The sequence below is a fragment of the Alteromonas lipotrueae genome, from assembly GCF_019249255.1.
In the GTDB taxonomy this organism is placed as follows: domain Bacteria; phylum Pseudomonadota; class Gammaproteobacteria; order Enterobacterales; family Alteromonadaceae; genus Alteromonas; species Alteromonas lipotrueae.
On the sequence record NZ_JAESDJ010000001.1, the window covers coordinates 576,716 to 692,058 of the forward strand.

Below are 115,343 nucleotides of genomic sequence, written 5' to 3' on the forward strand. Positions count from 1 at the left end.
CTTAGTAACGCTATTGAAATAAATGGTGTAAAAGTACTTATTGCTAAGTTGGAAGGTGTTGAAGCAAAATCACTGCGTTCAATGATGGATGATATTAAAAACCGAATTGGCGAAGGCATCGTAGTATTAGGTGTGGCAAGTGAAGATAAGGTCAATCTTATCACTGGGGTGACGAAAAACCTTACCGGTAAAGTGAAAGCAGGCGAGCTGGTTAACTTTATTGCCGCACAGGTTGGCGGAAAAGGGGGAGGTCGCCCTGATATGGCTCAAGCGGGTGGCGATAAGCCAGAGCATCTAAGCACTGCGTTAGAATCAGTTAACGCTTGGTTAGAAGATAAGCTATAATCAAATCTGAAACTTGCAGTGAGTTTTTGAAGTGACACAGAAACATGGAATCACTGTTGCTACCGTCGGGTCGTGCCGATGAGTGGCGGAGTAATTAAGGATATGTTCAGTATTAAGGAACAGGAGCAAGCGAATGCTTATTTTGACTCGTCGAGTTGGTGAAACACTTATGGTTGGTGATGATGTAACTGTCACTGTACTAGGTGTTAAAGGGAATCAGGTCCGAATTGGTGTGAATGCACCAAAAGAAGTTTCTGTGCACCGTGAAGAGATTTACATGAGAATTCAAGCTGAGAAGGGTGGACAACCTGGAACGGCTGAGTAATCAATCTCTGCACAAAAATCGGTCAGCTTATGCTGGCCTTTTTTGTTTCTGGGCCTTTTTTAAAATTAATTTCAATAAAAGTAGTTTTTTTTCGAAATTTACTAAAAAGGTTCATTTCGCATTAGTGCGTGCAATCTAAAATTAACCCGCTAGAATTTGATTATAACCTAACCAAAACACAGGTTTTTTGTACGAATCGTACAAAATGACAGCGAGTAAACATTTTTATCTAAAAAAGGTTTGACTCCGGCCAGTGAATCCGTAAAATGCGGCACCACTTAAGGAGAGGTGGGTGAGTGGCTGAAACCAGTTCCCTGCTAAGGAACCATACCTAATACTGGTATCGAGGGTTCGAATCCCTCCCTCTCCGCCATTGTTCGTTGATGGTGTGACGGTCAACAAAAGTTTTATTGCGCGTGTGTAGCTCAGCTGGATAGAGTACCTGGCTACGAACCAGGCGGTCGGAGGTTCGAATCCTTCCACACGCGCCATATAAGAAAACCCACCATCTGGTGGGTTTTTTTATTTCTGCTGATTAACTTTCTATTCTTTTACAAATCTGCACAATTCGCTTCAACCTAACTATACACTTTAGTCTCCTATCGCTGCCTTGCACTAACTCCTGTTCGAATTATGAACTAACATTTGAAAACAGCAGTTTCTCTATGAAGGTGTAGTACTAATGTCACTTGCAACAATAACATTTCAATTTTTAGCGGAACCTACCGACGTGAACTTTGGTGGTAATGTTCATGGTGGTGTGGTGATGAAGTGGATAGATCAGGCGGCCTATGCCTGTGCGGCGCAGTGGTCGAAGGAATATTGCGTTACTGTATCAGCCAACGGTATTCGTTTTATTAAACCAATTAAAGTGGGGCAACTGGTAAAGTTAACCGCCTCTATTGTGCACACAGGTACCTCTAGTATGCATATCTATGTTTCTGTTAGTTCTGGTGAAGCAACAGAAAGTAAGATGACAGTCGCCAATCGCTGCTTCATCTCCTTCATGGCGATTGATAAGGAAGGTCGTCCGGTTCATGTACCTTCTTATACTCCTCAAGATGAGAACGACTTCCAATTAGAGCTCGTTGCCATGCATGCTAAAAATTTCGCTAAACAACTTGATATGGATTTCACGGAAACCACAGGAGTTCATTAGGTATGTTTTGTGAAAATATATCCATTGGCGTAGCATAAATAGTTAGTTTATTGGTATTTAATAGCATAAAGTGTGATTTTATATGCATTTCACTTGCTTTTGGGTTGTGTTTTACAACTTCACATGATACTTATTCACAACGAAATTTTTGAAGAGTTCACCATGGAAACAGAATCAGTTACCAGTTTGCTGTTTGAAGCCGGCTCACTGATGCTTATAGGAATGGTATTTGTTTTTTCATTCTTAGCATTGCTAATCGTCGGAATTCACCTAATTGCAAAGTTTTGTGAAGCATTCCCTGGCGAAGCTGCACCGCAGTATGCTGCACCTCGAAGAAAAGCGGTTCAAGCTGGTATCGATGGTAAGGTTGTTGCTGCTATTACCGCTGCTGTTCATACTCATCGTCAAGCCAATAAAAATTAATTAAACAAATCATTCAGGAGTTACCATGTCTAAGCCACTGGCCTTAACCGAGCTAGTCTTGCGTGATGCCCATCAATCGCTACTTGCTACGCGTATGCGTATAGAAGATATGCTGCCTATTGCCGAAAAACTGGATAAAGCCGGTTTTTGGTCTGTTGAATCTTGGGGCGGGGCGACATTTGATTCCTGTATTCGCTATTTAGGGGAAGATCCTTGGGATCGCATTCGCAAGCTTAAAGCGGCAATGCCAAACACGAAGCAACAAATGTTGTTGCGTGGTCAAAACTTATTAGGCTATCGCCATTATGCTGATGATGTAGTGATGCGCTTTGTCGAGCGAGCACATGAAAATGGCGTTGATGTATTTCGTATCTTCGACGCTATGAACGACATGCGTAATCTGAAAACTGCGATTAAAGCCACCGTCGACAGCGGTGCTCATGCGCAAGGCACAATCTCCTACACCGTGAGCCCAGTGCACAACCTTCAGCTTTGGCTAGATATGGCTAAGCAACTTGAAGATATGGGTGTTCATTCTATTTGCGTAAAAGATATGGCGGGGCTGTTAAAGCCTTACGATTGTGAAGTCTTAATTACAGGGTTGAAAGAAACCGTCAGTGTGCCTATTGCTATGCAGTGCCATGCCACCACAGGGTTGAGCACGGCCACTTACCAAAAAGCCATTGATGCTGGCATCGACATGCTCGACACGGCCATTTCTTCAATGAGTATGACTTACGGTCATACCGCGACTGAAACTATGGTGTCTATTGTAGAGGGCACAGAACGAGATACGGGCATGTCATTACCCGATCTTGAAGAAATCGCCAGCTACTTCCGTGGCGTGCGCAAAAAATACAGTAAATTTGAAGGTAGCTTGAAAGGGGTTGATGCCCGTATCTTGCTAGCTCAAGTACCTGGCGGCATGTTAACCAACATGGAAAGCCAATTAAAAGAGCAAGGCGCTGAAGATAAGTTTGAAGAAGTGCTAAAAGAAATTCCTCGCGTACGCGAAGATTTAGGTTTTATTCCGTTGGTCACCCCAACGTCGCAAATTGTAGGTACGCAGTCTGTATTGAACGTACTTACCGGTGAACGTTATAAGAGCATCACCAAAGAAACGGCTGGTGTCCTTAAGGGCGAATATGGCGCTACGGCTGCGCCAGTGAACAAAGAGTTACAAGAGCGTGTGTTAGATGGTGGTCAGCCCATTACCTGTCGCCCGGCAGATAATATTGCGCCTGAACTAGAGAGCCTTGAAACCGAGCTTACTAAGTTAGCATCTGAGAAAAGCATTACGCTGTCAGATGCTAAGATTGACGATGTGCTTACCTATGCCTTGTTCCCACAAATAGGGCTGAAGTTCTTAGAGAATCGTGGCAATCCTGACGCATTTGAACCTGCACCTGGCTCAGAGGCCGATGTAGCAACAAGTGCGCCAGCGGCGGCGCCTGCTTCAGCGACGGGGGCACCGGCGGCTTACGATGTAAAAGTTGAAGGTAAGGTATACCATGTTGAAGTAGCTGCATCGGGGGAATTATCTAGCATAACGCCAAGTCAGCCATCTACAGCAGCACCTCAGCCGGCATCTGCTGGTAGTAGTGAAAGTGCCCAAAGCATTAACGCGCCGTTGGCTGGCAATGTGTTTAAAATACTTGTGCGAGCTGGCGATGTAGTGAACGAAGGTGATGTGGTTATTATTTTGGAAGCCATGAAAATGGAAACTGAAATTCGCTCTGCGGTTTCCGGTACCGTTAGTGAAGTACTTGTAGGTGAAGGCGATGCCGTAGCCAGTGCCCAACCACTTATTGCGCTGGGGTAATTCATGGATAAGTTGATGGTGCTGTGGGACAGCACTGCACTGGCGCATTTTGAGTCAGGCCAGTTGATAATGATGGCAGTAGGTTTTCTATTGCTGTTCTTAGCTATTGTGAAAAAGTTTGAACCGCTGTTGTTAATCCCTATTGGGTTTGGTGCCTTGTTAACCAATATCCCATTGGCAGGATTTTCAGAGGCGGGAGGACTGCTTCATTACATTTATGCTATCGGTATAGATACTGGGGTTTTCCCGCTGCTTATCTTTATGGGCGTGGGCGCGATGACGGACTTTAGTGCGTTAATTGCAAACCCTAGAATGTTGCTGTTAGGGGCTGCTGCGCAATTTGGTATCTTTGCAACCTTGTTCGGTGCTATTGCACTCAACATGATCCCTGGCTTTGAGTTTACCCTCAAAGATGCCAGTGCGATTGCTATCATTGGCGGTGCCGATGGTCCAACGGCTATCTTTTTGGCCTCTCGATTAGCGCCCGATTTATTAGGGGCTATTGCGGTCGCAGCTTATTCATATATGGCGCTGGTACCTATTATTCAGCCACCGATTATGAAAGCCTTAACCAGCAAGGAAGAACGCACCATAGAAATGGCGCAATTACGCCCTGTATCGCAACGTGAGAAGATTATCTTCCCACTGGCTACACTGTTCCTCACAATTTTGTTTTTGCCTTCAGCAACGCCTCTAGTGGGTATGTTTTGCTTTGGTAATTTACTGAAAGAGTGTGGTGTAGTAGATAGGCTAAGCAAAACAGCGCAAAATGAGCTAATTAATATTGTCACTATCTTCTTAGGGTTAGCGGTAGGTTCAAAGCTTTCTGCAGAGAAATTTTTAACCGTTGAAACCTTGGGTATTCTTGGTTTAGGTGCTGTAGCGTTTGCTATTGGTACGGCAACAGGCGTGTTAATGGCTAAGCTTATGAGCCGAATGAGTGGCGGTAAAATTAATCCACTCATTGGTGCCGCTGGCGTATCGGCGGTACCGATGGCAGCTAGGGTTGTGAATAAAGTTGGACTTGAAGCAAACCCTCATAATTTCTTATTGATGCATGCCATGGGGCCCAATGTGGCCGGGGTACTTGGTTCAGCTGTTGCTGCGGGTATCTTGCTGGCGCTAGTAGGTTAATGGGAAAGCCTTCTTACTATAATTGGCAACAGGGTGAGGTTAAATAAACTCGCTCTTATGGATAGCAAAATGCGGCCTAGGCCGCATTTTTTATTTAAAGCGCAATGTAAGGGGCGTTATAGAAATAATTCAAGCACCTTCAAAGCAACCTCATCTAACGCTAACTAATGGTATTGTTCGTAATTAACGACTGATAAGCCACAATGAGTTTTTTAGTAATGGCATGTTGGGGCCAACGAAAAATCGTTTCTGTTTTCCCTTCTTCTACAATATTGCCATTTTCCATCACAATGACCCGATCGGCGATATGTCGAACTATTCCCAAATTATGGCTAATAAAAATAAATGCCAACCCCATTTCTTGTTGTAGCTTCAAAATAAGGTTTACCGTTTGCGAGCGTATAGACGGATCTAGGGCCGCAAACGGTTCGTCGGCTATAAGGACTTTCGGCTTTAATATAATGGCGCGCGCGAGGGATACACGCTGTTGTTGGCCGTCAGACAGCATATGACGATAAAAATAATAATGTTCTCGTAGCAAGCCCACTTTTGTCAGCATTTCTTCAATAAGGGATTTACGTTCCACTTCCGTTAACTCTGTGTTTAAACGAAGAGGTTCGTCGAGCACTTTCCCCACGGGCACAGAAGGATTCATCGACTCACTACTGTGCTGCAATATCATACGAATGTCGTGGGTGCGTTTTTGTTGATTGTTGTGTTGGTTGTATTTCGCCAAATATTTGTGACTATTAAGTTCAATAACCCCTTCATCAGCAGGGATAGCCCCTACCAGTAATTTGGCTAACAGTGACTTACCTGCGCGGTTTTCACCAATAATCGCGATAGTTTCGCCACGCTGTACAGTCAGATCGATAGGCCCTAATTCAAATATCTCAGGCTTTTTTAGCCAACGTTTCTTATCGTTATGCCTAAACGTTAATCCATCTACCTGCATAATATCTGTCATAACTTCTCCATATGCAGCGGAAAGTGGCAGTTATAGGTATGGTCGTGAATATATCTTACTGCAGGTCTAGAAACACAAGCACGCTGTGCTCGGGGGCAGCGTGGGCCTAACCGGCACCCAATAGGTAAATGCTGCAATGTAGGAATAGACCCGCCCAGCGTAGGAAGTTGTGACTTAGGGGGTAAATCTTTCCTGAAGCTCGGCGCACTGTCTAACAACGCCTTGGTGTAAGGGTGAAGCGGGCGTTTCTTTATATGCTTCATTTTACCCGACTCTACCGTTTGCCCAGCGTAAAGCACCGTCATCGAATGTGACATACTGGCAATAGCCAGCAAATCATGACTCACAAACAAAATACTTAATGAACGGGTTTGGTTTAAACGAGTAAATAACTTAAGAATTTGCGTTTTAGTGGTTGGCTCCATCCCACGGGTGGGATCATCAGCAATTAACAGTTTCGGCTGAGATACCAAGGCCATGGCGATCATAAATTTTTGCCCAATATCACTGGGAATTTGGTGTGGATAGGCATTTAAATAATGCTTGTGCTGCTTTATGCCCACCTTGTGTACTGTGCTTATGGCTATGCGTTTTCTATGTTGCGCACGTTGCCAAAACCAGTAGCCTTCCACAAATTCATCGGGAATACTTTCTTCAAGCTGTTCACCTAAAGTGGCAGAGGGGTCTAAACTAGTTTGAGGATTTTGAAATACAACAGCAATATCTCGGCGCATCACTTCTCTGCGCTGATATTTAGACATACTTAATAGGTTTTCACCGTTCCAGCTCATGCGATCTGCGGTCATTCTCCACTGCGAGGGCAGGGCACCACAAATGGCAGACACTATTAAGCTTTTCCCCGAGCCAGACTCACCCACCAGAGCTCTAATTTCACCAGTATTAACGGTTAAATTTACCTTGTCGAGAGCCTTAATGGTGGTGTCACCATCCACCATTTCTAAGGTTAAATTTTTAATATCTAGCATGGGCATATTAGTGGCTCACTCTTTTTCTGAGTGCAGAACGTAGTCCGTCCCCCACAATATTTATCGATAACACCAATAAGAAAATCGCAATCCCAGGCAATGCTACATTCCAAGGCGCTAAGTAGGCCACATCAAGTCCATCACCCAAAATAGCGCCAAGCTCGGCCAAAGGTGATTGTGCTCCCAAATTTAAAAAGCCGAGTGCAGATACATCGATAACCGCAATCGATAGTGCCACAGTGCCTTGCACCACAAGCATTTCTGTCATGTTAGGAAGAATAGAATGCACAAACAATTGCCATTTATTCGCCCCATCTAATTTCGAGGCCATAATGTATTCTTTCTTCATTTCAGCGCGCACAAATGTGCGCGTACGATGAACAAATTGTGGAATGAGCGCAAGGGTAATAGCCCACATGCTATTGACTAACCCTGTGCCAAGAATTGCCACGATAATAATAGCAATTAGCAAAGTTGGAATGGCCATTAAGGCATCTAGCAAGTGGTTCACAATACTTGAACGCACTCCCCGTAACATACCTGCAAATGTTCCAATACTCACGCCAATAAGCATGGCAAGCACTACCATAAGAAACCCCGACCCTAATGTAGTGCGGCAGCCATAAATAATACGAGAGAAAACATCGCGGCCAAGGGGATCGGTGCCGAACAAATGGGTTATTGACCCACTGCTTTCCCAACTTGGGGCAATAAGTAACGCATCTATATTCTGTTCCGCCGGGTTATAGGGTGAAACCACAGGTGCGAACAACGAAAAAATCACAAAGAAACCAAGCAAAATAAGACCAACAATCGCAATGTGGCTGCTACGGAAAGCTGCCCAAGTGCGCTGCCAGGGAGATGGATGAAACTCCTCTTCGTATAAACTAAACTGTGGCACGTTCGTACTTTTCTCGGCTAGGATCGATAATGCGGTTAAACAAGTCGACCATAATTGTTAACGTAATAACGAGGGTTGATACAGCCAACATTCCTACACGAAGCGCAGGGAAGTCTCGTTGATAAATTGCTTGAATTAACCAGCTACCAATACCTGGCCATGAAAATAAAGTTTCTACTATCATGGCATTGGTGATGAGTGTGGTAATTTGAATTGCCATCAAGGGCAATATAGGCAGTAACGCATTGCGTAATACATGCCTAAAGAAAATCTGCCATTCAGACACACCTCTAGAACGAGCGGCTACAATATACGGGCGGTGAATAACATCAATGACCGAACGACGGGTAATACGCACCATTGAAGCGGTTGTTATTGCGCCTATTGCCACTGTAGGCAACGCAAGGTGAGAAATAGCATCCCGGTAGGCAAGCCCATGATCGATACCCTCTGCTAGCATAATATCTATAAGCACAAAGCCAGTTACAGGTTTAATATCGAACAATAAACTAATTCGACCCGACAAAGGGGCAATATCAAGATGTAAACTAAAAAATAGGATTAGAATGAGTGCCAGCCAAAATACAGGGAAAGAATACGTTGTAATGCTCAGTGCATTGATAGTGTGGTCGGTGGTAGAGTAACTTTTAAGCCCTGCGTAATATCCCAAGGGGATGCCAACGAAAAGTGCCATCAACATTGCATAGGCGCTGAGCTCGATAGTAGCGGGCATGGCGATACCAATTTCTTCTCTAAGGGGCAATCCTGATGCTAGGCTGTAACCCCAATCGCCTTGTAACAACGACGATAAATAGTAAAAAAACTGTACTATGTAGGGTTGGTCTAGTCGAAATTGGCGCATAAGCGCCTCACGTTGTATCTCGTTCTGCGGCACAATTCCGGTAAGGTTTTCTAGTACATCACCGGGGAATAGATACACCAGCGAGAATGACATGGCGGTTAACACCAAAAGGGTTAAGATAAACAATACACCGTATCGCGATAATATTTGAATCACAGTGATTTACCTACTCCGCCAAATCTAACACCGCCAAACGGGTTTATGGTCATGCCTTCAAGTTCATTTCTATAGGCTTGATAACGATATGCGTGGGCAATAGGCACTAATGGCAATCGCTCGTAAAGCAGTCTATTCACTTGTTGATAGATTAAACGCCGCGCTTCAAGGTCTTCTGTCTGCAACGCTTTATCTAAAAGTTCATCATAATCGTTATCACACCACATGGCGCGGTTAGTTCCAGAGGGTATGGCGCCACAGCTAAGTAATGGTCGGTAAAAATTATCAGGATCGCCATTATCGGCCGACCAGCCTATTAATACCGAGTCATGTAGCCCTTCTTGCAAGTGGCGTCTAAATGTCGCCCAGTCGTAACTAACAATAGTGGCGATAACGCCCACATCTCGAAGATACCTTTGGATAAGCTCTGCCATTTTCGCTGCATTAGGGTTATAAGCACGCTCAATAGGCATGGCCCATATGGTCATGGTAAACCCAGGTTCCACGCCTGCATTTTCAAGCAGCTTTCTCGCTAGTACAGGGTTGTAAGCCGTATCATCCGCATCGTTTTGAAAGGCCCAGCTGGCGGCGGGTAGCAACGTTTTAGCACGGGTAGCACTGTCGAAATAAACCGCTTCTAACAGCGTGTTTTTATCGATAGCCGCGGCCAACGCGCGCCTAACATCAGGGTTGTCGAAAGGTGGGCGCTGGGTATTAAATGCCCAAAATCCCACGTTCAAACCGGGCTTTTCAGCCAATAGTAAATCGTCGCGAGAGCGGATAACCTCTAATTCAGTTTGTGCTGGAAAAGCCGTCGCGTCACATTCACCGGTCATTAACTTAGCCAAACGCAACGAGCTCTTCGGGGTGATATCATAAATTAAACGTTCCGCATTATCTTGCTCACCCCAATACGTTTGGTGACGTTGGTAGCGAATGTAGTGATCTTTTCGGTAGTTTTCGAATTTGAATGGACCTGTACCAATAGGGTATTGATCGATACGATTAGGCAGACCTTGTTGTAACAATGCCTCACCGTACTCTTGTGACAACATCACCGAAAAGTCCGTAGCCAAATTCGCTAAAAAAGAGCTGTCTCTGCGCTTTAGATTTATTTCTACCCTGTACCCGTTTACCCGTTCAACAGAGGCGATATTCTGTGCAAGCCCCAAACTTTCAAAGTACGGGTAACGGCCGCCAGATACGTAATGGTAAGGGTGTGAAGTAAGTCGCCACCTATCAATACTAAAAATGACATCGTCGGCATTAAAGTTTCTGCTCGGCGTGAAATAGCTAGTAGTATGAAACTCTACGTCTTTTCTGAGTTGAAAAGTATACGTTAAGCCGTCATCAGAGACCAACCAGCTACTCGCAATACTCGGTATGATACGGCCAGAATCAGGGTCGAAATCGAGTAACCTGTCATACAACTGATGCGATGACGCATCGGTTGTGGTGCTAGACGTATCTAACTGAGGATTAAACGTCACTGGATTGCTTTCAGAGCAATAGACTAAACCGCTATTATAAAATGCATGTTCATCTTGTTTTGAACAGGCCGCTACCAGCATTACCATAACAACAGTAAAGGCAGCGTAAAAAAGCGGTTTTACAGGCATTCAGTTAGCACTCCATCGATTCAGGTGAAGAGTCTAACAGGTTGTATTTTTTTAGATAACCTCGAAGTTGATGATAAGTGAGACTAAGCTTCTCGGCAGTCTTTTTCTGATTGAATTGGCTGTCTGATAATGCTTGTTTAATCATATCAATTTCGTATTGCTGAGAGCGGTCTTTTAAATCGATAGGGTATTCTACCGTATCGGGTTGTAACGACGGTAATACAGCAGGCGATGAAGTTGCCGCAGGCTCATTATTGGAGGCTATGTTCTCTATGCTGGCAGGCACTGTTGGTTCTGCTTCAGATGTAGCCGAGGTTCTATCATTGGTTTTAATGCGAGAGGTTGGCCTAAATAAAGATTCAAAAGGGTCGAGAACAATATCGTGTACGGGCAAATGTGGGTTGTTCGTTCTGTACACCGCACGTTCAACCACGTTTTTAAGTTCTCGAATATTCCCGGGCCATTCGTAATCAAGCAAGGTGCGTTTTGCTTTTTCAGTAAAGCCGCTAAAAAGCTCCATTTCCATTTCTCTTGCCATGCTTATGGCAAAGTTCTCAGCAAGCATCATGATATCTTCACGTCGCTCTCTTAATGGAGGGATAGTAATAACATCGAAGGCGAGCCTGTCGAGTAAGTCAGCACGGAACTCACCAGCGTCAGCCAGGGCGGGTAAATCTTCATTTGTAGCAGCAACCAAGCGGACATCGGTTTTAACGGTTTTATTGCCGCCCACACGTTCAAATTCGCCGTATTCCACTACTCGCAATAATTTTTCTTGAATTAAACCAGAGGTGTTCGCCAGCTCGTCAAGAAACAGTGTGCCATTGTGGGCAATTTCGAAACGACCTTCACGGCGCTTTGCTGCGCCAGTAAATGCACCAGCTTCATAGCCGAACAACTCACTTTCTAATAAGCTTTCGTTAAGTGCGGCGCAATTAAGCTTGACGTAATTTTGATCCCAGCGCTTAGACAGAAAGTGTAAACGTGCTGCTATAAGCTCTTTACCGGTTCCGCGCTCACCTATCACCAATACGGGTTTATCCAGTGGTGCTATTTGTGAAATTTGCTCTAGCACCTCTAAAAAACTATTCGCTTGACCTAGCAAATTATCCTGCTGACGATACCTACTCATTAAATCCCTCAAATATTAGTCATTTCGACCAATTAATAGTGTAGAGTAAAAAAACTTGTTGTTCGAGCATTATTTAAACCAAACGAATATCTTTTAAAATTATCAAGTTAGGGTAATTCAAAAAACTGGCAAGCATATTGAATAGTCTTATTACACGTTTATCTTGGTACAACCAGTTTTCGACTATGAGGTAATTATTATGGGTATCTTCTCGCGTTTCACTGACATTGTGAATTCGAATATTAATGCGCTTTTAGATAAAGCGGAAGATCCGGAGAAAATGGTCCGGTTGATTATTCAGGAAATGGAAGACACATTGGTAGAGGTGCGCTCAGCATCGGCTAAAACGTTGGCGAACAAAAAGGAAATTGTAAGCCAAATTAATAAATACGAAGCAGACGCTAACGATTGGCAAATGAAAGCGGAACTTGCGTTAAGCAAAGACCGTGATGATTTAGCCCGCGCAGCACTGCAAGAAAGAAAGAAATCAGCAGAAGCTGCTGAAACGCTAACTAACGAGCTAACGGTTGTTGAACAGCAAATTAGCAAGCTTCAAGATGAGATTGGTCAGCTTCAAGACAAGCTAGCTGATGCGAAGAGTCGTCAAAAAGCGATTATCATGCGTCAGAAAACGGCGAGTTCACGCTTAGAAGTGAAACGCACGCTAGATAGCACAAAAGTAGATTCAGCTATGGGGCGCTTCGAACAATACGAGCGTAAGATTGACGATTTAGAGTCGCAGGTAGATGCTTACGACCTAGGTAAGAAAACCTTAAATGATGAATTTGCAGAATTAGAAACAGGCGATAAGATAGACGAAGAACTAGCTGCGCTTAAAGCAAGAGTGAAAGGTGACACAAGCTCATCTTCAACATCAGAATAATAATTACAGGTAGCCTGCTTAGGTACTAAGTGCATTACGCTATGCGTTTTGCACAATGCATCAGGTATTTGGTGCTAGGGCACTGAGCAGGCTAATCGGGGTTTTTTGGAGGTATTTACAATGGATGAAGGTATCATTGCAATGTTGGTAATGCCCTTGGTCATTTTTATGATTTTTGTGGCACCGATTTGGTTAATTCTGCATTACCGCAGCAAAAAACAAGTCAATCAAGGGTTGAGTGTTGAAGAGCAAGCTTCATTACAATCACTTGCTGAACAAGCTGAAAAAATGAGCGATAGAATTCAAACTCTGGAGGCTATCTTAGACAGTGAAGCCCCAGAATGGAGGAATCGCGCATGAGAAACGGTAAACAGCTATACCGCGATACAGACAACGCAAGAATAGCGGGTGTATGTTCAGGAATAGCGCACTACTTTGGTTTAGAGACATGGTTGGTGCGAATTCTAGCGGTGACAGGCTTTTTCTTATTAGCAGGTCCATTCATGTTTGTTGCGTATATAGCGGGCTGGTTCATCTTAGATAAGAAGCCTTTAGGTGATGCTTCAGAGGAGCAAACCACTGTTCAGCAAAGCCGCGGCAAGGGTTGGAAAAATACAACGGCCACATCAAGTAATAGTCGTCATAAGGTCGAAGTGAAAACAAAAGTTTGGCAGTCTGGTGAGCCACCTAAACAGGCATTTCACGATATTCGTAATCGTTTTCAGAAATCGGAAGTACGATTACGCAAGATGGAAACGTATGTGACCTCAAGGGAATTTGAACTTAACCGAGAAATCAGTAGATTGTAGTCAAGTATCATTGAATCACATTCGCTAGCGACTCCCCGATAAATGCAAAACCGCTCCTCTTTAAGAGCGGTTTTTTGTATGTAAAGCATTATGTTAGGTTTTTTTGTAAATAAGTTGTTACGGCTTGGCGGCACGGCAAGAATGGGTGAACACTTCCCGTAAGCGCGCATTTCATTAGACTGATTGGCAGAAGTCATTTATTGAATATGTCGAAAGTAGTTATGGCAAAATCTAGTGTTTATCAATCAAAATCCTCAGACAATAAAGGCGTTATAAACTGGTCAGAAGAAGAAAATCAAATCTGGGCAGAGTTGTACGCAAGGCAAATTCCGTTGTTGAAAACCCGTGCCTGCGAACAGTATATGGAGGGGTTGTCGTTACTGGCACTGCCTGATGATCGCATTCCTCAGCTACCGGATATCGATAAAGTATTATTGGCAAAAACTGGCTGGAAAACTGCCGAGGTTCCTGCGCTCATCAATTTTGGCGAATTTTTTAGATTATTAGCCAACAAACAGTTTCCTGTTGCAACCTTCATTCGCTCGAAAGACGAATTTGATTACCTACAAGAGCCCGATATTTTTCATGAGGTTTTCGGTCATTGTCCTTTGCTAACGAATCCAGCTTTCGCGCACTTCACCCATACCTATGGGAAGCTCGGCTTAGCGGCTAGCAAAGAGGACCGAATCTATCTAGCACGACTTTATTGGTTCACGGTTGAGTTTGGGTTAGTTCGAAGTAAAGCTAATCCAGAAAAACTGGAGATTTATGGTGGAGGTATTCTGTCTTCACCAGGTGAAACGCTATATGCGCTGGATAGCAGCGACGCTATTAGAAAGCCGCTTACCGCCACCGATGCCCTTCGTACACCCTATAGAATTGATATCATGCAGCCCTTGTATTACGTACTTCCTGACTTTGATTATCTGTTTGAATTGGCCAATATGGACATCATGAGCCTAGTGAATAAAGCGAAGGGGCTTGGGCTATATCCCGCCTTATTTGACGCTAAAAAGCAGGCATAAGTTAACATTTTGTTACGCCGCGGTGTGGGGGGAAACGTTTTCACACCTTCCACTTCGCCGAATCGCTTAGAAACCCAGCCTTCCAAGGAGACAATCTGGCATAATTAACTTGTTATCTTTTTGTAAAAGTGTGATATTGTGTACATATAAGTTTACAAGAGATGTGAAGTCACACCCATGCGATTAGAAATCAGTTGTCAGGACAGACTGGGTATTACTCAAGATGTGTTGGATATCCTCGTTACCCACGAAATCGATCTAAGAGGTATTGAGATTGATGAAACAGGTAAAATTTTTCTTAATTTTCCCAATATTGAATTTGCAGACTTCCAGCATCTGATGCCCAAAATTCGTCGCATCGATGGTATTTCTGACGTTAAAACGACGCATTTTATGCCAAGTGAAAGAGAAAAAACTCAGCTTTCTGCCATATTGCGCACGCTTCCTGATCCGGTGTTTTCTATTGATGCGAGAGGGCATATCTTACTGTGCAATGAAGCAGTAACCTCTGGGTTAGAGCAGAGCGTCCACGATGTTGAAGGCATTGAAATAGGCGAAGTAGTGAAGGGCTTTAACTTCACCCGTTGGATGGATGGAAAGTTGCCTCGCGCTCAGTCCTCCAAGGTAAAGTTTATCCAACAAGACTATGTGGCTGATATGTTGCCTATTACCGTGCCTGACGGTGATAACAACATTATTATGGCCGGTGCGGTGGTTATTCTGAAATCAGAAATGCGGTTAGGCCAACAGTTTAGTGTATTCCATCAATCGCCGACTGACAGTTTTGATAGATTCGTCGTGGAATCTCAGGCGATGAAACGTGTGGTGAGTGAAGCAAAACGTATTGCTGATCTTGATGCACCGGTTCTTATTTTCGGTGAAACAGGCACGGGTAAAGAAATGATTGCCCGCGCTTGTCATCAATCCAGTCGACGCAGTGAGGGCGCGTTTTTAGCGCTAAATTGTGCATCGCTACCTGATAGCGTGGCGGAAACTGAATTATTTGGTTATGCGCAAGGTGCTTTTAATCAACCTAATGCTAAAGAAGGTCTGCTAGAGCAAGCAAGAGGCGGCACACTGCTGCTTGATGAAATTGCTGACATGAGTTCTCAGCTACAAGCCAAACTACTACGGGTGTTAGAAGACGGTGAATTTAGACGAGTAGGCGATGCGGAACCTGTTACTGTAGATGTTCGTTTTATTTGCACTACCTGCCGCGACCTAGGTCAATTGGTAGAAGAAGGGCGTTTTCGCAAAGAATTGTATTATCGCTTAAATGTATTGAGCTTAGTGATGCCATCGTTAAAAGAACGCCGACACGATATTGTTCCACTAGCCGAATCATTTATTGCCCAGCACAGTACAAAGCTGGGTCGTAGGCCGGCTAAATTGAGTAAGTCCTGCGTTGATTTCTTGCAACAATATCCTTGGCCGGGCAATGTCCGTCAGCTTCAAAATGCACTGTTCAGAGCGTTGTCATTGCTAGATGGCAAGGAAATAACCAAAGAAGATATTCAGCTTCCTAGTTGTGCCCCTAGTGTGACCTTTATCGATGAAAACTTTGAAGGCACATTAGACGATGAAGTGAAAAAATTTGAAAAAGACTTACTAAAACGGCTTTATCCTTTCTATCCGAGTACGCGTCAATTGGCGAGGAAGTTGGGGTTAAGTCATACCGCGATTGCGAATAAATTACGTGAGTACGGTATTAATAAAGCATCAATAAAAATGTAGGTTTCACTGTTTCGTTAAATTTACGTTGCCTTGCTTAGCTAATAAGGGCGGTACTTCAGAGGGAAGTGCCGCCTTTTTTTGTACAACCAAGCTTACAGTTAAAATTTTTGTCACGCGCTCATGACTTTTCATCTTGTTACGGGTGATGCATAAAGAATAATAAATGTTACATACGCAAAAGTGCTGATCACAGTAGGGATTTAATTTATGAAACTAGCCACATATAAGAATGATAGCCGAGACGGCTGTTTAATGTTGGTATCTAAAGATTTAACGCGTACTTGTTCAGTAGAAGATATCGCTCACACAATGCAACAAGCACTCGACAGTTGGCAGGTCACTGCTCCGCAGTTACAGATGCGCTACGAACAGCTTAACAATGGGGTAATAGAAAGTATCGAATTTGATGCTACCCGCTGTGAGTCTCCTTTACCGCGCGCTTATCAGTGGGCTGATGGGAGTGCTTATGTGAACCATGTAGAGCTAGTAAGAAAAGCGCGAGGCGCAGAAATTCCTGAAAGCTTTTGGAGCGACCCACTCATGTACCAAGGGGGATCTGACGACTTTATCGGTCCTTGTGACGACATTATTCTGCCCAGCGATGAATGGGGCATTGATTTTGAAGGTGAGGTCGCCGTTGTCACCGACGATGTTCCAATGGCTTGCACAGATGCGCAAGCGGCAGAGCGAATTAGATTGGTAATGCTTGTGAATGATGTATCGCTAAGGGGATTAATTCCAGGTGAGTTGGCGAAAGGATTTGGGTTCTTCCAGTCAAAGCCTGCCTCTAGCTTTTCACCCGTGGCAGTAACACCCGATGAGCTCGGGGATGCGTGGGAACAAGAAAAAGTGCATTTACCGCTTCGTTCTACCTACAACGGTGACTTGTTCGGTAAACCACAAGCAGGTGAAGACATGACATTTAGCTTCGCTAAGCTGGTGTCACATGCAGCTAAGAGTCGAAATTTAGGCGCTGGCACCATTATTGGTTCCGGTACCGTATCGAACAAACAAGGTACTGATCACGGCTCAGCCATTGCTGAAGGTGGCCTTGGCTACTCGTGTATTGCTGAAGTGCGCATGATTGAAACCATCAGGGACGGAAAGCCAGCTACTCCCTTTATGCAATTTGGCGATCGAATTAGGATAGAAATGTTCGATAGTAAAGGACAAAGCATTTTCGGTGCTATCGAGCAACAGGTTAAGCCTTTAAGCTAAATCTAAAAGAGCGAAATTAAGGAGTGGTGGCATGTACTCTCCTCCTTGGAAATTACGCTATGATTATAATGAGTAATACAACACACACGTAAGGCGGCGGGTATTTATGAGTTTAACTTTATACGGTTACTGGCGCTCAACGGCGTCTTACAGAGTAAGAATTGCACTTAATTTAAAAGGTGTAGAGTACCACTACGTGCCTGTGCACTTAGTCAATGAAGGTGGTCAGCAGCACAGCGCGCCCTATAAACAGCTAAACCCCGCTCAGCTAGTGCCTACTTTGGTTGACGATGACGAAGATATCATTCTTAATCAATCTTTAGCCATTATCGAATACTTAGATGAACGCTTTCCCTCGCCGTATCAATTAATACCATCACATAAGACAGAACGAGCAAGGGTAAGGGCGCTGGCTCAGGATATTGCATGTGACACTCAACCTTTAAGTAACCTGCGTGTACTCAATCAGCTTAAGAATGAATATAGTGCCGAACAAGAAAGTGTAAACAAATGGGCGGCGCATTGGATAACGCTGAGTTTCGATGCCATTGAAAAGCGGCTACAAACCCAAGCGGGTAAGTATTGCTTTGACTTTGATGTGACCATGGCTGACTTGTGTTTGGTACCGCAGGTTTATAACGCGCATCGCTTTAATGTGGATATGACACGATATCCGCTTATTCAAAAAATAACAGACAATTGCAATGCATTACCTGCTTTTGAAAAAGCCCTGCCTGAGAACCAAGTTGACAGCGTGCTTTAATAAAGTGAGAAAGTAGGGCAGTCGATAAACAGCAGGGCGTAGGTTTCAATGAAACCTACTGTCGTTTGATGGGTAGCTCAGTGGTGTTCTTCACTTGTTTTAATGCGAAGGTAGAGCTGACATGATCAACCAAAGGAAGATGAGTAAGCTTCGTTTTCAGTAAAAATTCATATTCTTCAATACTTTCCACAATCACTTTAAGCAAATAGTCTTTCTCACCGCTGGTGGTGTGGCACTCAACAATTTCATCAATACTTTGTACTGCATTTTCAAAATCGGTAAGGGAGTCGCCATCATGATTTTTAAGTGTGACATAAATAAAAACAGACACCCCAAGGTTCAATTTTTTACTGTTTAATAGGGTGACTTTGCCGATGATAATACCGTCGGCTTCCATTCGTTTTACCCGTCGCCAACATGGGGTATGGGAAAGCCCAACCTTTTGACTCAACTCAGCCATAGAGACAGTGGCATCTTGTTGAAGTACTCGTAAAATCTCACGATCGAATTTATCTAATTTCATTGAACGCAGCTTCCGTCGTTTTTATGATGTTTATTATATAGAAAAATAAATTCTAGGATAGATATCCTAGAAAAATAGTATTCATACTTTGTGTATTTCACTTTACGAGGGCCGGTCATCAACTTAGCAAGGCGTGTCCTCTGGTTGTTGGGCTACACTTGGGCAAAATCCATCACATTATTAATAGGGAAAGTATGTCGGTTTTCGATCACATAGAGTTTGATAATCACGAGCATGTCGCTTTTTATCACGATAAAGAAGCAGGCTTAAGTGCCATTATTGCCATACACAACACAAACCTAGGCCCAGCATTGGGTGGTTGTAGAATGTGGCCCTATGTAAGTAGTGCAGAAGCACTTACCGATGTACTCCGCCTTTCTAAGGGAATGACTTACAAAGCCGCGATGGCTAATATCGCATTAGGCGGCGGTAAGTCAGTCATAATTGGTGATCCTCGCAAACAAAAAACGCCGGCAATGATGGAAGCCATGGGGAAATTCGTTGATTCATTGGGCGGCAAATATTTTACCGCAGAAGACTCAGGTATTTCAGTTACCGATTTACAAACCATGGCGACTCAGTCTGATTACATTGCTGGGGTAAACGCGCAATATCATTACGCTGACGAGCAACCTGACGGCAACCCTGCACCATCAACCGCTTACGGCGTGTTTGTAGGCTTAAGAGCTAGCGTGGAGCACGGTTTAAATCGCAGCTTAGAAGGCGTAAGCGTGGCCATTCAGGGTATGGGGCACGTTGGTTATCGACTAGCGTCACACCTGCATGCAGCGGGTGCAAAACTCTATGTAGCCGATATTTTCCCTGAAGGTGTTGAAAAGGCCGTAGCAGAACTGGGTGCTACGGCGGTAGCGCCGGAAGAAGTTTTAGGGCTGGACGTTGATGTGCTTGCCCCTTGTGCCTTAGGTGCGGCGATTAACGACCAAACACTACCTATGATTAAGGCAAAAATTATTGCTGGCGCGGCTAACAATCAACTTGCACGTGAAGAGATTGGCGATATGTTAGTCGAACGTGGCATTTTGTATGCGCCTGATTATGTGATTAATGCAGGCGGTGTTATCGATATCTTCCATCAGCGTATGGATAAGAGCTCGAATGCGGCATTGCGTAAGCATATTGAAGACATTGGTACGACTTTGAAAGAAATTTATATCCGTGCTGATGCCCAAAAAGCAGCCACAAATCGAGTGGCAAACATCATTGCAGAAGAGAGATTTTCGTTAAAGGGTTGAAACTTATCGGGCAAGTAGTCATAATGCGCCCCGCGCTTAAGACTGCTGACGCCTGTTAGCATTTTATTCGCTTTCTATGGTGGGCTTTTGGTCCTCCCGCAATGATACTCTGTGAACTCGGTCAGGCCTGGAAGGGAGCAGCCGCAGCAGACGACTCATGTGCCGGGATGTGGCTGGGAGCCCGCCACCCAATTTACTCCCCCGTATTTTTATCTCATACAACTGTGTTTGGCATTACTCTGCTTTCTCGCTTACTGACGTTTTATCTGTGTCGTTTAAATATTTCATCGCATTGTCGATAGCGTATGTAACATTCATCTCCATTTGGTTTCGTTCACTCTGGGGAAGATAAAATGCCATATCGACTTCGTAGCGAATGTAGCGTGGAGGAACTTGGTTAAGTGCCAAGCAGCATAGGTCAGCTAAATAATCAGGACTTTTAGTATTATCCAGCCCAAGTTCTGTTACACGTTGTAATACAAGATGTTCGTAATAATTATGAATGTCATCATCAAGCTTCATATTTTTGCCCTAATTAAAATTTTAACGCGATGTTATTTTTTATGGGTGTGTATATTTTTAATAACGCCCCTAGATAATTTATAGCCTGTATTTTGTCGATGTCGAGTTAGCGATGTTAGAATTTCCTTCTGTCCATAACGACGATAAGAATAATCGGCATGAAAAAAAATATAGAACCCTGCTATTACGGTGATTACCTAGCGTTAGATAAAATACTTGGCGCACAAAAGCTTCAAAGTACCAAGTACGGTGAACCTGCTCATGAGGAAATGCTATTTATAGTAGTGCATCAAGTGTATGAGCTATGGTTTAAGCAACTGTTGCACGAACTCAATGCGGTTATCGACACATTCAATCAAGCAGCAGTAAAAGATCAGCAACTCACTTCAGTAGTACATAGGCTGCACCGTGTTATACAAATTCAAAAGCTGATGAATGACCAAATAGGTATTATGGAAACCATGACGCCTCAACAGTTTCTTTCATTCAGAGATTATTTGGTTCCCGCCTCAGGCTTTCAAAGTATCCAATTTAAACAGCTTGAAATTTCATTAGGCCTTAAAAGGGAATATCGTATCGATTTCGATAAGCAAAGTTTTTATAACCGATTAAGTGATGATGATCGCAGCCTATTGGAAGCGTTAGAAGAAAAACCAAGCTTGTTTGAACTAGTGGATAAGTGGTTGGCACGTATGCCACTACTTAAAACCGAGGATTTCCACTTTTGGGATTACTACCGAAATGCAACAGATGAAATGCTTAACGATGACAAAGAAACCATAGAAAAAAATGCGTTTCTGTCGGAAGTAGAACGTCGACAAGAGCTTAAAGACTGGCAATCGACCAGAGAGAACTTTGACGGGCTATTTAATCATGATACGTATGAAGCCCTTCTTAATCAGGGTAAATTCCGCTTATCACATGAAGCATTATTGTCGGCTTTATTTATAAAGCAGTATTCAGAAGAACCCGTTTTTAATCTGCCTTTCCAACTCATTACCGCACTAACAGAAATTGATGAACAATTAACGTTGTGGCGTTATCGCCATGCCATGATGGTACAACGAATGCTGGGAACAAAAATAGGAACGGGCGGCTCATCCGGCCACCATTATTTGAAGAAAACGACGGAATCTAACAGGGTGTTTCTAGACTTTTTCAACATGGCTACGTTCCTTTTACCAAAAAGTTCACTTCCAGAACTGCCTGAATCGGTGAAACGACGCTTAGGCTTTTATTTACAATAGACGAAAAATGCGACATTTCTGCATTTGCGACGAATGTAATTCGTCGCAAATGGGGAACTTCGTTAATATCCCCCCAAGGCCAAGCCACTCAATAGATTGCGTGGAATTTCCCTACTTCACGCCCATGCCATTCATCGTAAAAATTTCCATTTACGCTTGCTTTACCCCCTTTACATATGTCAATTATACTTTCGGATAATCATAAAAATCCGTATAAAAAACAATCGTTTAGAAGATTTTAATGGTTAGTTTAATAAAATTTAAAAGTCTGCTCTCATCGATAACTTACGGTTAGCGATGAAGGGCGAGTATAAAGCCGGGGAAACACATGATAAATAATAAAACGCTCACAGCATTAGCTGTGGCAGCGTCTTTAGGTGTTGCTGCACCTTCTTTCGCACAAGAATCAAAAGGTACAATTGTAGGTACCTCTGTGTCTGCAAGTACAAATCAGTTACTTGGTGACGTAGAAGTCACAATTGTCAACTTAGAAACGGGCCTAACACGTACTGTCGTAACAGATTCTGATGGTCGTTTCACTTTTCCATTATTGCCACCAGGCCAATATAGTCTTTCAGCTCAAAAAGCTGGTTTTACCGTTGCACAAGAAAAGCAATTCACAGTACGCCCATCAGGTAGAACTAACTTAGATGTGGCTCTCGAATCTGGAGATATTGAGCGAATTTCAGTAAGCGGTACGTCAATCTCAAATATTGATGTTACTTCAAGTGAGTCGCAGCTTTACGTAGACCAAGACTTCATTGCGAAAGTTCCTGTGCCACGTGATATTGCTTCTGTCGCACTTTTAGCGCCGGGCACGGTATCTGGTGATTCAGATTTCGGTAACTATGCCTCGTTTGGTGGATCATCTGTAGGTGAAAACGTTTATTACGTTAACGGTATCAACGTAACTAACTTCAGAAACGGTCTTGGTGGTTCTGAACTTCCATTTGAAATGTATGAATCGTTTGAAGTGAAGACAGGTGGCTATTCTGCTGAATACGGTCGTTCAACGGGCGGTGTTATCAACGCAAGAACTAAAAGTGGTAGCAACGAATTTAAGTGGGGCGCGAGCGCTTACTACGAACCAGCTGCGTTAAGAGCACACAGCCCAGATGTGTTCTATAGAACACAGGCTGATGCTGACGAAGCAGGAACAGCTTATTATGAAGTATTCAAAGAAGATGAGCGCAGTGAAACAAATGTAAACTTGTGGGCTAGCGGTGCACTTGTTGAAGATAAGCTTTTCTTTTTTGGTTTAATAAACCAAAAGCTTCGCCAAAGAGATTATGGCGATACTGCTGTAATCTATGATCGCGAAGGTAATGATACGTTACTAAGTGCAAAGCTTGACTGGTACATTACGCCAGAGCACATCCTAGAAATCACCGCATGGGACAATACTGAAGAGCTCGAATCTGAAAAGTTTTTGTATAGCCCAGATTCAGATGAAGTAGGGAACTCTTTAGGTAATTATACCTTAGAGCGCGGTGGTAAAACGTGGGGTATCCAGTACACAGGTATTATTACCGATGATATTACTATTAGCACCCAATACTCAATTAACGAAACAAGCTACAGTAATTTAAATGATGGAAGCAATCCGCTTGGTGATGCTCCTGTTATTTTCGACCGATTTACAAACGTCGAATATGGCGCTTACGGTTTGGCTACACCTTCTATTCAAGAAGATAAGCGTACGGCTATTCGTTTTGATGTTGAATGGTATGTCAATGCTGATCATGTGTTGAAATTTGGTGTGGATAACGAAGATCTAGAAGCATCTGAAAATACGCAGAGAGCCGGTGGTGTAGCCTATCGCTATGAAAACTGTGGTGCAAATCTTGATGAAGCAGGTAATGAAGATTGCTTAGTTCGTCAAGAGTACTACATAAACCAAGGCGATTTTGAAACGAAAAGCTTCGCGTACTATATCGAAGATACTTGGACGGTAACTGATAATATTACAGCACGTATCGGTTTGCGTAATGAGAGCTTTGAAAACTACAACAAAGCAGGCGATAAGTTTGTTGATGTTACTGACCAGTGGGCACCTCGCTTAGGGCTTAGTTGGGATGTTAAAGGTGATGGCGAAAGCAAAGTTTTTGCTAACTATGGGCGTTATTATCTTCCCGTTGCCACAAATACAAACATCCGTTTAGCAGGTGATGAACTTTATACTCGACAGTACTATGAAGTAGAGTCAATTAATGCTGATTTTACACCAGTACTTGGTGATGAAGTTGGTGGCATGACGGTATACTCTGATGGCACGCTTAAAAGCACGACTGAAACAGTTAATGCCGACCTAGACCCAATGTATCAAGATGAGTTCATACTTGGTTACGAGCAAGTGCTTAATGAATCATGGAGCTTTGGTGTTAAAGCCACTTATCGTGACCTTGGTAGTTCTTTAGAAGATATTGCAATTGATAAAGGCTTTAACGATTTTATTGAGCAAGAATTTGGTTCTTCTTGCACTATGTGCGACTCAGGCTTCCACTACTACGTGCTAACTAATCCTGGTAACGATGTAACTATCACTACCGACCCAGATGGTGACGGTCCAGTTCCGTTTGGCACCTATACTATTCCAGCCGATATGCTAGGTTATCCAGAAGCTGAGCGCCAATACGCTTCAGTTGATTTCACGGTCGACCGCGCATGGGATGATGTTTGGATGATGAGCTTTACCTATACATGGAGCCACAGTTGGGGCAACAATGAAGGTTTCGTTCGTTCTGACAATGATCAAGACGATTCTGGTTTAACAACTAACTTTGACCAACCAGGGTTAACGGACGGAGCTTCTGGTAATCTGCCAAATGACCGTCGTCACTCATTTAAATTGAATGGCGCGTATCAATTAACAGAAAACTTCTCGTTAGGCGCTAACTTCCGTTGGACATCTGGTCGCCCTCTAAGCTCATTTGGTTACCACCCAACTGATGTATTTGCGTCTCTATATGATGCAGAATCATTTGTTTACGAAGGTGAAATTGCTCCTCGTGGCTCTCAAGGTAGAACACCAAATGTTTGGAACCTTGATTTAAGTGCTAAATACTTGATAGAGCTAGAAGAAGCTGATATTGCTCTTCGCGCTGATATCTTCAATGTGTTCAATAATGATGAAGCCACACAATTGAACGAAGTTAACGAAAGACTATCAGGATATGAAGACGGAGAGCAATTTGCACCATTCGGTTATATTGCTCGCGGTGAATCTAACCCTAGCTATGGCCTACCAACTTCTTTCCAAACGCCTCGTTACGTGCGTTTTAGTGTTGAAGTTACATTTTAATAATTGAGTAATGAAATAGCCCAGCTCATGCTGGGCTTTTGTTTAATCTTATGAAACTAGAACTACAAAAATTAGTACATGCAACCAGAGCAATGGACCAAACATTGGTTGTTTCTTTAATTACCGGTTTTTTGAATGCTGGGTTAGAACTTAAAGAGAATTGGTTAGGTGTAGCGCGATTGGCAATGACAGTTGGATGCTATGATTTAGCTGTTCAATGTTTACATATGCTTGATAAATCAAAATGTGAAGAGACGACATTAGCAAAGCAACTTGGCATGCTAGCCGACTGTGGTAAAAATGATGATGCATACCAAAGCGCAAAACAGTGGGTGAACAAGGCTCCAACATCAGTCGCTGCACTTCACATAGCTGGTGTGCTTGCTTATCAAAAAGGCCAACTTGAACAAGCGGAAACATTACTTAAAAAGGTGGTTGAAAAGGCCCCTTTAGCCGGTGAAGCGTGGCACATGCTATCAACTTTGCAAAATGTGGTCGCTCAACCTGATTTTCAAAGCTCTATTAGTGCACAAACAGTAAAATTTAATCAGTTACCCAACAATGTTTCCAAAGCTTGCTTCTTAAATGCAATGGGAAATGTAAATGGGTTAATTGGTAAAGAGGAAAGTGCGTTTGCTTTCTACGAAAAGTCAGCAAATATTATGAGGCAAATCACAAGCTCAAATTTCTCTTCGACCCCTTATAGTATAGATACAAACCACACAAAAATTACCAAAGTATTAACACAAATTGAAAGTGATACTGCACAGAGTGCATTCATAAAGAATGTTGTCACATCGAATACTTTCACACCAGTGTTTATAATGGGGCTACCTCGTACTGGCACCACCTTATTGGACAATATTTTGTGCTCAGATGAAGGTGTAAACTCAATAGGTGAGACGGACGCATTTACTATTGCTTGTGATACTGTGCTTAAAAAGAAAAATTCAGCTTACGATTTAGACACAATACTAAACTGCGAAAATGTTGAGCTAAATGCAATTGCAGAAGAATATGAGCGGATTGCGAGAGAGTTAGGGTGTACAGAAAGCGTATGCGTTAATAAGAGTTTGAATAACAGTCACATTGCATTGATGATTCAGCGCGTTTTTCCTAATGCAAAGTTTATTGCTATTAAACGTGACGAGCTAGAGAACGCATGGTCGATTTACAAAACGTTTTTTAGCAGCAATTTACATTGGTCATTCGACATTCGCTCAGTTAAGAGTGCGATTCAAATGGACAAAAGAACAATCGACCAACTACGAACTGTTATCAAAATAGAGGTAGTTGAACTTGAAACTTTAAAGGTAGAACCAGAATTAGTCCTCCCGAGAATATTTAATTCAATTGGCCTAAATTACGAAAACAATCACGCACATTTTCATAAAACGCCGACAGTAGTGAAAACGGCAAGCATGTCTCAAATCAGACAACCGTTAAATAAATTGAACTCACATATCTCCGGTGTTCCAAAGCCATTTTTGGAACTATACGAAAATCTATAAACATGTGTAAAAAGTCCTTTAACCAAATTTCCGTATCTTATCGTGAAAATAAGACATCTCGTCCGGGGTGGTTGAAAAGTAAACAGTAAAATGTGGTTGACATGTAAATTGTAAGTAAACATTTACAAAAAAAGGAAAAATATCCGAAAAAAATTGAACTTTTAATTATTACACTCCCGATCTCAGTTGACCGTTTACTCATGTTGTGTTTATTATCTTAGTGAGGCTTTGACCTTACTAATAATAATTCGTTATAAACGATTTTAGAAATACACACTAAACGAGCTTTAGTGGTCCAGGGAGACAACACATGTTTACAAATTCTAAGCTGGCTAAGTCAGTTAGGTTGGCCTGCGCGTTCGGCGCGGTGTCGACGATAAGTTTTTCTGGTGCAGTTGCTGCACAAGAAGCCGAAGAAGCAGCCGATTCTGTTGAAAAAATCGAAGTAACTGGTTCTCGTATCCGTCGTACAGACATTGAAGGTGCTAACCCAGTAACGGTTATGACCCGTGTTGATATCGAAAAATTCGGTATCACTTCAATCGGTGATGTACTTCAAGCTATCCCATCTGCTGGTTCAGCAATCAATACCAACAACAACAACGGTGGTAATGGTACAACTACTATTAACATTCGTGGTATCGGTTCAAACCGTACTCTTGTTCTTGTAAACGGTAAACGTTGGGCTCCAGGCCTTACTGGCTCTGTTGACCTTAACAACATTCCTTCGTCTATCATCGAGCGTATTGAAGTACTTAAAGATGGTGCTTCAGCGGTATATGGTTCAGATGCTGTTGCAGGTGTTGTTAACATCATCACTCGTCAAGATTTCGAAGGCGTTCACGCTTCTGGCTACCTTGGTCAATACGATGAAGGCGACGGTAACAAAGAATCTTGGGATATCGGTTTCGGTGTTGCTAACGATAGAGGTAACGTATACTTCAATGTAAGTTACGTAGAAGAAGAGCCAACATTCGCAGGCGATCGTGAGATTTCTGCAGTACCAGTATTTGGCGCTCCTACAGGCTACGGCGGTTCATCAGGTACACCGAATGGTCGTTTTTGGTATTTCGATGATGAAGCAACATCATTCAACGTTCAAAACGATGGTCAAGGTGGATTAATTCCTTGGACTGGTAGCAGTGCATTTAACTTTGCTCCTCTTAACTACCTTTCTACACCTCAAGAACGTATTAACCTTTACTCACAAGGTCGTTACGAACTAACAGACAACGTTTCTGTTAATGTAACTGGTTTCTACGGCAACAGACGTTCTTCACAGCTTCTTGCTCCAACACCGTTATTTATCGGTAACGCTGCAGGTACATCTGGAGTAACAATTGCTGCAAATAACCCATACAACCCAACAGGTCTTGATTTAACAGATGCTGCTGGTTTCGGTGAAGCGAACAGCTTGTTCTTCGCTGGCCGTCGTATGATGGAAGCGGGTTACCGTGAATTTGCTCAAAACGTTGATCAGTTCCAATTCAATGGTGGCTTTGAAGGTGTTATTGAACTAGGCGATCACGAGTACTACTGGGATGCAACCTACACGTATGCAGACATTACTCAGAATACGCTAACTGACGGTCTTCTTAACATGGACCGCGTAGCACTAGCCCTAGGTGACGTTGATACCTGTGCTGCTACTGATGGTTGTGTACCATTAAACTTCTTCGGTGGTGCTACTGCTATCGGTGAAGGTACTATCACGCAAGAAATGCTTGATTACATTCAGTTCACTGCACAAGATGCAGCTAACTCTACGTTAGAAAGCTACTCAGCAAATATCTCTGGTGAAGTTTTTGAATTACCTGCTGGTTATGTTGCATTTGCTGCTGGTTATGAAAAACGCTGGCAGTCAGGTTACGACCAACCTGATGCACTAATTGCAGCTGGTATTACTTCTGGTAACTCTCGTCAACCTACTTCTGGTTCATTCAGTGTTGAAGAAGTTTACTTAGAAGTTGCTATCCCTCTTATCTCAGATGTTGAGTTTGTTGAGCAATTAGATTTAGAACTTGCTACTCGTTACTCTGACTACAGCAACTTCGGCGACACTACAAACTCAAAAGTTGGTTTGAAATGGCGCATCAATGAAGACGTCTTAGTTCGTGGTACTTGGTCTGAAGCATTCCGTGCTCCTTCGCTATCTGAATTGTTCCTAGGTAACAGCGATAGTTTCGCAACGCTAATCGATCCATGTAATGGCGGTGAAGCTGCAAATGCTAACAGCCCAGGCTGTGCCGGTATCCCTGCTGCTTACGAGCAACCTAACCCACAAATCAGAACAACGGTTGGTGGTAATGCAGATTTAGCACCTGAAGAAGCAGAAAGCTTTACATACGGTTTCGTATACTCACCTGCTCAAGTTGAAGGTCTGTCAATCACATTTGACGTATTCGATATTGAAGTGGATAACGCAGTATCAACTGTTGGTGCTCAACGTATCCTAGATGCTTGTGCAACTACTGGAACTACGTTCTGTTCACTAATCGAACGTAACAGCGGCGGTGTAGTGACTGAGTTGTTCAACGGCCTTGTTAACCTTGGTGGTCAAACGACTTCTGGTTTCGATTATAACGTAGCTTATAACTTCGATACTGAATACGGTGATTTCCGAGTAAACTGGGACGGTACTTATGTAGACGACCGTACTAGTATCTTCGTTGACCCTGTAACTGGTGAATCAATTGCAGAAAACGATGCTGGTAAAGCATTTGACCGTGACGTTATTCCTCGTATCCGTACTAACTTGTCTGTTACATGGGCATACGAAGATTGGACTGCTAACTACCTAGTTCGCTTCATTGGCGCAACAACAGAAGAGTGTTCATTCGATGACGATACTGATGATGCAGGTAACTACCTAGAAGATACATTGTGTAGTGATCCAGGCGTAAGCGTGTTTGCTGAAGATGGAAGCCTTGAGTCTAAAGAAAGCTTCAATGAACTTGAAGCGATGGCTTACCATGATGCTTCAGTAGGTTACTCAGTAACAGAGAACCTTCGTTTGACATTTGGTGTTAACAACTTATGGGATGCAGATCCTGAAGTTTCATACACTACATTTGCAAACAGCTTCGATCCTTCAATGTATGAAATTCCTGGACGTTTCTTCTACGGTCGTATCAACGTAGATTTCTAAACACAGGCATTTAAATGCATTTGACAAAGGCCTCTTCTGAGGCCTTTTTTATAAGGGTAAATTGTGAGTTCAGTACAGCAGTTACTTGAGCAGGCTCAGTATCATCAACAGCAAGGCGCCATTGACAAGTCTATGGCATTACTTGGTGAAGCCGGTAAATTAGGTAATATGTATGCAGCTTTGGATTTTGCATATTATAAGGTGAGTAGTGATCCGAAATTAGCACTTCTTTATCTTCAGTCTATACCGGATACTAAACACCCGACAGTTCGTTATCACAAGTCGCTGATTACTAGATTTTATATTGAAGGTAGCTTTAGCCGAAGCATTATAAGTGAACTGATAGCTTTAGCGCAAAATGGCCATGCAGAATCTTTGTTAGTGCTATCATGTTGGTGCTCTGAAGATGAAAAAACCTATCTTCAGGTTGTTAGTGTTATGGCGAAGTTAACGCCGAATATATATCGGCAACTCGTTAACGACGATAAGCTGGTGCTAACTACTTCTCTCCAAACTCTGGATGAAAGTAGTATTGAATTTGCTATTCGAGCTCGAGAAGCAAAGTTGCGCTCACTTGAACTTGAAGTTTTAAATGAAGATATATCATTAGTGCGTGTTAAAAATGCATTATCAGCATTTGAGTGTCGTTATCTAAAGCAACGCTTCATGCCACTTTTAACCCGTTCTATGGTTGCTAGCCCTGCGGATGGAAGCCCTATGGTTGATTCTATTCGTACCAGCGAGGTTGGCGTTATTCTATCTGAAATGGCAGATTGGATTGTTAGAGATATAGATACGAGAATGGCAGATATCTCAGGCACTGACACATCCCATGGGGAGCCTTTAAATTTACTACGCTACAAAGAAGGGCAAGAATACAAAGCCCATTATGATGCATTTTCTCCTAAACAGCGTGAGCAAGCTGAGTTTATCGAGGAAGGTGGGCAGCGGGCAAATACTGTTCTTGCTTATTTAAACTCAATGAGTAGCGATGGTGAAACCCAGTTCCCTAAAATAAACGTTAAAATAAAACCTGAACAGGGAACCGTTGTTTCATTTAAAAATATTGATGATAATAACGAGATATTAAGAGCGAGTTTACACCTTGGCGCGCCAGTGGCTGACGGTGAGAAATGGACGCTTACAAAATGGATAAGAATTAACCAGACGCAGTATGGTATTTTAACTCACGGAACTTTTATCCAATAAACTTCTACCCAATAAACTTTTGACCACGAAACTTTAAATAAGGATTTATAAATGTTTAAAACGATTTTAGTCAGTCTTGCTATTTCTGTCACGTTGGTTGGCTGTGGCTCTACAAGCAATACAACTCAAGAGTTAGCAAGTAATAAAACTGAAGAGATAGCTAGCAATCAAGAACGTGATGATCAAGTTTGTAAAATGGAAAAGCGAATCGGTTCTAATATGATGCGTCGTGTGTGCTATACAGTAGAAGAGAGAGAACGCATGAAAGAGGCAGCTCGCGATGGATGGATACGTATGCAACGTGGTACAGAAACATCGGGTTCGGATAATTAGAAAAAATATAAACGGAGCTGAAATTTAACTCAGCTCCATTTACCTCGGGTTTTCAATGACACCTTTATATATATCGACGCTCAATGACATTGAGAAAATGTTATCGAAAGGAGATTTTGACCAAGCGCTTTCCTTATATGTTACGTTAAATAGTCAAAATTCAGATTATCTTGATTCTAAGTCAGGAGAAATGACAAGGTCACGTTTTTCTCACATAAAGAATGCAGCTAACTTAGCACGTCGGGACGGTTACACACGACTTCAATTCATGGAGTCGGTATCACTAAGGTTAAAGAAGTCGCTTGCGCTTTTTTTTGGTGTCGAATTTCATCCTTTCCAAAATGAACTTCAAAAACCAAGTTTCTTTTACATTCCAGATTTACCAAGCAAGCCCTTTTATAATGCAAATGAAATTGATGGGTTAATTGCTTGGATAGATAATATTCAAAGCCACAAAAATGAGCTTCTGAACGTTGGGAAACGAGCAAACGTTAAATATGTAGGCGAGTTTGATAATGTACCAACGACGGAGACGTGGGATAAGCTACGCGATGAATGGTTATCTACCCATTTACTAAAAGAAGGAAAGAACTGTTCAGCGTTTGAAAGTTTATCTTTAGCGTTACGTAGTGAACTTGAAAATGCACCCTTAGCTTTCTGCCCTCCACATGCCCCAGAGGTTTTTCTCTCGGTACTTAAACCCGACGCCTACATACCCCCGCATTACGGTATTTCAAATTGTAAGCTGACTGTCCATATTCCTTTGCAAGTAACTGAGGATGCGAGCTTAACTGTCGGGGAAGAAACTTTTAATTGGAGTAATGCCAATAAACACCTAGTTTTTGACGATAGCTTTATACATTCGGCATCCAATTTGTCTGACCAAGAGCGTGCAGTATTAATACTTGATGTTTGGAATCCAGCGTTGTCTATGGATGAGAGAGAAGCGATAACCCAGTTTATGTCCATTTTATCAAAATGGAATGAAGGGGCGGGCAAGCTAATGAATTTAGATCGTGGCTTAAGGTAGTTATGGCTATTGATAAAATGGGAGTGTTACGGGAAGTAGTCAATGCTTTTCAACAAGGAAGGTACGACTATGTCATTCAATTTATAGAAGCTAACCTTAGCATTTTAAAACTTGATCCTGTAGCTGTTCAGGTATATTCAAGTGCTCTCAGGAAGGCGCGAGATGGGGCACGAGCGGAATCAGTAATTATAAAAGGGCTAAAAACATTCAAAGGGAGCCCTCAACTTCTTAACAGCTTGGGTACAACACAACTGGAATTAGGTAAGGCAACGCTTGCGGTGCAATCGTTAAAAAAAGCCTTGTCCGCAAATCCTATTGATATTGAAGTTAAATATAACCTTGCCCGAGCATATAAAGAAGTTGGTTTGTTTAATGAGGCTCAAGCCATTTTTGTAGACGTTATTCGCAAAAAACCGACTTATATCCAAGCAAACATTCATCTTGCTGATGTATATGTTAATTTAGGCGCGGTAGAAAAAGCGCAATCGTGCTTAATGTCTGTATTAGAAAAAGACCCCACAAACATCGTTGCATTGAACAACTTGGGTAATGTGTTACGACGTGCCAATGACTTTCAAGCATCAGTACAGTGCTTCGAAACCGCCATAAAGCTACAGCCGACGAACAGCACCTTGCGACGAAATTTAGCCGCAACCTTAGTGTTATTAAATCGCCGAGATGAAGCAAAGCAAGCCTTTATCAAAGCTGTTTCGTTAAACCCACTTGACTGGACCGCACAAGAAGAACTCGCTTCTTTTTTATGGGAAGAAGGTGTCAACTCCCCTTTTGAGTATATCGAGCCCCATATCAATCATGAAGGTACCGCTACGTCATTTGTTCTAGCTTACATAAAGCTTTTAGTTCGCGCTGACCAATTTAAAAAAGCGCTAGATGTACTTAACAGATTAGAACCGTTACTAGGTTCTAATCTTGAATTTTATATATATAAAGCGCGAGTGCATCGAGAGTTAGGTGACTATCACGCATCCCTAAATTATGTTGAAAAAGGCGAAAAGCTAAAAGTCAAAAACAGCATAGGGCTTGAGAGCGAGGCTGGATATACCTTACTAAGTTTAGGGCGGGCAAAAGAGGCCTACACCAAATTTGCTAAATTAGTGAAACAAGAGCCGCTTAATCAGGGGTGGTGGACAATGCTTTCTACGTGCTATTACCTGCAAAACGAAGAAAGTAAGTACCATTGGTTGTGTAATTACCAACAATTACTGGCCGTGGTGCCAGTTCTCCCGAATAAAGAGAGTAGACAGAGCTTAAATAATGCATTGCGTGATGTGCTTGAGGCTTTGCACCAAAATGAACGTCATCCTATTGGTCAATCGTTGAGAAATGGTACCCAGACGTATGAAAATCTCTTTGAAGGTAACAATGAGGTAATAAATACACTTTCAAGACTCATTCTAGAAAGAGCAGGGGAATTCATAGCGTTACAAAGTAATGATAGGAAACATCCTTTTTTATCTCGTTTAAGTAAAGACTTAATATATAAGGGCTCGTGGTCAGTAAAGTTACGTTCCGAGGGTTATCACCGTTCGCACTATCATCCTGAAGGCTGGCTAAGCGGCGTGTATTATGTAGATGTTCCCGATGCTGTAGACAAGCATGGGGAAGGGTGGCTAACTTTCGGTAGAGCTGATATAGCAAACCAAAATTTCGAAGGCGACTTCGCAGTAAAGCCACGGTCGGGTAATCTTATCTTGTTCCCTTCTTACATGTGGCATGGAACCAATGCATTTACGAGCAGTACCGCTAGACTTACGGTCGCATTTGATATCATCCCAAGCCATTAACTTGGGATGTTTAATTAATCAAAGTAATGCCTATACCACTTTTGGTAAGTGCCTTTAACGTTCAGATGCTTATTTTCACAGTGGATGAAGAACAACGATGATTAGCTCGTCAATTCAAGCTTAAACGCTAATGTATATCTAGGAGTATAGCAAATACGGTTAGGCGGCCTGCCTACGTGTTTAATGGCGCCATGGAAAATACTGACTCGACCAGGTTTCGGGGTACAAGCAAATAAGCAATCATCATGTTCGTTGAAAAACATTGTTTCACCGCCCCATTCTATATCCCACGTTGGCGAAATATAGACCAACACAGTTAGTTCGTCGGCACCAGGCATACAATCAGTATGAGTAAAAAGCATATCACCAAACGAGGCGTGATTTACGTAGCCTCTATATGCCTTATAGGTTTTACCAGTAAGCGCTTGAACTGCACTAATTGCCCGATTATAAACAGGTAAGCTTTGTATTTGTTCGCCAGATAGATTCACTGCCCAATGACGAAACTCTTTTGTGTCTGGTCTTGCAATTTCATTGCGTTTAAAAGCACTGACTTCAAGACCGTTAAATATCCCTTGCGCTTCTTGCGAAGAGCATAAGCCGTCGAAAACCCAAAGTGGTTTATTGTCAATTGATACGGAATGTGTAGCTTCATACGTCATGGATTAATCCCGATAATTCATTTTTTTGTTAAGTTTATCCTATAGCGTTTAGCAATTATACCTAACACCTACAAGAGACAAAAATCCAATGAGGAAAATGAATGCCGACATTATAAATGTGGCATAGCGTTAATATTTAGTGAATTGCTGCACCAAAATGGAACCTTTCATTTGACGGGATGCTGCATACGCTTCCGTTTGATGGTATGACCACCAAATCATGGCCATGAGAAGTTAACAAAAAGTGATTACTTTGAATCTAACGTGACGAAGTTGAAGCTTATATTGGACCCTGCATGAAATTGCGGCGTTTTACCCCCAGATTTTGGTATAACGCCAAGTAAAAACACGGTTTATTTTTACACATTAACAAAAAAATAAACTCGAATTTGCCAGTTATTTGTACGTTGGAATGAATTCTGCAGGGGAATTCGAACGTATATTAAACAGATGATGAAAAATCTACTTGGTGTAAACAGGGTGTTACTTGACTCAGTGCTGTAATCCGTGTGAGTATAATACGTTCGTAGTGCTGGAAGCTAAGGTCCGTGCTACATTCCTAAAACATAATTGTGAAAGTTTTATACGCCCCTTGCCCGAACTGTTTTCCTTTATCGGCGAGGATTCAAATAAGAAATTTGGTTGGGAACTATGTCCAAAATGAGCAAGAGAACTCTTATTGCTTCTACTGTTATCGGTGCCTTCGCACTAACAGGTAGCGCAGTCTCTGCAGATACGCTTGAAGACCTTCATAAAGAAGAAGCGAAAATCCACGCGGCTGCAGCGAAATCTCAGGAAAAAATCAACACGTTGTTTGAACAGTCTCAGGAACTACTGGTTGAATACCGTCAAACAGTAGATGAGACAGAAAACCTCAAAATATACAACGACTACATTGCGAGTCTTGTAGCGGATCAGCAACGTGGAATTGACTCTTTGCAACGTCAGATTGACAGCATCGAGCAAACTAAGCAGGGCATCGTTCCTCTTATGTTCCGCATGATCGATAGTCTTGAGAAATTCATCAAACTTGACCGTCCTATTCACTTAGACGAGCGTCTAGAGCGCGTTCAGCGTCTACGTGATGTTATGTCTAACTCTAACGTTACTGTTTCAGAGCAGTTCCGCCAAGTAATCGAAGCTTACCTGGTTGAAGTTGAGTATGGCACTAAGATTAATTCTTACCAAGGTACGATTGATAGCAACGGCACCGAAGTGACTGTTGACTTCTTTAACCTAGGTCGTACTGCACTAGTCGCATTATCACTTGACCAAGAACATGCTTGGGCTTGGAATAATGAGAGCCGCGCATGGGAGCAACTTGGCGACGAGTATCTGTCATCAGTTGTTGACGCAGTTAAAATGGCTAATAACGTCATTCCTGCGGATCTGATCAAACTACCAATTAGTGCAGCGGAGTAATTGTTAATGAAACCAGTATTCAAATCTCTTTTAACCGCTGCCACTCTTGCGGTTGTAGCAACCGGAGCTCAGGCTCAGGAAGCAAAGAGCCTTAAAGAACTTCTAGACCAAGTTCAGGATAACCGTGTTTCTGAAACACGTATCAACAAACAGCGTGAAGCAGAATTCCAATCTGCTCGTGCAGACAAGCAAGCGCTTCTTCGCAAAGCAGAATCTGAATTGAAAGCTGAACAAGGTCGTGGTGACCGTCTTCAACAACAATTCTCTGATAACGAAGTAACGCTTAACGAAAAAGCTGCTGAGCTAGACCAAGCAACTGGTACGCTTGGTGAGATGTTCGGTGTGGTTCGTCAAGCCTCTTCTGAAGCTTACGGCCGTGTTGCTACATCAATCGTAAGTGCTCAGTTCTCAGGCCGTGGTGAATTCCTAGCGCAAATGTCAGAAGACTCTAAAGGTCTTCCAAACATTCAAGAACTAGAAGACCTATGGTTTGCTCTACAAAAAGAAATGACTGAAGGTGGCGAAACAGTTCGTTTCACTACTGAAGTTGTTAACCTTGACGGCGGTTCTTCACAGCAAGAAGTTGTTCGTATCGGTACTTTCAACCTTGTAGGCGAAGATGGCTACCTAACTTATGATGCTGAAAACGAAATCGTTCAGCCTCTAGGTCGTCAACCAGATGGTCGTTTCGTATCTTCAGCTGACGATTTAATCGCTGCTACTTCAGGTATGGTTCCTTTTTATACTGACCCATCTCAAGGTGCAATCCTTGGTCTGTTGAAGCAAAAAGCAACAATGTCTGAGCGTTATCATGCAGGTGGTGTAGTTGGTTACACAATCACCGTAATGCTAGCGATTGGTCTACTTATCGGTCTTTACAAGCTAATTACGCTTACAGTAGTTGCTGGTAAAATGCGTTCACAGCTTAAAAACCCAGGTAACCCTTCAGATGGCAACCCACTAGGTCGCATCTTGAAAGTTTATCAAGAGAACAAAGCTGCTGATGCTGAAAACTTAGAGCTTAAACTTGATGAAGCTATCTTACGTGAACTTCCACGTATCGAAAGCGGCATTAACGTAATCAAGATCTTTGCTGCAATCGCTCCGTTACTAGGTCTACTTGGTACGGTACTAGGTATGATCGCAACGTTCCAAACAATCACATTGTTCGGTACAGGCGACCCTCGTATGATGGCTGGCAGTATCTCTATGGCGCTTGTAACTACGGCTCAAGGTATTATCGCGGCATTGCCACTGATTCTTACTCACAGCATCGTAGCTTCACGTAGCAAATCAATCATCCACATTCTTGATGAGCAAACTGCGGGTATCGTAGCTGCTCACTCAGAGTCGGAGAAAGCGTAATATGAATTACCTGATTGGATTAATAGAATCGGTCAGGGATTTTATCGCTACCGGTGGTGACGTACTTTATTTCGTTGCTGCCGCGCTCTTTCTCATGTGGGTTTTAATGATTGAGCGTTATTGGTATTTAACCTCGGTCTTCCCAACGGTGAAGAAAAACATCATCAAAAATTGGGATGCCCGAGCAGATACCACATCTTGGTATGCGCATAGAATCCGTGACGCGTGGATTTCTCAGGCGTCAGATGATCTGAACGCTAGAATGCTGATTATTCGCACCATTATTGCAATGTGTCCGTTAATCGGGCTACTGGGAACAGTAACCGGTATGATCGGTGTTTTCGAGACGATGGCGACACAAGGCACCAGCAATGCACGTTTAATGGCAGCTGGTATCTCCATGGCAACAGTCCCGACTATGGCGGGAATGGTAGCCGCGCTTTCTGGACTGTTCATCAGTTCTCGTCTTGAAGCGAAAGTGAAGCTGGCACGCGAAGGGTTAGTTGATAGCCTGCCACATCATTAGAGAGAGATATTATGGCTCGAAAAGTCAGAATCGAGGAAGAAGACGCACAGATTGACATGACACCCATGTTGGATATCGTGTTTATCATGCTGATCTTCTTTATCGTTACCACTGTTTTCGTTAAAGAAGCAGGGATTGAAGTTAATAAGCCCGACGCGAGCCAGGCGGTTCTTCACAAGAACGCAAACATTTTCATAGCAGTAACAGAAGATGGAAGCGTTTGGTTAGATAAACGTGAAGTAGCGCCGGACAGCGTTAGAGCGAATATTGAACGACTGCTTACCGAGCAGCCAACTGACTATGTAATCATTCAGGCTGATGTTAAAGCCAAGCATGGTTTGGTAGTAGAAATTATGGACCAGGTTAAAGCTGCAGGCGTTAATCGTGTTTCGGTAGCGGCAAGGGGTTAAGATGTTACGTATAATTGTATCTATATTCTTAGGTGCTGGTGTTGCATTTGCCCTGTTCGTACTTATGGCTAAGTTGATTGAAAACTCAGCCAGACCGGCGGACGAAGTACCTGAAGCACCGGTAATCGATATTGTGATGCAGGAACCAGACGATCAGACGCAAACGCGTCAACGTGTTCCGCCTCCACCTCCACCACCGCCTCAACAGCCTCCTAAAATGGAGCTTGTTGAGCCAGAAGCAGCTGAACCGGATGCAGATGGCTTTAGCCTAGCAATCCCAGCTATTGATACTGGTGGTGTTGGTGTAAACATTGGTGGTGTTGGCGCGATGCAACGTGATGGCGATGCTACTCCAATCGTTCGTATCGATCCGAAATATCCACCTGATGCAGCCCGTGATGGCCGTGAAGGTTGGGTAAGATTGTCTTTCACTATCAATGAAATTGGTGGTGTAGACGACATCGAAGTAATTGAAGCTGAACCTAAGCGTGTATTCGACCGTGAGGCACGACGTGCTTTACGTAAGTGGAAATACAAGCCTAAGATTGTTGATGGCAAAGCTGTTAAGCAGACTGGCATGTTCGTACAGCTAGACTTTAAACTGGAGCAATGATCATGATGAAAAATAAATTCAAAATGTCTGCATTTGCTTTAGTGCTTGGTGCCGGAGCAGTGTTTACTGCACCAGCGGCGCTAGCACAGTCTTCTCCTGTTATGTGTCCTGGTTACGAAAAGCCAAAAACAACTTTAGTAGGCGAGCGTACAGGTAAAAAAGTTCAAAAAGCATTTGAATTTTACAACGAAGATCAAGTTGATGAAGCGTTAAACATTCTATATGAAATTGACCCTTCTGAAGACTTTGATGCGGCGTATGTAAATCGCTTTATTGGTAACTTATTAGCTGCACAAGAAGGTAAAGGCTCTAAAGCACTTGGTTATTTGAACCAGTCTGTAGAACCTAAAGTATTGAATGATCTTGAGCATTCTCAAACACTTAAGTTGTTAGGTGATTTGAATATGCAAGAGAACAAATATACTGATGCGATTAAATGGTATAACGCGTGGATGGACTTTACGTGTAAAGAAGATGCAGACGTTTATACCCGTTTAGCGCAAGCTTATTATGAAGCAGGCCAATTGGATAAGATGATTGAGCCAGCTGACAGAGCAATTGCTTTGTATGATAAGCCAAATAAAAACCCTTATGTGTTAAAGCTAACGTCATATTACGAACGTAAGATGTTTCCTCAAACAGTGGCAGTTGCAGAAGAACTTGTTCGCAACTTCCCTGAGGAGCCGCGTTGGTGGACTCAGCTTGGTTTCTTCTACCTTTCAGTAGAAGACTTCGAGAAAGGTCTATCTACATTCGAAATGGCTTACATTCAAGGTTACCTTAAGAAAGTAAACGAGATTAAAACGTTATCTCAGTTGTTCCAAACCAACGGCATGCCTTTTAAAGCTGCTCAAATTTTGGAAAAGCACGTTAAATCTGGTCTACTTGAAGAAGATGCCGATATGCTAGCGAGTATTGCTAACGCATATCACCAGGCTAAAAACTATGACAAAGCAGCTTCGCTTTACGCTAAGGCTGCCGCGAAAAGTTCAGATCCTGAGCATTACAGAAAGCAAGGTACTTTGTTGTTAGTTGCTGAAGATTACAAAGGCGCGATTAAAGCATTAAACAATGCATTAGAGCGCGGCGTTGAAAATCCTGGCAAAGTTCACTTCACCCTAATGGAAGCGAACTTCTACGCAGGCGACTTCAGAGAAGCTTATAAGCACATTCAAGAAGCGAAAAAAGATCGCTCACTACGTCGTAATGCGGCGGCTTGGGAGCCTTACATTAAAGAGAAGGCTAAGAACCGCGGTATTAACATTTAGTAGTTATATCGATAAATAGAAAGGCCTCCGTTTGGAGGCCTTTTTTTTGCTTAATTTACTTAAACTAATTAATGCTTCACGTTTTTACACACGACAACATATAGCGTACTTTTTTTCTTAGCGACTCGGTTAAAGCCTTGTGACCGCTTACGTTTAACAGCTGAATAAGCTGATTAGTGGGAAGTGGGGATGTGCTAAGTAATGAAAGAAGTTGAGGTGTAACTTCTTCAGTTTCATTCTTAGACTTTTCAACAATGCTAATATATTTAGTAGATAAAGATAGTTCAGCGGCCAGCGCGTTTATCGCTAAACTAACTTGGTTTAATGGCCTTGTAGCATTCGCAAAGTGCTGTAGCTTTTTCATTAGCGTCTTTCTGACGATAGCCGGTAAGTCACTTAAAAGAACATTTTCGTTTTTTTGGCTATGGGTAAACAAACAAGACAGCACTTCTTGTTGCGGCCCATAGCGTTCAGATATGACTTTTACCACCAATGCACTAGTCTCTCCACTTGCTTTGTTGGGTTTTTCACCCATATCCACAAGTTTGAACCCGCATCGCTGCCAAAAGTGATTAAGCTTGTCAGAAGTGCCATAGGAGCTTGTTAGGGCATCGATGTCTCGCGAAAGAGCTTGCGACTCAATAAAGCCTACAAGGCCTGTACCTATACCTTGGCCTTGAAGATGAGGAGTTACTGCTATGCGGTTTATTCGCCAATAGTGATAAGCTGCAGTCTCCGGATTTGCCGTGAGTAGTGTAAGCCTTTGCGCACCTAAATGTCCTTTGGGTCGTCGGGAACCATCTGCAATTCCCTCCTTAACATCAATTAAGTGCTCGCCACCCTCACAATTTATTATTGCAGCTGCTAATAATCTTGTGGCGTCCCAGTGGGTGAACAATATGATATCTGGGCTGTCACAAATCCGCATAAAGTCATCAGGTGTGGTTTGATAGTGTGCAATGGCTAACAGCTGCATAACACTGTGTAATTCCTGTTCCGATAATGCAGACATCACACCTATTCTATAATTTGTACTAAATGTTTCTGACGTAATTTTGAGGGTAGTATCAAATGTTTTAGATCCTTCAAATAAGCAAATGTTATGAATCAGACTCTCTAGTTTATCGTTCTCTGTCCAGCGCAGCGGCGTGCTTAATGAAAGGTGTAAAGCGCCTACAGACGTAAAAGCAGGCATCATACGTTGTATAAAACCTTGTCCACTTCCTTCATATCCCTGTAAGGTTGTACTGATCACCCAGTTATCATGAGCGCCAAGTAGCAACTTAAGAACAGGTAACGGAAAGGATGCAGCCTCATCAATAATAAGTAAGTTACATTCGTTATTGATCAGCACGGGATTATCGGGTGCAAGCCACTGTACGCTTCCGTTCTCCTCAACAACGAATTTATTAGTAACACATGTTTCAGCAGTAATTGTTTGAGCGTCTTGACCATTAGTGCCATCAGCATCGTTGTTGGTAGGTTTCAATACTTCGTCTTCTACTCGTAAGTTTTGGGAAGTAGAACCTTTGCGAATATGTTCAAAAAGGGTGTTCGTGTTTTCACGAATAGCGCTCGTGATGAGCACTTTATCGCCCTTATCCAGCCTTGCTGCAACAAATATCCCTAGAAGCGCCGACTTACCTCTGCCCCTAGGCGCAGTGATGACTGCTTTACGGACCTTTTGCGACCACCTGTTTGTCAAGCTGTTAAATGCAACCTGTTGTTCCAATGAGTTAAACTGTGACCTACGGGGAGTCTCATCGAACTGCAGCGGTGTTGTTTTTAAGTCTTCTTTATCTATCGGATTGATAGAGGTCAATTGGGCTATCGGGTCTAGCGGGTTTAACGAATCAAAGGTATCACTTGCCACCAAATCAGGGATATGGCAGTTGTTACTATCCCATATAGCTACGTCTGCATTGTTTTTTATTATTGCTACAAGCCTATTTATATAAAGGCTTTGGGATGCTTTAAACCCGTGAGATAGATGAGTAAGACTGGCGTGTAAATGCCAAGAGGCTAACGCAGGACAGCACAAAATAAGACAGCCACCCCAACGAATGGTACCTGCAATGGCCATCAGGTTTCCCGGGCTAAACCCTTGATGTGAATGTACTACCCCGATATCACACTCATTACCTAACAAATGCTTACGTAGGGGGGAGTTCTCTGCGCCTATTTCTTTAACGATAAGTGAGGCGGGAATATCGCTTAAAAGAGACGTTAAACGCTGATTAACCCACTCATAATCGCCAGAAAGCAAAAGCAGACGGCGATACACTTTTTGTCGTGATTGCAAATAAATAGGGTTAAACAACCATTGAGTTAATTCCGGTGGCGCCATAGGTGTGTTTTTTCGGTATAATTAAGACTTTCTCTGCTTATAGTAACCACTTATCTAAAGGAATTCGAATGCGCTTTCTTTCTCGGCGTCTAGTGATGCCAAACGATCTAAATTATGCCAACTCTTTATTTGGCGGCCGCGCGCTTGAGTGGATTGATGAAGAGGCTGCCATTTGGGCAATTTGCCAATTAGAAACTAATTGTTTGGTGACCAAACATATTGGAGAAATTAGTTTTGAATCTCCTGCAATGCAAGGTGACATTGTTGAATTTGGTCTTGAGACTAAAGCGGTTGGTAGAACGTCGATTACCGTAAGCTGTTTAGTGCGTAACAAAGCCACCAAGAAAACCATTTGTTTTGCCGATGACATCGTCTTCGTAAAAGTTGACCCAGATTCCCGCCAACCTGCAGCGCATGGTAAAACCCTTGAAGCGTTGGTGTCACAAACTAACGAAGAAGTACGAAAGCTTAATCTAGAATTAAAAGAACAAAAATAAGCCATATAACAAAAATACGATGTTTACTGGTACGCTAAGTTAACCGTTTAATATCTTGACGGTTTTGGCGTAACTGGTAGACTCCTCGCTGTATTCGGTATTCTAACTGAATGCATATACCAAGGGGTGTCTGTACCGCGGACTGAGATTCACATCAACACTGTGAGAACCCTTACACCTGATCCGGATAATGCCGGCGTAGGGATGGTTGACCACATAGTCGTATCACCTGCCGTACACCCGGATCTTTTTTCTTAGAAAAGAATAAGAGATCCCATGCAAAAACCAATATTTTGTCTTTCTTTAATTGCTGCATCGCTTTGTGCTAATGCGCAAACCAATGAACAAGAAACACAACTTGAAGACGTTGAACGTATTGTCGTTAGCGGAGACTTTCGTGAAACCGTATTAGACCAACTAAGTGCCAGTGCGACCATTTTGGGCGTTCAGCGCTTAAGCAGTCGCCAGCCTAGCCATATTGATAGTGTGCTAAACAGTGTGCCGAACGTGAATTTTGCCGCAGGCGCTTCTCGTGGGCGCTTTGTGCAAATACGCGGTATCGGTGAACGTAGTCAATTTGTAGAGCCTATTAACCCTTCTGTTAGTTTCATCGTTGACGAATTTGATTTCTCTGGTCTAGCGGCAGCGGCGCTTATTTTTGATACACAGCAGCTAGAAGTGTACCGAGGCCCTCAGGCCACCTTATTTGGTTCCGGCGCGTTAGCAGGCGCGGTAAAGCTTTCTAGTACGCCTGTAGGTTCAGAAGGCGCTGACTATGTTGAATTAAGAGCTGGTAACAAAGATAGTTATCGGGTGGAAGTGGCTACAGGTGATGACATCAACCAGGACTGGGGATATCGCGTAGCACTAATGCATAACCGTAGTGATGGTTTTGTAGAAAATACCGTGGTTAACAGTAACGGCATTGAGCAAAAGCGTGATGATACCAATAATCTCGATGAAACCGCCGCGCGCATCAGTATTGCTGGAATTATTGACGAAAGAAGTACCTTGGCGCTGACATATCGTTGGTATGACATCGACAATGGGTATGATGCGTTTTCATTAGATAATAATAATCAGACCTTATCTGATGAGCCAGGTTTTGACACCCATCAAACTCATGCGGTAAGTGCGAAATCTACTACCTCGACTAATGGCGGTGATTTCATTCTCATCGCCACTCATGCATCACACAATATTGGTTATGGATATGACGAAGATTGGACTTATGAAGGTTTTCACCCTTTCGGGTATACCTCATTCGACGCTTATTTCCGTGATGTAGACACACAAACTGCAGAAGTACGCTTTGTATCATCAGACAGTGCCGCGTTATTTGATGGCGCGACCGCTTGGACGCTTGGCGCGTTTTACAAAACCAGCGAAGAAGATTTGTTACGTGAGTACACCTATGCATCAGGTGATTTTACCAGTGTGTATGAACCCACTACCAAAGCGGTATATTTTCAGACTGAATCTACGCTCACCACGAGCCTAACGCTAGTGGCAGGGTTACGTGTAGAAAACTATGGTTTTGACTACTCAGATAACAATGGCCTTGAAAGTAGTCATGATACTACGATGACAGGCGGGAAAGTGGCATTGCAGTATACCGCCGAGAACCACTTTTACTATGCCAGTATTTCTCGCGGCTACAAAGGGGCAGGGTACAACCCTGACGAACGCGTATCAGATGAGCAGCGTTTCTTTGATGAAGAATACAACTGGAATTACGAGCTTGGTGTTAAGGGGCCTTTGTTAATGCCTGAACTTACCATGCGAGCCGCCCTTTTCTATATGGATAGGGACGATACGCAAGTGAGTAATTTTGATGTTCAAATTCGAGAAGACGGCACACCTGATTTTATCGACATTATAGATAATGCCGATATAGGCACTAATAAAGGTGCTGAACTAGAGTTAAGTTGGCTGGTAGATGAAAACTGGACCATGAACATGAGTGTAGGCTACCTAGATGCAACCTTTGAAGATTATACGCTGACCGATGGCACTGTGATTGAAAAACAGCGCCAAGCACAAGCGCCGAAATACACAGCTAACTTATTTAGTGAGTTATCCATCACTGATAATGTGCTTTGGCGTATTGATATCGATTTTAAAGATAGCTACCGCTTTTCTGATGGGCATGACGTAGAAGCACCTTCGACAACGTTAGTGAACAGTGAAATTGTATGGTTTTCTAATAATTGGCAAACCAGCGTGTGGGTTAAAAATGCCTTCGACAATGAGTATTACACCAGAGGTTTTGGTGGATTCAGTAACGACCCTCGTGATGAGTATGCGTTTGCAGAACCATACTATCAATTAGGTAATGGCCGACAGTTCGGCGTTACCGTTAAATACGAATTCTAGGAGTACGCTATGCAAGTCATGGTTGAGCTATCGCTATACCCACTAGTGGGGGAATACATAGAACCTATCCAACAATTTATCGATCGCTTGAATAGCTACGGTAATATTGGCGTATTAACGACTTCTACCAGCACGCAGGTATCCGGTGATTACGGACATGTGATGGCTATTCTTGGTAAGGAAATGCAGCGAACTCACGAAGAGGTCGGGCAGGCAATTTTTGTGGCTAAGTTTTTAAACTACGATGCCATGCAGGCCAATAAGCAAGCCAGAAAAGCTGAAGCATGAGTGCATTTTTTACTGAGTTTTTGTCGCAGATAGCAGCTACATCAACACTGGAATGGTTGGCGGTAGTGCTTGCCATTGCCTATGTGCTGCTGGCGGCTAAGCAGAACAGCTGGTGTTGGCTTTGTGCCTTCGCCAGCACGGCTATTTATACTTGGCTGTTTTGGCAGGTGACGTTGCCGTTCCAGTCCATGCTGAATTTTTTCTATATGATAATGGCGGGCTATGGTTATTATCAGTGGTCAAAAGGGGGGGACGAGGGGACAGAGAAGCCGGTACGTTCATGGCCGCTATGGATACATCTTACGATAGTCCCTGTGCTGTTGTGCTGTGCGTGGGGATTATCTCAATTAGTGACTTCCCAATTTAATAGTGATCATTTACTGCTAGATGCGAGTATCCATTTGTTGAGTGTAATTACCACTTTTATGGTGGCACACAAAGTTCTACAAAATTGGATTTACTGGTTTTTTATTAATTTGGCCTCCGCTTTTCTATACTTTCAAGTGGGGATGGCATTATCAGCATGCTTGTTCCTTGGGTACGTAGGATTTTCTATTTTTGGGTATCTACAATGGCTAGCACAGTGGAATAAGCAAGATGAAACCGGAAACTATCATTCCGCTTTTGAAAGAAGCACTTAATTTATCTGATTCAGCCACAGTGGAACGTCACCCCGCAGGCTTGGTAAATCAGGTGTACCATCTCAAAGACCATGATCGTGGGTTTGCCGTTAAATGGGTGGGAGAAGATGCATTTAGTGGCATCGACAGATTCCATCAATTTGTTTTGCAACAGCAACTTGCAGAGCGAGGCATTGCGCCAAAGCCTATTTGGTTAAGCGACGATGAATTAATTTGGGTAGAACAATGGGAAGAGGAAGCCGATCCTCATCCCAGTATTCGTTCTCCCGAAGCGTTAGCATCAGTACTTGCCCGTGTCCACGGGCTGCCAATTACTGCTAGACCACTCAATTTATTTTCTCGTTGGTTACACTATATGCATACCGCAGGGTTAAAAGCGGGAGATGTACTTTTCGAACGCGCTATTCAACTTCGTGCAAGTTTAGTGGAAAGTGAAGGCAATACAGATGACTATGTACTGTGTCACAACGACTTACTTGCTCATCACGTGGTTCGCGATTCCACTCCTTTTATTGTTGATTGGGAATACTCAGCCATGGGTAATCGCTATTTCGATGTAGCAGGATGTGCAAAGATTAACGCAATGAGTGAGGCGGAAATACAGGCATTAGCCATCGCCTATGCAAAAGAAGTTGGTAAAGATGAGGATGAGGTGCTAGCGCAAGTTCATCTTCACAGGGAAATTGTTAACATGACTAACGATTTATGGCTGGCAGCGCTTGAGGGTAATAAGCAAAATGCAGGGTAATACACGCTTTTTGTTTGTTTTCACAGCGCTTTGTTTGTTTAATAAGCGGTAGTGCATAAGGTAGTAGAAAAATGCTTTACCTTTTAAATGTCATCCGTATAATGCACAGCGCGCTAGGGGTGTAGTTCGAATTGGTAGAACAGCGGTCTCCAAAACCGATGGTTGGGGGTTCGAGTCCCTCCACCCCTGCCACTTTCCCTTCTCGTTTTCTAAATTCACTTTTATCATCATTTACTTTTCTTAAGCTAAGTTAAATTCAGTAAGTTAATCATTCTGTATCTGCCATTTTTATTCTCGTTACTATACAATGTTAAGTAATTAAACGAGGTTGGATTTTATGTCGCTTTCTACTTTTCAGCGTGCTGTGCTGCAAGAAATGGGGATCCCTGTATGGGTGAACCAGTCATCGCTGCAAGATGAAAACTCGAGCTCAGTTGCGGCTAATGTTGCTAGTAAGCGCTCTGCCAATGCTTCTTTTGCAACGGCTAATAGCCATTCACCAGCTATGCCTTCTAATGAAGAAAAGCAAAGTCGGTTGGCACAACTTCGTGCGCAGGTATCATCAGACTCGTCCAAAGCCTCTGGCCAAACTAAAGCAGCTGGCCAGAACGCCAGCGGTTCGCGAGCAGAACCGTCAGCGCAATCACTGTCGTCAGCGGCACCGCAATCTGTAACAAACACCGCAAGCAAGAATGTATTAAAATCAGAGTCTATTAATTCATCGAGCCAATCATCCAGCTTTTCATCCAATTCTGCTTCAAGTGGAACAGCTGCTATGGTTGAATTAACCCAAGTACAGCGATTACAGGGTAAACAGTGGCTACAAGACTTAGATGTTGCGCTAGCGTATCTCCAGCTATCATTAACCAGTACTCAGGTAAAGATAGGGCAAGCTGTAGCAGTAACTTACGATGGCATCGTTTTGCCTTCAGCGCCTCACTTGCTAACGGCGGCAATACAAAAGCAGCTGTGGAAAATGCTTTGTGCTTTATCCAACAATGCAAGTTCGCCTGAAGCGCTTTAAATTCCCTAACTCGGTTGTCTATTTTGCATATCCAATTAATTTCAGATACAAGTAGTGCGGGCGCATTAGCGCAAGCCTACGGTATTCACGAAGCGTCCCAATTTAAACCTTGGTCTTTTGAAACATTCGTTGATTGCACCACTACCCCTTATTTTGGTGTCCTTGCCATAAAGGACGACCAAGTAGTAGGCTATGCATTGGTGCTTGAAGTTCTAGATGAAGCAACCTTAATGGATATTGCAGTAAACAAATGTTGTCGCCAAGAAGGGATAGGGCGGGCGTTAGTGGAGTACGTTAAACAGCACGCTCAGCATAACGGAATGACATCAATGTGGTTAGAAGTTCGAGCCAGTAATGTGGGGGCAATTAACCTTTACGAAAATACTGGCTTTGAACATATCGAAGTAAGAAAAGGCTATTACCAAACGGCTACGAGTAAAGAAGACGCCAAAATAATGAAGGCTTCCTTTTAAACAGAACACGCTAAACAGAACACACAATCGCACAAGTTATACCTTCTCGATCTACCTGTACACTTACGTTCCATATCTGTTTTTTGAGACAATACCACCCAATATTTACTTTGTTAAAACTAACTAAAGAGGATAAATGCCAAAGGTTATCAATCGGGAGATTGTGCGATTTAAAAGGTTTGCAATTAATCTGGTGACCTACCCTGAAGGGCACCGAGTAATGAGACACAACGACCCTGTTAGCGAAGGAAAGTACTATAAGTTTAATGTGGTATTGAAGCAGCCAAAAGTAGGTGGGGTGTTTTGTGCCGACAAGGTTATTTTTAACTTATTTAATCGGGTATATTTCTTTAGGCCTGATTTGTATAGCCATAGTGTTACGCCCATTCAACAAGGCCATCGCACACTATTGTCTGTGGCAATATTATTACCTTAACCTAATCTTTAGTTACCTTGGCTCTCATGCGCGACAAGGCCCCTAATTATGTCGTTAAGGTCTATATCCGGTTTTGCGTAATTCACGTATATTGCGCGGCTCAGTGAAATTTCACTTACCGTTTTTATTTTAGTGAAATAGCACACGCTTTTTCATCTTATAGGTATCAAATATGTCTTCTGCGTTGCCTCCTTCGTCAGTTCAAGCAAAAGGCATTAAAATGCTAACTGTTTCGGTGTTGTGTTTAGGCTTAAGTTGGCCTGCAATGAAGCTAGGTTTAGATTCTGTAAGTGCATATTGGATGGTAGCACTTAGGCTATTATTTGCGTTGCCTGTTATTGCTTTGTTCGTGTTTATCACCAAAAAACGATTACCTATTTTTTCACGCCCCGACCGCGCTGTCATCTTTACGGTAGCGATGGTACAGTTTATTGGCTCTATGGGGTTAATTACGGTGTGCTTACAGTATATTCCCGCCGGTACCGCGAGTATTTTGATTTACACCACGCCACTGTGGATGCTGGTGATTGATACGGTGTGGTATCGACAGCGACCAGCAGCAAAACGTTTTGTACTGACGAGTGTCTCTACAATTGGCGTAGGTTTAATTCTGTTCGCGTCGGGCCAGCCTGGAGCTTGGTTACCTTTGTTTGGCATGCTATTGGCTTCAGGCTTGTGGGCAGTGTCTATAAGGCGAGTATCATTTCACAAATGGCATGGCAGTGTTATCGATGCGGTGTTTTGGCAATTCGCGTTGGCCGGTGTGGTAATGCTAGCGATTGCGTGTGCCATTGAGGGTGTCCCCAACTTTGCTGAATACGGCATGCGAGGTTGGTTGGCGCTATCTTATATTGGGCCAATTGCCACCGGTTTAGGTTTTGGTCTTATGGTGTCTGCTGGGCCAAAGCTTCCGCCTGAGCGTATAGTGCTTATCAGCACACTTACGCCTATCATTGGTTACGTAAGCTCGGTGCTTTTACTGGGTGAAATCTTGCTGCCAATGGTGATTGTTGGCGCCACCGTTATGCTTTGTGCGCTGACCCTCAATGCGTTACCAAAGTCGGCATTAAAAAAATTGATATCAAAGGTGCCCGGGCAAACTAAATAAATAGGTAAACAGGGCGAACAAATAAGCTGGTGTTCTGTTATACCTGTACTAAAACGAAGTCGCTATAGCGTGAGGCGTGGTTGTATAAAATCTAAGAAAGCCGAGATGCGTGAAGATACTGCACTGTTTCGGTAGTACACCGCTTGTACAGGTTCTCGGTTGTTTGGTGTAAGTAAGTGCTTGCCTAATACGCTGACAAGTTTTCCGTTTTTTAAATCATTTGCCACCATAAAGTGTGACAGTAGGGCAATACCTTGGCCTGCCAAGCATAGTTGCCTAATGGTTTCCCCACTAGATGCCTTTAAATCGAAGTTAAGTTTAACCTCTTCTGATAAAGGCCATCGGTTCAAGCTTGCGCTACTGGAAAACCCAATGAGTCGATGTTTGCTCAATGAAGACAGTGCAACATCAACGTTCGAGCTAGAGAGGTATTCTGGACTTGCCACTATATGAAGCGCGCTTCGCCCCAAGTTTTTTGCATGTAGGTTAGAATCGCTAAGGTCACCGATTCGAATGGCAATATCGGTTTTGTGTTCAAGTAAATCAATAATATTGTCGTGACTGGTGATATCGAGTTTTATTTGTGGATACGCTTCCCGAAATTCGCCTATCAACGGAGTTATCTGATGCAGCACGAAGGGGCTTGCAGCATCTATTCTTAATAATCCAGAAGGTTTTTGGTTTAGCAAACGTAGCGCTTCTTCGCCTCTTTCTAACAAATTCAAACTATCACGGGCGTACTGTAAATAGACTAACCCTTCTTCGGTTAGCTCTAATCGGCGGGTGGTACGATTGAGTAGGGTGACATTAAGCACACCTTCTAAACGCCCCACAGCGCGAGACACTTTAGCCACTTGCTGGCCGAGCAATTCAGATGCGCGAGAAAAGCTGCCAGTATCTACAACGGCAACAAAGGCTTCGATATCTTCGGTTTTGGCATTAACACTCATTTATTAATTCTAACTTTATCAAAAGTGACAAAAATAATTCTTCATTATTGCTATTTTTCTAGGCGAAAACAATCTGTATCCGGCATATCGCATTTGGCATATGTTCAATATGGAAAATAGCGGCGCAAGTTGTTTGGTACAGGTTGCACCGCCTGATGTTAATATCGCTTACGCCAGTGCGCTTATCCCCGTTTTATCACTGCTTTTAAGAGTAGGCTCATCAGCACATCCATCACCGCTTTCATCACCACTTAAATGCAGAATTTATCCATCTGGCAGTATTTGACTGTGAGTTAGTAGAAAAACGTCCGCAGAGCGTGTTTTTAGCTGCCACAAATGTATAATAAGCGGCATTTTTATACTCCCTCAATGCTTTCCACTTTTTGGGGGCCAATTAAGGCTTCAAAGAGGAAGGCGTGATGCTTGGTGTCCCTTCGTTATCTTGTAGGTAAAAGCAAGTAGCGACAGTAAGACGGTCACTAAGCAAAGCGAGTAAATACTCAAGACTGAAGTACCACTACGGGTACGAAACGGGACCGATTTTTCATGGCAAATGCCGATTTTCTTAACGAAATCAATAAGCGAAGAACATTCGCTATTATCTCGCATCCAGATGCGGGTAAAACCACAATTACTGAAAAAGTACTGTTGTTCGGAAACGCACTGCAAACTGCAGGTACGGTAAAAGGTAAAAAGTCTGGCCAACATGCTAAATCAGATTGGATGGAGATGGAAAAAGAGCGTGGTATATCTGTAACTACCTCTGTAATGCAATTTCCTTACAACGATCATCTGGTTAACTTACTTGATACGCCCGGACACGAAGATTTCTCGGAAGATACCTACCGTACGCTTACCGCAGTAGATTCTTGCTTAATGGTTATCGATGCCGCGAAAGGGGTAGAGGATAGAACCCGTAAGTTGATGGAAGTCACTCGTTTACGTGACACACCTATCCTAACCTTTATGAACAAGCTCGACCGCGATATTCGCGATCCACTAGAAGTGATGGATGAGGTTGAGAGCGAACTCGATATTCTTTGCGCACCTATTACCTGGCCAATCGGTTGCGGTAAAAGCTTTAAAGGGGTTTATCACCTTTATCGTGATGAAACCATTTTGTATCAAAGTGGCCATGGGCACACTATTCAAGACGTTCGTATCTTAAAAGGGCTAGATAACCCTGAACTTGAAGATGCCATTGGCAGCGACCTAGCTGAAACCTTACGTGACGAGCTAGAGCTTGTGCGCGGTGCATCAAATGACTTTGATAAAGAGCTCTTTTTAGACGGCCAGCTTACGCCAGTATTTTTCGGTACCGCATTGGGTAACTTTGGTGTCGATCATATGCTTGATGGCATGGTTGAATGGGCACCTGCGCCCCAAGGCCGTGAGACCGACGAAAGCCCAGTTGAATCGACAGATACCAAGTTCAGTGGTTTTGTATTCAAAATACAGGCGAACATGGATCCTAAGCACCGCGATCGTATCGCGTTTTGCCGTATTGTGTCTGGCAAGTACGAGAAGGGCATGAAAATGCGCCACTCACGACTTGGTAAAGACGTGCGTATTTCTGATGCATTAACCTTTTTAGCCGGCGATAGAGCCTTGCTTGAAGAGGCGTATGCGGGAGATATTATTGGCCTGCATAACCACGGTACCATTCGAATTGGCGATACCTTCACCTCAGGCGATAACTATCGCTTCAGTGGTATTCCTAACTTCGCACCAGAATTATTTAAGCGCATTCGATTGCGAGATCCGCTAAAACAGAAGCAATTGTTAAAAGGCCTTATCCAGCTTTCTGAAGAAGGTGCAGTACAGGTATTTAGGCCACTTGCCAATAATGACCTAATTGTAGGTGCGGTAGGTGTGCTTCAGTTTGATGTGGTCGTCGCCCGCTTGAAGGCAGAATACAATGTTGATGCGTTGTACGAGCACATTAACGTAAATACAGCCCGATGGGTGTACTGTAAAGACGAGAAAAAGCTGGATGAGTTCCGCCGCAAGGGGGAGCAAAACCTTGCACTAGATGGTGGCGATAATCTTACGTATATCGCACCTACTAGAGTGAACTTACAGCTGTCTCAAGAACGTTTTCCAGACATCGAATTTAAAAACACGCGCGAAAATTAAGATAAAGAACAACTATGAATATACATGCATTATTAATTAATCGATTTAGTGAAGCTTTAGAAACAATGGGTGTTGAAAACGCACCTATTCCAGTATCGCGCAGTGCTCGTCCTGAATTTGGGGAATATCAATTCAATGGCGCAATGGCGTTGGCAAAACAGCTTAGACAAAAGCCTCGCGATATTGCAGAAAAGGTTGTTGAGATTGTAAAACTTGACGATGTAGCCAGTAAACTAGAAGTGGCTGGCCCTGGCTTTATCAATGTCCATTTGAACAACGAGTGGCTGGCAAATCAGTGTGAGCTAGCGCTACACGACCCACGCATTGGCGTAGCGAAATCGCCAGAGCAAACCGTAGTGGTAGATTACTCTTCTCCAAACCTAGCTAAAGAAATGCACGTAGGGCACCTACGTACCACCATTATTGGTGATGCTGTGGTGAAGGTATTAGAGTTTTTAGGCCATAAAGTCATTCGCCAAAATCACATGGGTGACTGGGGTACGCAGTTTGGTATGTTGCTGGCGCATTTGTCAGACAAACTGGAACAAGAAGTTGCTGAAACGGCGTTATCCGATTTAGAAGACTTTTACCGTGAAGCCAAAGTGCGTTTTGATGACGAAGAAGGCTTTGCCGATCGTGCCCGTGAATACGTGGTTAAGCTTCAAGGCGGTGATGAAAAATGTCTGAGCTTGTGGGAAAAATTCATTGATGTGTCTATTGCACACTCTGAAGACGTTTATAAGAAATTAAACGTAAGCTTAACCCGTGCTGATATTATGGGTGAGTCTGCCTATAACCACGATTTAGCTAACGTGATAAGCGAGTTAAAAGAAAAAGGTATAGCAGTAGAAGACCAAGGCGCTCAAGTAGTATTTATTCCTGAGTTGGCCGACAAAGAAGGCAATCCTGCGGTTTACATTGTACAAAAATCCGGTGGCGGATATTTATATGCCACCACAGACTTGGCCGCCATGCGCTATCGTAGTGGTACGTTAAACGCCGACAGAACTCTTATTCTTACTGATGCTCGCCAAGCGCTACATTTCAAGCAAACCGAAATAGTAGGTCGTAAAGCCGGCTTTATGGAAACCACCCAAAGCTATGAACACTGCCCATTTGGCATGATGTTAGGCAGTGATGGTAAGCCGTTTAAAACCCGTACCGGCGGTACCGTTAAACTGGTTGAATTATTAGATGAAGCAGTAGAACGTGCAGGTAAATTGATTGCCGAGCGTGACAACGACTTATCAGAAGACGAATTAGCGGAAGTTGCTCGTAAAGTAGGTATCGGCGCAGTAAAATATGCCGATTTAAGTAAAAACCGTACCACTGACTATATGTTTAACTGGGACACCATGTTGAGCTTCGAAGGTAATACTGCCCCGTATTTGCAATACGCTTACACGCGGGTTAAAAGCTTATTCAGAAAAGCAGGTGTTGCTATTGAAACCATGCCAGTAGATATCAATATTGTTGAAAAACAAGAACACGCATTGTCGGTTCTGTTATTGCAGTTTGAAGAGGTGGTAGGCTTGGTATCACGTGATGCCACGCCACATGTGTTGTGTACATACTTGTACGAACTAGCTAGCGCCTTCATGAGCTTCTACGAAGCCTGCCCAATGTTAAAAGACGGCATTGAACTGGAAGTGCGAGATAGCCGTCTGGCCTTATCAGCACTTGTGGCCAACACGTTAAGCCAAGGATTGAACTTACTTGGTATAGAAACATTGGAAAAAATGTAATTCAGATAGCATAAGCGTATCGACTGAATATTTGCGAATGCAAATAATCAGCATGCGATGCCTATGTTGGTACTTAAAAAGGCTGGCACTCGTGTTGGCCTTTTTTATGCCTCGTTATCGAGAAGCTGTGGGGTAGGAGATTTCCACTCGGTTTTAGTGGACCAATGTGCGATCCAGTCAGGCATTTCTGTGGCGGGCATAGGCCTAGCAATCCCGTATCCTTGTGCCAGCTCGCAGCCCAACTCTAACAGTGATGTACCATGAGCAATGGTTTCCACCCCTTCAGCAATAACACTGCGGTTAAACGATTTAGCTAGCGCTATTACCCCCACTACAATGGTTCTATCTTCAGGATCGATTAACATATCACGCACAAAAGTTTGGTCTACCTTGATGACTTTTGCCGGCAATCGCCTTAAATAAGTGAGAGAGGAATAACCTGTTCCAAAGTCATCAATGGCGAAAGTCACACCAAGCTTTACACAATCATCCATAATTTCCGCTACTTTCTTGATATCACCTAGCTTACTGGTTTCCAATACTTCTAACTGAAACGCTTCAGGGGGAACATTGGGTACTTTAGCCAGCAGACGAGATAAGCGAATAGGAAAGTTTCTTTGCTGTATCTGTAACGCAGAAATATTCACACTAATGGGAATATGCACGCCTAATTGCTTCCAGCGACTAAATTGCTGCAATGACTCTTCGATAACCCATTCGCCAATGTCTATACTGAGTTGGTGATTTTCAATAAAAGGTAAAAAAGATGCAGGGGAGAGTATGCCTTTAACGGGATGCTTCCAGCGAATAAGGGCTTCTGCGCCAATAATTTCTCCGGTGCGCATATTTACTTTCGGCTGGTAGTAAAGCACGAACTCTCTGTTGTTTAGGGCTTTCGCTATGCTCTGGAGTATTTCATGGCGGGCTTTTATCGCGTCTTCAGACTCTATATCAAAAAGGTGATAGCAATTTTTGCCTTTCTGTTTTGCCACATACATCGCTTGGTCGGCGTGGCGGATAAGCTGGTCGGCATCGGTATTATCTGCAGGATATACAGTCACTCCGATACTGGCAGATACTTTAAGTTGATGCTCACCAATTTTAACCGGATCAGATGCTACTCTGAGCATATTCTTAACGATAGCGGCAAAATCTTGGGGTTGTTTTAGGTTTGCCAATACCGCAACAAACTCGTCTCCACCAAAGCGTGAAATGGTATCGCTGTTTCGTAGAGTTCCTTTTAAGCGATGGGCCAAAATGACAAGTAGTTCGTCACCTACACTATGACCAAAGTTATCATTTATTTCTTTGAAACCATCTAAATCGAGTAGCGCTACTGCCACAAACCCTCTGTCAGATTTACATTGGGCCAGTGCTTTGTCTAATCTCTCAGCAAGCAACGAGCGGTTAGGCAAATTAGTTAATACGTCATAATGTGCCATATGCTCTAATTTATATTGCTGTTCTTTCGCTTCAGAAATATCGCTAAATATAGCAATATAGTTCTTAACATTGCCTTCATCGTCATTGACTGCGCTCACGGTTAATAGTTGAGCGTAAACTTCATGATTTTTACGTTTGTTCCAAATTTCTCCTGCCCAATAGCCTTTACTGATAATAGATGCCCATAGGTGTCTATAGAACTCGGGAGACTGTTTTCCCGACTTGAACATGCTGGGCTTTTTACCTAACACTTCATTTCGCTTATAGCCTGTTATATCAACGAAGGTTTTGTTCACATCTATAATGTTAGCACTGCTATCTGTGATAAAAATTCCTTCTCTTGCGTGAGAGAAAACACTTGCTGATAGTTTAAGCTTTTCTTCTAAATGCTTATTCTTAGTAATATCTTGAACTAATGAGGTTACGCTTATTACATTGCCAGTCAGATCAAGAATGGGTGTGCTATACCATTCACAGATAATGGTATGGCGTAATTTGGTAACGTTTTTATTTATTTTTCGCTTTGGCGCCTTTTTCTTCAGCAATTGAGCGAATGCGTCGTCTATTTCAGTTCGAAGTTCAGGAGGTATAATGAGATCCGAGGCATGTTTACCAATCGCCTCCTCTTTTTTGTAGCCAAAAATATGTTCTGCTGATTTATTCCAATCGGTACAGATAAGCTGAGTATCCCAGGCAATGCACCCTAAAGGTGTATTTTCGATATGACTTGCTAATATATTTTTACTTTCCAGTAAGGAAGCTTGGCTATCGATAAGCCGTTTTTCTGCCTCTAACCGTGTTTTTGCCATAGAGGTAAAGCGTTGCTGTAATTTAACCAACTCGACACTACCATGTAGAGGTGCGTCGCTTACGTCTTTGCCTTCAGCAAGGGCTTTAGTTGATTGAAGCAAGGTGCGAATTGGTTTTAGTACGTTTCTTCGTACGCCCCATACAGAGACTCCCACAAGTAACATGACTATCGCGGTCAAAATACCGGCCGTTTTAATCAGACGCTCATTAATAATTTCAAGTGCGTGTTTAAGAGGAATGCCCACCGTAATATTTATTTGCTTGCCATCTTCAAATAATGGGCGTTTTACATATACCCGTTCATAAGGGTCATTACTAATAAAAGCGCTATTATCAAATGCAGTATTTGAGTTTTCTATTGCTGTGCTGGAGATATGTAATGGGGTCCCTAAGAGGTTATTGTTGGTCGGATATGCGGCAACAATTTTATTCTCGCTATCGGTAATGTAAGCAACGGTATTATCGGGTAAATGAGACTCTGAGAGTGTTTCACTCCACCATTCCAGTGAGATAACCGCTACTACTAACGCCACCACAGTATCGCTTGTGGCGTTCATTACCGGATAAGCAAAATTCACGCTGGTAAGGTTAGTTGCTCGGTCTATTTGAAACTCACCTATCGAAAATTCTCGTGTAGCTAGCGCCTCTTGAATGTATGGGCGATCGAAGACGTTTACGGGTGTTTTCATGGGGCGGGCGTTACACAGTAGTTCGCCATCTGCCCTTGGTACACCAAGGTTAATATAGTTACTATTTACCTTAAGTACATCGGCAAGAAAAGCACTGCATGTTTGGGAGTTCGGCTTTTTAACCGCGTCGAAACTGGATAGGTTTTGTAGAAAAATACGTGTTTTATCAATTAGCGTAGATTGAAATTTCGAGGTTGCCTTGGCGGTATTAACCGATTGGCTTATTGCCGCTTCTATAGCGCGCTCTCTTTCAACATATGAGTCGTAAAAAACGCCAATCAACCCTGGTAGGGCAACCATAATGATGAGGAGAATTATTCTCGACTGCAATGTCTGAAAAAGGTACGCCATGTAATTTTTCTAAATCCATTTCACGAAGGTGACTACGAAAAAGAAACGTTTTTTCGTAGTGTATAACCTTATTGAGCAGTACGTGATTTTCAAAACACACTGACAATCTGAGTAAGTATAGTAACAATACTATAAAAACGTTAACTATGATTAAAGTATTGCTTTAACTAAATTTTATTGAGTGCGTCACGACATGTTTACTCATAGAGTAGGGAACCATTTTACAGTAATGTTTAATTAACAGGCTAGGTATTCGCATTTTTTTGCCTAATAATGTAGTAATGTAACTCGCAACGGTACGTTAAATTTGTAATGGCACCAATACAGGAATTTATATTATGACGAAGCTACTCGCTTTTGCTGGCAGCACACGAAACGGCTCCTTTAATCAAGCTATACTCGGTATTGCGGCCGAAGGGGCGCGGGAGTCGGGGGCTGAAGTTACGGTCATCAATCTAGCCGACTACCCCATGTCTATCTTTAATGAAGATGAAGAAAAAGTGTCTGGTGTGCCAGAAAATGCGAGAGCCTTCAAGCAGCTGTTAACTGAACATGATGGTTTCTTAATTGCTTCTCCAGAGTACAATTCGAGTTACCCCGCATTGCTTAAGAATGCTATTGATTGGGCTAGTCGAATGGAAGAGGGCGATAAACCCATGCAGGCTTTCAAAGGTAAAACGGCAGGGATTATGGCTGCTTCCGCTGGTGGCCTGGGAGGAATGAGAGTACTGGTGGTTTTACGCATGCTGCTGGCAAACATAGGCGTTACGGTGTTACCTGCACAACTTGCTGTAGCCAAAGTGAATACCTTAATGGATGACAATGGCGTAGTGACCGACGCGAAAACCATTAAACAACTTAAAAATTTGGGTAAACAAACCGCTGAATTAACGATGAAAATGACCGCTCACGTTTTGTAGCATTTCTTTTTAGGCAATGAGCGAATAACATTCGCTCATTGCCTAGTCCTTCTCTGTTTCTTTGATAAACCACCTGATTACATTGCCTATTGCAAAGTTAGCGTATTGGTCTGAGCAAATCTGATACCCTCGTATTTCCGATTTTAATCGTGGCCCTAATTGAATGAGTTTCCCATCAACGATAAAGGGGTTAATTAACCCTTCCCAGCCTAAGCAAAGGCCATGTCCACCAATGGCCGCTTCAACAATAAGGGGGTAATTGTTGTAACGAAATGAAATTGGGCTAGAAGAAGGCTTCACATTTAATGCTTGTGCCCAGCGTTGCCAATTTAACCACCTAAAATCATCTACATCTTTATGCAGTAAAGGAAGGTTTCTGAGGTCACTAAGCATATGGCCTGGCTTTAAACCGTGTTTAACAGCGAAATCGGGTGAGCAAACCGGAAAAACCTCTTCGGGAATTAACATCTTTTCAAACTGATATTTACCAATTTCTGATGAGAAATGAAATAAGATATCTGCATGTGCAGTAGTAAGATCACTTAAACTATTGGTTGGTTGGATTTCAAAGAGGTAATCAGGAAAGGCTTGTTGTAAACGTTGTAGCCTAGGCATTATCCAATGAAATGCGAAGCCGAAATATGCATTAATAGATATTTTAGTTTTTGTTTCTCGAAAATCTTCTCGTGCGTTATCAGTAGCACGCAAAATAGATGATGTAGAGCCTCTTAACTCATTGTAATACTTAAGTCCTTCGATGGTAGGTGTAACGGGTTTCTTACTGCGATCAATTAAAATTCCCCCTACTATATCTTCCAGTGCGCGAATTCTTTGGGACACCAAAGGCTGTGTTATACCAAGATCTTCAGCTGCTAATGTCATAGAGCCATGTCTTACTGTAGCTTCAAAACACAATAAGCCGTTAAGTGTCGGTAACTCAGATTCTTTCATTATTACTAATTTGCATGTTAGCTATAAGGCTTTGCTACTGTAATATAAACCATGATTACTTGATACTCCTCCCGTTGATTTTTAAGGGAGATTCTCGTGCAGCAAATAGACTATGTTATCAATGAGGCGAATGCTTCCGTTTCAGCGACTGTAAATGGACAACACTATCCTTTACCTGCGTTGTGGCTACGTGAGCGTTGCCAAGATTCAGCAAGCCTAGATAAAACCACCAAACAGCGTTTTTTCGACCCACATCAATTGGATGAGGGTGTATCGCTGATTAAGGTAGAAAAGAAGCACAATCGGTTAGCTAATCTTACGTTTAGCGACGGGTATACAGGTGAGTACGATTTAAATGAGTTCGCTGCCGATTTCGACGTTTGGGACGGTGCGCCTAACGATATATCGTGGAAAAGCGACGTGGATAAATCATTATTTCATATTGATCTCGCCACATTGAAATCACAACAGGGGTTAATTAAAGGAATAGAAATATTCTTAACCTACGGGGTGCTTATTGTTGATAACGTGCCTACTGAGTCTGACGCAGTATTGGAGGTAGCAAACCTATTTGGCCATGTTAGAGAAACTAACTTCGGTAAGTACTTCGAGGTATTCACCCGTCCTAACTCAAACGATCTTGCTTATCGTTCAGTGCCTTTAGGGCCTCATACTGACAACCCTTATAGGAATCCTATGCCAGGCATTCAGCTTCTACATTGTTTGGAGAATCAGACTACAGAAGGCTTGTCGACATTGGTTGACAGTTTGTCTGTACTTGAACAGTTGAAAAAAGAAGATCCGGAAGGCTTCGCCTTGCTTTGCAAAGTTCCTGTTCGTTATCGCCACTACGACAGTGATGTTGATTTGATAGAAAGACGAACCATGATTGAGTCTGACTCTAGTGGCAGAATTACCGGTATTGCCTATAGTCCGCGATTGGATTACCTGCCGCTTTTACCCGAAGACGAAATGGTTATCTTTCATCGTGCCCGTAAACGTTTGGGGCAGTTGTTGTGTTCGCCTGAATACGAGTGGCGCTTCAGATTGGAGCCAGGTCAGCTGCAGATGTTTCACAATACCCGAGTGTTACATGGTCGCACAGGGTTTGATCCCAGTGAAGGGCTTCGTCATTTGCAGGGCGCATACATCGATATTGATGCACCAAAAGGCCGTTACAACGCGCTTAAAAGAAAGCATCGTGCAGCCCGTACCAACGATGAACTAGAAACAAAAAGTACGAACGGTGAGTTTAAAATAGCTAATACCAAGTCTACAGCAGAAACAGCAGAGATAAGAGGTAAGTGATGGAAACTGTTCAATTTCGCCAGATGAAAGACGGAACAAAAGAAGAGTATTTGTTTCTTACCAAACATGAAGATGAGTACGCGACAGGCTTGCCCGATAGAATTTTGGAAGCGCTTAAAAATTTAGAGAACACCTTATCGGGCTATCAGGTTTCACGACTTGGACACTCACTGCAATCAGCAACTCGTGCTGAAGCCGATGGCGCCGATGAGGAAATGATAGTAGCGGCACTTATTCATGATCTTGGTGATGACTTAGCGCCGCACAATCATTCGCAATATGCGGCTTCAATTTTACGCCCCTATGTACGACCTGAAGTGACCTGGATTATTAACCAGCATGGGTTATTTCAAAACGTTTATTACGCCCATTTTTTAGGGGGTGATCCGAATGAGCGCGAGTATTTAAAAGATCACCCTTGGTATCAAGCCTGTGTGGATTTTTGTGAAAAGTGGGATCAATCGTCCTTCGATCCTGATTACCCTACAAAACCACTATCACACTTTGAACCGTTAGTTAGAAAGATATTCTCTAGACCCGCATTCGACTCCAAATATGTGGGTGAACAAACTATGGGAAAAAGTGCGGTTGATATCGCCATGTCGGGGACGAGTGAGTAAAAGGGATAAGCTGAGTAAATGTTAGGTAAAGGTACAAGAAGATCTGTTCTTGTATTGGTCTATACCCCCATATAACTAAGTACACGGCATTGTCGCCGTACTCTTAATTTGTTGGGAGTAATACTTTATGAACCTATACTTAATACCCATATTCTGCTCAATCATCCTACTAAGTGCATGTGCGGCGCCGTTGCATGGCGGCGGTGCGCGTGACGGCTTTCACGGTGGAAATGCAGCAGTAAGTATAGGTGCGGGCATTGCGGCGGGCGTTGCTGTTGCTGTGCTTGCATCTCCGCGATATGAGCCGGGGTATAGAGTGAGACATTTACCTAAAGACGCAGCTTTCATTCGTCACCAAGGCATAGACTATCGATATAGAAATGGTGTGTATTATCGCAAAATGGGAGGCGATTTTACGGTAGTGATCCCACCCCCTGGTGTCATCATTCACACCTTGCCTGATCATCTTGATACTATTTTTGTCGATGGGAAAACCTACTATGTTGTAGAAGGGGTGTATTACAAACGAATAGATGGTGAGTATATCGTAGTGAAAGCACCTGTAGAGTGGTCGCGAGTAGAAACCGCTGTGTATGAAGCAGCTAAGCATTATGATGCACTTCCTGAAGGTGCGAAGCCAGTTAAAATCAATGGCACTCAGTACTTTTTGTTCGGCGGTTTATATTTTCTGCCCCAATCATCTGAAGGGAAAGTTAGCTATCTAGCGGTAAGATTGAACTAGTGTTGTGAAGGTACTAATTTTTCATATTGCTATTTTATTCATAGACATGACAAACTGAAAACCTAACGCTAGTTTATGAATGGAACGCGAGTTCATGCTACAAAAAATCATTGTATTTTCTTCCAGTATTATGCTTTCGATACTGGCCATTTTATTGTGCTTTGGTGTGCTAGATGCGTTATGGCTAGGGTGGATAGCCCGAGACTGGTATACCACTGAAATGGCGAGCTTACTGAGGGAAAACTATATTACCTGGCCTTGGGTGGTGTTCTATTTAATGTATGGTTTTGTTGTCTTTGTATTAGCCGTAGTGGCGAACATAGATAAACCACTTTACTACGCAGGTATTGATGGAGCGTTGCTTGGGCTCGCCAGTTATGGTGCTTATAACCTAACCAACTACAGTATTGTTGAAGGTTTTACGCTGTTTATTACTGTAGTGGATTGGGCTTGGGGCACCTTCTTAACCAGCGCAAGCGCAATGGCGGGCTGGGCTGGATTTCAATTTATGAGAAAAACCAATAATAGTTAACTTCAGGCAGTTTTCTTGCTTTACTAAAGGCGTCATTCTCGGCCTTTTATGGCGCGTTTCTAATGATTAGACAGGCAGTGAAACTAATACCCTGAAAACCTGCCTTTTATTTCGTTAACCTCTATCAAATTTCGTCCAAATTCGGTACTATCCGCGGTCTTATTTTACAGTTGATACGCGGACTATGTTTGAAGTAAACCCCGTTACCAATGCGATAAAAGATATCCGCGAGCGCACCGACGCGCTTAGGGGGTACCTTTGACTTTGATGCAAAGTCAGAGCGCTTAGAAGAAGTTAACCGAGAGCTTGAGAGCTCCGAGGTATGGAACGAGCCTGAACGCGCACAAGCGTTAGGCAAAGAAAAGGTGGCCTTAGAGCTGGTTGTAGAAACGATTCACAACCTTGAGCAGGGCACCGAAGACGTTGAAGGTTTGCTTGAACTCGCCGTTGAAGCAGAAGATGAAGAAACTTTCGATGAGGCCAACAAAGAACTAGAAGGCCTGCTGGAGCAACTTGAAAAGCTTGAGTTTCGCCGCATGTTTTCACAACCTAATGATGCCAACGATTGTTATATTGATATTCAATCTGGTTCTGGCGGTACAGAAGCGCAAGACTGGGCGAATATGCTCCTTCGCATGTACCTTCGTTGGGGGGAAGCCCACGGCTTTAAGACCGAACTTATTGAAGTGTCTGATGGCGATGTCGCAGGTATTAAAAGTGCCACCTTGCGTATTGCAGGGGAATATGCTTTTGGTTGGTTGCGTACCGAAACGGGCGTGCATCGCTTAGTGCGTAAGTCACCTTTTGATTCAGGTAACCGCCGTCATACGTCGTTTTCATCAGCGTTTGTTTATCCTGAAGTGGATGACGATATCGATATTGATATAGACCCTTCAGATTTACGTATTGATACTTACCGCGCATCTGGCGCGGGTGGCCAACACGTAAACAGAACAGATTCAGCGGTACGTATTACTCATGAACCTACAGGTATTGTAGTGCAGTGCCAAAACGACCGCTCGCAGCATAAAAACAAAGATCAGGCGATGAAGCAACTGAAAGCGAAACTCTACGAGTACGAGCTTCAAAAGCAAAACGCCGAGAAACAAGCGATGGAAGACAGCAAGTCAGATATCGGGTGGGGAAGTCAAATTCGTTCATACGTACTAGACGACTCTCGTATTAAAGATTTGCGTACTGGCGTGGAAACACGCAACACTCAGGCCGTGCTAGATGGTGGCCTGGATAAATTTATCGAAGCCAGCCTTAAATCAGGGCTGTAATCCGAACAACGAAAGTGAATAGGTTATGACTGACCAACAAACCGACGAAAATAAATTAATTGCTGAGCGCCGAGCAAAACTAAGCGCAATTCGTGAGCAGTGCCGTGCAAATGGCTTCCCAAACAGCTTCCGTCGTGAAAACTATGCTGACGAACTTCAAGGCAAGTTCGGTGAACTAGATAAAGAAACCTTGCAAGAGCAGGGCAATAAAGTAAGCATTGCTGGCCGTATTATGGCTAAGCGTGGCCCGTTTATGTTGCTACAAGACATGACTGGTCGCATTCAAGCTTACGCTGATAAAGATACCCAAAAAGCCCTTAAAGCGCAGTACGGTGCGTTAGATATTGGTGATATTATTGGTGTTGCTGGTGTATTGCATAAGTCGGGTAAAGGCGATTTATATGTGAACATGGAAGAGTATGCATTGCTAACGAAAGCACTGCGCCCTCTACCAGAGAAGTTCCATGGCCTAAGCGACCAAGAAACCAAATATCGTCAGCGTTACGTTGACCTTATTACCAGTGAACAAACGCGCAAAACCTTTATGATCAGAAGTAAGATTGTAAATGGTATTCGTAACTACCTCACCCAGCGCGACTTCCTTGAAGTAGAAACGCCTATGCTGCAGGTTATTCCCGGTGGTGCAACTGCAAAGCCGTTTGTTACTCATCACAATGCGTTAGACATTGATATGTACTTGCGTATTGCCCCAGAGCTTTACTTGAAGCGTTTAGTAGTAGGTGGTTTCGAGCGCGTGTTCGAAATTAACCGTAACTTCCGTAACGAAGGGCTTTCAACACGTCATAACCCAGAGTTCACTATGTTGGAATTTTATCAGGCCTATGCTGATTTCAATGACCTGATGAACTTAACAGAAGACATGTTGCGTACTCTTGCCGAAGATATTTTAGGTTCTAGTGTTATTACTAACACCAACAAAGATACTGACGGTAACGTGGTTTCAGAAGTGCAGTACGACTTTGGTAAGCCGTTCGAGCGCTTAAGTATGGGCAACGCTATTCTTAAATACTGGCCAGAAGCCAATGAAGCCGCTATTCGCGACCCAGAAGCTAACCTTGATGCACTTAAAGCCATGGCGAAACAGCTGCATATTAAAGAGCCTGAAGTTGACGGTATTTGGGGCGCTGGTAAGTACTTGTGTGAAATCTTCGAAGCCACCGCAGAAGAGAAGCTTGAACAGCCTACGTTTATTACAGAATACCCGTGGGAAGTATCGCCTCTTGCTCGTCGTAACGATGAAAACCCATTCATTACTGACAGGTTTGAATTCTTCGTAGGCGGCCGTGAGCTTGCTAACGGTTTCAGCGAGTTAAATGACTCTGAAGATCAAGCCAAGCGTTTCTCTAAGCAAGTGGAAGAGAAAGATGCCGGCGATGATGAAGCAATGCATTACGACGAAGATTACATTCGTGCGTTAGAGTATGGTTTACCGCCTACGGCCGGTGAAGGTATTGGTATTGACCGTTTGGCTATGCTATTTACTGACAGCCCAACGATTAAAGACGTGATTTTATTCCCGCATATGAAACCTGAAGTTTCAAAAGGCACCGAAGAAGAATAAGCTGCGCAAATGACGTTATACTTAGCTAACGTTATAAAAAACAGCTCACAGCACTTAGGCTAAACGCGCTTTGACTTGTTGTGTAAGAAGGGTATTGAGGGGAACTTCAATACCCTTTTTTTGTGCCATTTTGACAATGTAGCCATTAATGGCTTCAATCTCGGTTTGCCGATGATTTAGCACGTCTTGATGCATGCTGGAGTAATTACTGCCAGTAAGGCCAGCAACGTTGATTACTTGTTGTTCGATTTTATTAGCATCAAAACACTGACCACAGGCGTTTGCCACTTCAGCAAATTCTTCACAAAGCGTTTTGCGTTCTTTCGCAAACTGCTCATCAGCAATATGGCTATTTGTCACATTATTTAGGGCAGTTAATGGGTTTATCACCACATTAATCGCAAGCTTGGCCCACAAAGCTTTCATGATGTCAGTTTGATAACTCACTGGTGGAAGTAGCGCATATAAAGTGTGACACACACTTTTCGCCCACTCAGGCATAGTGAGTTGTTTGTGCGAAACCAAATGGGGGGCAATACCAATCTGGGTGGCGCCCACACCGGTGTAAATAACCTGAGTTGTCGTGCGCTTCATCGCCCCATGGCTGGTGGTCGCAAGCAGCAATGGTTGCTTGGCTGGCAATATAGATGTCGCTATTTCATACCCACCCATACCATTGTGTAGAAGCACTACAGGGGTACTTTTATCGATTAATGGCAGCCATTGAGTAAGCGCGGTTTTCAAGTGGTGCACTTTTAAAGGCAATACCAAAATATCGTTAGGCGAAAGATGTGGCTTGTTACTGTTGATTTGCGTAATGGGGTATTCGGTACCGTCAGTCCATTCTATTAACAAGGGGGTGGGTGTCTCATTGTTATTTTTTAAATAGGGTGTGGGTGTCTCAGTTTTAGATGGCTCAAATTTAGGTTTCCCTATACTCGCATTCTCTACTTGAAATACTGAGTTTCTTGGGTAAAGCGCGTAAGGAATTGCTTGTTTTTCTGCAGCCCCTGCGAGTAAAGAACCAATAGCGCCACTGCCCGCAATGTGGATTTTTTTTATTTCGAGCTGCTCAGTCTTAAAATTGCCTTGTGCCTGCGAGTTGCCCTCACCCAATAGGTTTTCTGTTTTTTGCACGCCTTGCCTGGCCTTTTTACCTTTCATTTCTTACATCAAGCCTTGCTAACTAACTGTAATAAAGAAGGGGCAATTACAGGCCAATTAAAGCTATCTGGCTCAGGTAATTCAGTAAGCCAATTGCTTACTTCACTATCAGTAAATAAATCACCAGAGAGTATCGGCGCTTTGACTAAAATAGTGCGAGAGGGGAGGGGAATGCGCAGCCAGCCAGCATGTAAATGTAATCTATCGGATGGTGCACCGCTGTAAAGTGTGTCGCCAAGTATCGCTGCACCCATACTCTTAAGAGCGACTCGAATTTGATGGGTTTTACCTGTAAGCGGTTTTACGATAAATCCGCGATAGCCAGGTTTAGCAGATTGACTAAAAAACTGGGTGACTGCAGGGTTATCTTTGCTTTTAAGCAGCATGAATTGGCCGCCGCGGCGGTTTTTCATATCGCCTACAATGGTACCTTGTTTCTTTTTCGGCTTGTCGGCACTAATGGCTAAGTAGTATTTGCTAACTCGACGGGATGCAAAGGCCTCACCAATAAGTGCTGCTGTTTGGGTATTTTTGGCTAAGCACAAACAGCCAGAGGTACCGGTATCTAAGCGATGACAAAGGTGAAGTTGACTAAAACCAGTTTGTTCGCGAAGCAGGCTAACAATACCTAATGCATGTGTGTCTATATTACTGATATAACCCGAGTCAGCGCTTCCACCGGTTTTTATGTTCTCACCAGTTCCCGTGCTCTCAATATTCGTAGTATTAGCATTGTCATGCATGGCAATGCCGGAGGGCTTGTTGACGATAAGCACATCGTTATCGTCAACTAAAATAGGTATTTCGCTCACTTAGGCTTTTTCAAGTAGGGCGATGGCTTCGTCGTAGTCTAGTTCGTCTACCGCGTCTTCAATTCCTTGCTTTGTTTCAGGCGGTAGCGAAAGTGCGCTTAACCATTCATCAAGCGTCGATTGAGAAATGAACTCACTGGCCTTTAATGCAGCCATAAATTGCTCACGAGCTTGGGTAGCAACTGCGCTAGTTGCTTCAGGCGCAGCGGGCTCAGGAGTTGCCGATAGTGCATCTATAGCCGCTATGGTTTCATCAACAAGAGCAGAAAAACTGGCGTAGTCATCAGGAAGGCATTTGTCGTTTCTAACGCTTGCTTCAACGGGTTTACTGGCGTGATGCAACGCAAATAGCCCCAAGTTACCTGCTACACCTTTCAGCGTATGGATTAAAGAGTATGCCTCGTCGAAATTTTCTTCTTTCACTAATCGCTGTAAATCATCGTTTGCTGAGCGATATTCATCTGAAAACTTATTCAATAAGGTTAACAACAGTGTTTTATTACCACTTAGTTGAGACATGCCAAATTCAAAATCTAAGACTGTTGCGAGCTGATCCATGTAAGTTCCTTTAACTACGTTTTTTGTTCTGTGTTCACTGCCAGTGTATTTCAGAATTTTATAAATTAATACAATGATAGCAAGTCAGAGCAAGTAAAGCGTTAAAAAGTCTGGTAGTCTTCGATGAAACGTATGCCCCAGGCCATTGTCTCAACGGTTGTATTATTATAGACGCTAGTGTGATGCGAGTTAAATGCATTATAAAAGCGAGGCCACCTAGAAGGATCCAGCATGTCAGGAAGTTTGGCGTTTCGCCTTATTGTTGCAGTTTTTGCTATTAGCGTACTTAACGGATGCCAACGGGCAAACGTAGATACCCCCGCCGATAGCTCCGCAGTTACTATCCCCTACGAAAAGTACACGCTCAGTAATGGATTAACGGTTATTCTTCACGAAGACCATTCAGATCCCCTCGTTCATGTAGATGTGACTTACCACGTAGGCTCTGCGCGTGAAGAAGTGGGTAAGTCTGGTTTCGCGCACTTTTTCGAGCATATGATGTTTCAAGGCTCGAAACACGTGGCAGATGAACAGCATTTTAAAGTGATCACCGAAGCCGGCGGAAGTTTGAACGGCTCGACAAATACCGACAGAACTAATTACTACGAAACTGTGCCGGCTAACCAACTCGAAAAGGTGTTGTGGCTAGAAGCAGACCGTATGGGGTATTTGCTTGAAGCGGTAAACCAAACTAAATTTGAAAATCAACGTGAAACCGTTAAGAACGAGCGTGCTCAGCGAGTGGATAACCAGCCTTACGGACTAAGGCATGAACTCAATGGCGAAGCAATGTATCCAGAAGGGCACCCTTATTCATGGATGACCATTGGTTACGTTGAAGACTTAGACCGCGTTAACGTGAACGACCTTAAAGCTTTTTTTAAACGCTGGTATGGGCCAAATAATGCAGTGTTGACCATAGGTGGTGATATAAATACTGCCAAAACCAAAGCATTAATAGCCCAATATTTTGGTGATATTCCAAAAGGACCTGAAGTAAAAGATCCTGAACCACAGCCTGTGACCCTATCTGAAACACGCTATATGACGTTAGAAGATAAGGTGCACCTGCCGTTGCTACAAATTACTTTTCCAACCGTTTATGCGCGTCACCCTGATGAAGCACCATTAGATGTGTTATCCGACATACTAGGTGGCGGTAAAACGTCTTTGTTTTATAAAAATTTAGTGAAAGAAGGCATGGCTGTCCAAGCAGTCGTGTCACACCCGTGCCGCGAGCTGGCCTGTGAATTTCAACTAATTGCGTTAGCTAACCCCGCAAAAGTCCAGTCACTTGATGAACTTCACCAGGTAATAGAAGCCACACTGGCTGAATTTGAAATCCGCGGTGTAAAAGCCGACGATTTAGCGCGAACCAAAGGTAGTATTGAAGCATCAACAGTATTTGGCTTACAGAGTGTAGCTGGCAAAGTGACTGCGCTAGCGGCCAATGAGACTTTTTATCAAACGCCAGACTTAGTGTCTGAAGATATCGCGCGATATAATTCTGTGACCGCTGAAGACGTGATGCGTGTGTATAAAAAATATATCAAAGGCGCCAATAGTGTGGTGTTGAGTATTGTGCCTAAAGGCCAGCCTCAACTTCAAGCGGCAGAGCCTACCTTTGAACGTCCTGTACGAACGTTACCCGAAACTGAACCTGATGATCACGAATATACATCTTCACCATCTAGTTTCGATAGAACTATACCGCCTAAAGCAGGCGAAGCGCCTATCGTCACGGTACCGGATTATTGGGAGCGTGAACTCAGCAATGGCGTAAATGTAATGGGGGTGACTGTGAGTGAGACACCCACTGTCACATTAACCCTTAGCATGGATGGCGGTATGTTGCTAGACGCTGAGGGTAAAGCGGGTACAGCGTACCTCACCGCGTTAATGATGAATGAATCTACGCAAAACTACACGAATGAAGAATTAGCGAACGAACTTGCTAAGTTAGGCAGTTCAATTCGATTTAGTGCGGCAGGACGATACTCTCAGGTCTATGTATCTACATTAACTAAAAACGTGATGCCAACCTTGGCACTACTTAAAGAGAAGTTCTTCAACCCTGCTTTTGCACAAAGTGATTTCGTTAGAATGAAAGAGCGAGTGTTGCAAGGCTTGCAACAGCAAGCGAAAACGCCATCTAGTTTGGCTCGCCGCGCCAGAGATTTAGTATTATTCGGCGCAGATAATCGCGTAAGTTTACCTGATGAAGGCACTATTGAAACCGTGCAGGCCATCACACTTGACGATGTGAAGCAGTTTTATAACCAGTACTACTCTCCGAGTAAAGCGAGTGTCGTAGTCGTTGGCAATATGAGTTCTGATGCGGTAGTAGATGCATTAGATTTTGTGGCGCAATGGGAAGGTGAGGCATATACCTTTGAAGATTATGATGCATTCCCTTCCTACGATAAGAATCAGGTCTTTTTAATAAATAGCCCTAGTGCGGTTCAATCTGTAGTTTATATCGTTAAACGCAGCTTACCTTTCGATGCAACTGGCGATTACTTTAAATCTCGTTTAGTTAACTTCCCACTGGGGGGCGGCTTTAATAGCCGGATAAATCTGAATTTGCGCGAAGATAAAGGCATTACCTATGGCGCGAACAGTGCGTTTATGGGAGGCAAAACGTTAGGTTGGTTTGAAGTTGGAACCGATCTTACTGCTGCGAATACAGCCGAAGGCATTTCTGAAGTTTTTAAAGAAATAAATCAGTATATCGATAACGGCGCGACAGGCGAAGAAATTCAATTCATGCGTAATGCGTTTACGTTAAGCGATGCGTTAGAGTTTGAAACCCCCAATAGTAAGGCGCGCTTTCTTCGTCAATTGCAAAGCTATGGACTTGAAAAAGGCTACAGAACAGAGCAAATTGAGATAATTAATAGCATTAGCAAAGACGAAATTAACGCACTGGCTAAGCAGTATTTATCGACAGATACGCTGCAAGTTATCGTTGTTGGCGACAAAAATGCGATTCTTGAGCAACTGGAGTCGTTAAATATGCCGATCATCGAATTATCAGTAGATACCAATAGTAGAGAACAGATAAACTAAGTGCCTGATAGCAAGTTATCAGCAATGGTGACTTGAATTTAATATGTTGTTCCCCATTTTGAGGGGAACAACTCATCCATGGATATGAACATTGACTGTAAACTCAACGTGTTTCAACAAGCGTTTGGCTGCGCTTAAATCACCTGAATTTTTAACGGCACTTACGCAAATAAAGCGTGGTGTTGAGCGTGAAGCATTACGAATTAAGCCAAACGGCGCTCTGTCGCAAGAGCCTCACCCAAAGGCGTTAGGTTCAGCGCTAACGCACGACACGATAACCACTGACTTTTCCGAGTCTTTGTTAGAGTTTATTACGCCCCCAGAAAGTAGCGCCGCTACTACTATTACGCAGTTGCAAGATGTTCACAAGTACACCATTGATAATATTGGTAACGAGCAAATTTGGCCCCTCAGCATGCCATGTTTTATCGAAGATGAAGCACATATCCCTATTGCTTATTTTGGCGAATCTAATATTGGTAAAATGAAGCGAGTATATCGAATTGGGTTAAAAAACCGCTACGGCAGCATGATGCAGGCGATTGCTGGCGTACATTTTAACTTTTCTTTTTCCGATGATTTCTGGAAGCAATGGGCTGAGCTTAACGGTACTGAGCATAGCCAAGATCAAACTTCAGCCAACTACTTTTCATTGATCAGAAACTACCGTCGCTACTGCTGGATAATCCCTTTTCTATACGGTGCATCACCTGCATTGTGTGGTTCGTTTTTGAAAGGAAAAGAGCACGCATTACCGTTTGAAAAAGTGGGTAAGGGCACGTATTACATGCCGTATGCCACGTCATTGAGAATGAGTGACTTGGGATATACCAGTGCAGAGCAGTCGTCGCTTAAAATTTGCTATAACCAGTTAGATAACTATGTTCGGCTGCTTCGTGGTGCTATGGATACGCCGTCAAATCGTTTTAGTAGCTTTGCTGCTGGCGACGGTGGTAACTATCAGCAGCTCAGCCGTAATATTTTACAGATTGAGAACGAGCTGTATTCGCCAATACGGCCCAAGCAACCTACGCAATCGATGGAAAAGCCTACCGACGCACTGGTTAAGCGCGGCATCAGCTACATTGAAGTGCGTGCGTTAGATGTAAATCCCTTTTCGCCCATTGGTATTAGCCAAACCCAATTCGATTTTCTCGATGTGTTCTTACTGACGTGTTTGTTGAAGCCAAGTGCTGAACTAGACGAAGCGCAGTTAAATGAAGCAAAAGACAACATGAATCGAGTGGTATTAGAAGGCAGAAAACCTAATTTGGCGCTTATTCGCGATAATGAGGAAACAACATTAACGGCGTGGGCTTCATCATTGTTTGACGAGTTTGAGCAAGTGGCAGAGATACTCGACTTGGCAAATGACACAACACGATATAGTGACGCGGTTGCCGCAGAGTCGATGAAAGTTGCAAATCCAGCGCTAACCCCTTCAGGCGTGCTTTTAGAGGAATTGCTTAAACATGACAAAGATAATGGTGTTTATGGCTTAGAGCTAGCTGCACGTTATCAAGAGCAGATGAAAGGTTTCGATTATCAGCAAACTACGGAAGCTATGTTTGCTGATGCCGCTGAGACGTCGTTAGCTGCGCAAGCCGATGTGGAAGCCGCTGATACGAAAGACTTCGACAGCTTTATTCGTGATTACTTCAACGAACCGCAAGCAAAAAAAAACGCCTGATAGAAATCAGGCGTTGAAGGTTCCAGGGAAACACACATTTTACTAGAACATAAGTTAAGACAAGCTATGCATCAAAAGTTCAAACCGTTGTGTATTTTTTTATCAATTTTGGTCGTGCTTTTTCCACTGTTTATCGCTGGATGTGCAACAACGCCCCCGAAAGATAGCAGCAATTTGTGCGAAATCTTCTTTGAAAAAGATGATTGGTACGACGCCGCCGCTGATGCACGTGATAAATGGGGCGTGCCCATTCATGTGCCTATGGCGATGATGTATCAAGAAAGCTCATTTCGCCACGATGCTTTACCTCCCCGTGATTACGTATTTTTCGGCTTAGTCCCTTGGGGTAGAGTAAGCTCTGCTTATGGCTATTCGCAAGCTAAGACACCCACATGGGCTGACTACATGCGTGAAACCAATAATAGCGGCGCTGATAGGGATGATTTCGAAGATGCCATCGACTTCATGGGCTGGTTTATTTATAAATCGCAGAAGGTAAATGGCATTTCAAAGTGGGATGCTTACGCCCAATACTTGAATTATCACGAAGGCTGGGGCGGCTATAAACGGAAAAGTTACGACCGAAAACCCTGGCTGAAGAAAGTGGCATCTAAAGTGAAAGCAAGATCATTACGCTACGCAACCCAGCTTAAAACCTGTGAAGAAGAGCTTAGCAAAGGCTGGTTCATGAAGCTCTTTAGCTAGCAATGCGGACACCCACCTTCAATATTGACACCCACTAAAAGAGTTTGGACACCCACAGATGTCAAAGCCTTGGACATTAGTGGGTGTCCAGGTTTTTTTTGGTTGCTAGGTGAGAAGACACACACAAATCGCGAAGCTTAATCAACTCACCCGAAATAGAGAGAAAAACTAACCCAAGGTTCAGTATTCTTCTCTAGCGTATTAATCCACTATAAGCATCAAATATCCACACCAAATTTAAGCATGCCGCGTCCTCGTAAGTCACTAATATGTTTAGAAGACACTCCTTACTATCATTGCGTTTCTCGTTGTGTTCGAAGAGCATTTCTATGCGGAAAAGACAGGTTTAGCGGAAGAAGCTACGAGCACAGAAGGCAATGGGTAGAGAATCGATTGCTTAAGCTCGCAAGTGTTTTTGCAATCGAAGTTTGCGCTTATGCAGTAATGAGCAATCATACCCATACTGTATTGCGTGTTGATAAGAGTCATGCGCTTGCAATGAGCCCTGAGGAAGTACTGAGCCGGTGGCATACGCTTCACAATGGAACTTTGCTTACTCGTCAATTTATGAATAGAGAACAGAGGCCTAGCCTCTCTGAATCGCAATTAAAAACGGTACTTAATTACGTGGATATATATAGAAAGCGTTTGTACGATATCAGTTGGTTTATGCGGCTTCTAAATGAATTTATTGCGCGAAAAGCAAACACGGAGGACGAATGTACCGGGCGTTTTTGGGAAGGGCGGTTTAAGTCTCAAGCTCTACTAGATGAATCAGCATTGTTGGCTTGCATGGCCTATGTTGATTTAAATCCGATAAGAGCTGGCAATGCGAAGACCCCTGAAAAGGCAATGTATACCAGTGTGAAACGTCGTATAGCAAAGGCAAAAGAGAATAAACAACCTCTAGAGCTACTTCCATTTGTTGGTGGGTCTCAAAATAATAAAGCAAAAGGGTTACCTTTTCGATTAGATGATTATTTGCACTTGGTGGATCAAACCGGTAGGCAACTAAGAAGTAACATCAGGGGAGAGATCCCCCGAAACTGCGAGCCTATTTTATCGCGTACAGGTTTAACACAAACAGATTGGTCTGCAGTTGTAAGCTCCATAGAGAGCAACTTTTCCAGCAAGATCAGCTTGGCATTGGTAAAGCGAAAAACTGTATTGAGCCATCAATTAGCCTGCTAAAATTTAATTCGCTATCCCAACCTATGTATTTCACATCAATGAGTACTGAGAAGAGTTAATGCCGTTTTTTAGTAACCTCAGTGATTCTTCTGATATCCAACCCTAAATTTAGCCAACCCGTCCGCTCAGTTGAGTCGGACAGTAAAAAAGTGTCCGCTCGGACACGCCAGCTACTCAAAGCTTAATAAAATCATTAATAATCAATGTATTAAATGTTGGCATGTTATTCGTAATACTAGTTCACACTTCCAACAGAAACTAGATTAACATGTTGCTTATTCACTTTATCAGTCTGCCTATTTTTATTTTTGTCATTGTAGTGTTGCTCGCTAATTTCGAGTCAGTAAGTCATGAGGATGTCTTATGATTCAGGATACTAGTAGTCAGGATACCGCTGTTGTAACGCAGCCGTCGCGAAAAAAATGGGTTGGTGTCTTAGCTATACTATTAATAGTGGGTGTCTTTGGATATCTCTTTCTTTTTTCCAGCTCCACCGCTGGCTTATCTAGCAGTCGTGATTCGCTAAAGTTCAGTGTAGTAACAAAAGGCGAGTTAATTAGGGATATCGTCACCACAGGTAGAATAATCGCTTCAAATGCCCCGCAGTTGTATAGCCCTGAGCAAGGCTATGTTCTTTTAAAAGTAAAGCCCGGTGATTCGGTAGAAACAGGGGATATTGTAGCAATAGTCGATTCTCCCGAATTGCAGAATACTATGAAGCAAGAGCAATCAGCGCTAGCAAGCTTGGAAAGTGAGCTTGCTAGGCAAGAGCTTGATGTACGTAGACAGGCACTTTTATTAAACAAACAAGCTGATATTGCCAACGTAGAATTGGTTGCGGCCCAGCGAGAAGAAAAAAGAGCAAAATTGTCAATCAAAGATCACCTCATAAGTCAGATAGATTTAGAAGAGGCGCTAGATAATTTAGCCAAAGCAGAAGTGACTTATAAGCACGCCATTAGTGAAATTGAATTAGCAACAGATACGTTAGCTTTTGAACTTAAGACCACGAAAGAGAAGGTCGCCAGGCAAGCTCTAGTTGTAGATGACCTTACCCGTCAACTTGCCGATTTAACTATTAGAGCCGGCGTGTCCGGAGTCGTGGGGAATGTACTAATTCAGCCGAATGCACTTGTGGCTAAAAATGAGCCATTAATGAAATTAGTAGATTTAACCGCTTATGAAGCCGAACTCAATGTTGCTGAGAGCTATGCAAATGAGCTGGGGTTAGGGATGAGTGTTGAATTAAAAGTGGGTGTCCAAAAAGTGATTGGCACACTGGCTTCAATATCCCCAGAAGTTGTCGATAGACAAGTTATTGCAAGGGTACGCTTTCCTGAAAATAGCGTGCAATCAATTCGCCAGAATCAACAAGTGTCAGCACGGATATTGTTAGAGAACAAAAGTGATGTACTCAAGGTAGAGCGTGGGAGTTTCCTTCAAGCCGGAGGCACCACAGCTTATCTTGTTACAGGTGATCTGGCCGAGCGAATAGACATTCAAATTGGCGCAACCAGCATTCGAGAAGTCGAAATTCTCAGCGGCCTGGATGAGGGCGACCAAATAATAGTTTCAAATTACGAACAGTTTAATCAAGCGTCTACAGTACTTCTGCGCTAATAAAAAGGATAAACAGCAATGTTAACCATGAACAACGTAAGCAAAATATACCAAACGAACAGCGTACAAACTCATGCACTAAGGGACTTTTCGTTAACCGTAAATGAAGGCGAGTTTATTGCGGTTACAGGGCCCTCTGGCTCTGGGAAAACAACATTTTTAAACATTGCCGGTTTGCTGGAGCCGTTCACGTCAGGCCAATATACCTTAGATGGCGTTGATATCGGCGGATTGTCTGATAATCAAACTGCCGATTTAAGAAACCAAAAAATTGGATATATATTTCAGGGCTTTAATCTAATACCTGATTTGAATTTATATGAAAATGTCGAAGTGCCCCTGCGCTATCGAGGCATTGCCGCAAAAGAACGTAAAATAAGAATTGAACAATGTTTAGAGCAAGTTGGTTTAGCCAGCCGAGCTAAACATTTACCGCAACAGTTGTCTGGTGGGCAACAACAGCGTGTTGCTATAGCTCGTGCTCTGGCGGGCAAACCTCGCTTCTTACTTGCCGATGAACCTACGGGAAATCTGGATAGCCTTATGGCGCGCCAAGTTATGGAACTACTTGAAGAGATAAACAAAAATGGCGCAACAATTGTGATGGTAACCCACGATGCCGAGTTAGCGCGCCGAGCTCCTCGTAATATACAAGTGGTAGATGGCCAGTTAGCTGACTTCACCTTATATCAAGGTAAGCCGACTTTAGCAGCCACCCGCGACAATGAAACCGTTGTTGCGTCAGGAGTATAATATGTTTCTCCATTATATTGATTTGAGTTGGCGAAGCATTAAGCGCACGCCAGTAATTAGCTTTCTGATGGTTTTTGCTATCGCTATTGGAATAGGTCTTACCATGACGAGCTTGTCTGTTTACCACATGATGTCGATGGACCCCATTCCACATAAAAGTGGTAATATTTTCTATCCGCAGCTGAATATTATGGATGATGGCAATGAGTGGCATTCCTCTGATAACCTGCCTTATCAGCTCACTTATCAAGATGCCATTAATCTCTACAATGCAGATATCCCAGTACTAAAATCGCCGAGTTTTAGAAGTGGGTTCTCTGTGCACCTTAATTCTCCAGAAGTAAAACCTACTATGGAGCCGGCTCGCTTGGTGAATAGAGAATTTTTTACCATTTTCGACCGACCATTTGTTTACGGTGCGCCTTGGTCTCGAGATTCACAAGACACCCATGAATATGTAGTGGTCATTTCTGAAAAAATAAACGACCGTTTATTTGCAGGAAAAAACTCGGTTGGGCAACATATATACCTTGATAACAATAGTTATCGCATTGTGGGTGTCTCGGCAAATTGGGAACATCATGTGAAGTACTACGACGTAAACAACGGCGCGTTTAACGTCGCAGAACAACTTTATATTCCCTTTTCCATTGCGCCATTAGAGGAAATAGGGACGTGGGGCAACATGAATGGTTGGAAACATGAGAACTCAAAGGGATATCAAGGGCTATTGGCCTCTGAGAGAGTTTGGATACAATTTTGGGCTCAACTTAATACAATGCAAGAAAAGCAACAGTTTGGTGATTACCTCATTTCCTATATGGATGATCAAAGAGAAAAGGGTAGATTCAATCGAGAAGTTTTGGAGTTTAAGCTTCGAAATGTCACTGAGTGGCTGGAATACAACAAGGTGGTATCTGAAGACAATCGTATTCTAGTGGGGTTGAGTTTTATGTTCCTATTAGTGTGTGTGTCCAACATTTTAGGGCTGTTGCTGGCGAAGTTTCTAAAGCGGGCGCCAGAAGTGGGTGTCCGGCGAGCACTAGGGGCGAGTAAGCGTCATATTTTTGCTCAGCACATCGTTGAAGTATCAGTAATCGGACTCGCGGGGGGGCTACTAGGAATAGCCATAGCTCAGCTTGGCTTATGGGGCGTTCGTGTGACCAATAGCTATTATGGTGCCCTAGCTAACATGGATGTCTCAATGTTACTTACAGCGCCGATTATTGCCTTAACGGCGAGCTTTTTGGCGGGGATATACCCAGCCTGGTTAGTGTGCAGAACACAGCCAGCCATCTACTTAAAAAGCCAATAGGGGCATGCTATGTTAGACATTAAACCCATCTTCAATGCCATACGTCGCTCTAAAATTGGCGCCGTGCTCCTATTGCTTCAAATTGCCCTTACCATGTCGATTGTTAGCAATGCTGCATTTATGATTAACGATCATGTATCTTATCTACGCAAAGATACAGGGTTTCCGGAAAAGGAAATATTTAGCTTCGCCGTAATGACTTTTGGAAAAGATCGCTCGCTTAGTCAGCAAGCCGAAGTTGATGAAACGATGATCCGAAACCTTCCCGGCGTCATTAACGCAACTCTATCACAAGCCGTGCCATTGTCAGGCGGAGGTTCAACCTCCACAATGCGGTTGCGCCCTTCTCCAGAAACGTCTAAATCTGTTAGTGTTGCTTACTATAATACCGATGAACATGGCTTAGAGACCTTTGGGGTTAAGCTCATTGAAGGGCGTAATTTTAGACCCGAAGAGGTAATCATTGGTGATGACTTTAATGGGAATGGCCCAAATACTATTATCGTCTCGCAACCTTTTGTAGAGGCACTGTTCCCCGATGGTAACGCGCTAGGCCAAACCGTGTACTTTTCAAACCGGCCATTACAAATAATCGGCATTGTGGAAACGATGAAAAGCCCGTGGCCAAGCAGTGATCGAGACGAGATCACTGCCTTAGTGCCCTTTATAGATGCAAAGAATTATCAGCATATAGTCGTTCGAGCAGACAAAAATGAGCGTGCAAACATCATGGCCAATATAGAACAAAATATGTTGGACGCTTATGATAAGCGAGTCATTATTAATGTGGATGGGTTAGATAAAACCAAAGAAAACTATGACGCCACCGATGTGCTCATGATGCGTATGTTGATTGTACTTGTTGTGATTCTTTTACTGATTACGGCTCTTGGTATATTTGGACTTACCCAATTTAATATTAGTAAACGTACTAAGCAGATTGGCACCCGCCGAGCGTTAGGGGCAAGAAAGTCTGCTATCGTACGATATTTTTTGATAGAAAATACCATGGTTTGCATGGCGGGTTTATTTATCGGTGGAGTGGCAGCAGTGGTATTAGGTGATGTGATGATGAAGACTTATTCCATCTCATCACTTGAGCTAGAATTCATTGTGGGTACCGCCATATTCATTTTTGCAATGAGTATATTTGCCGTTATCTTCCCCGCTATGCGAGCCGCTAATATTTCACCCAGTATTGCTACTCGCAGTATATAAGTCGTATTTAAGAAGTGTAGACATGACCAAAGTGTTAATTGTTGATGACAACGCCGCTGTATTAGAGGCGTTATCACTATTGCTAGAAATTCATGGTTACGAAGTGGTGACAGCCACAACGCCAAAAGCGGCGCTGCAGATAGTCAATTACCAAGCTATCGGGCTAGTGTTGCAAGATATGAACTTCAGTGCAGACACAACCTCAGGCGAGGAAGGGCGCGAGCTCTTCTTCGCGCTGCGTCAGTTAAATCCGCTATTACCCATTATTCTCATCACGGCGTGGACGGAATTGGAACAAGCGGTAGAGTTGGTGAAAGCAGGCGCGGCTGACTACATTCCAAAGCCGTGGGATGATAGCAAGCTTATTACCACCATTAAAAATCTTGTGGCACTAGGGCAGGCCGCCAGCCAAAATAGAGTGTTGAAGCAACAAGCGGCAAATTTTGACAATACGCGTCAAGCAGCAGTAAGTATTGGGTTAGTGTACGAAAGCGCAGCCATGCAGCGGGTAGTAGATATGTCGGTGCAGGTGGCTAAATCTGATGTGCCGGTACTTATTACTGGGCCTAATGGAAGCGGAAAGGAAAAAATTGCCGAACTTATTCAGTCTCAATCACCCCTTAATCAGTCGGCATTTGTAAAGGTCAATGCGGGGGCCCTTCCTCAAGAACTTATTGAAGCAGAGCTCTTTGGCGCAGAAATAGGCGCGTTTACCAGCGCTAATAAAACGCGAATTGGCCGCTTTGAAGCCGCTAACCAAGGCACCTTGTTTTTAGATGAAATTGGCAACTTGCCTTTGTCTGGCCAAGTCAAATTATTGCGCGTACTGCAAACCGGTGAATTTGAAAAACTGGGGTCGGTGAAAACACAAAAAACAGACGTAAGAATTATATCTGCCACCAATTCTGATTTAACTCGCGACATCGTAAACGGCGCATTTCGCGAGGATTTGTTTTATCGCCTAAATGTCATCGAAATTAATGTGCCGCCACTTAATGAACGGGGTGATGATGTGTTGGCCTTGGCAAAGCATTTCCTACCAGGTCGAGACATTAGCCTCACTGGGCAGCAGGCACTACAAGCCTATGCGTGGCCAGGAAATGTACGTGAGCTTGAGAATGTATGTCGACGAGTCAGTATATTACATCCAGATGGTACGCTGGATGCTGAGGACTTCGGTTTACCCTCTATTAGTGGTGAGGTGAATACAGAGCAAAAAAGTGGAAAAGAGCCCAGCAAATCAGAGATTGAGGCGGCGCTAACAGAATTTAACGGCACTATATCTAAAGTGGCAAGGTACTTGGGGTTATCCAGACAAGCGCTTTACCGCAGGCTAGATAAATATGGAATTGATTATAAATCGTGAGGTTAATTAAAAATAAGCTTCTGGTAGCTGCGCTTTGCGCTACGGCAATAGGTATAGCGCCTATGTTGTATGTAAGCGACCTATCGGTTGTGCAAAAAGCCCTGCTTGTCATTTCGTCTTTGTGCTTGAGCGCGATTGCAGTGAAAGTCTGTACGGTGCAGATAACCAAGCAATTAGAGGCCCTTAAAATAGGCTTGCTCAATTTTAAAGACGGTGAGTTTTCATCAACACTAGCTTGTAAAACTGATGACGAGTTTGAAACTTTATGCCAGCTTTATAACGATACCGCAGAAACCCTTCGCCGAGAAAAACAGTGGTTGTATCAGCGAGAGCTGATGCTAGACAAAGTGCTGCATAGTTCACCTGACGTTTTGCTATTAGTGAACGATCAGATGCATGTGGTACTGAGTAACCGCCAAGCGTGCGAATTCTTCTTCTCAACAAATAATATTGGGAATAGTGACCCTGAGGAAAGTGTCGTTGGTGCCAGTAAGTTGGGTACCAGAAGCTTGGAAGGTTACACCCTCGGCAGGTTACTCAAAAACAAACCAGACACCCTAAAAGATGTCTTGCTAGAAAACCGAGAAGGGCTATTTACCTTGCCTCAGGGTGCTAGCGGCATTCAAACGTGGCATATGGCTACGGGAACGTTTTTGTTAAATAATCAAACTCACCGGCTTTATATTCTTAAGCAAATGACACGGGAGCTAAACAGACAAGAAGTGTCGGTTTGGAAAAAAGTGATAAGGGTGATTAGTCACGAGCTGAATAATTCATTGGGGCCTATTTCTAGCTTATTGCATAGCGGCCAAATCGTAGGCCAGCAAAATGGTGATGCCCGTCTAGTGCGTGTGTTCCATACCATTGAAGAACGTATTGCCCATTTAAATCAATTTGTTCAAGGATATGGAAGGTTTGCAAAATTGCCTCCACCGGTTTTGGTAACGATTGATTGGGATAAAATAACGGCACAACTCAGCAATCAATGTGACTTCAAGTTAACCATGTCAGAGGCTGTCGAGGTGAAAGCCGATGCAGTTCAAGTAGAGCAGTTATTAATTAACTTACTTAAAAATGCCCATGAGTCGGGAGGAAACCCACAGGATGTGGAGCTCGTCATCAAGCAAACGGCCTCTCAAGTTATTATAGAAGTGCTCGATAGGGGAAAAGGCATGACGGATAGCGTGATGACTAATGCGCTGGTTCCTTTTTATTCCACTAAAGCTAATGGGAGTGGATTAGGGTTGGCGCTATGCCGAGAAATCACCGATGCGCATAATGGCCATTTAGTGATTCAAAACCGAAAAGACAAAGGACTGTGTGTACGTTTTATTATTGATAAAACGACAAAGTAGCAGACAAAAAAAAGAGGGGAACAGACGGGCGTCTGTTCCCCTTACGACGCTAAGCCAAGACCGTTTTTAACCTACGTCGAACAGGCATGTATAATGTATTGTAAATGAGAATGATTTGCAATGGCATTTTGAGTTATTTTCAATTTATTTCTATATTGATCTCGATCAACTTCTATACAAGCCTTCTATTTACCGGATTTCAGGCTTGATCCAGATCACAAACCATCATCAGGAAATCGCTATCATTAACTTATTAACCCTGTGAGGAGAAACACCATGTTACTAAGTATGATTTCAGATCCCGTTGTATGGGGCTCGCTTCTAGGTATCAGTATTATTATTGGAATGGGCGTGTTCTATACCTATCTATTTATGCACAACAGCGCAGAGCTTGATAAGTAAATACCGTTTTGCCCCTAAGTCGCGGCGTTTGACAAGAATTAGGCCAATGTTAGGTCAAGAATTCAGTAACTATAACTACGTTCACTATCGCTTATATTCTGGCGTGGGCACATCTAGCAACACAAGCAATGCCGCTTGTCCGCCGTATTCAAGTGGCGCTTGGTGGAATGCATTCACGTGGGGATGCTGTATTAAGTAGTGGGGGAGTGCATTTTTTAAAACGCCCTGTCCAAACCCGTGCATGATGGAAACACAGTCTACCGACTCTTTTCGGGCGGTATAAATTAATGAGGCTATTTCGGTTTTTGCCATTTCTCGGGTCATACCGTGCAAATCCAGCAGAAACTCAGGGGAATAGTCTCCTCGTCTAAGCTGCTTTAGTACATGCGTTGGCACGCCTTCTCGGCAATACCGCATGGGGCCTTCTTGCGGAAGTACAGCTTGGTACATATCGGAGAAGCTAAAACTCGCCGCTACCTGCTTACTGCCTTTTAGGTCTTTAACCCCTGCTAATTGCTTTTTCTTTTCAAGGGCGACTTTCTTATTCGGAACAATCTTGTCCTGCTCCATGGGCTTTACACCTTGCACAGCATCAGCAAATGAGAAGGTATCTTCAATCACTTTTGGCTTCTCAGTGCCTTTTTTCATGGCTTTTAGTTCTTTTTTAAATACTTTCATTATGAACCGATATGCAAATTAACGTGGGCGCAGGCGTTATCTTTGGGTATGATACCAGCTTTCATATTCCTGATGTACCCAAGCTCTTATGACCGACAAGTTTTACTTAGAAGAAGCCATCGAAGATTTACACAGCATACTTGATATGATTCGGTGGGCTACCAGTCGATTTAACGACGCCGCCCTCTATTTTGGTCATGGTACCGATAACGCTTGGGATGAAGCATTAAGCCTTACCATGCAAGCGCTACACTTGCCTCATTCGCTATCTGAGCACGTTGGTGACAGTATGTTGTCATCAAGACTCACAAAAAGTGAGCGCGAAAAAATTGCTGAGCTTGTTTTAAAACGGGTACAAACCCGTATGCCTCTGCCTTACATTACCAACGAAGCTTGGTTTTGCGGCATGCCATTTTATGTTGATGAGCGCGTGCTTATTCCTCGCTCTCCGTTTGCAGAACTGATTCAAAATAACTTTGAGCCTTTCGTTAAAGAAGCACCGACTCATATTTTAGATATGTGTACCGGTGGTGGTTGTATCGCTATTGCACTTGCGCATGCGTACCCCGACTCACAGGTTGATGCGGTAGATATAAGCGAAGATGCCCTTGAAGTGGCCGATATTAATATTCAAGAGCATCAATTAAGTCACCGTGTTTACCCTATCCATTCTGATTTATTTACTAATTTAACCGGGCAGAAGTACGATTTAATTGTATCAAACCCACCTTATGTTGATGCTGAAGACATGGCCGACTTGCCTGATGAATATCATCATGAGCCAGAGCTAGCATTAGCGGCCGGCGATGACGGGTTAGAACTCGTGGATATTATGCTACGTAAAGCACCACAATATTTAACCGATAACGGCTGGTTGTTCATTGAAGTAGGTAACAGCGAAGTGCATATGGACACTCGCTTCCCAGGCCTTGAAGTCATTTGGCTAAGCTTTGAAAATGGCGGGCAGGGGATATTTGCCGTGAACAACTCAACATTAGAAAACTATTTTAACAGCAAGGATTAATTCTCGATTATGTCAGGCAACAGCTTTGGAAAACTCTTCACCGTTACCACATTTGGAGAAAGCCACGGTATCGCCATTGGCGGTGTTGTTGATGGTTGCCCTCCAGGCCTCACGTTAAGTGAAGCTGATTTACAGGGCGATTTAGACAGACGTAAGCCTGGTACATCCCGTTATACCACCGCCCGTCGTGAAGATGATGAAGTGCAAATTTTGTCTGGCGTGTTTGAAGGAAAAACGACGGGTACCAGTATTGGTTTGTTGATTAAAAACAAAGATCAACGAAGCCAAGACTACTCAAATATTGCTGACCGTTTTCGCCCAGGCCATGCCGATTATACCTATGATCAAAAGTATGGTTCACGTGATTATCGTGGTGGTGGTCGCTCGTCTGCCCGTGAAACTGCGGTACGTGTTGCTGCGGGTGGTATTGCCAAAAAGTATTTAAAAGAAGTGCATGGCGTTGAAGTACATGGCTACCTTTCTCAATTAGGGCCTATTAGCGTTGAAAACGTTGACCATGCGGTGACGAATACCAATCCTTTTTTCTGCCCTGATGAAAGCAAACTCGAAGCGCTAGATGAATACATGCGCGAGCTAAAGAAATCTGGCGATAGCATCGGTGCTAAAGTTTCAGTCGTGGTTAAAAATGTTCCAGTGGGGTTGGGCGAGCCAGTATTCGATAGATTAGATGCCGATATTGCGCACGCTATGATGGGCATTAATGCGGTTAAAGGCGTAGAGATTGGCGACGGTTTTGAGGTTATTAACCAAAAAGGCAGTGAGCACCGTGATACGCTTTCACCTGAAGGTTTCCAATCAAACCATGCGGGTGGCGTACTAGGCGGTATTTCAACAGGGCAAGATCTTGAAGTCCATATGGCACTTAAACCAACATCTAGTATTTCAGTGCCAGGTAAAACCATCAACAAGCAGGGTGAAGAAATCGAAATCGTCACGAAAGGTCGTCACGACCCTTGTGTAGGTATTCGTGCGGTGCCTATTGCTGAAGCGATGATGGCGATTGTATTGATGGATCACTACTTGCGTCACCGTGCACAAAACGCTTCTGTGGTATCGACTACCGTACCTATTGCAGGTCAGGCAGGTAAAGCTGAATAAGCGCTAACTAAGCGATAAGAAAACAGCGCGTCAGTATAATAGTCATCATCCAGCTTATCCCCTTCATACGCCACAGGTAACGTTACCTGTGGCGCTATCGCATACGGAGTTGTGCAGTGCCATTCGCTAAATTGCCCTTTGCTAACCATAAATCACTCATTGTTCTCGCGTTAACCTATTGGCTGTATTTTGGTCAACTGGGTGTTTTAGTCCCGTATTTGGGTATATTTCTTGATGGTCGCGGCTTTAGCTCTGCTGAAATAGGGGAGCTCTTCGCGGTAATAACCCTTGCCCGTATTTTAGGGCCAGGACTATGGGCGGGCATTGCTGATAAAAAAGGCAACGCGGTAAGTGTGTTAAGGCTGGGTAGTTTTCTTACGGTAGCCACCTTTTGTTCGGTATTTTTATTTGAAGGCTTCTGGGGGCTAACGCTGTCTTTCGGCTTAATGATGATGTTCTGGACGGCGGTATTACCTCAATTAGAGGTTATCACTATGAAGTCAGTAGAAGGCACTAAAGCCAGCTATGGGCTTATAAGGTTATGGGGAAGTATCGGCTTTATATGCTTAACGGTAGGTGTAGGCAAGGCCCTAGATAGCTTTTCTACTGAAACACCGGTAATCGTGAGTGTGGGCGTGCTACTGCTATTGTTCGTGACCACGCTATTCATTCAAGCGCCGAAAACGAGTGCCGAGAAACACACTGCGGTAGGCAGCATTTGGCAGTACGCCAGACAGCGTCCCTTTGTAGTTTTCATCTTTGCGTCTATATGCTTACAAATTAGCTTTGGTGCTTATTACGGTTTTTTCGCGTTATATATGCGTGACCTTGGCTACAGCGGCCAGCAAACTGGTTTATTCATCGCCCTAGGCGTACTGGTAGAAGTGGGTATTTTTCTTATTGCTAGCCGTTTAACCGCACGTTTTGGCGTGTGGAATCTGTTATTCGCCAGCTTGCTGCTAACTGCGTTGCGTTGGTACGCATTGGCATCTGCTGCCGATAGCATGGCGGTGATATTACTCAGCCAAGTGATTCATGCATTAAGCTTTGGGTTAACCCATGCGGTTTCTGTGTACTTCATTCATCAATTTTTACCACCTCCATTTCACAGCCGAGGCCAAGCCATTTATATTAGCGTGGCATTTGGATTCGGTGGTGCGTTCGGTAATTACATGGCAGGGCAGCAATGGGACCAAGGAGCCAATGCTTATGAAACCTTTGCCACTGCGGCGGTGTTCTCGGCGATAGGTGCGGCCTCCTTGTTTTTCTGTAAGCGTAAGCAGCTTATGTAGAAGGTATTTCTATCAAAGCTTACTGTTCCAAGCCGTCACCCAAAATTAGCCAACTTACAATAACTGACTATACTGAGATAGACGCAGCACGAAAAAGGTAGGAAGAATCGATGGCATCATGGAGCGATACTCAGCGCCATAGATATAGGTTTTATTGTCAGCATTCTTCTTGTATTAAAGAGGAGTGTTAGCATGAATACACGCTCTGATATGGTGTGTAGTAAAAAGTTTCCCCATGCCGCTTACACTATTGAAATTGCTGGCTCTACGCTTATTAGTGAATTAGATGGTCAATGGTCTACTGAAATATCGAATAGTTATATTGGGGATGTTAAGCAAGAGGTAACCGCAAGATTTAACATGCGTTGGCTGCATATCGTGTTGTTAGATAAGTGGGATTTAACCACTTTTGATGCCATGGAAAACTTTACTCAATATGGAGTGTGGTGTTATGAGAATGGCGTAAAAGCGTCGTTCTATGTGTATCAAACCAACCCAATCAAACGATACCAACTGGCTAAAATGTTACCCGAAAGAGCCAAAGACTACGTCAGCTTTCACGTTCAAAGCATTGACGACGCTTTTCTGTACGCCTCTGAAAACGGCTTTTTTGACGAGCCTAAGCCAAATCAAACAATTAAAACACTGAATGCCTGACATACCCCAGCCTCTGCCGAAGTGCGTCAGCCACATACGCGGCACCCCCGTAAATAACAGAAGATGGCAACATTCAATTACTTACTGGTTCGACACTCGGCAAGTAGGGTCGGAAGCCCTGTATTGTTTTCTTGTTCAAGTCTTACATCGAACTTCCACAATCTATGAAGATGACGCATAACCTCACCCTTGGAGTTACCTAACGGAATGCCGTGCTGAGGAACGTAGCGAAGGGTCAAAGAACGATCGCCTCTCACATCAACGTTATATACCTGAATGTTAGGCTCTAGATTGCTTAAATTATATTGGGCAGAGAGCTTTTCTCTAATTGTCTGATAGCCGTTCTCGTCGTGAATAGCGCTAACGCTCACATAGGAATTGTTAGCATCGTCTTCCAACGCAAATAATTTAAAATCTCGCATTAGTTTGGGTGATAAGAACTGACTAATGAAGCTTTCATCTTTAAAGTTATGCATGGCGAAATGCACAGTTTCAAGCCAATCTTTACCTGCGATAGTCGGTAAGTATTCATAGTCTTCTTTAGTGGGAGCTTGGCACACCCGTTTGATGTCCATGAACATCGAGAATCCTAACGCATAAGGGTTAATGCCAGAATAGTATGGGCTGTTGTAATCGGGTTGCATGACAACGCTGGAATGACTGTGCAAAAACTCCATCATAAAACGATCGCTGACTAATCGCTCGTCGTACATTTTATTTAGAATGTGGTAATGCCAAAAACAGGCCCAGCCTTCATTCATCACTTGTGTTTGTTTTTGAGGGTAGAAGTACTGAGATACCTTGCGCACAATGCGTACAATCTCTCGTTGCCAGGGTTCTAATAGTGGCGCATTTTTTTCAATGAAATACAGTAAGTTTTCTTGTGGCTCGGAAGGAAAGCGTAGGGTGTTTGTGTCTTTGCTTTTAGGGTTGTTCGGCAAGGTTCGCCACAGCTCATTAACTTGTGACTGTAAATACTGAGCACGTTCTTCTTGACGGGTTTTCTCTTCCTGAAGCGATATTTTTTGTGGCCTTTTGTATCTGTCCACACCGTAATTCATTAAGGCGTGACAAGAATCAAGAATGTTCTCGACTTCCTCAACACCGTGTTTTTGCTCACATTTAGAAATGTACTTCTTGGCAAAAACCAAATAGTCGATAATGGAACTGGCATCTGTCCAGGTTTGAAAAAGATAATTACCTTTGAAAAAAGAATTATGGCCATAGCAGGCATGGGCCATCACTAACGCTTGCATAGTAATGGTATTTTCTTCCATTAAATACGCAATGCAAGGGTCGGAATTAATCACAATTTCATAGGCCAAGCCCATTTGGCCTCTGCGGTACTGTTGTTCGGTTTGAATAAACTTTTTACCAAATGACCAATGGGTATAGTTTAGTGGCATACCTATGCTGGCATAGGCATCCATCATTTGTTCGGCGGTAATAACTTCAATTTGGTTAGGGTAGGTGTCTAGCTTAAACTCTTTAGCAATACGGTCGATTTCTGTTTCATAGTCGGTCAGTAACGAAAATGTCCAATCTGGGCCATCATCTAATTTATGTTTTTGACGCGCTGCACTTGCAGACATGGGCTAACCTCCTTGCGTACTTAACTGCTCGGTACGCTTGAATATTTCTCTGAATACAGGGTAAATATCATCCGGAGACTGGATGTGTTTACAGACTATATTGTCGAAAGATTGACTTACCTTTTCGTATTCTCGCCATAGGGTTTGGTGTTGGCGTTCGGTTATTTCAATATAGGCAAAGTAGCGGGTGGCGGGTAATAGGTTGTTGACTAATAGTGAGCTACATAAGGGCGAATCATCTGCCCAGTTATCGCCATCTGACGCTTGAGCGGCATAGATATTCCAATTACCGTCGCTAAACCGTTCTCGCACTATTTCATCCATAAGCTTTAGTGCACTAGAGACAATAGTACCGCCGGTTTCTTGTGAATAGAAAAACTCCTGTTCGTCGACTTCTTTTGCTTGTGTATGATGGCGAATATACACCACTTCTACATTCTCGTAGGTTCGGGTCAAAAACAAATACAGCAAAATATAAAAGCGCTTGGCTACATCTTTGGTAGCTTGATCCATAGAGCCAGAAACATCCATTAAACAAAACATCACTGCTTTGCTCGTTGGGATAGGGCGCTTGTGGTAGTTTTTAAAACGTAAATCGAACGTGTCGATAAAAGGGACTTTAGCGACTTTGGCTTTAAGTAGTGCGAGTTCTTTTTCAATCTCTTCAATGGCTAGTGCATTATCTTTAGGGGCTGCACTAAATAAGGCTAACTGTGCTTCTAACTCCCTAATGCGCTTACGGGTAGAACCGGTTAACGCAATCCGTCTGGCAACGGAGCCCTTAAGAGAGCGAACAATGTCTAAGTTACTCGGCACGCCGTCAGTTTGATACCCAGCACGATAGGTTTCATGTTGGATAACTTTGTCGAACTGATTTTTCTTTAAATTTGGTAGGGCTAAGTCGTCGAATAAAATATCCAAATATTCATCTTTCGAGATGGAAAATACGAATTCATCCTCACCCTCTCCGCTATTCCCCGCTTCGCCTTCACCGGAGCCTTGACCCGCGCCACCAGGGGGACGGTCAATTTGGTCGCCAGCAATAAATTGGTCATTTCCGGGGTGAACAATATCTCGCTTACCTCCCTTCCCGGTGTGGAAAACAGGTTCAGAAATATCGCGAGTAGGAATACTTACCTGCTCGCCCGAGTCTAGGTCGGTAACAGAGCGTTTACCAACGGCATCAGTAACAGCACGCTTTATCTGTTGTTTATAGCGTTTGATAAAGCGCTGTCTGTTTACTGTGCTTTTGCCTTTACTGTTAAGTCTTCGGTCGATGAAATGCGCCATAACCACCTGCTTGTCATAGGGTGAACCACGAGTAAATAGCCCATTAAGAGGCTTTACGAACTCGTAAATACCACTCACACAATAGTCTGACTTGCTTTTGTGTATAGCCTTTTTCCGTCATTCGATTTACAAAGTCGTCATGCTTTTTCTGTTCGTCGGCCGACCCTTTAGTATTGAACGAAATAACTGGCAGCAAATCTTCCGTGTTGGAAAACATTTTCTTTTCAATCACAGTGCGTAATTTTTCATAACTTGTCCACGATGGGTTTTTACCGCCATTATTGGCTCGTGCGCGAAGTACGAAGTTCACTATCTCATTACGGAAGTCTTTTGGATTGCTAATTCCCGCAGGCTTTTCGGTTTTCTCAAGTTCAGCATTTAGTGACGCGCGGTCAAATAGTTGACCGGTTTCAGGGTCACGATACTCTTGGTCTTGGATCCAAAAGTCTGCATAGGTGACGTAGCGGTCAAAAAGGTTCTGTCCGTACTCTGAGTAAGATTCCAAATACGCGGTCTGAATTTCTTTTCCGATAAATTCAACATATTTAGGTATCAGATAACCTTTTAAAAACTCTAAATATTGCTCACTTAAATCAGTTGGAAACTGTTCACGCTCAATCTGCCTTTCAAGTACATAAAACAAATGCACAGGGTTGGCAGCCACTTCTTGGTGATCGAAGTTAAATACTCGAGAAAGTATTTTAAAAGCAAAGCGGGTGGATAACCCTTCCATACCTTCATCTACGCCCGCATAGTCTCGGTATTCTTGGTACGACTTTGCTTTAGGGTCAGTGTCTTTCAAGCTTTCCCCATCATAAACCCGCATTTTTGAGAACAAGCTCGAGTTTTCGGGTTCTTTCAATCGAGATAGCACAGTGAACTGCGCTAAACATTCCAAGGTATCTGGTGCGCACGGTGCCCCTTTAAGTTCACTGCTATCTAGCAGTTTACGGTAAATATGAATTTCTTCACTTACTCGCAAACAGTAGGGCACTTTAACAATGTAAACGCGGTCTAAAAAGGCTTCGTTATTCTTATTGTTTCTAAAGGTTTGCCATTCTGACTCATTTGAGTGGGCTAAAATCAGACCATCGAAAGGCAACGCTGAAAAGCCTTCCGTAGGATTATAGTTCCCTTCTTGGGTGGCGGTAAGTAGAGGATGTAGCACTTTAATTGGTGCCTTAAACATTTCTACGAATTCCATCAACCCTTGGTTCGCCTTACACAGTGAGCCTGAATAGCTATAAGCATCTGGGTCGTTCTGTGCGTATTGTTCTAAGCGACGAATATCTACCTTACCTACCAAGGCTGAAATATCTTGGTTGTTCTCATCGCCAGGTTCAGTTTTCGCAATACCCACCTGATCAAGCACAGAAGGGTAGACACGTACTACTTTAAATTGGGTAATGTCACCATTAAATTCATGCAGGCGCTTTCGAGCCCAAGGCGACATGATGGTTTTTAAGTAGCGTTTAGGAATGCCATATTCTTGCTCGAGTAAATGGCCGTCTTCTTTAGCGTCGAACAAGCAAAATGGATGGTCATTTACCGGCGAACCTTTAATGGTATAAATCGGTACGTGTTGCATCAGTTCTTTTAAACGTTCTGCTAACGACGACTTACCGCCCCCTACAGGCCCAAGTAAATAGAGAATTTGTTTCTTCTCTTCTAACCCCTGTGCGGCATGTTTAAGGTAAGAGACTATTTGCTCAATAGCTTCTTCCATACCATAAAACTCATTAAATGCGGGGTAGCGAGATATAACGCGGTTTGAAAATATGCGACTCAGTGCGGGATCCGTCGCGGTGTCTATCATTTGAGGCTCGCCAATGGCACTTAGCAATCGTTCAGCAGCATTTGCATAAGCTGCTGCGTCGTCCTTGCAAATCTCAAGGAACTCCTCAATGGTAAACTCTTCCTGCTTTCGTTCTTCGTATCGGTTTTGGTAATGTTCGAAAATACCCATGAATACCTCTTAAAAAAACGGTTGCCCGTAATTTCAGCTTAGTCGGTATTTAGAAATAGGAAACAAAAATCATAGTAAACTTTTGTATAGACGTGAAATGTTTGGTCTAACGAAAAATGGAATTTTTTCGTTAAAATAGAGTCAAATACACCCATTAGTATTACTTAAAAGTCTGTATATTATTTAATGATGGGCATAAAAAAACCCGCATAGGCGGGTTTTTAAAATTTATCTGAAAACGATTACGCGAAATTCGCGCTAGCAAATTCCCAGTTAGCAAGTGCCCAGAAGTTTTCTAGATACTTAGGACGCACGTTACGGTAATCGATGTAGTAAGCGTGTTCCCAAAGGTCAACAGTCAATACAGGCGTAAGCTCGTCACCAGAAATTGGTGTTTCGGCGTTACTTGTATTCACGATGTCTAAAGAACCGTCAGTAGATTTTACTAACCATGTCCAGCTAGATCCGAAGTTGTTCACTGCTTTGTCGTTAAATGCAGCCTGGAAGTCAGCGAATGAGCCCCATTTTGCATTAATTGCGTCAGCGAGTGCACCAGTAGGTTCGCCGCCGCCATTTGGGCTTAAGCAGTTCCAGTAGAACGTGTGGTTCCAAACTTGTGCTGCATTGTTGAAAACGCCACCTTCAGAAGACTTGATGATCTCTTCTAGGCTTTTGCTTTCCAAATCAGTACCTTCAACTAAACCATTTAATTTAGTAACGTAAGTAGCGTGATGCTTGCCGTAGTGATAGTCCAGCGTTTCAGAAGAAATATGCGGTTCAAGTGCATTTTTTTCGTATGGTAATGCTGGTAATTCAAAAGCCATATCGGTCTCCATGTTGGTTTAATGTTTTTAAACAACGTTAATTTAAGCTCGCAATGCCTGTTCAACGAGCCTGTATAAATACTTTATCTAAGATGCTTATTTTATAATAGCAAAAGCATGCTGTAGATGTAGGGGCAAATTTGTATAACTCAATGACAAATTTATGAAAATTCTAAATTCTTGTCTAGGTAATAATGATCGCCCTGGAAATCCTCATATCGTGAACGCTAAGTTATGCTGCGAAGCACCTACTATGCATACGATAGAAACTAGGGTACTGATAGTAAGTAATATCAGCGTAAGATATAAGATCACTTTCATCTTACCAATGCGACTAAGCTATATGAGATTAATGCTACTCATTATGAGCGTGGGCATTACAGGCTACATAAATTACCCTTTTCAGATGCGGTGAGTATAAACCCCTGAAAGAAACTATGATAATATTACCCTTGAAATCTGCACGCTCATTCCCACTTATAGGGAATAACTTTTCCGCTGAGAGGACCTGATGGATAACACTGAAACACAATCCACCGTAGACAGAATTAAGCAACAAATTGAAGAAAACCCTATTCTTTTATATATGAAGGGTTCTCCAAAGCTGCCAAGTTGCGGTTTTTCTTCACAAGCATCACAAGCATTAATGGGATGTGGTGAACCGTTTGCGTATGTAGACATTTTGCAAAACCCAGATATTCGCGCTGAACTTCCAAAGTATGCGAACTGGCCAACCTTCCCGCAATTATGGGTTGACGGCGAGTTAGTAGGTGGTTGCGACATTATCATGGAAATGTTTCAACAAAACGAATTGCAGCCGTTAATTAAAGAAACGGCAGAGAAACACAAGACTGAAGAATAAGATTAGAAAGCCGGCGATTAGCCGGCTTTTTTGATTAAACCCCCGCAAAACCTCACCACTTTCAATTCCCGTAAATACTAATAGACAGATCAGAAAACAAAATCCTCTATGGTTTGAAAATAAATAATTATTTTGTGCAAAAACGTTTGTTTTATAAGAGTTTACATCTTATAAAACGTGGGTGCTGACAAGTATATAGTCAGTGTTAAAGGTATAAAATAACTATCACTCGCTGCACTTATTACGTTCATAAAAGCGTAGAGGTGACAGGGGGAAAATCCCGGGAAACCACTATGAATACATCTTTGTCTTTATTGACCAAACACGTTCGAGGCGTACTTGCGGCGTCAGCGGCATTTTCTGTTATGGCCATTGCGCCAGTACATGCCCAAGAAGCGCCAGATGCAGCAGAAGCGAGCGCTGAAGATTATGAACAAATCGCCATTGTAGGTTCACGCGCAGCTCCACGTTCTGTAGCAGAATCTGCAGTACCTATCGATATTATCTCTGATGAAGAATTTAAAAATCAGGGTGCCACCGATGTTGTTTCTATGATGCAAACGGTTGTTCCGTCGTTTAACGTTAACGATCAACCGATTAATGATGCATCTACACTAGTTCGTCCTGCTAACCTTCGTGGTATGGCTTCAGATCACACCCTTGTGCTAGTAAACGGTAAGCGACGTCACCGTTCTGCTGTAATCACATTCCTAGGTGGTGGCTTGTCTGATGGTGCACAAGGCCCTGATATCTCGGTTATTCCAGCAGCGGCGTTAAAACAAATTGAAGTATTACGAGACGGTGCTGCGGCACAGTATGGTTCAGACGCCATTGCTGGTGTTATTAACTTCGTATTAAACGACGCGTCAGAAGGCGGCTCATTTGAAGCCCGTTACGGCTCGTATTATGAAGGTGACGGCGACATGATTCAGCTGTCTGGAAACATTGGTATGCCGTTATCTGACAAAGGTTTCATTAACCTTTCTGCAGAGTACCGTACAGCTGATGATACTTCTCGCAGCGTTCAGCGTGATGATGCGGCAGGTTTAGTGGCGGGTGGAAATACCTTTGTTGCCGATCCTGCGCAAATTTGGGGTTCTCCTGAAATTAAACACGACTATAAACTTTTCGCTAACTTAGGGTTAGAGCTAAGTGATACCGCAGAAGCTTATATGTTCGGTAACTTCGCTGAGCGTGAAGTGGAAGGGGGTTTCTACTACCGTAACCCGCATACTCGTGGCGGTGTTTACGCGGCTGATGACGGTTCCCTATTGGTGGGTGACTTAACCGACGACCTTTCAGGTAACTGTCCTACCGACATCATCCCTGGCGACAACGTGTTGACCAACGAACGTTACATCAACGAAGTGGCCAATAACCCTGACTGCTTTGCGTTCAACGAGATTTTACCGGGTGGTTTCACACCGCGCTTTGGTGGAACAGTTACTGATATGTCATTGGTATTTGGAACCCGTGGTGAACTGGCGAATGACATCACATACGATGTAAGCTTGAACTTGGGTGAAAACGAAGTTGATTTTGTTATCAGCAACACAATTAACCCATCACTTGGTCCCGATACGCCATTTGAATTTAGCCCAGGTCGTTATACGCAGTCAGAGCAAACCCTTGACGTAGATTTCACTAAACCTTTTGAAATTGGCTTGTATGAGCCGTTATTCGTAGCAAGTGGCTTCCAATACCGTCATGAAAGCTATGAAAGCTTTGCTGGTGATACTGCATCGTATGAAATTGGTCCACTAGCCTCACAAGGCTTTGGTATTGGTTCAAATGGTTTCCCTGGTTTGGCGGCAAACAGCCAAGGTCTAGTGTCTCGTCATAACATCGCGTTCTACGTAGATGCAGAAGCGTACATTACTGAAACCTTCATGTTGGCGGGTGCGATTCGTTATGAAGATTACTCAGACTTCGGTGATACTACCAAAGGTAAAGTGGCGTTCCGCTGGCAAGCGCTTGAAAACATCGCATTCCGTGGTGCTTTCTCAACAGGCTTTAAAGCACCTACGTTGGGACAAAGTAACGTACGCAACGTAACAACTGCGTTTGGTACTGATGGCAAGCTTATCGACCGTGCTACGCTTCCTCCGACCGATCCTGTTTCACAACTTAAGGGTGGCGAGCAGTTAACACCAGAAGAATCTAAAAGTATTACGTTTGGTGTAGTGGCAGACTTTGATAACGGTTTGTTCGTTACTGCTGATTACTACAACATTGAATTAACGGATCGTATCAGTACCGCTTCTGGTATTGCGCTGACCGATGAAGATATTGCGATTTTGCTTGATCAAGGTATCAGCGATGCATCTAGCTTCACTGAAATTAGTTTCTTTACCAATGACTTCGATACCACTACCGAAGGTCTTGATGTAGTTGCAAACTACAGCATGGATATGTTTGAAGGCGAAACAAAGTTCTCGCTAGCGTACAACTGGACTTCTACCGAGGTAGATAGAGCATCTGATAATATTTCAGCTGAACGTATCCGCATGTTGGAAGATAATCTTCCGGCAGTACGCTACAGCGCAACGGCTAACCATACGAATGGTGACTGGCGCTTCCTTGCTCGCCTGAACTATTTCGGTAGCATCTATGAAGATCACTTAGATTCAGCATTGCCTATCGATAAAGTAGGGTCTGAAATTACGATTGATTTGGAAATGGCTTATAACTTCACCGAAGAGTTGACCGTAACAGTGGGTGCGAAAAACGCGTTTGATGAGTACCCAGATGAAAACACGCAGTATGCAGGTATTGCAGGTTCGTTGTATCCGACTACGTCTCCCATCGGTATCAATGGCGGTTTCTATTACCTGAGAGGTGTTTACACTTTCTAAAAACGGAAACCAGGTAAAAGGAGGCGTTCGCCTCCTTTTATTTCTCTAAATGCTAAAAATATAAGATTTCATCGTGCAAGCAGACCAATAAATTGGCATGATGGTGAAATAACTGTAAGCAATTTGAAACACCTGCAAAATTTTAATATGACCAGAAAGTCGACAGTCACAGAATCCTTCTTAAAATATCGCGCTAAGCTAATGCGTGCGGTAAGTACTATTGTGGGTGCCGACGATATAGAAGACATCGTTCAAGAAGCGTTCATAAAAAGTTATGAAGCAGAGATGAATCAAGAGATTCGTTTTGAACGCACGTACATGCTGAAAACAGCACGTAACTTAGCATTAAATCATATTGCCAGAGCTGAAAATAAGAATAACCAGCCTATTGATGATATGGATATTTTACCCCACGAATTGGTGGGTTACAGCCTAGAAAAAAATGTAGAAAGCAAAGAACGTTTCATCCATTTTTGCCGCGCGACAGATACACTTTCGCCGGATGTTAAACGGGTTTTCCTACTTAAGAAAGTATATGGCATGCGCCAAAAAGACATCGCTGAATTGGTTGGTTTAAGCGAAAGTACGGTCGAAAAGCATGTCGCAAAAGGATTAATGTTGTGCTCGAAATATTTAGCCGAGCTATCTAAAGATGACGCCCCCGTGCGCACATCTCGTAATGCGACTCAGGACATAAGCCGTAGTTAACATGAACAATATTCGTCAGTTTTCCAGCAAAGAAGATATCCAAGAGCAAGCCTGCTTATGGATAAGCCGTCTCGATCGCGAACTTAGCGAAGACGAAAAAGCACAGCTTGATGTGTGGCTTGCCGAAAGCCCAAATCATCGTAAGGCACTCATGGAAGCCGCAAGCCTATGGGACGACATGTCAGTACTTAACGAGTTAAGTGGCTTGTTTCCTCATCATCAGAATAAAACCGAAACCCATAAGCGCCAAAAGCGCCGCGTGGGTATAGTTACTCAAGCCCGTATGAGCGTGGCTGCAGCGTTTTTAGTTATGGCGATTGCAGTAGGTGTTGTCGTTGATCGTATTTGGCTAGAAGAGCCAGATGTAGTTGCACACGTGTCTGAAAAAATAGAAACCGGTATTGGTGAACAAAAAAACCTCGTGCTTTCTGATGGTTCCACACTGCTGTTAAACACAAACTCACGGGTTACCGTCGATTTTTCTGACGATGTGCGAAACATTGTATTGCTAAAAGGCGAAGCGCATTTTGAAGTGGCGCACGATACCACGCGACCTTTCACTGTAACCGCAGGTAATAATACGGTTACCGCAGTGGGTACAGCGTTTAACATGCAGTATGTTGACGACAACGCTTTCGAATTAGTGGTAACCGATGGAAAGGTATTAGTTAAAGACAGATTTAGTGCATTCAGTAGTAATCAGTCATTGTTTTCCAAAGCGCCCGTTGAAGGTGAAGGCCTGCTTATGTTTGCGGGTGAAAAAGCCACAGTTAAAGGCGATGTTGATGCCCGCGAGAGTTTATCGCAAAACGACATTGATGATGATTTAGCATGGCAGCAAGGCATGATTGTATTCAAAGGTGAGCGCTTAGAAGCCGTGCTTGCTGAAATTGGTAGATATACTCAGGTACATTTTCAGATTTCTGACGAATCGCTTAAAAGCCGCCGTGTTGCAGGCTACTTTAAAGTGGGTGATATCGATGGTTTGCTAGCTGCGCTTAAAAATAGCTTTAACATTGAATACGAGAAAGTATCTGATACCAGTATTCAGCTATCTGTTTCTCAAGGCTAGTTTAAAGTTAATACTAGGATAATCCGCAGATAACTCGGAGTTAGTGATTCAAGGTTAATGATAATTGAATAACAGACGAATCATACGCTAGTAATGCGTGTGTAATAAAAGCAATGCACGTGCATTACTTGGCATAAGCTTACGTATTGTGACAATATAATAAAATAAATAATAAGTACGATTTCTCATCTTGCACCTTTTGCGTTCAGTCAATTTTTCTCGTGTAGTAGTGCGTAGCTATAATAGTGCGCGCAAGGCTGGCATTTGCCTTATGTTAGCAGTGTGTTCAAGTCATGTAGAGGGCGTATATGCCCAACAGGTGGCTAAAGATAGCGCGCAAGATAACGCCCCACTGCCAGTATCAAAGGTGGAACCACAAACTGGGCAACATAACTCGCAAGAAAAAGCGCAAGGCTCAATAAAGCTATCTAATCAAACTGCCTTCCAGTTTTCAATTCCAGCCCAAGATGCCGACGATGCGCTGACAGAATTAGCAAAGCAAGCCAATACCACACTGTTATTTCCTTTCGACTTAGCACAAACGGTTAAAACCAACTCTTTAGAAGGTAATTTTACCCTCAACGAAGCCCTCTCAAAATTGCTTGATGGCACCGAACTTGCTGTGGTGACCGACAGTGCAGGGCAGGTCAGTATTCGCTCTCGCAGTGAATTGGTTGCTCAAAACATAGACGGTGAGGGGGAGGCTAAGGTTCAAGAAGAAGACACGAGTAATGCGCTTGAGCGTATTGCTGTGGTAGGTACCAGAAGCTCTCCACGTAGTGTGGTCGAATCCCCAGTGCCGCTAGACATTATTGGGTCAGAATCCTTGCATTCTCAAGGCAACAGCGATGCGCTTTCAATGCTTAGCACCATGGTGCCTTCTTTAAACGTAAACGATCAGCCCATTAATGATGCTACCAGTTTAGTGCGACCTGCTAATTTACGAGGTATGGCGTCAGATCACACATTATTGCTTGTGAACGGTAAGCGCAGGCATCGCTCGGCGGTGATTACCTTTCTTGGCGGAGGCTTGTCTGATGGCGCACAGGGGCCTGATATTTCGGTTATCCCTGCTTATGCACTAAAGCAAATTGAAGTATTACGAGATGGTGCTGCCGCGCAATACGGTTCAGATGCGATTGCTGGCGTGATTAACTTCGTACTCAATGACAGCGATTCAGGTGGCAGCGTTGCACTTAAAACGGGAACCTATTCAGAAGGTGATGGTGAGTTATTTCAGATACAGGCTAATAAAGGGTTTCGTTTAGGTGAGAACGGCTTCTTAAATGCCACGGTAGAATATCGACAGCAACAAGGTACATCGCGCTCTGTCCAGCGTGATGATGCACAAGGCCTCATTGACGCAGGCAACATGTTCATCAGTAGCCCTGCGCAAATATGGGGCGCGCTAGACGTTAACGAGGACATGAAAATGTCGGTGAATGCGGGCTGGGATATTGCGCCAAACTTCGAAGGTTACGCATTAGCAACGTATGCGCATCGTGAAATAAGTGGCGGTTTTTACTTTCGCAACCCACAAACTCGAGAAGGTGTTTTTTCTGAAACTAACGAAGAAACGGGTGAAAGCCGCCTACTGGTTGGGGATTTAGACGGTATAGGGCAGGGGATTAGCTGTCCCACTATTTTCCTTGATGACACCAATGTATTGGAAAACCCCGATTATTTGCGCATTGCAGACAATTCAACAGCACTTGGTGCTAATTGCTTTGCGTTTAACGAGTGGTTCCCTGGGGGGTTTACACCACAATTCGGTGGCACAATTACTGACGCGTCAGTATTTGCTGGCATAAAAACGGAACTAGACAATGGCTGGGCAATGGATTTAAGTGCCAGTGTAGGGTATTCAGATATCGCTTACCGTCTATCAGGCACTGTAAACCCTTCTTTAGGGCCTGACTCTCCGCTGTCTTATACTCCTGGTTCTGTCAGCCAAGTAGAGCGTACGTTCAACCTTGATTTCGCTAAGCTAATTCAATCCGTGTTTGAAGAGCCTATCAGTATTGCCATGGGCGCAGAATGGCGCAGAGAAACTTACTTTCAAAAAGCCGGTGATGATGCCTCTTATGCCGCAGGTTCGCTTGCTTTTGACCCTACAACGGGCGCATCTCAAGGGTTCAGTATTGGCTCGAACGGATTTCCAGGCTATCAGCCTCAATCGGCAGGGCACTGGAGTAGAAGTAATTGGGCGGTGTACATAGATTTGGAGTTTTTCTTAACTGAAGCATGGCAATTTGGTGTGGCCACCCGAGTTGAACACTTTACTGATTTTGGTTCTACCTTTGATGGCAAGCTGAGTACGCGATACAAGGTGAACGACTTATTTGCCCTTCGAGGTTCTATCAATACCGGCTTTAAAGCCCCCACAGTTGGTCAAAGTAATGTTATTAATGTTACTACGGCATATAGTGCCAATGGATTAGAAGACCAAGCCACACTGCCACCCACCGATTTGGTATCACTACAACTAGGTGCAACACCGCTCACACCAGAAGAGTCGGTCAACTTTAGTCTAGGTGTGGTGATGCACATAAGTGACAGATTTTTTGCCACTTTGGATTACTTCAATATTCGACTGATGGACAGGATCAGTACTACATCGGCCATCCCTCTTACCGATGAAGACATACAAATACTCAGCGCAAAGGGGCGAGATGATGCGGCGAAATACAATGCCGCTAAATTCTTTACCAACGATTTCGATACGCAAACTCAGGGCGTTGATTTAGTGCTTCACTATGACTTCATGGTGCAAGATTGGAAGCAGACTTTATTGTTAGCTTACAATTGGACAGACACGCAAGTAGAGCGAGTGACCTTGTACCCCACCATGGTTGAAGGTGAATTAACCTTGATGCCAAACCTGACACCACAGCGCATCAGAATGCTAGAAGATAACTTGCCTGCTCACAGAGGCAGTTTAACGCTGGAACAGTACATTGGAGATTTCAATTTTACGTGGCGGGCGAATTATTACGGAAAATATTACGAAGACCATCTAGATGCTTCTGCGGGAATGGATATTTTTGGAAGCGATACGCTAACGGCAGATGTGCAAGTAGCATGGTATTTTTCACCGTCGTGGCGAGTTACGTTAGGCGCGCAAAATCTGTTTGATTCAAAGCCTGATAGTAATCCATTCAGTGGGGAAGTCGGATCTTTATACCCGCCAACATCACCAGGTGGAATTAATGGTGCGTTCTATTATTTAGGGCTGGAATACCGCGTAGATTAACGACTTATTAGTGGATTGAAATAGAACGTCAGATAAATTTTTGGTAGACGTTAGGAAAACGTTTTGGGCAAAGGGGGGGTTAGCCTACGTTTTTAAACATAGAGTCATCGATAATAGTTTGATCGATAATATGTTGTGCCATTTGGATGCACTTCCCACACTGGGAACCAAGTTCCATATGTTCACGCAATTCACGCATGTTGCCTACGCCATTACCTTGTACTGCGGCGCGTATACTTTTATCGGTAACGCCGTAACACATACATACAAACATAAAACACTCCAAATAAGTCTGTAAATGATAATAATTGCTATTTCATTCTAATGCAAGTGAGATTTAGTCGTATTCACACTCAATAAATCATTAAAAAAGGTGTGCTTTGGTACGATGAGTGAAATATTCATGAGAAATTAGCGAAAGTACAATGCGTTATAGCTTGTTATCTAAAATTAAGTACCAATAAAGACAGATAGAAAACGCCTAGTAATAAGACGTTTTACTTATTATTAAATTTTTAAATAAATTGGAGATACTCATGAGTGTATTAGTTGGTCGTCCAGCGCCGGATTTTACCGCGGCTGCAGTATTAGGTTCAGGTGAAATAGTTGACTCATTTTCACTATCTGAAACCATTAAAGGTAAAAAAACGGTACTATTTTTCTATCCGCTAGATTTTACCTTTGTTTGCCCTTCTGAACTGATTGCTTTTGATAAGCGTTTTGAAGAATTCAAAAAGCGTGGCGTAGAAGTGATTGGTGTTTCTATCGATTCACAGTTTTCTCACAATGCATGGCGAAATACGCCAGTAAACGAAGGGGGTATTGGCCCAGTACAATACACCTTGGTGGCCGACGTAAAACATGAAATCTGCCAGGCGTATGATGTAGAGCACCCTGAAGATGGCGTGGCATTTCGTGGCTCTTTCCTGATTGATGAAGAAGGCCTTGTACGTCACCAAGTGATTAACGACCTTCCGCTAGGCCGCAACGTAGACGAAATGCTTCGTATGGTTGATGCGCTAGCATTCCATCAAGATCATGGCGAAGTTTGCCCTGCGGGTTGGACACAAGGTAAAGCTGGTATGGATGCATCACCGGAAGGCGTGGCTAAGTACCTTGCAGCAGAAGCTGACAAGTTATAATAATTAACGCTGTGCCGAACGCAACTATATTAAGTATGTAAATAAACATGCTAAGCGTTTCGCAAATGCGTCTACCTAATACTAAAACAGCGCCATTCGGCGCTGTTTTTTATTTCTATCAAATCGATTTTGATGAAATGGGTTTGCCGCTAAGCCTCCATTTTAGATATTGCTTATCAGCAAGGCTGATCAGGATTGGCGGGTTGATCTGCCAAGGGCCAGCCGCCCAGTGCTTTATAGCGATTTACCATAAAGCAAAATAGCTCTGTGGTTTTTTGCGCATCATATAATGCGCTGTGGGCTTCTTTTTGATCAAACTCGATACCTGCCGCTCGGCAGGCTTTAACCAATACGGTTTGGCCTAATGTTAAACCTGCAAGGCTGGTGGTATCAAATGATACAAATGGGTGGAAAGGCGTGCGCTTAATGTTGCAGCGGGCTATGGCTGCGTTCACGAAACTTTGATCGAAGGTGGCGTTATGCGCCACAATCACCGAGCGCTGGCAATCCGCATCTTTTTGCGCTTTACGAATGCCTTTGCACAGTGACTTCATCGCTTCACTTTCTTCAATGGCTCCGCGCAGAGCACAGTGAGGGTCAATACCGTTAAACTCTAGCGCTGCGGGCTCTAAGTTGGCCCCTTCAAAAGGGTCGACATGGTAATGAAAAGTTTGGTCAGGATAAATTAGCCCATCTTCTTCCATTTTTACCGTGACGGCAGCGATTTCTAGTAAGGCGTCGGTTCCAGAATTAAAACCAGCGGTTTCGACGTCAATAACAACAGGAAAGTAGCCTCTAAAGCGATGAGGAAGGGAATGGTGCAACTCAGACATAGTTTCTCTTAGCAGGTTTTTTGGTTACGTAACACGGCTGTATCAATATAAAAATGCTACGGAAAGTGGAGCGATTATGGCAAGGATAACTCACGGTATCCAGCCTGAATTTCGTTGATGGACTAATTGATGAGCTCTGGAAGCTGCAATTGAATGTATAATTGATGGAAGAGAAGGCTAAACTTTTCTACACTAAGGACGATATATTCTGTAAGCGCCTTTTCGTTAGGTATGGTTTATCAGTTGAGTGGGTATAGTTGTGAAGCGTAAATTCGGTTTACTTATTCCGTTGTTTTTTACTACGGTCGCAAGCGGTGCTATGCGTCAGTATTCGGCTACGGTAGAAACGTCGAACTGGGAAGTGGTTGATGCATCGCGTTTGCAATGTACGTTGAATCATCCTTTACCTGGGTACGGCGATGCCATGTTTACTAGCGTGGCTTCAAAACGGCTTAATATGGAATTCGAGCTAGATATGCACTTATTGCCTAATCGCTTCGATGTGGCTGCTGTCTATTCTGTACCGCCAAAGTGGATGCCGGGTGTTGCGCCTAAAACTATCGCCGATATGACATTGCGAACGCAATATAATGGTGACCTTCCACAAGACGCCGCATGGACTATGTTAAGTGAACTTGAGAAAGGCTTCTGGCCCACCATTTATTATCAAGACTGGTACAACGAATACGATAAAGTGAGCGTTGCATTAAACGCCAGTAATTTCTCGTTGGTGTATCGAGACTTCGTTGAGTGTGTGTCTAATTTATTGCCTTATAATTTCGACGATATTGCCTATACGGTGTTGTCGTATCAGAAAAACAGTACCGAACTGACTAAGTATTCGCAAAAGCGCCTAACAATGATTGGGGAATACCTAAAAGAGGATAGTGACTTAGAGTTAGTTTTGCTTGATGGCTATACCGACAGTTATGGCGGGCGATGGAACAACGAACAACTATCTATACGCCGAGCCAATGAAGTAAAAAGCTACTTAACTACTATTGGTGTGCCCGATGACAGAATTCAACTTACGGGGCACGGCGAGAAGCGTCATATCGCGAATAACAATACCCGCGAATCAAGAGCACAAAATAGAAGGGTAGTGGTACGGTTATCTAAATCCTAGTGATTGACTCAGTGACTGAATTGAAAATTTATTTTGTGATTCGAATATAAAAAGCGGCTATTAGCCGCTTTTTTTGTGTGTTGTATAATAGCTTAATTTATTATTGCTACTCGCCTTGTGCCTCAAGCCACGCTTTGACTGGTGGCACATGGTCGGTAAATACGCCGTCTACGTTCACCACGTGTTTCAGGGTAGAGAGAAGCTGTTCTGCTGTCATGCCTGGCGGCAGAGCATCTTCACGAAAAGTGTATGGATGAATAACGAAACCTTCTGAATGGGCATGTTCAAGCCAAGGTGCCGGCACCAGTTTACCCGCTTTCATCGCTTGCGGATCTAGTAGTTGCCCTAACCAAGGGCCTAAACCATCGGCATATTTAGCTACTGCTTTCATGCCGGCTTCACTTTTTATCCAACCGTAGTCTGTGGTTGATTCCGCCCAGCTGTTCTCACCGATTAGCATGACCACTTTGCCCGCATAGTTTAGCTCGTTTCTAATGCGCTTTATTTCATTGAAGTCAAAACACTGCAAGTAACTGTTGGCGTTTTTACTGGCAAGATTAAAGCGAGTTAAGGAGGCAATTACAATTTGGCTTGCATCTACGCCTTGTTCGGTATGCCACGCTGGTGACTTTACTTCCGTATAAACCCCAACATCGGTTTCGAACTCTCGATTGAGTTGAGTGATAAGCTCGTAATGTTCATCCAAGGTTGCTACGGTAAAGTTCGCCGTATTCCCCGTATAACGTGTTGTGAAAACTTGCTCGCCTTTGTTGTTGGCTCGTTCATGTACTTGCAGGGTGCGAAGCTCAGCTAGCGTGAAGTCTAAAGCGTAAAAGCGACCATCTTTACGCGCTCGCTCAGGAAATACCTGCTCAACGTTGGTTACTGTTTCTAAATGTATGTCATGCAACACCACGGCAATCCCATCTTTGGTAATAACCGCATCTTGCTCAATAAAGTCAGGGTTCATGGCAAAAGCAAGTGTGGCGGCTTCTAATGTATGCTCAGGCAGATAACCTGAGGCACCCCTATGGGCTATAACATCAAAGTCTTTCGCCAATAGCACTGGGCTTGCAAAAATAGAGATAAAAAGCGAGAAAACTAACGAGCAAGTCAGTGACGCGTGAGGAATTTTTAGCATAGTATGGCAATATCCTTATTAATAGGGCCGCTGTATTTTGTAATAGTGACTTATGGTTTTGTTTGAATAAGTTCAATGGCGTAGCCATCTGGATCGCGAACAAAAGCAATGACAGTAGAACCGCCCTTTACTGGACCAGCCTTTCGATAGACATCACAGCCATTTTGCTCAAGGTTTTCACAGAACTGATAAATGTCGTCTACTTCAATAGCAATGTGACCGTAAGCCGTGCCTTTATCGTAAGTGTCGTCGCCCCAGTTATAAGTGAGTTCAAGCACCGTAGTGTTAGTTTCTTCGCCATAACCCACGAAAGCGAGCGTGTATTCATAAGCTTGGTTTTCAGACTTTCTCAGCAGCTTCATACCCATCAAGTTGGTGTAGAAGTGCAAAGACGCATCAAGATCCTCAACGCGAAGCATGGTATGTAGCATTCTCATTTCACTCTCCCGGTCCTTCTAAGGACATCATATAAATCAGTTTACTATGGGTATATGAAAGGAATGAGACACTAAGGCGCCGATGCAATGGCTGCAAGCGCCTATCGTTAAACAGCTAGTAAAAAAGATAACTAAAAGCCCCACATTCCAATATTGTCTATTTTAAGACGACGGGGTTGCTGAAGTAAATAAACGAGCATATCACTAAGGTCATCATTTTGAATAAGCCCAGTGTTAATTTCATCCGTAGGGGCTTTTTGTGATTGAATAAGCGCAGGGTTAAGTGAGTGAACGTGAATTCCGTACTCGTGCACTTCTTCTTGAAGGGCTTTGCCTAGACCGACCATGGCAAACTTTGACGCGCAATATACGCCTGCATTCGGATAGCCGTTTAACGCAGCTTGAGAGGCAATATTTACCACGTACCCTTCCTTTTGCTTAATCATATTGGGCACCACGTTTTTGCACATCAAAAATGTACCTTTAACATTGGTATCCATAACGTCATCCCAGTCGCTTTCGCTGGTGTCACAAATTAAGGTTTCTTTGCCAAACCCACTGTTATTCACCAATACTTGAATATCGCCGAACTGTGAACGTACTTGCCCTATAAAGTGGCTTACCGCAGATGCATCACTAATATCGCAAACCTGGCCATAAATCCGCTCACCGAATTTGGCTTTAAGCTCTGCTACTGTGTTGGTTATAGTGGCAGGGGTTCTTCCGCAAATAGCGACCTTCATACCTTCTTGAAGTAGTCTCAGAGTAAGCGACTTACCCAGGCCTTTACCGCCGCCAGTAACAATAGCCACTTTCTCTTTTAATACATAATGTTGTGACATACAGCCTCTACTCGTGTTGTGATCTTTAAGCGCGTTAGCGTAACAAGAACATGAGCCTAGCTAATATAGAGGGGGATTCCTATCAACATACGTATGTAAGTTGACAGCAGGATTGCGACGTCAATTGATGGTGAATGCGGGGGAGGGCACGAGGGTTATGATATGTGTGCGATTGTAATGGAACTTGTACAGCAAGATGTTGCGCGATAAGAGAAATAAATAGCGATATCGGTAGACTTACCTGACTGAAAGATGTACATTACGCCCGCTTTAGATAATTAAAAGCTTTTTCTACTACTGCGTTGTACCCTTTTATTCTTCAGTTTTATCGAAGTTTTAATAGATATACATTTGCGTTACTAGTAAGTTAAATCTATTGCTATCCGGTGAATTTCACCAATTACTTCAAATATATAAGGTTACAAACATGTCTGATACAGTAAACGGCACAGTTAAATGGTTCAACGAAGATAAAGGTTTTGGTTTTCTTACTCAAGACGGTGGCGGTAAAGACGTATTCGTACATTTCCGTTCAATCGCTTCTGACGGCTTCAAAACGCTTTCTGAAGGCCAAGCGGTAAGCTTCAGCGTAGAACAAGGTCAAAAAGGCCTTCAAGCTGCAAACGTTGTTGTTCTTTAAGTAGAACTTTAAAATACAACGACAAAAGGCTAAGTTTCTACTTAGCCTTTTTTAATTGTGCAGTACTAACATTTTTATTTATTTTTGGTTTGATAAAAACAGAATTTTGAAAGGAATTTTAAAACGAATAAAAAACTAGCAACATTATTATACAAAGAAAAATTATATGTCTCATACTGTTAACGGCGCTTCGCTCCGTACACTTCCCCCTATTTCGACAATCTCAGTAAATAACTTCAACGTTGTTTTTACCGATAAAGAGTGTCAAAAGTCAGTTCAATTTCATAACAACAAAGATACGAAAGTATTTTTACGTTGGTTACTTAATACCACGGTTGAGAGTATTTACGCTTAGTGTATTTTGCTAGACTCCAAAGTTTAAGCGCACACGAAAAGACGGGTAACCTTCAAAAAGTAAGATGCGCGTAAAGTGGTGAGTTGAACTTACCTGAGGTAAAACTAAGAGCCAAAATCTCCATTGTTATCTTGCTACGTTGTGTATATATTTTGATTAGTTGTATTCCACCTAGCGAGGGGTAGTCAATGAAGTCAAATTCGTCTACTACCCACATTGGTAACAGGGGCGAGTATTTGCTTTCTAACCTTCGAATTTCAAGGGGGCTGTCTCTCCTTATCCTAGCCATAGTTTTCCCTGCGCTAGGAAATGAATCTGTGTCATTGAGCAATGGTAAAGTTACCCTTCCAGACTCCAGCCTGTGGCGAAGCTTACCTGTCGATATGCATTATAGGGATATTGACAGTGCTGAAAAATTTCAAATGGTACAGGCGGGCTATCCAACTTTGCCTATCAGGTCTGCATTAGGTGGAAAGTCTGGCTCCTACTTAACCAAAGTAACTTTAAGTCCTTCCAAGACTGGCCAATACTTCGTGATGATTAACGCCAACTTTATTGATACTGGTATAGCGTCTTATTCATCAAAGAGCCAACAAGCCAACGTTACGGTGTTTTCGCAGTTGGCAGACGGCGAAACGCCCCAGATTTTGCACTTTCAGGGTTTTGCTGTTCAAGCTGAGCGTAATAACCCCATTGAGTTATGGGTGCTTATTGAAGCGAAACAATTTCCCACGCCTGTTTCTATTTCTATTTTCGACGCGGCTTCATTTTACACATTTCAGATTTATAACAATGGGTTATCGATTGCCGCTATAACTACAATGATTTTGCTCGCACTTTTAGCGCTACTCGCATTTTTGAGTACACGGAAACGGGTAGCACTTACCTGTGCTGGCTATTTGGGCCTACATGGTGTTGGTTGGGCAGCGGCCTCGGGGCTTATTGATGACCTGTTCGATATGTCAATAAACAGTAGCTATTGGGGAATGAAACTATTTCCTTTTGCTATAGCGTGTGCGGCACAGTTCGTTTCAGATCTTTTCGACTGCAAATCGAATCATAAAAAACTATTCCGCTTTATGCGTTGGTTAAGCGTAACGAGTGTGGCCTTAGGTATAGCAATGTGGTTCTTACCGTTCACAACGGCGTTTTTAATCTCGCATATAATAGCGATGTTTTGGGTGGTGGTTACGTTAGCCGTCGGCATCGGTATGCTCAAGTTAAAAGACTTCCGCGCCAAGTATTTTCTGACGGGCAACTTACTTTACAGTAGTTCACTTGGCTATTACGTAGGCGCGCACAGCCAGTATTTCGGCGATCTTCCTTATTCAGAGTCGGTTGTAGTGATTGCGTTGTCGTTAGATTGCATCTGCATATTATTATGTTTAGCTGAATGGTTTAAGCTTCAACAAGTCGAATTTAACCGAAACTACTATTTATCTCGTACTGATGCGATGACTAAACTCGGTAATCGATTTGCGCTTACAGAATATGTTACCCAGTTAAGCGGTTTTTATGTTGTGGTTTATGTAGATCTCGATGGCTTAAAAACAGTAAACGATAAGAAAGGGCATCAAGAAGGGGACAAACTCATTGTTGAAACGGCAAGCCTAATGCAGCAATCGTTCTATCCTCGAGGTGGTATATTCCGTTCTGGCGGGGACGAATTTGTCAGTATACTGAAAGCTAAGTCTGCGGCCGATACGCAAGAATTAACAAATAAAGCGCGCTCTTTAATGCTGACAATATCTGAGGAGTTGAGTAAAACATGGTATAGCGCGGGAGTTAGCTTTGGCATTGCAACAAGCCTTGAGTGTGATTCAGCTAAAGCATGTATTTCCCTCGCAGATAAGCGTATGTATCGATACAAATCTACTCATAAAAAAATGAATTAGCGCGTGAAGCGTTATCTATTTACGCCCTATACTTTCGCAACTCGACTCTCTACATCCTGAGGATAACACCGATTTAACCCTCTCCATTACCTTTATCTAATCTTTTGCCTATACATTGACGTATTGATATATTTTTGAGAAATGGAATTAAACTACAGGCCTTTCTACTCTCTGGTAGATGTTCTATAAACTAGCCAGAGAGCGAACGTGAAAAACACGAACGTATAAGAAGTCGGGCAGTATTGTATGGAGTGAGTATTAGTGGATAAGCAACACGTCAACAAACTGCTGACCGATGGGGTAGACCTAGCGACCCGCATGAAAGCATTCGATTGGTCTAGTACCAGGCTCGGCCCCTACGAAAATTGGCCGGCAAGTCTTCGCTCTATAGCCGCCATGGTGCTTGAGAATCGTTTTCCGATGACCCTTTGGTGGGGCTCTGAGCTTCTACATATTTACAATCATGCTTATGTGGCTGTGTTGGGAGGTAAGCACCCGAAGGCTATGGGGGCGCCAGGAGCCGAAGTATGGCAGGAAATCTGGCATATAATTGGACCACAATCAGAACACGTGCTCAGCGGCAAAGGCGCGACGTGGAATGAGCACTTACTTCTGCCTATGAATCGTAAAGGTTTCATAGAAGAAACCTACTTCACCTTTTCTTACAGTCCGGTGAGAGATGATGACGGAGGCATCGGCGGGGTGCTGGTGACGTGTCAGGAAACTACGGTACAGGTTCAAAGTGAACGCCAGTTACTTTTGCTTCGAGATCTCGGCGCGCAGCCCACTCCTAGCTCTGCTGAGGACGCCTGTAAGATGGCCGCTGAGGTACTGGCCACCAATAATGCTGATTTCCCATTTTCGCTACTTTATCTGGTTGATGACAATGGTAGCAAAGCAAATCTTGTGGCATCTGCAGGGCTGGATAACTATATGGGGGCTGGCCAGCCATCCAGTATTCCACTAAACGAAAAGAGCAATCAAGTTTGGCCGTTATTCAAGGTCTCTGGCGACAGCTTTCTGGTGGTAGAAGATGTGTCGACACTGGTAGGTGAAATGCCCACTGGTTGTTGGGATACATCACCCGAAAAGGCGGTTGCTGTGGCGCTGACTGGCTCTGGCGGTCAACCCTATGGCTATTTAGTGATAGGAGTAAGCCCACTACGTGCGCTTAATGATAGTTATAATGAGCTTATCCGCCTCGCTGCAGGCCAAATCTCAAGAGGGATAGCGAGTGCACGCGCTCATGAGGAAGAACGCAAGCGATTAGAAGCGTTAGCAGAGCTAGATCGTGTTAAGACTGCCTTTTTCCTCAATGTAAGTCATGAGTTACGTACACCGCTAACACTGATGCTAGGGCCCACTGAGGATGCACTTCGCTCTCCTAAGCAAGCCCTTGCGCCAGATGAATTAATAATGGTGCACAGAAACGCCTTACGTATGCTCAAGTTGGTTAATACACTGCTTGATTTCTCGCGTATTGAAGCGGGACGCACTGATATGAATTATGCGCCTACTGATCTCTCGCGGTTAACCCAAGACCTAGCCAGTAACTTCCGCTCAGCGATTGAAAAAGCGGGACTTACATTAGTGTTAGATACCCCTGAGCTTAACGAAAAGGTCTATGTCGACTGCGATAAGTGGGAGAAAGTGGTTTTGAACCTGCTTTCAAACGCCTTGAAGTTTACATTTGAGGGCGAAATTCGCGTTTCATTACTTCCCCTTGAGAGTGAGGTTGAGCTACAAGTGCAAGATACAGGAATTGGTATTGAGGACGACAAGCTGCCTCATATTTTCGAGCGATTTAATCGGGTAAAGAATGCACGCGGGCGCACATTTGAAGGTACGGGGATTGGCCTTTCTCTTGTGCACGAGTTGGTGAGTTTGCACGGAGGCTCGATAAAAGTGCAGAGTTGCGTGGGTGAGGGAACAACGTTCTTTATACGTATTCCCTTCGGCGGTGCCCATCTGCAATCTGAAGATATTGGCTCGCAGCAGAAACTTTCATCCACAGCAATAGGTACTCAGCCTTATATTGACGAAGCACTTCGTTGGCTACCAGATTTAGATGAAAATGAACCTAACCGGAAAGCTCACAAAGAAAGTGATGCCCTAGCTGAATCGGCTTCGACGCTAGATATTAGCAATAGGTTATCTCGTTTTCCAAAGGCAAGAGTATTGGTGGTAGACGACAATGCTGACATGCGCGAATATTTGCACAGGTTGATAGGCGACTATTGGAATGTAGAGACCGTCAGTAATGGCCATGCTGCGTATGAGCGAATTATAGAAGACCTCCCCGACTTAGTACTAACAGACGTAATGATGCCGGGGATAGATGGCTTCGAACTACTAGGTAAACTACGCAATAATCGGCTGACAAAAGGTATACCTGTAATACTTCTTTCTGCGCGAGCTGGTGAGGAAGCGCGCGTAGAGGGGCTTAAAGCGGGTGCCGATGATTATTTGGTGAAGCCTTTTGCAGCACGTGAACTAACGGCTAGAATTAGCGCGTGTTTAGATCTCGCCCATGTGCGCAAAGAGGCAGCTGAGGCACTACGTATCGTTAATGAACGACTTAAGCAGGAAGATCGTAGTAAAGACGAATTCTTGGCGATGCTGGCACATGAACTACGCAACCCCTTAGGTGCAATTAGTAATACAGTTACTCTTATGGAACAAGGTGGCGAAGAACCCAATCGACGCTATCTCGATATCCTTAATCGTCAGTCTAAGATCCTCAAAGGGCTAGTAAACGATTTACTGGATGTTTCTCGAATTACCCGCGGTCTTGTGGATATAAATGAGGAGCTGGTAGATATTGTTCAGATTACCTCTTACGCGCAAGAGAGCGTGAAAACGCAGATAGTTGAAAATGAACATACACTAAGCCTCTCATTATCAAACGAACCTTTGATGGTCTTGGGTGACCCGGTGAGATTAGAGCAAATATTGGTGAATTTGCTTACCAATGCCACAAAGTATACCGATCCCGGTGGAACGATTGCGCTCTCGCTAGAGCGGAACAAGGAGAGCGTAGAGTTGCGCGTAACGGATACGGGAATAGGTATGACTCCAGAGGTATTGGAGCATGTTTTCGACCTCTTTAGGCAGGCGGAACGTGGATTAGATCGCGCTAAAGGTGGACTAGGAATTGGGCTTACTATAGTTCATCGTCTTGTGGAGCTCCATGGCGGAACTGTTGAGGCGCATAGTGAGGGGTTGAATAAAGGGTCAGAGTTTATTGTTACTTTACCGCTAGCAGCTAGTCAAACTGCTGTAAAACCATTGCCACAACAACAGCTAGAAAACGAGGTTCGCCCCAAGCGGGTACTAGTTGTAGAAGACGATCAAGATATTGCTGAAACCCTATCCCTGTTACTGGAAGTTGCAGGGCACCAGGTTGCAATTGTACATGATGGGGCTAGTGCATTAGCGAAGTTAAAGGTGTTTGAGCCAGATGTTATGTTATTAGATATAGGTTTACCAGGCATGGACGGGTATGAACTGGCCAAACATATACGTAAGCAATCGCAGACGTTGCCCCTTGCAGCCCTTACAGGTTACGGTTTAGAAGCTGATAAAAGACGGGCAGAAGCCGCGGGATTCAATGCTCACTTTATCAAACCGGTAGACCTTGAAGCATTACGTGCTTTCGTCAATGAGAGCTAAATTAAGAGAGCTAAATTAAGAGAGCAGGCGAGAAACAACGACACTGAACGTGAAATACAAAGTGAAAATGCCCCGCGAGCTACACGTAGGAAATAGTAATAATAACGCGTATTTTCGTATTCTTTTTTCGCAAAAAGGGAAAACGGAAAAGAGGAAAAGCTTAGCGGGCAGCTTGCTTTAGCCACCCGCTAATAGTTTCTTAAGGCTTTAACACGACATCTGAATCGGCAATCAAATATATACTTGCTGCATAAGCCGCAATATTCTGTGCTAGTTCATTTGGATCAATCTTATCAAGGGTATCATCTGGCGTATGATGCAAGTCGAAGTAATCCCGTCCATTTTGGTTTAATCGAATGGTGGGTACACCTTTTTTAGCCAAGGGAATAATATCAGGGCCACCGCCAGGTACATCGGCTCCTCCTCTAACTATGCCAAG

At 43.4% G+C, this 115,343-nt stretch carries 100 protein-coding genes, 3 tRNA genes, 1 other RNA gene and 1 riboswitch (2 of these 105 running past the window's edge); of the genes, 77 read left to right on the plus strand and 27 right to left on the minus strand.

All coding sequences use genetic code 11. The annotated features are described in order from the left end of the window. From alaS to KYS23_RS02470, 8 genes are all read left to right on the plus strand, one after another. A protein-coding gene (gene alaS, locus KYS23_RS02435; RefSeq protein WP_218417990.1) for an alanine--tRNA ligase crosses the window boundary here: on the plus strand, window positions 1-345 show its 3' portion. 2,253 nt of this gene lie to the left of the window's left edge; only the last 345 of its 2,598 coding nucleotides appear in the window; its start codon lies off the left edge, out of view; the stop codon is at window positions 343-345. Window positions 346-478: 133 nt separating this feature from the next. Beyond that, window positions 479-670, plus strand: a complete 192-nt coding sequence (gene csrA / locus KYS23_RS02440) for a carbon storage regulator CsrA (RefSeq protein ID WP_013785064.1) — start codon at window positions 479-481, stop codon at window positions 668-670. A gap of 282 nt (window positions 671-952) precedes the next feature. Beyond that, window positions 953-1,043, plus strand: a tRNA-Ser gene (locus tag KYS23_RS02445). Window positions 1,044-1,084: 41 nt separating this feature from the next. Then, window positions 1,085-1,161 (plus strand) — tRNA-Arg (locus KYS23_RS02450). Window positions 1,162-1,352: 191 nt separating this feature from the next. After that, entirely contained in the window at window positions 1,353-1,829 is a 477-nt protein-coding gene (locus KYS23_RS02455) for an acyl-CoA thioesterase (protein ID WP_159529424.1), read from the plus strand. A 162-nt stretch (window positions 1,830-1,991) separates the two neighbouring features. After that, window positions 1,992-2,252, plus strand: a complete 261-nt coding sequence (locus tag KYS23_RS02460; RefSeq protein WP_159529426.1) for an OadG family protein — start codon at window positions 1,992-1,994, stop codon at window positions 2,250-2,252. 25 nt (window positions 2,253-2,277) lie between these two features. Continuing rightward, window positions 2,278-4,074, plus strand: a complete 1,797-nt coding sequence (oadA, locus tag KYS23_RS02465) for a sodium-extruding oxaloacetate decarboxylase subunit alpha (protein WP_218417991.1) — start codon at window positions 2,278-2,280, stop codon at window positions 4,072-4,074. A 3-nt stretch (window positions 4,075-4,077) separates the two neighbouring features. Next, a complete protein-coding gene (locus KYS23_RS02470) occupies window positions 4,078-5,208 on the plus strand; it encodes a sodium ion-translocating decarboxylase subunit beta (protein WP_013785060.1) in 1,131 nt (376 codons plus the stop codon). Between the two features lie 160 nt (window positions 5,209-5,368). On the opposite strand, the gene KYS23_RS02475 is transcribed toward KYS23_RS02470, so the two are convergent. The 6 genes from KYS23_RS02475 to pspF are packed head-to-tail and all read right to left on the minus strand — an operon-like array spanning window position 5,369 to window position 11,831. Further along, window positions 5,369-6,175 (minus strand): ATP-binding cassette domain-containing protein, encoded by an 807-nt coding sequence (locus KYS23_RS02475; protein WP_159529430.1) that lies wholly within the window; start codon window positions 6,173-6,175, stop codon window positions 5,369-5,371. After that, window positions 6,172-7,167, minus strand: a complete 996-nt coding sequence (locus tag KYS23_RS02480) for a peptide ABC transporter ATP-binding protein (RefSeq protein WP_218395491.1) — start codon at window positions 7,165-7,167, stop codon at window positions 6,172-6,174. Before KYS23_RS02480 ends, KYS23_RS02475 begins: the two co-directional genes overlap by 4 nt. Window position 7,168: 1 nt before the next feature. Then, on the minus strand, window positions 7,169-8,062 hold the full coding sequence (locus KYS23_RS02485; RefSeq protein ID WP_159529434.1) for an ABC transporter permease subunit: 894 nt from the start codon (window positions 8,060-8,062) through the stop codon (window positions 7,169-7,171). Then, window positions 8,049-9,080, minus strand: a complete 1,032-nt coding sequence (locus KYS23_RS02490) for an ABC transporter permease (RefSeq protein WP_201299238.1) — start codon at window positions 9,078-9,080, stop codon at window positions 8,049-8,051. Before KYS23_RS02490 ends, KYS23_RS02485 begins: the two co-directional genes overlap by 14 nt. Beyond that, a complete protein-coding gene (locus KYS23_RS02495; protein ID WP_218395489.1) occupies window positions 9,077-10,699 on the minus strand; it encodes an ABC transporter substrate-binding protein in 1,623 nt (540 codons plus the stop codon). The genes KYS23_RS02490 and KYS23_RS02495 overlap by 4 nt, the downstream gene beginning before the upstream one ends. Before the next feature lie 4 nt (window positions 10,700-10,703). Then, a complete protein-coding gene (gene pspF / locus KYS23_RS02500) occupies window positions 10,704-11,831 on the minus strand; it encodes a phage shock protein operon transcriptional activator (protein ID WP_159529438.1) in 1,128 nt (375 codons plus the stop codon). A gap of 199 nt (window positions 11,832-12,030) precedes the next feature. Here pspF and pspA point away from each other — a divergent pair, with 199 nt between their 5' ends. The 7 genes from pspA (at window position 12,031) to maiA (ending at window position 18,263) form a co-directional block, all read left to right on the plus strand. After that, a complete protein-coding gene (pspA, locus tag KYS23_RS02505; protein ID WP_159529440.1) occupies window positions 12,031-12,714 on the plus strand; it encodes a phage shock protein PspA in 684 nt (227 codons plus the stop codon). Window positions 12,715-12,834: 120 nt separating this feature from the next. Then, entirely contained in the window at window positions 12,835-13,074 is a 240-nt protein-coding gene (gene pspB, locus KYS23_RS02510; protein WP_013785052.1) for an envelope stress response membrane protein PspB, read from the plus strand. Continuing rightward, a complete protein-coding gene (gene pspC / locus KYS23_RS02515; protein WP_159529442.1) occupies window positions 13,071-13,523 on the plus strand; it encodes an envelope stress response membrane protein PspC in 453 nt (150 codons plus the stop codon). The genes pspB and pspC overlap by 4 nt, the downstream gene beginning before the upstream one ends. Before the next feature lie 221 nt (window positions 13,524-13,744). Beyond that, on the plus strand, window positions 13,745-14,548 hold the full coding sequence (gene phhA, locus KYS23_RS02520) for a phenylalanine 4-monooxygenase (protein WP_159534401.1): 804 nt from the start codon (window positions 13,745-13,747) through the stop codon (window positions 14,546-14,548). Between the two features lie 177 nt (window positions 14,549-14,725). Beyond that, window positions 14,726-16,282, plus strand: a complete 1,557-nt coding sequence (gene tyrR / locus KYS23_RS02525) for a transcriptional regulator TyrR (RefSeq protein WP_013785049.1) — start codon at window positions 14,726-14,728, stop codon at window positions 16,280-16,282. Window positions 16,283-16,489: 207 nt separating this feature from the next. Further along, window positions 16,490-17,500 (plus strand): fumarylacetoacetate hydrolase family protein, encoded by a 1,011-nt coding sequence (locus tag KYS23_RS02530; RefSeq protein ID WP_218417992.1) that lies wholly within the window; start codon window positions 16,490-16,492, stop codon window positions 17,498-17,500. 106 nt (window positions 17,501-17,606) lie between these two features. Further along, window positions 17,607-18,263 carry a maleylacetoacetate isomerase gene (maiA, locus tag KYS23_RS02535; RefSeq protein WP_159529446.1) on the plus strand — a complete coding sequence of 219 codons (657 nt, stop codon included), beginning with the start codon at window positions 17,607-17,609 and terminating at the stop codon, window positions 18,261-18,263. Window positions 18,264-18,318: 55 nt separating this feature from the next. Here maiA and KYS23_RS02540 read toward each other — a convergent pair whose 3' ends face one another. Next, the gene (locus KYS23_RS02540; protein ID WP_013785046.1) at window positions 18,319-18,786 is read right to left on the minus strand and encodes an Lrp/AsnC family transcriptional regulator; all 468 of its coding nucleotides are present in this window, start codon (window positions 18,784-18,786) and stop codon (window positions 18,319-18,321) included. 194 nt (window positions 18,787-18,980) lie between these two features. Here KYS23_RS02540 and KYS23_RS02545 point away from each other — a divergent pair, with 194 nt between their 5' ends. Together KYS23_RS02545 and ffs are read left to right on the plus strand one after the other, a co-directional pair. After that, a complete protein-coding gene (locus KYS23_RS02545; RefSeq protein WP_218395484.1) occupies window positions 18,981-20,039 on the plus strand; it encodes a Glu/Leu/Phe/Val dehydrogenase dimerization domain-containing protein in 1,059 nt (352 codons plus the stop codon). Between the two features lie 85 nt (window positions 20,040-20,124). Then, window positions 20,125-20,221: signal recognition particle sRNA small type (gene ffs, locus KYS23_RS02550), an RNA gene on the plus strand. Between the two features lie 52 nt (window positions 20,222-20,273). Here the strand turns inward: ffs and KYS23_RS02555 are convergent. After that, on the minus strand, window positions 20,274-20,561 hold the full coding sequence (locus KYS23_RS02555) for a late competence development ComFB family protein (RefSeq protein WP_057793221.1): 288 nt from the start codon (window positions 20,559-20,561) through the stop codon (window positions 20,274-20,276). Between the two features lie 158 nt (window positions 20,562-20,719). On the opposite strand from KYS23_RS02555, the gene KYS23_RS02560 reads away from it, so the two are divergent. The 8 genes from KYS23_RS02560 to KYS23_RS02595 all read left to right on the plus strand — a co-directional run bounded on the left by KYS23_RS02560 (window position 20,720) and on the right by KYS23_RS02595 (window position 34,145). After that, a complete protein-coding gene (locus KYS23_RS02560; RefSeq protein ID WP_159529486.1) occupies window positions 20,720-21,808 on the plus strand; it encodes a tryptophan 2,3-dioxygenase family protein in 1,089 nt (362 codons plus the stop codon). A 328-nt stretch (window positions 21,809-22,136) separates the two neighbouring features. After that, window positions 22,137-25,109 (plus strand): TonB-dependent receptor, encoded by a 2,973-nt coding sequence (locus KYS23_RS02565; RefSeq protein ID WP_218417993.1) that lies wholly within the window; start codon window positions 22,137-22,139, stop codon window positions 25,107-25,109. Between the two features lie 50 nt (window positions 25,110-25,159). After that, window positions 25,160-26,620 (plus strand): tetratricopeptide repeat-containing sulfotransferase family protein, encoded by a 1,461-nt coding sequence (locus tag KYS23_RS02570; protein WP_218417994.1) that lies wholly within the window; start codon window positions 25,160-25,162, stop codon window positions 26,618-26,620. 310 nt (window positions 26,621-26,930) lie between these two features. Beyond that, a complete protein-coding gene (locus KYS23_RS02575) occupies window positions 26,931-29,768 on the plus strand; it encodes a TonB-dependent receptor domain-containing protein (RefSeq protein ID WP_159529492.1) in 2,838 nt (945 codons plus the stop codon). A gap of 63 nt (window positions 29,769-29,831) precedes the next feature. Further along, window positions 29,832-30,977 (plus strand): 2OG-Fe(II) oxygenase, encoded by a 1,146-nt coding sequence (locus KYS23_RS20900; protein ID WP_218417995.1) that lies wholly within the window; start codon window positions 29,832-29,834, stop codon window positions 30,975-30,977. A gap of 51 nt (window positions 30,978-31,028) precedes the next feature. Then, window positions 31,029-31,310 (plus strand): hypothetical protein, encoded by a 282-nt coding sequence (locus tag KYS23_RS02585; protein ID WP_218417996.1) that lies wholly within the window; start codon window positions 31,029-31,031, stop codon window positions 31,308-31,310. Window positions 31,311-31,365: 55 nt separating this feature from the next. Further along, window positions 31,366-32,340 (plus strand): aspartyl/asparaginyl beta-hydroxylase domain-containing protein, encoded by a 975-nt coding sequence (locus tag KYS23_RS02590; RefSeq protein WP_218417997.1) that lies wholly within the window; start codon window positions 31,366-31,368, stop codon window positions 32,338-32,340. A gap of 2 nt (window positions 32,341-32,342) precedes the next feature. Beyond that, a complete protein-coding gene (locus KYS23_RS02595) occupies window positions 32,343-34,145 on the plus strand; it encodes a tetratricopeptide repeat protein (protein WP_218417998.1) in 1,803 nt (600 codons plus the stop codon). A gap of 101 nt (window positions 34,146-34,246) precedes the next feature. Here the strand turns inward: KYS23_RS02595 and KYS23_RS02600 are convergent, their stop codons facing one another. Further along, complete coding sequence (locus tag KYS23_RS02600) at window positions 34,247-34,807, minus strand: 2OG-Fe(II) oxygenase (protein WP_159529502.1); 561 nt, start codon at window positions 34,805-34,807, stop codon at window positions 34,247-34,249. A gap of 660 nt (window positions 34,808-35,467) precedes the next feature. Here KYS23_RS02600 and KYS23_RS02605 point away from each other — a divergent pair. From KYS23_RS02605 to KYS23_RS02630, 6 genes are read left to right on the plus strand one after another with little or no spacing between them, the layout of a single operon-like run. Next, complete coding sequence (locus KYS23_RS02605; RefSeq protein WP_218417999.1) at window positions 35,468-36,229, plus strand: DUF3450 domain-containing protein; 762 nt, start codon at window positions 35,468-35,470, stop codon at window positions 36,227-36,229. A 6-nt stretch (window positions 36,230-36,235) separates the two neighbouring features. Further along, entirely contained in the window at window positions 36,236-37,594 is a 1,359-nt protein-coding gene (locus tag KYS23_RS02610) for a MotA/TolQ/ExbB proton channel family protein (protein ID WP_159529506.1), read from the plus strand. Window position 37,595: 1 nt separating this feature from the next. After that, on the plus strand, window positions 37,596-38,120 hold the full coding sequence (locus KYS23_RS02615; RefSeq protein ID WP_057793197.1) for a MotA/TolQ/ExbB proton channel family protein: 525 nt from the start codon (window positions 37,596-37,598) through the stop codon (window positions 38,118-38,120). An 11-nt stretch (window positions 38,121-38,131) separates the two neighbouring features. Then, window positions 38,132-38,530: an ExbD/TolR family protein gene (locus KYS23_RS02620; protein ID WP_013785032.1), complete on the plus strand. Its 399-nt coding sequence runs from the start codon at window positions 38,132-38,134 to the stop codon at window positions 38,528-38,530. Between the two features lies 1 nt (window position 38,531). Then, on the plus strand, window positions 38,532-39,143 hold the full coding sequence (locus KYS23_RS02625; protein ID WP_013785031.1) for an energy transducer TonB: 612 nt from the start codon (window positions 38,532-38,534) through the stop codon (window positions 39,141-39,143). A 2-nt stretch (window positions 39,144-39,145) separates the two neighbouring features. Continuing rightward, entirely contained in the window at window positions 39,146-40,411 is a 1,266-nt protein-coding gene (locus KYS23_RS02630; RefSeq protein ID WP_126871939.1) for a tetratricopeptide repeat protein, read from the plus strand. Window positions 40,412-40,487: 76 nt separating this feature from the next. On the opposite strand, the gene KYS23_RS02635 is transcribed toward KYS23_RS02630, so the two are convergent. Beyond that, on the minus strand, window positions 40,488-42,758 hold the full coding sequence (locus KYS23_RS02635; protein WP_218418000.1) for a GNAT family N-acetyltransferase: 2,271 nt from the start codon (window positions 42,756-42,758) through the stop codon (window positions 40,488-40,490). Window positions 42,759-42,826: 68 nt separating this feature from the next. On the opposite strand from KYS23_RS02635, the gene KYS23_RS02640 reads away from it, so the two are divergent. The 10 genes from KYS23_RS02640 (at window position 42,827) to KYS23_RS02685 (ending at window position 50,349) form a co-directional block, all read left to right on the plus strand. Continuing rightward, window positions 42,827-43,255 (plus strand): acyl-CoA thioesterase, encoded by a 429-nt coding sequence (locus tag KYS23_RS02640; RefSeq protein ID WP_159529510.1) that lies wholly within the window; start codon window positions 42,827-42,829, stop codon window positions 43,253-43,255. Between the two features lie 112 nt (window positions 43,256-43,367). Continuing rightward, window positions 43,368-43,477: riboswitch (TPP riboswitch) on the plus strand. A gap of 54 nt (window positions 43,478-43,531) precedes the next feature. Further along, entirely contained in the window at window positions 43,532-45,631 is a 2,100-nt protein-coding gene (locus KYS23_RS02645; RefSeq protein WP_218418001.1) for a TonB-dependent receptor, read from the plus strand. Between the two features lie 9 nt (window positions 45,632-45,640). Then, window positions 45,641-45,919 carry a hypothetical protein gene (locus KYS23_RS02650; protein WP_159529514.1) on the plus strand — a complete coding sequence of 93 codons (279 nt, stop codon included), beginning with the start codon at window positions 45,641-45,643 and terminating at the stop codon, window positions 45,917-45,919. Further along, window positions 45,916-46,560 carry a nicotinamide riboside transporter PnuC gene (pnuC, locus tag KYS23_RS02655; protein WP_159529516.1) on the plus strand — a complete coding sequence of 215 codons (645 nt, stop codon included), beginning with the start codon at window positions 45,916-45,918 and terminating at the stop codon, window positions 46,558-46,560. Before KYS23_RS02650 ends, pnuC begins: the two co-directional genes overlap by 4 nt. Next, on the plus strand, window positions 46,517-47,308 hold the full coding sequence (locus tag KYS23_RS02660) for a phosphotransferase (protein ID WP_159529518.1): 792 nt from the start codon (window positions 46,517-46,519) through the stop codon (window positions 47,306-47,308). Before pnuC ends, KYS23_RS02660 begins: the two co-directional genes overlap by 44 nt. A gap of 115 nt (window positions 47,309-47,423) precedes the next feature. Continuing rightward, a tRNA-Trp gene (locus KYS23_RS02665) sits at window positions 47,424-47,500 on the plus strand. A gap of 145 nt (window positions 47,501-47,645) precedes the next feature. Beyond that, window positions 47,646-48,332 (plus strand): hypothetical protein, encoded by a 687-nt coding sequence (locus tag KYS23_RS02670; protein ID WP_218418002.1) that lies wholly within the window; start codon window positions 47,646-47,648, stop codon window positions 48,330-48,332. 23 nt (window positions 48,333-48,355) lie between these two features. Next, window positions 48,356-48,805: a ribosomal protein S18-alanine N-acetyltransferase gene (gene rimI / locus KYS23_RS02675; RefSeq protein ID WP_159529522.1), complete on the plus strand. Its 450-nt coding sequence runs from the start codon at window positions 48,356-48,358 to the stop codon at window positions 48,803-48,805. A gap of 136 nt (window positions 48,806-48,941) precedes the next feature. Next, window positions 48,942-49,241, plus strand: a complete 300-nt coding sequence (locus tag KYS23_RS02680; protein WP_218395471.1) for a 2OG-Fe(II) oxygenase — start codon at window positions 48,942-48,944, stop codon at window positions 49,239-49,241. 172 nt (window positions 49,242-49,413) lie between these two features. After that, window positions 49,414-50,349 (plus strand): DMT family transporter, encoded by a 936-nt coding sequence (locus KYS23_RS02685; RefSeq protein WP_159529526.1) that lies wholly within the window; start codon window positions 49,414-49,416, stop codon window positions 50,347-50,349. Window positions 50,350-50,411: 62 nt separating this feature from the next. On the opposite strand, the gene KYS23_RS02690 is transcribed toward KYS23_RS02685, so the two are convergent. Further along, the gene (locus KYS23_RS02690; RefSeq protein ID WP_218418003.1) at window positions 50,412-51,299 is read right to left on the minus strand and encodes a LysR substrate-binding domain-containing protein; all 888 of its coding nucleotides are present in this window, start codon (window positions 51,297-51,299) and stop codon (window positions 50,412-50,414) included. A 109-nt stretch (window positions 51,300-51,408) separates the two neighbouring features. On the opposite strand from KYS23_RS02690, the gene KYS23_RS02695 reads away from it, so the two are divergent. From KYS23_RS02695 to argS, 3 genes are all read left to right on the plus strand, one after another. Then, window positions 51,409-51,585: a hypothetical protein gene (locus KYS23_RS02695; protein ID WP_218418004.1), complete on the plus strand. Its 177-nt coding sequence runs from the start codon at window positions 51,409-51,411 to the stop codon at window positions 51,583-51,585. 260 nt (window positions 51,586-51,845) lie between these two features. Then, entirely contained in the window at window positions 51,846-53,435 is a 1,590-nt protein-coding gene (prfC, locus tag KYS23_RS02700) for a peptide chain release factor 3 (protein WP_218418005.1), read from the plus strand. Window positions 53,436-53,449: 14 nt separating this feature from the next. Continuing rightward, on the plus strand, window positions 53,450-55,180 hold the full coding sequence (gene argS, locus KYS23_RS02705) for an arginine--tRNA ligase (protein WP_159529532.1): 1,731 nt from the start codon (window positions 53,450-53,452) through the stop codon (window positions 55,178-55,180). A gap of 104 nt (window positions 55,181-55,284) precedes the next feature. Here the strand turns inward: argS and KYS23_RS02710 are convergent, their stop codons facing one another. Then, entirely contained in the window at window positions 55,285-58,473 is a 3,189-nt protein-coding gene (locus tag KYS23_RS02710) for an EAL domain-containing protein (protein ID WP_218395465.1), read from the minus strand. A 338-nt stretch (window positions 58,474-58,811) separates the two neighbouring features. Between KYS23_RS02710 and KYS23_RS02715 the strand changes: the two genes are divergently transcribed. Next, entirely contained in the window at window positions 58,812-59,393 is a 582-nt protein-coding gene (locus KYS23_RS02715) for an NADPH-dependent FMN reductase (protein ID WP_159529536.1), read from the plus strand. 42 nt (window positions 59,394-59,435) lie between these two features. Here the strand turns inward: KYS23_RS02715 and KYS23_RS02720 are convergent, their stop codons facing one another. Beyond that, the gene (locus KYS23_RS02720; protein ID WP_218418006.1) at window positions 59,436-60,344 is read right to left on the minus strand and encodes a LysR family transcriptional regulator; all 909 of its coding nucleotides are present in this window, start codon (window positions 60,342-60,344) and stop codon (window positions 59,436-59,438) included. A 96-nt stretch (window positions 60,345-60,440) separates the two neighbouring features. On the opposite strand from KYS23_RS02720, the gene KYS23_RS02725 reads away from it, so the two are divergent. The 6 genes from KYS23_RS02725 to lysS all read left to right on the plus strand — a co-directional run bounded on the left by KYS23_RS02725 (window position 60,441) and on the right by lysS (window position 66,411). Then, on the plus strand, window positions 60,441-61,652 hold the full coding sequence (locus KYS23_RS02725; protein WP_159529540.1) for a TauD/TfdA family dioxygenase: 1,212 nt from the start codon (window positions 60,441-60,443) through the stop codon (window positions 61,650-61,652). After that, window positions 61,652-62,272 (plus strand): HD domain-containing protein, encoded by a 621-nt coding sequence (locus KYS23_RS02730; RefSeq protein WP_159529542.1) that lies wholly within the window; start codon window positions 61,652-61,654, stop codon window positions 62,270-62,272. The genes KYS23_RS02725 and KYS23_RS02730 overlap by 1 nt, the downstream gene beginning before the upstream one ends. 127 nt (window positions 62,273-62,399) lie before the next feature. Continuing rightward, window positions 62,400-63,014, plus strand: coding sequence for a DUF6515 family protein (locus KYS23_RS02735; protein ID WP_218395463.1), 615 nt, complete (start codon window positions 62,400-62,402; stop codon window positions 63,012-63,014). Between the two features lie 94 nt (window positions 63,015-63,108). Next, window positions 63,109-63,546: a DUF2177 family protein gene (locus KYS23_RS02740; RefSeq protein WP_159529546.1), complete on the plus strand. Its 438-nt coding sequence runs from the start codon at window positions 63,109-63,111 to the stop codon at window positions 63,544-63,546. A 184-nt stretch (window positions 63,547-63,730) separates the two neighbouring features. Beyond that, window positions 63,731-64,829 (plus strand): peptide chain release factor 2 gene (gene prfB, locus KYS23_RS02745; protein ID WP_126871927.1). Its coding sequence is split into 2 segments (ribosomal slippage): window positions 63,731-63,805 and window positions 63,807-64,829, totalling 1,098 coding nucleotides; the frame shifts between segments, so codons are not numbered across the junction. Window positions 64,830-64,854: 25 nt separating this feature from the next. Continuing rightward, window positions 64,855-66,411, plus strand: a complete 1,557-nt coding sequence (gene lysS / locus KYS23_RS02750; protein ID WP_159529548.1) for a lysine--tRNA ligase — start codon at window positions 64,855-64,857, stop codon at window positions 66,409-66,411. A 54-nt stretch (window positions 66,412-66,465) separates the two neighbouring features. Here the strand turns inward: lysS and KYS23_RS02755 are convergent, their stop codons facing one another. Genes KYS23_RS02755 through KYS23_RS02765 form a run of 3 tightly spaced genes read right to left on the minus strand, consistent with a single transcriptional unit; the run spans window position 66,466 to window position 68,945 of the window. After that, window positions 66,466-67,575, minus strand: coding sequence for a ketopantoate reductase family protein (locus tag KYS23_RS02755; RefSeq protein ID WP_220100241.1), 1,110 nt, complete (start codon window positions 67,573-67,575; stop codon window positions 66,466-66,468). 8 nt (window positions 67,576-67,583) lie between these two features. Beyond that, complete coding sequence (locus KYS23_RS02760) at window positions 67,584-68,387, minus strand: pseudouridine synthase (protein WP_218395457.1); 804 nt, start codon at window positions 68,385-68,387, stop codon at window positions 67,584-67,586. Continuing rightward, window positions 68,388-68,945, minus strand: coding sequence for an Hpt domain-containing protein (locus tag KYS23_RS02765; protein ID WP_218418007.1), 558 nt, complete (start codon window positions 68,943-68,945; stop codon window positions 68,388-68,390). Between the two features lie 231 nt (window positions 68,946-69,176). On the opposite strand from KYS23_RS02765, the gene KYS23_RS02770 reads away from it, so the two are divergent. The 11 genes from KYS23_RS02770 (at window position 69,177) to KYS23_RS02820 (ending at window position 83,629) form a co-directional block, all read left to right on the plus strand. Further along, complete coding sequence (locus KYS23_RS02770; RefSeq protein WP_218418008.1) at window positions 69,177-72,014, plus strand: M16 family metallopeptidase; 2,838 nt, start codon at window positions 69,177-69,179, stop codon at window positions 72,012-72,014. A 91-nt stretch (window positions 72,015-72,105) separates the two neighbouring features. Further along, the gene (gshA, locus tag KYS23_RS02775; RefSeq protein ID WP_218395451.1) at window positions 72,106-73,704 is read left to right on the plus strand and encodes a glutamate--cysteine ligase; all 1,599 of its coding nucleotides are present in this window, start codon (window positions 72,106-72,108) and stop codon (window positions 73,702-73,704) included. A gap of 66 nt (window positions 73,705-73,770) precedes the next feature. Continuing rightward, window positions 73,771-74,409 (plus strand): transglycosylase SLT domain-containing protein, encoded by a 639-nt coding sequence (locus KYS23_RS02780; RefSeq protein WP_159529557.1) that lies wholly within the window; start codon window positions 73,771-73,773, stop codon window positions 74,407-74,409. A 243-nt stretch (window positions 74,410-74,652) separates the two neighbouring features. Further along, window positions 74,653-75,600, plus strand: coding sequence for a transposase (locus tag KYS23_RS02785; protein ID WP_232370586.1), 948 nt, complete (start codon window positions 74,653-74,655; stop codon window positions 75,598-75,600). Between the two features lie 363 nt (window positions 75,601-75,963). Further along, window positions 75,964-77,220, plus strand: a complete 1,257-nt coding sequence (locus KYS23_RS02790) for an efflux RND transporter periplasmic adaptor subunit (RefSeq protein ID WP_159529559.1) — start codon at window positions 75,964-75,966, stop codon at window positions 77,218-77,220. Window positions 77,221-77,238: 18 nt separating this feature from the next. Continuing rightward, entirely contained in the window at window positions 77,239-77,973 is a 735-nt protein-coding gene (locus KYS23_RS02795; RefSeq protein WP_159529561.1) for an ABC transporter ATP-binding protein, read from the plus strand. A gap of 1 nt (window position 77,974) precedes the next feature. Then, a complete protein-coding gene (locus tag KYS23_RS02800; RefSeq protein WP_159529563.1) occupies window positions 77,975-79,288 on the plus strand; it encodes an ABC transporter permease in 1,314 nt (437 codons plus the stop codon). Between the two features lie 9 nt (window positions 79,289-79,297). Further along, window positions 79,298-80,506, plus strand: a complete 1,209-nt coding sequence (locus tag KYS23_RS02805) for an ABC transporter permease (RefSeq protein WP_159529565.1) — start codon at window positions 79,298-79,300, stop codon at window positions 80,504-80,506. A 22-nt stretch (window positions 80,507-80,528) separates the two neighbouring features. Beyond that, window positions 80,529-81,872, plus strand: a complete 1,344-nt coding sequence (locus KYS23_RS02810) for a sigma-54-dependent transcriptional regulator (protein WP_159529567.1) — start codon at window positions 80,529-80,531, stop codon at window positions 81,870-81,872. Window positions 81,873-81,934: 62 nt separating this feature from the next. After that, the gene (locus KYS23_RS02815) at window positions 81,935-83,227 is read left to right on the plus strand and encodes a sensor histidine kinase (RefSeq protein WP_246604263.1); all 1,293 of its coding nucleotides are present in this window, start codon (window positions 81,935-81,937) and stop codon (window positions 83,225-83,227) included. Between the two features lie 276 nt (window positions 83,228-83,503). Then, a complete protein-coding gene (locus tag KYS23_RS02820) occupies window positions 83,504-83,629 on the plus strand; it encodes a DUF3149 domain-containing protein (protein ID WP_013784987.1) in 126 nt (41 codons plus the stop codon). A gap of 84 nt (window positions 83,630-83,713) precedes the next feature. Here KYS23_RS02820 and smrB read toward each other — a convergent pair whose 3' ends face one another. After that, on the minus strand, window positions 83,714-84,307 hold the full coding sequence (smrB, locus tag KYS23_RS02825) for an endonuclease SmrB (RefSeq protein WP_159529571.1): 594 nt from the start codon (window positions 84,305-84,307) through the stop codon (window positions 83,714-83,716). Window positions 84,308-84,395: 88 nt separating this feature from the next. Between smrB and prmB the strand changes: the two genes are divergently transcribed. The 4 genes from prmB to KYS23_RS02845 all read left to right on the plus strand — a co-directional run bounded on the left by prmB (window position 84,396) and on the right by KYS23_RS02845 (window position 88,399). Beyond that, the gene (prmB, locus tag KYS23_RS02830) at window positions 84,396-85,331 is read left to right on the plus strand and encodes a 50S ribosomal protein L3 N(5)-glutamine methyltransferase (protein WP_218395445.1); all 936 of its coding nucleotides are present in this window, start codon (window positions 84,396-84,398) and stop codon (window positions 85,329-85,331) included. Window positions 85,332-85,340: 9 nt separating this feature from the next. Beyond that, on the plus strand, window positions 85,341-86,450 hold the full coding sequence (gene aroC / locus KYS23_RS02835) for a chorismate synthase (protein ID WP_159529575.1): 1,110 nt from the start codon (window positions 85,341-85,343) through the stop codon (window positions 86,448-86,450). A gap of 116 nt (window positions 86,451-86,566) precedes the next feature. Continuing rightward, window positions 86,567-87,742, plus strand: a complete 1,176-nt coding sequence (locus KYS23_RS02840; protein ID WP_218418010.1) for an MFS transporter — start codon at window positions 86,567-86,569, stop codon at window positions 87,740-87,742. Between the two features lie 192 nt (window positions 87,743-87,934). After that, entirely contained in the window at window positions 87,935-88,399 is a 465-nt protein-coding gene (locus KYS23_RS02845) for a hypothetical protein (RefSeq protein ID WP_159529579.1), read from the plus strand. Between the two features lie 77 nt (window positions 88,400-88,476). Here the strand turns inward: KYS23_RS02845 and KYS23_RS02850 are convergent, their stop codons facing one another. The 4 genes from KYS23_RS02850 to sodB form a co-directional block, all read right to left on the minus strand. Next, on the minus strand, window positions 88,477-89,991 hold the full coding sequence (locus tag KYS23_RS02850; protein WP_159529581.1) for a SpoVR family protein: 1,515 nt from the start codon (window positions 89,989-89,991) through the stop codon (window positions 88,477-88,479). Window positions 89,992-89,994: 3 nt separating this feature from the next. Further along, window positions 89,995-91,281: a YeaH/YhbH family protein gene (locus KYS23_RS02855; protein ID WP_218418049.1), complete on the minus strand. Its 1,287-nt coding sequence runs from the start codon at window positions 91,279-91,281 to the stop codon at window positions 89,995-89,997. 43 nt (window positions 91,282-91,324) lie between these two features. Beyond that, window positions 91,325-93,247, minus strand: a complete 1,923-nt coding sequence (locus KYS23_RS02860) for a PrkA family serine protein kinase (RefSeq protein WP_159529583.1) — start codon at window positions 93,245-93,247, stop codon at window positions 91,325-91,327. 242 nt (window positions 93,248-93,489) lie between these two features. Further along, window positions 93,490-94,071, minus strand: a complete 582-nt coding sequence (gene sodB, locus KYS23_RS02865) for a superoxide dismutase [Fe] (protein ID WP_159529585.1) — start codon at window positions 94,069-94,071, stop codon at window positions 93,490-93,492. Window positions 94,072-94,582: 511 nt separating this feature from the next. Here sodB and KYS23_RS02870 point away from each other — a divergent pair. The 5 genes from KYS23_RS02870 to KYS23_RS02890 all read left to right on the plus strand — a co-directional run bounded on the left by KYS23_RS02870 (window position 94,583) and on the right by KYS23_RS02890 (window position 102,821). After that, on the plus strand, window positions 94,583-94,933 hold the full coding sequence (locus tag KYS23_RS02870) for a Grx4 family monothiol glutaredoxin (protein ID WP_013784977.1): 351 nt from the start codon (window positions 94,583-94,585) through the stop codon (window positions 94,931-94,933). Between the two features lie 293 nt (window positions 94,934-95,226). Beyond that, entirely contained in the window at window positions 95,227-97,788 is a 2,562-nt protein-coding gene (locus KYS23_RS02875; protein ID WP_159529587.1) for a TonB-dependent receptor plug domain-containing protein, read from the plus strand. A gap of 147 nt (window positions 97,789-97,935) precedes the next feature. Continuing rightward, window positions 97,936-98,496: an RNA polymerase sigma factor gene (locus tag KYS23_RS02880; protein ID WP_159529589.1), complete on the plus strand. Its 561-nt coding sequence runs from the start codon at window positions 97,936-97,938 to the stop codon at window positions 98,494-98,496. Window position 98,497: 1 nt separating this feature from the next. Then, window positions 98,498-99,568, plus strand: a complete 1,071-nt coding sequence (locus KYS23_RS02885; RefSeq protein ID WP_159529591.1) for a FecR family protein — start codon at window positions 98,498-98,500, stop codon at window positions 99,566-99,568. A gap of 271 nt (window positions 99,569-99,839) precedes the next feature. Then, a complete protein-coding gene (locus KYS23_RS02890; RefSeq protein WP_246604264.1) occupies window positions 99,840-102,821 on the plus strand; it encodes a TonB-dependent receptor in 2,982 nt (993 codons plus the stop codon). 79 nt (window positions 102,822-102,900) lie between these two features. Here the strand turns inward: KYS23_RS02890 and KYS23_RS02895 are convergent, their stop codons facing one another. Further along, on the minus strand, window positions 102,901-103,095 hold the full coding sequence (locus KYS23_RS02895; RefSeq protein WP_218418012.1) for a (2Fe-2S)-binding protein: 195 nt from the start codon (window positions 103,093-103,095) through the stop codon (window positions 102,901-102,903). 262 nt (window positions 103,096-103,357) lie between these two features. On the opposite strand from KYS23_RS02895, the gene KYS23_RS02900 reads away from it, so the two are divergent. Next, on the plus strand, window positions 103,358-103,963 hold the full coding sequence (locus tag KYS23_RS02900; RefSeq protein ID WP_218418013.1) for a peroxiredoxin: 606 nt from the start codon (window positions 103,358-103,360) through the stop codon (window positions 103,961-103,963). A 176-nt stretch (window positions 103,964-104,139) separates the two neighbouring features. Here the strand turns inward: KYS23_RS02900 and rnt are convergent, their stop codons facing one another. Then, entirely contained in the window at window positions 104,140-104,796 is a 657-nt protein-coding gene (gene rnt, locus KYS23_RS02905) for a ribonuclease T (RefSeq protein ID WP_159529596.1), read from the minus strand. Window positions 104,797-105,115: 319 nt separating this feature from the next. Here rnt and KYS23_RS02910 point away from each other — a divergent pair, with 319 nt between their 5' ends. Next, entirely contained in the window at window positions 105,116-105,922 is an 807-nt protein-coding gene (locus KYS23_RS02910) for a flagellar protein MotY (protein ID WP_159534411.1), read from the plus strand. Window positions 105,923-106,028: 106 nt separating this feature from the next. Here the strand turns inward: KYS23_RS02910 and glpQ are convergent, their stop codons facing one another. The 3 genes from glpQ to KYS23_RS02925 form a co-directional block, all read right to left on the minus strand. Beyond that, window positions 106,029-107,063, minus strand: coding sequence for a glycerophosphodiester phosphodiesterase (glpQ, locus tag KYS23_RS02915; RefSeq protein WP_218418014.1), 1,035 nt, complete (start codon window positions 107,061-107,063; stop codon window positions 106,029-106,031). A 50-nt stretch (window positions 107,064-107,113) separates the two neighbouring features. Further along, on the minus strand, window positions 107,114-107,500 hold the full coding sequence (gene gloA / locus KYS23_RS02920) for a lactoylglutathione lyase (protein WP_159529600.1): 387 nt from the start codon (window positions 107,498-107,500) through the stop codon (window positions 107,114-107,116). 131 nt (window positions 107,501-107,631) lie between these two features. Further along, the gene (locus tag KYS23_RS02925) at window positions 107,632-108,342 is read right to left on the minus strand and encodes an SDR family oxidoreductase (RefSeq protein WP_218395441.1); all 711 of its coding nucleotides are present in this window, start codon (window positions 108,340-108,342) and stop codon (window positions 107,632-107,634) included. A gap of 427 nt (window positions 108,343-108,769) precedes the next feature. Here KYS23_RS02925 and cspE point away from each other — a divergent pair, with 427 nt between their 5' ends. From cspE to KYS23_RS02945, 4 genes are all read left to right on the plus strand, one after another. Next, on the plus strand, window positions 108,770-108,982 hold the full coding sequence (cspE, locus tag KYS23_RS02930) for a transcription antiterminator/RNA stability regulator CspE (RefSeq protein ID WP_013784966.1): 213 nt from the start codon (window positions 108,770-108,772) through the stop codon (window positions 108,980-108,982). 166 nt (window positions 108,983-109,148) lie between these two features. Further along, entirely contained in the window at window positions 109,149-109,337 is a 189-nt protein-coding gene (locus KYS23_RS02935; RefSeq protein WP_218418015.1) for a hypothetical protein, read from the plus strand. Between the two features lie 188 nt (window positions 109,338-109,525). Further along, window positions 109,526-111,232 carry a GGDEF domain-containing protein gene (locus KYS23_RS02940; protein WP_220099804.1) on the plus strand — a complete coding sequence of 569 codons (1,707 nt, stop codon included), beginning with the start codon at window positions 109,526-109,528 and terminating at the stop codon, window positions 111,230-111,232. 261 nt (window positions 111,233-111,493) lie between these two features. After that, the gene (locus KYS23_RS02945) at window positions 111,494-114,904 is read left to right on the plus strand and encodes an ATP-binding protein (protein WP_159529606.1); all 3,411 of its coding nucleotides are present in this window, start codon (window positions 111,494-111,496) and stop codon (window positions 114,902-114,904) included. A 199-nt stretch (window positions 114,905-115,103) separates the two neighbouring features. On the opposite strand, the gene KYS23_RS02950 is transcribed toward KYS23_RS02945, so the two are convergent. Beyond that, window positions 115,104-115,343, minus strand: partial view of a M20/M25/M40 family metallo-hydrolase gene (locus KYS23_RS02950; RefSeq protein WP_218395439.1) — the 3' end only. Its footprint extends 1,161 nt past the window's final position; 240 of the gene's 1,401 nt are visible here — the last part of the coding sequence; its start codon lies off the right edge, out of view; it ends in the stop codon at window positions 115,104-115,106.

What these genes read in the sequence shown, in the direction of transcription:
- smrB (WP_159529571.1), bottom strand. Translation starts at nt 84,307, where the DNA reads ATGAAAGTATTTAAAAAAGAACTAAAAGCCATGAAAAAAGGCACTGAG.
- pspF (WP_159529438.1), bottom strand. Translation starts at nt 11,831, where the DNA reads ATGAGTAGGTATCGTCAGCAGGATAATTTGCTAGGTCAAGCGAATAGT.
- cspE (WP_013784966.1), top strand. Translation starts at nt 108,770, where the DNA reads ATGTCTGATACAGTAAACGGCACAGTTAAATGGTTCAACGAAGATAAA.
- KYS23_RS02560 (WP_159529486.1), top strand. Translation starts at nt 20,720, where the DNA reads ATGAAAAAAAATATAGAACCCTGCTATTACGGTGATTACCTAGCGTTA.
- lysS (WP_159529548.1), top strand. Translation starts at nt 64,855, where the DNA reads ATGACTGACCAACAAACCGACGAAAATAAATTAATTGCTGAGCGCCGA.
- KYS23_RS02770 (WP_218418008.1), top strand. Translation starts at nt 69,177, where the DNA reads ATGTCAGGAAGTTTGGCGTTTCGCCTTATTGTTGCAGTTTTTGCTATT.
- KYS23_RS02900 (WP_218418013.1), top strand. Translation starts at nt 103,358, where the DNA reads ATGAGTGTATTAGTTGGTCGTCCAGCGCCGGATTTTACCGCGGCTGCA.
- KYS23_RS02680 (WP_218395471.1), top strand. Translation starts at nt 48,942, where the DNA reads ATGCCAAAGGTTATCAATCGGGAGATTGTGCGATTTAAAAGGTTTGCA.
- KYS23_RS02895 (WP_218418012.1), bottom strand. Translation starts at nt 103,095, where the DNA reads ATGTTTGTATGTATGTGTTACGGCGTTACCGATAAAAGTATACGCGCC.
- KYS23_RS02630 (WP_126871939.1), top strand. Translation starts at nt 39,146, where the DNA reads ATGATGAAAAATAAATTCAAAATGTCTGCATTTGCTTTAGTGCTTGGT.
- KYS23_RS02800 (WP_159529563.1), top strand. Translation starts at nt 77,975, where the DNA reads ATGTTTCTCCATTATATTGATTTGAGTTGGCGAAGCATTAAGCGCACG.
- pnuC (WP_159529516.1), top strand. Translation starts at nt 45,916, where the DNA reads ATGAGTGCATTTTTTACTGAGTTTTTGTCGCAGATAGCAGCTACATCA.
- KYS23_RS02595 (WP_218417998.1), top strand. Translation starts at nt 32,343, where the DNA reads ATGGCTATTGATAAAATGGGAGTGTTACGGGAAGTAGTCAATGCTTTT.
- KYS23_RS02795 (WP_159529561.1), top strand. Translation starts at nt 77,239, where the DNA reads ATGTTAACCATGAACAACGTAAGCAAAATATACCAAACGAACAGCGTA.
- pspC (WP_159529442.1), top strand. Translation starts at nt 13,071, where the DNA reads ATGAGAAACGGTAAACAGCTATACCGCGATACAGACAACGCAAGAATA.
- glpQ (WP_218418014.1), bottom strand. Translation starts at nt 107,063, where the DNA reads ATGCTAAAAATTCCTCACGCGTCACTGACTTGCTCGTTAGTTTTCTCG.
- maiA (WP_159529446.1), top strand. Translation starts at nt 17,607, where the DNA reads ATGAGTTTAACTTTATACGGTTACTGGCGCTCAACGGCGTCTTACAGA.
- KYS23_RS02475 (WP_159529430.1), bottom strand. Translation starts at nt 6,175, where the DNA reads ATGACAGATATTATGCAGGTAGATGGATTAACGTTTAGGCATAACGAT.
- KYS23_RS02495 (WP_218395489.1), bottom strand. Translation starts at nt 10,699, where the DNA reads ATGCCTGTAAAACCGCTTTTTTACGCTGCCTTTACTGTTGTTATGGTA.
- KYS23_RS02685 (WP_159529526.1), top strand. Translation starts at nt 49,414, where the DNA reads ATGTCTTCTGCGTTGCCTCCTTCGTCAGTTCAAGCAAAAGGCATTAAA.
- KYS23_RS02570 (WP_218417994.1), top strand. Translation starts at nt 25,160, where the DNA reads ATGAAACTAGAACTACAAAAATTAGTACATGCAACCAGAGCAATGGAC.
- KYS23_RS02575 (WP_159529492.1), top strand. Translation starts at nt 26,931, where the DNA reads ATGTTTACAAATTCTAAGCTGGCTAAGTCAGTTAGGTTGGCCTGCGCG.
- KYS23_RS02670 (WP_218418002.1), top strand. Translation starts at nt 47,646, where the DNA reads ATGTCGCTTTCTACTTTTCAGCGTGCTGTGCTGCAAGAAATGGGGATC.
- KYS23_RS02470 (WP_013785060.1), top strand. Translation starts at nt 4,078, where the DNA reads ATGGATAAGTTGATGGTGCTGTGGGACAGCACTGCACTGGCGCATTTT.
- KYS23_RS02715 (WP_159529536.1), top strand. Translation starts at nt 58,812, where the DNA reads ATGACGAAGCTACTCGCTTTTGCTGGCAGCACACGAAACGGCTCCTTT.
- KYS23_RS02615 (WP_057793197.1), top strand. Translation starts at nt 37,596, where the DNA reads ATGAATTACCTGATTGGATTAATAGAATCGGTCAGGGATTTTATCGCT.
- KYS23_RS02740 (WP_159529546.1), top strand. Translation starts at nt 63,109, where the DNA reads ATGCTACAAAAAATCATTGTATTTTCTTCCAGTATTATGCTTTCGATA.
- KYS23_RS02910 (WP_159534411.1), top strand. Translation starts at nt 105,116, where the DNA reads ATGCGTCAGTATTCGGCTACGGTAGAAACGTCGAACTGGGAAGTGGTT.
- KYS23_RS02660 (WP_159529518.1), top strand. Translation starts at nt 46,517, where the DNA reads ATGAAACCGGAAACTATCATTCCGCTTTTGAAAGAAGCACTTAATTTA.
- KYS23_RS02710 (WP_218395465.1), bottom strand. Translation starts at nt 58,473, where the DNA reads ATGGCGTACCTTTTTCAGACATTGCAGTCGAGAATAATTCTCCTCATC.
- KYS23_RS02880 (WP_159529589.1), top strand. Translation starts at nt 97,936, where the DNA reads ATGACCAGAAAGTCGACAGTCACAGAATCCTTCTTAAAATATCGCGCT.
- prmB (WP_218395445.1), top strand. Translation starts at nt 84,396, where the DNA reads ATGACCGACAAGTTTTACTTAGAAGAAGCCATCGAAGATTTACACAGC.
- KYS23_RS02480 (WP_218395491.1), bottom strand. Translation starts at nt 7,167, where the DNA reads ATGCCCATGCTAGATATTAAAAATTTAACCTTAGAAATGGTGGATGGT.
- KYS23_RS02540 (WP_013785046.1), bottom strand. Translation starts at nt 18,786, where the DNA reads ATGAAATTAGATAAATTCGATCGTGAGATTTTACGAGTACTTCAACAA.
- KYS23_RS02690 (WP_218418003.1), bottom strand. Translation starts at nt 51,299, where the DNA reads ATGAGTGTTAATGCCAAAACCGAAGATATCGAAGCCTTTGTTGCCGTT.
- KYS23_RS02875 (WP_159529587.1), top strand. Translation starts at nt 95,227, where the DNA reads ATGAATACATCTTTGTCTTTATTGACCAAACACGTTCGAGGCGTACTT.
- KYS23_RS02765 (WP_218418007.1), bottom strand. Translation starts at nt 68,945, where the DNA reads ATGGATCAGCTCGCAACAGTCTTAGATTTTGAATTTGGCATGTCTCAA.
- KYS23_RS02815 (WP_246604263.1), top strand. Translation starts at nt 81,935, where the DNA reads ATGTTGTATGTAAGCGACCTATCGGTTGTGCAAAAAGCCCTGCTTGTC.
- KYS23_RS02885 (WP_159529591.1), top strand. Translation starts at nt 98,498, where the DNA reads ATGAACAATATTCGTCAGTTTTCCAGCAAAGAAGATATCCAAGAGCAA.
- KYS23_RS02620 (WP_013785032.1), top strand. Translation starts at nt 38,132, where the DNA reads ATGGCTCGAAAAGTCAGAATCGAGGAAGAAGACGCACAGATTGACATG.
- prfC (WP_218418005.1), top strand. Translation starts at nt 51,846, where the DNA reads ATGGCAAATGCCGATTTTCTTAACGAAATCAATAAGCGAAGAACATTC.
- KYS23_RS02870 (WP_013784977.1), top strand. Translation starts at nt 94,583, where the DNA reads ATGGATAACACTGAAACACAATCCACCGTAGACAGAATTAAGCAACAA.
- KYS23_RS02650 (WP_159529514.1), top strand. Translation starts at nt 45,641, where the DNA reads ATGCAAGTCATGGTTGAGCTATCGCTATACCCACTAGTGGGGGAATAC.
- KYS23_RS02455 (WP_159529424.1), top strand. Translation starts at nt 1,353, where the DNA reads ATGTCACTTGCAACAATAACATTTCAATTTTTAGCGGAACCTACCGAC.
- KYS23_RS02780 (WP_159529557.1), top strand. Translation starts at nt 73,771, where the DNA reads ATGCATCAAAAGTTCAAACCGTTGTGTATTTTTTTATCAATTTTGGTC.
- KYS23_RS02565 (WP_218417993.1), top strand. Translation starts at nt 22,137, where the DNA reads ATGATAAATAATAAAACGCTCACAGCATTAGCTGTGGCAGCGTCTTTA.
- KYS23_RS02935 (WP_218418015.1), top strand. Translation starts at nt 109,149, where the DNA reads ATGTCTCATACTGTTAACGGCGCTTCGCTCCGTACACTTCCCCCTATT.
- KYS23_RS02860 (WP_159529583.1), bottom strand. Translation starts at nt 93,247, where the DNA reads ATGGGTATTTTCGAACATTACCAAAACCGATACGAAGAACGAAAGCAG.
- KYS23_RS02625 (WP_013785031.1), top strand. Translation starts at nt 38,532, where the DNA reads ATGTTACGTATAATTGTATCTATATTCTTAGGTGCTGGTGTTGCATTT.
- KYS23_RS02645 (WP_218418001.1), top strand. Translation starts at nt 43,532, where the DNA reads ATGCAAAAACCAATATTTTGTCTTTCTTTAATTGCTGCATCGCTTTGT.
- KYS23_RS02850 (WP_159529581.1), bottom strand. Translation starts at nt 89,991, where the DNA reads ATGTCTGCAAGTGCAGCGCGTCAAAAACATAAATTAGATGATGGCCCA.
- oadA (WP_218417991.1), top strand. Translation starts at nt 2,278, where the DNA reads ATGTCTAAGCCACTGGCCTTAACCGAGCTAGTCTTGCGTGATGCCCAT.
- KYS23_RS02810 (WP_159529567.1), top strand. Translation starts at nt 80,529, where the DNA reads ATGACCAAAGTGTTAATTGTTGATGACAACGCCGCTGTATTAGAGGCG.
- KYS23_RS02605 (WP_218417999.1), top strand. Translation starts at nt 35,468, where the DNA reads ATGAGCAAGAGAACTCTTATTGCTTCTACTGTTATCGGTGCCTTCGCA.
- KYS23_RS02925 (WP_218395441.1), bottom strand. Translation starts at nt 108,342, where the DNA reads ATGTCACAACATTATGTATTAAAAGAGAAAGTGGCTATTGTTACTGGC.
- KYS23_RS02735 (WP_218395463.1), top strand. Translation starts at nt 62,400, where the DNA reads ATGAACCTATACTTAATACCCATATTCTGCTCAATCATCCTACTAAGT.
- KYS23_RS02460 (WP_159529426.1), top strand. Translation starts at nt 1,992, where the DNA reads ATGGAAACAGAATCAGTTACCAGTTTGCTGTTTGAAGCCGGCTCACTG.
- KYS23_RS02820 (WP_013784987.1), top strand. Translation starts at nt 83,504, where the DNA reads ATGTTACTAAGTATGATTTCAGATCCCGTTGTATGGGGCTCGCTTCTA.
- tyrR (WP_013785049.1), top strand. Translation starts at nt 14,726, where the DNA reads ATGCGATTAGAAATCAGTTGTCAGGACAGACTGGGTATTACTCAAGAT.
- KYS23_RS02790 (WP_159529559.1), top strand. Translation starts at nt 75,964, where the DNA reads ATGATTCAGGATACTAGTAGTCAGGATACCGCTGTTGTAACGCAGCCG.
- KYS23_RS02555 (WP_057793221.1), bottom strand. Translation starts at nt 20,561, where the DNA reads ATGAAGCTTGATGATGACATTCATAATTATTACGAACATCTTGTATTA.
- pspB (WP_013785052.1), top strand. Translation starts at nt 12,835, where the DNA reads ATGGATGAAGGTATCATTGCAATGTTGGTAATGCCCTTGGTCATTTTT.
- rnt (WP_159529596.1), bottom strand. Translation starts at nt 104,796, where the DNA reads ATGTCTGAGTTGCACCATTCCCTTCCTCATCGCTTTAGAGGCTACTTT.
- sodB (WP_159529585.1), bottom strand. Translation starts at nt 94,071, where the DNA reads ATGGCTTTTGAATTACCAGCATTACCATACGAAAAAAATGCACTTGAA.
- KYS23_RS02785 (WP_232370586.1), top strand. Translation starts at nt 74,653, where the DNA reads ATGCCGCGTCCTCGTAAGTCACTAATATGTTTAGAAGACACTCCTTAC.
- KYS23_RS02530 (WP_218417992.1), top strand. Translation starts at nt 16,490, where the DNA reads ATGAAACTAGCCACATATAAGAATGATAGCCGAGACGGCTGTTTAATG.
- KYS23_RS02720 (WP_218418006.1), bottom strand. Translation starts at nt 60,344, where the DNA reads ATGAAAGAATCTGAGTTACCGACACTTAACGGCTTATTGTGTTTTGAA.
- KYS23_RS02590 (WP_218417997.1), top strand. Translation starts at nt 31,366, where the DNA reads ATGACACCTTTATATATATCGACGCTCAATGACATTGAGAAAATGTTA.
- KYS23_RS02640 (WP_159529510.1), top strand. Translation starts at nt 42,827, where the DNA reads ATGCGCTTTCTTTCTCGGCGTCTAGTGATGCCAAACGATCTAAATTAT.
- KYS23_RS02610 (WP_159529506.1), top strand. Translation starts at nt 36,236, where the DNA reads ATGAAACCAGTATTCAAATCTCTTTTAACCGCTGCCACTCTTGCGGTT.
- KYS23_RS02805 (WP_159529565.1), top strand. Translation starts at nt 79,298, where the DNA reads ATGTTAGACATTAAACCCATCTTCAATGCCATACGTCGCTCTAAAATT.
- KYS23_RS02600 (WP_159529502.1), bottom strand. Translation starts at nt 34,807, where the DNA reads ATGACGTATGAAGCTACACATTCCGTATCAATTGACAATAAACCACTT.
- csrA (WP_013785064.1), top strand. Translation starts at nt 479, where the DNA reads ATGCTTATTTTGACTCGTCGAGTTGGTGAAACACTTATGGTTGGTGAT.
- KYS23_RS02585 (WP_218417996.1), top strand. Translation starts at nt 31,029, where the DNA reads ATGTTTAAAACGATTTTAGTCAGTCTTGCTATTTCTGTCACGTTGGTT.
- gloA (WP_159529600.1), bottom strand. Translation starts at nt 107,500, where the DNA reads ATGAGAATGCTACATACCATGCTTCGCGTTGAGGATCTTGATGCGTCT.
- KYS23_RS02755 (WP_220100241.1), bottom strand. Translation starts at nt 67,575, where the DNA reads ATGAAAGGTAAAAAGGCCAGGCAAGGCGTGCAAAAAACAGAAAACCTA.
- KYS23_RS02845 (WP_159529579.1), top strand. Translation starts at nt 87,935, where the DNA reads ATGAATACACGCTCTGATATGGTGTGTAGTAAAAAGTTTCCCCATGCC.
- KYS23_RS02635 (WP_218418000.1), bottom strand. Translation starts at nt 42,758, where the DNA reads ATGGCGCCACCGGAATTAACTCAATGGTTGTTTAACCCTATTTATTTG.
- argS (WP_159529532.1), top strand. Translation starts at nt 53,450, where the DNA reads ATGAATATACATGCATTATTAATTAATCGATTTAGTGAAGCTTTAGAA.
- KYS23_RS02855 (WP_218418049.1), bottom strand. Translation starts at nt 91,281, where the DNA reads ATGGCGCATTTCATCGACCGAAGACTTAACAGTAAAGGCAAAAGCACA.
- pspA (WP_159529440.1), top strand. Translation starts at nt 12,031, where the DNA reads ATGGGTATCTTCTCGCGTTTCACTGACATTGTGAATTCGAATATTAAT.
- KYS23_RS02940 (WP_220099804.1), top strand. Translation starts at nt 109,526, where the DNA reads ATGAAGTCAAATTCGTCTACTACCCACATTGGTAACAGGGGCGAGTAT.
- phhA (WP_159534401.1), top strand. Translation starts at nt 13,745, where the DNA reads ATGGCAAAATCTAGTGTTTATCAATCAAAATCCTCAGACAATAAAGGC.
- KYS23_RS02730 (WP_159529542.1), top strand. Translation starts at nt 61,652, where the DNA reads ATGGAAACTGTTCAATTTCGCCAGATGAAAGACGGAACAAAAGAAGAG.
- KYS23_RS02695 (WP_218418004.1), top strand. Translation starts at nt 51,409, where the DNA reads ATGGAAAATAGCGGCGCAAGTTGTTTGGTACAGGTTGCACCGCCTGAT.
- KYS23_RS02890 (WP_246604264.1), top strand. Translation starts at nt 99,840, where the DNA reads ATGTTAGCAGTGTGTTCAAGTCATGTAGAGGGCGTATATGCCCAACAG.
- aroC (WP_159529575.1), top strand. Translation starts at nt 85,341, where the DNA reads ATGTCAGGCAACAGCTTTGGAAAACTCTTCACCGTTACCACATTTGGA.
- KYS23_RS02545 (WP_218395484.1), top strand. Translation starts at nt 18,981, where the DNA reads ATGTCGGTTTTCGATCACATAGAGTTTGATAATCACGAGCATGTCGCT.